103 protein-coding genes and 2 pseudogenes (1 of these 105 only partly in view) are annotated in these 110,377 nt (G+C 73.8%); 53 read left to right on the top strand and 52 right to left on the bottom strand.

The genetic code is table 11. The features are described from left to right. Positions 1-702: the 5' portion of an SDR family NAD(P)-dependent oxidoreductase gene (locus ACFZAU_RS00735; RefSeq protein ID WP_500550438.1), read on the bottom strand. It extends 93 nt beyond the left edge of the window; 702 of the gene's 795 nt are visible here — the first part of the coding sequence; the start codon lies at positions 700-702; its stop codon lies off the left edge, out of view. A 210-nt stretch (positions 703-912) separates the two neighbouring features. Between ACFZAU_RS00735 and ACFZAU_RS00730 the strand changes: the two genes are divergently transcribed. After that, complete coding sequence (locus ACFZAU_RS00730) at positions 913-1,608, top strand: alpha/beta hydrolase (RefSeq protein ID WP_500550437.1); 696 nt, start codon at positions 913-915, stop codon at positions 1,606-1,608. On the opposite strand, the gene ACFZAU_RS00725 is transcribed toward ACFZAU_RS00730, so the two are convergent. The 8 genes from ACFZAU_RS00725 to ACFZAU_RS00690 form a co-directional block, all read right to left on the bottom strand. Further along, the gene (locus tag ACFZAU_RS00725) at positions 1,605-2,786 is read right to left on the bottom strand and encodes a 4-hydroxybenzoate 3-monooxygenase (protein WP_499603064.1); all 1,182 of its coding nucleotides are present in this window, start codon (positions 2,784-2,786) and stop codon (positions 1,605-1,607) included. The two genes, ACFZAU_RS00730 and ACFZAU_RS00725, sit on opposite strands and share 4 nt — an antisense overlap. A gap of 8 nt (positions 2,787-2,794) precedes the next feature. Further along, positions 2,795-3,970 (bottom strand): bifunctional 3-oxoadipate enol-lactonase/4-carboxymuconolactone decarboxylase PcaDC, encoded by a 1,176-nt coding sequence (pcaDC, locus tag ACFZAU_RS00720; protein ID WP_500550436.1) that lies wholly within the window; start codon positions 3,968-3,970, stop codon positions 2,795-2,797. Positions 3,971-4,121: 151 nt separating this feature from the next. Continuing rightward, entirely contained in the window at positions 4,122-5,570 is a 1,449-nt protein-coding gene (gene pcaB / locus ACFZAU_RS00715; protein WP_500550435.1) for a 3-carboxy-cis,cis-muconate cycloisomerase, read from the bottom strand. Further along, positions 5,539-6,111 carry a protocatechuate 3,4-dioxygenase subunit alpha gene (gene pcaG, locus ACFZAU_RS00710; protein WP_500550434.1) on the bottom strand — a complete coding sequence of 191 codons (573 nt, stop codon included), beginning with the start codon at positions 6,109-6,111 and terminating at the stop codon, positions 5,539-5,541. Before pcaG ends, pcaB begins: the two co-directional genes overlap by 32 nt. Next, positions 6,108-6,896, bottom strand: coding sequence for a protocatechuate 3,4-dioxygenase subunit beta (gene pcaH / locus ACFZAU_RS00705; RefSeq protein ID WP_500550433.1), 789 nt, complete (start codon positions 6,894-6,896; stop codon positions 6,108-6,110). Before pcaH ends, pcaG begins: the two co-directional genes overlap by 4 nt. 8 nt (positions 6,897-6,904) lie before the next feature. Next, positions 6,905-8,098, bottom strand: a complete 1,194-nt coding sequence (locus ACFZAU_RS00700) for a thiolase family protein (protein WP_500550432.1) — start codon at positions 8,096-8,098, stop codon at positions 6,905-6,907. Beyond that, positions 8,095-8,751, bottom strand: coding sequence for a CoA transferase subunit B (locus ACFZAU_RS00695; protein ID WP_499603070.1), 657 nt, complete (start codon positions 8,749-8,751; stop codon positions 8,095-8,097). Before ACFZAU_RS00695 ends, ACFZAU_RS00700 begins: the two co-directional genes overlap by 4 nt. Further along, positions 8,751-9,521, bottom strand: a complete 771-nt coding sequence (locus ACFZAU_RS00690; RefSeq protein WP_499603071.1) for a CoA transferase subunit A — start codon at positions 9,519-9,521, stop codon at positions 8,751-8,753. Before ACFZAU_RS00690 ends, ACFZAU_RS00695 begins: the two co-directional genes overlap by 1 nt. A gap of 137 nt (positions 9,522-9,658) precedes the next feature. Between ACFZAU_RS00690 and ACFZAU_RS00685 the strand changes: the two genes are divergently transcribed. Further along, positions 9,659-11,320 carry an IclR family transcriptional regulator domain-containing protein gene (locus ACFZAU_RS00685; RefSeq protein WP_500550431.1) on the top strand — a complete coding sequence of 554 codons (1,662 nt, stop codon included), beginning with the start codon at positions 9,659-9,661 and terminating at the stop codon, positions 11,318-11,320. 93 nt (positions 11,321-11,413) lie between these two features. Beyond that, positions 11,414-13,315, top strand: a complete 1,902-nt coding sequence (locus tag ACFZAU_RS00680) for a M48 family metallopeptidase (protein WP_500550430.1) — start codon at positions 11,414-11,416, stop codon at positions 13,313-13,315. A gap of 12 nt (positions 13,316-13,327) precedes the next feature. Here the strand turns inward: ACFZAU_RS00680 and ACFZAU_RS00675 are convergent, their stop codons facing one another. Beyond that, positions 13,328-14,722, bottom strand: a complete 1,395-nt coding sequence (locus ACFZAU_RS00675; protein WP_500550429.1) for a C39 family peptidase — start codon at positions 14,720-14,722, stop codon at positions 13,328-13,330. A gap of 291 nt (positions 14,723-15,013) precedes the next feature. On the opposite strand from ACFZAU_RS00675, the gene ACFZAU_RS00670 reads away from it, so the two are divergent. Further along, the gene (locus tag ACFZAU_RS00670; protein ID WP_500550428.1) at positions 15,014-16,186 is read left to right on the top strand and encodes a sialidase family protein; all 1,173 of its coding nucleotides are present in this window, start codon (positions 15,014-15,016) and stop codon (positions 16,184-16,186) included. A gap of 37 nt (positions 16,187-16,223) precedes the next feature. After that, positions 16,224-16,493, top strand: coding sequence for a chaplin (locus ACFZAU_RS00665; protein ID WP_499603076.1), 270 nt, complete (start codon positions 16,224-16,226; stop codon positions 16,491-16,493). A 129-nt stretch (positions 16,494-16,622) separates the two neighbouring features. Here ACFZAU_RS00665 and ACFZAU_RS00660 read toward each other — a convergent pair whose 3' ends face one another. Genes ACFZAU_RS00660 through ACFZAU_RS00650 form a run of 3 tightly spaced genes read right to left on the bottom strand, consistent with a single transcriptional unit; the run spans position 16,623 to position 19,911 of the window. Next, a complete protein-coding gene (locus ACFZAU_RS00660) occupies positions 16,623-17,705 on the bottom strand; it encodes a threonine aldolase family protein (protein ID WP_500550427.1) in 1,083 nt (360 codons plus the stop codon). Further along, a complete protein-coding gene (locus tag ACFZAU_RS00655; RefSeq protein ID WP_500551096.1) occupies positions 17,702-18,466 on the bottom strand; it encodes an SDR family oxidoreductase in 765 nt (254 codons plus the stop codon). Before ACFZAU_RS00655 ends, ACFZAU_RS00660 begins: the two co-directional genes overlap by 4 nt. A 26-nt stretch (positions 18,467-18,492) precedes the next feature. Continuing rightward, a complete protein-coding gene (locus ACFZAU_RS00650) occupies positions 18,493-19,911 on the bottom strand; it encodes a DUF6421 family protein (RefSeq protein WP_500550426.1) in 1,419 nt (472 codons plus the stop codon). Between the two features lie 229 nt (positions 19,912-20,140). Here ACFZAU_RS00650 and ACFZAU_RS00645 point away from each other — a divergent pair, with 229 nt between their 5' ends. After that, positions 20,141-20,836: a glycerophosphodiester phosphodiesterase gene (locus tag ACFZAU_RS00645; RefSeq protein WP_500465118.1), complete on the top strand. Its 696-nt coding sequence runs from the start codon at positions 20,141-20,143 to the stop codon at positions 20,834-20,836. A 42-nt stretch (positions 20,837-20,878) separates the two neighbouring features. Here ACFZAU_RS00645 and ACFZAU_RS00640 read toward each other — a convergent pair whose 3' ends face one another. The 3 genes from ACFZAU_RS00640 to ACFZAU_RS00630 all read right to left on the bottom strand — a co-directional run bounded on the left by ACFZAU_RS00640 (position 20,879) and on the right by ACFZAU_RS00630 (position 22,297). Further along, positions 20,879-21,424, bottom strand: a complete 546-nt coding sequence (locus ACFZAU_RS00640) for a GNAT family N-acetyltransferase (RefSeq protein WP_500550425.1) — start codon at positions 21,422-21,424, stop codon at positions 20,879-20,881. 40 nt (positions 21,425-21,464) lie between these two features. Further along, positions 21,465-21,746, bottom strand: a complete 282-nt coding sequence (locus ACFZAU_RS00635) for a hypothetical protein (protein WP_500550424.1) — start codon at positions 21,744-21,746, stop codon at positions 21,465-21,467. A 104-nt stretch (positions 21,747-21,850) separates the two neighbouring features. Then, on the bottom strand, positions 21,851-22,297 hold the full coding sequence (locus ACFZAU_RS00630) for a hypothetical protein (protein ID WP_500550423.1): 447 nt from the start codon (positions 22,295-22,297) through the stop codon (positions 21,851-21,853). Positions 22,298-22,371: 74 nt separating this feature from the next. On the opposite strand from ACFZAU_RS00630, the gene ACFZAU_RS00625 reads away from it, so the two are divergent. Next, on the top strand, positions 22,372-22,758 hold the full coding sequence (locus ACFZAU_RS00625) for a VOC family protein (protein ID WP_500465115.1): 387 nt from the start codon (positions 22,372-22,374) through the stop codon (positions 22,756-22,758). A gap of 60 nt (positions 22,759-22,818) precedes the next feature. Here ACFZAU_RS00625 and ACFZAU_RS00620 read toward each other — a convergent pair whose 3' ends face one another. Continuing rightward, positions 22,819-24,270, bottom strand: coding sequence for an aminotransferase-like domain-containing protein (locus ACFZAU_RS00620; RefSeq protein ID WP_500550422.1), 1,452 nt, complete (start codon positions 24,268-24,270; stop codon positions 22,819-22,821). Between ACFZAU_RS00620 and ACFZAU_RS00615 the strand changes: the two genes are divergently transcribed. From ACFZAU_RS00615 to ACFZAU_RS00585, 7 genes and pseudogenes are all read left to right on the top strand, one after another. Then, positions 24,269-25,174, top strand: coding sequence for a DMT family transporter (locus tag ACFZAU_RS00615; protein ID WP_500550421.1), 906 nt, complete (start codon positions 24,269-24,271; stop codon positions 25,172-25,174). The genes ACFZAU_RS00620 and ACFZAU_RS00615 overlap by 2 nt on opposite strands. Before the next feature lie 103 nt (positions 25,175-25,277). Further along, entirely contained in the window at positions 25,278-25,877 is a 600-nt protein-coding gene (locus ACFZAU_RS00610; RefSeq protein ID WP_500550420.1) for a DUF5134 domain-containing protein, read from the top strand. A 72-nt stretch (positions 25,878-25,949) separates the two neighbouring features. Next, a complete protein-coding gene (locus tag ACFZAU_RS00605; RefSeq protein WP_499603086.1) occupies positions 25,950-26,888 on the top strand; it encodes a M56 family metallopeptidase in 939 nt (312 codons plus the stop codon). A gap of 10 nt (positions 26,889-26,898) precedes the next feature. Further along, on the top strand, positions 26,899-27,609 hold the full coding sequence (locus ACFZAU_RS00600; RefSeq protein WP_500550419.1) for a phosphatase PAP2 family protein: 711 nt from the start codon (positions 26,899-26,901) through the stop codon (positions 27,607-27,609). Between the two features lie 102 nt (positions 27,610-27,711). Then, entirely contained in the window at positions 27,712-28,245 is a 534-nt protein-coding gene (locus ACFZAU_RS00595; RefSeq protein WP_500550418.1) for an SMI1/KNR4 family protein, read from the top strand. Between the two features lie 65 nt (positions 28,246-28,310). Next, positions 28,311-29,006, top strand: a complete 696-nt coding sequence (locus ACFZAU_RS00590; protein WP_500550417.1) for an HAD family hydrolase — start codon at positions 28,311-28,313, stop codon at positions 29,004-29,006. 187 nt (positions 29,007-29,193) lie between these two features. Next, positions 29,194-29,817: pseudogene (locus ACFZAU_RS00585) on the top strand (TetR/AcrR family transcriptional regulator); the annotation flags it as partial. Positions 29,818-30,027: 210 nt separating this feature from the next. Here the strand turns inward: ACFZAU_RS00585 and ACFZAU_RS00580 are convergent. Then, positions 30,028-31,479, bottom strand: a complete 1,452-nt coding sequence (locus tag ACFZAU_RS00580; RefSeq protein ID WP_500550416.1) for an LVIVD repeat-containing protein — start codon at positions 31,477-31,479, stop codon at positions 30,028-30,030. 57 nt (positions 31,480-31,536) lie between these two features. Here ACFZAU_RS00580 and ACFZAU_RS00575 point away from each other — a divergent pair, with 57 nt between their 5' ends. The 7 genes from ACFZAU_RS00575 (at position 31,537) to ACFZAU_RS00545 (ending at position 38,941) form a co-directional block, all read left to right on the top strand. After that, the gene (locus ACFZAU_RS00575; protein ID WP_500550415.1) at positions 31,537-32,184 is read left to right on the top strand and encodes a DUF305 domain-containing protein; all 648 of its coding nucleotides are present in this window, start codon (positions 31,537-31,539) and stop codon (positions 32,182-32,184) included. A 142-nt stretch (positions 32,185-32,326) separates the two neighbouring features. Further along, on the top strand, positions 32,327-33,673 hold the full coding sequence (locus tag ACFZAU_RS00570; protein WP_500550414.1) for an FAD-dependent oxidoreductase: 1,347 nt from the start codon (positions 32,327-32,329) through the stop codon (positions 33,671-33,673). A gap of 82 nt (positions 33,674-33,755) precedes the next feature. Next, positions 33,756-35,105 carry a nucleobase:cation symporter-2 family protein gene (locus ACFZAU_RS00565; RefSeq protein ID WP_500550413.1) on the top strand — a complete coding sequence of 450 codons (1,350 nt, stop codon included), beginning with the start codon at positions 33,756-33,758 and terminating at the stop codon, positions 35,103-35,105. Positions 35,106-35,279: 174 nt separating this feature from the next. Beyond that, on the top strand, positions 35,280-36,365 hold the full coding sequence (locus tag ACFZAU_RS00560) for a WD40/YVTN/BNR-like repeat-containing protein (RefSeq protein ID WP_500550412.1): 1,086 nt from the start codon (positions 35,280-35,282) through the stop codon (positions 36,363-36,365). 31 nt (positions 36,366-36,396) lie between these two features. Next, positions 36,397-37,074, top strand: coding sequence for a uracil-DNA glycosylase (locus ACFZAU_RS00555; RefSeq protein ID WP_499603096.1), 678 nt, complete (start codon positions 36,397-36,399; stop codon positions 37,072-37,074). A 25-nt stretch (positions 37,075-37,099) separates the two neighbouring features. Continuing rightward, complete coding sequence (locus ACFZAU_RS00550) at positions 37,100-37,939, top strand: LURP-one-related family protein (RefSeq protein WP_500465100.1); 840 nt, start codon at positions 37,100-37,102, stop codon at positions 37,937-37,939. Between the two features lie 126 nt (positions 37,940-38,065). Next, on the top strand, positions 38,066-38,941 hold the full coding sequence (locus tag ACFZAU_RS00545) for a sirohydrochlorin chelatase (protein WP_500465099.1): 876 nt from the start codon (positions 38,066-38,068) through the stop codon (positions 38,939-38,941). Positions 38,942-39,036: 95 nt separating this feature from the next. Here the strand turns inward: ACFZAU_RS00545 and ACFZAU_RS00540 are convergent, their stop codons facing one another. From ACFZAU_RS00540 to ACFZAU_RS00530, 3 genes are all read right to left on the bottom strand, one after another. Continuing rightward, entirely contained in the window at positions 39,037-40,074 is a 1,038-nt protein-coding gene (locus tag ACFZAU_RS00540) for a lactonase family protein (RefSeq protein WP_500550411.1), read from the bottom strand. Between the two features lie 78 nt (positions 40,075-40,152). Further along, the gene (locus ACFZAU_RS00535; protein WP_500551095.1) at positions 40,153-41,424 is read right to left on the bottom strand and encodes a nitric oxide synthase oxygenase; all 1,272 of its coding nucleotides are present in this window, start codon (positions 41,422-41,424) and stop codon (positions 40,153-40,155) included. Between the two features lie 416 nt (positions 41,425-41,840). Continuing rightward, entirely contained in the window at positions 41,841-43,358 is a 1,518-nt protein-coding gene (locus tag ACFZAU_RS00530; RefSeq protein ID WP_500550410.1) for an FUSC family protein, read from the bottom strand. Between the two features lie 368 nt (positions 43,359-43,726). Here ACFZAU_RS00530 and ACFZAU_RS00525 point away from each other — a divergent pair, with 368 nt between their 5' ends. The 5 genes and pseudogenes from ACFZAU_RS00525 to ACFZAU_RS00505 all read left to right on the top strand — a co-directional run bounded on the left by ACFZAU_RS00525 (position 43,727) and on the right by ACFZAU_RS00505 (position 48,699). Continuing rightward, positions 43,727-44,242, top strand: coding sequence for a (2Fe-2S)-binding protein (locus ACFZAU_RS00525; RefSeq protein ID WP_500550409.1), 516 nt, complete (start codon positions 43,727-43,729; stop codon positions 44,240-44,242). Between the two features lies 1 nt (position 44,243). After that, positions 44,244-45,233 (top strand): FAD binding domain-containing protein, encoded by a 990-nt coding sequence (locus ACFZAU_RS00520; protein ID WP_500550408.1) that lies wholly within the window; start codon positions 44,244-44,246, stop codon positions 45,231-45,233. Next, the gene (locus ACFZAU_RS00515; RefSeq protein WP_500550407.1) at positions 45,230-47,437 is read left to right on the top strand and encodes a xanthine dehydrogenase family protein molybdopterin-binding subunit; all 2,208 of its coding nucleotides are present in this window, start codon (positions 45,230-45,232) and stop codon (positions 47,435-47,437) included. The genes ACFZAU_RS00520 and ACFZAU_RS00515 overlap by 4 nt, the downstream gene beginning before the upstream one ends. A gap of 76 nt (positions 47,438-47,513) precedes the next feature. Next, positions 47,514-48,003, top strand: a pseudogene (locus ACFZAU_RS00510) (Lrp/AsnC family transcriptional regulator). A 24-nt stretch (positions 48,004-48,027) separates the two neighbouring features. Next, complete coding sequence (locus ACFZAU_RS00505; protein WP_500550406.1) at positions 48,028-48,699, top strand: HAD family hydrolase; 672 nt, start codon at positions 48,028-48,030, stop codon at positions 48,697-48,699. Positions 48,700-48,726: 27 nt separating this feature from the next. Here the strand turns inward: ACFZAU_RS00505 and ACFZAU_RS00500 are convergent, their stop codons facing one another. Continuing rightward, entirely contained in the window at positions 48,727-49,149 is a 423-nt protein-coding gene (locus tag ACFZAU_RS00500; protein WP_326571145.1) for a secondary thiamine-phosphate synthase enzyme YjbQ, read from the bottom strand. Positions 49,150-49,260: 111 nt separating this feature from the next. Here ACFZAU_RS00500 and ACFZAU_RS00495 point away from each other — a divergent pair, with 111 nt between their 5' ends. From ACFZAU_RS00495 to ACFZAU_RS00465, 7 genes are all read left to right on the top strand, one after another. Then, entirely contained in the window at positions 49,261-49,344 is an 84-nt protein-coding gene (locus tag ACFZAU_RS00495) for a putative leader peptide (RefSeq protein ID WP_500551094.1), read from the top strand. A gap of 190 nt (positions 49,345-49,534) precedes the next feature. Continuing rightward, a complete protein-coding gene (locus tag ACFZAU_RS00490; RefSeq protein ID WP_500550405.1) occupies positions 49,535-50,437 on the top strand; it encodes an ABC transporter permease in 903 nt (300 codons plus the stop codon). Continuing rightward, positions 50,410-51,183 (top strand): ABC transporter ATP-binding protein, encoded by a 774-nt coding sequence (locus tag ACFZAU_RS00485; RefSeq protein WP_500550404.1) that lies wholly within the window; start codon positions 50,410-50,412, stop codon positions 51,181-51,183. The genes ACFZAU_RS00490 and ACFZAU_RS00485 overlap by 28 nt, the downstream gene beginning before the upstream one ends. Positions 51,184-51,211: 28 nt before the next feature. Next, positions 51,212-52,246 (top strand): ABC transporter substrate-binding protein, encoded by a 1,035-nt coding sequence (locus ACFZAU_RS00480; RefSeq protein ID WP_500550403.1) that lies wholly within the window; start codon positions 51,212-51,214, stop codon positions 52,244-52,246. A gap of 12 nt (positions 52,247-52,258) precedes the next feature. Then, positions 52,259-53,467: an LLM class flavin-dependent oxidoreductase gene (locus ACFZAU_RS00475; protein WP_500550402.1), complete on the top strand. Its 1,209-nt coding sequence runs from the start codon at positions 52,259-52,261 to the stop codon at positions 53,465-53,467. A gap of 125 nt (positions 53,468-53,592) precedes the next feature. After that, positions 53,593-54,048 (top strand): hypothetical protein, encoded by a 456-nt coding sequence (locus ACFZAU_RS00470; protein ID WP_500550401.1) that lies wholly within the window; start codon positions 53,593-53,595, stop codon positions 54,046-54,048. Between the two features lie 20 nt (positions 54,049-54,068). Further along, the gene (locus ACFZAU_RS00465) at positions 54,069-55,184 is read left to right on the top strand and encodes an NAD(P)-binding domain-containing protein (RefSeq protein WP_500551093.1); all 1,116 of its coding nucleotides are present in this window, start codon (positions 54,069-54,071) and stop codon (positions 55,182-55,184) included. Positions 55,185-55,245: 61 nt separating this feature from the next. On the opposite strand, the gene ACFZAU_RS00460 is transcribed toward ACFZAU_RS00465, so the two are convergent. Both ACFZAU_RS00460 and ACFZAU_RS00455 read right to left on the bottom strand, forming a co-directional pair. Next, the gene (locus tag ACFZAU_RS00460; protein ID WP_499603295.1) at positions 55,246-56,271 is read right to left on the bottom strand and encodes a LacI family DNA-binding transcriptional regulator; all 1,026 of its coding nucleotides are present in this window, start codon (positions 56,269-56,271) and stop codon (positions 55,246-55,248) included. A 200-nt stretch (positions 56,272-56,471) separates the two neighbouring features. Next, on the bottom strand, positions 56,472-56,792 hold the full coding sequence (locus tag ACFZAU_RS00455) for an L-rhamnose mutarotase (RefSeq protein WP_500550400.1): 321 nt from the start codon (positions 56,790-56,792) through the stop codon (positions 56,472-56,474). Between the two features lie 187 nt (positions 56,793-56,979). On the opposite strand from ACFZAU_RS00455, the gene ACFZAU_RS00450 reads away from it, so the two are divergent. The 3 genes from ACFZAU_RS00450 to ACFZAU_RS00440 are packed head-to-tail and all read left to right on the top strand — an operon-like array spanning position 56,980 to position 59,926. After that, positions 56,980-57,744 carry a (Fe-S)-binding protein gene (locus ACFZAU_RS00450; RefSeq protein ID WP_500550399.1) on the top strand — a complete coding sequence of 255 codons (765 nt, stop codon included), beginning with the start codon at positions 56,980-56,982 and terminating at the stop codon, positions 57,742-57,744. After that, positions 57,741-59,282, top strand: coding sequence for a lactate utilization protein B (locus ACFZAU_RS00445; protein WP_500550398.1), 1,542 nt, complete (start codon positions 57,741-57,743; stop codon positions 59,280-59,282). The genes ACFZAU_RS00450 and ACFZAU_RS00445 overlap by 4 nt, the downstream gene beginning before the upstream one ends. Beyond that, positions 59,279-59,926, top strand: coding sequence for a LutC/YkgG family protein (locus tag ACFZAU_RS00440; protein WP_500550397.1), 648 nt, complete (start codon positions 59,279-59,281; stop codon positions 59,924-59,926). Before ACFZAU_RS00445 ends, ACFZAU_RS00440 begins: the two co-directional genes overlap by 4 nt. A gap of 11 nt (positions 59,927-59,937) precedes the next feature. Here the strand turns inward: ACFZAU_RS00440 and ACFZAU_RS00435 are convergent, their stop codons facing one another. From ACFZAU_RS00435 to ACFZAU_RS00420, 4 genes are all read right to left on the bottom strand, one after another. Beyond that, entirely contained in the window at positions 59,938-61,593 is a 1,656-nt protein-coding gene (locus ACFZAU_RS00435; RefSeq protein WP_500550396.1) for a bifunctional 3'-5' exonuclease/DNA polymerase, read from the bottom strand. 57 nt (positions 61,594-61,650) lie between these two features. After that, positions 61,651-62,025 carry a DoxX family protein gene (locus ACFZAU_RS00430; protein ID WP_500550395.1) on the bottom strand — a complete coding sequence of 125 codons (375 nt, stop codon included), beginning with the start codon at positions 62,023-62,025 and terminating at the stop codon, positions 61,651-61,653. A gap of 84 nt (positions 62,026-62,109) precedes the next feature. After that, entirely contained in the window at positions 62,110-62,721 is a 612-nt protein-coding gene (locus ACFZAU_RS00425) for a hypothetical protein (protein WP_500550394.1), read from the bottom strand. 9 nt (positions 62,722-62,730) lie between these two features. Then, a complete protein-coding gene (locus tag ACFZAU_RS00420) occupies positions 62,731-64,536 on the bottom strand; it encodes an ABC transporter ATP-binding protein (RefSeq protein WP_500550393.1) in 1,806 nt (601 codons plus the stop codon). Between the two features lie 95 nt (positions 64,537-64,631). Here ACFZAU_RS00420 and ACFZAU_RS00415 point away from each other — a divergent pair, with 95 nt between their 5' ends. Then, complete coding sequence (locus ACFZAU_RS00415; protein WP_499603120.1) at positions 64,632-65,099, top strand: MarR family winged helix-turn-helix transcriptional regulator; 468 nt, start codon at positions 64,632-64,634, stop codon at positions 65,097-65,099. 45 nt (positions 65,100-65,144) lie between these two features. On the opposite strand, the gene ACFZAU_RS00410 is transcribed toward ACFZAU_RS00415, so the two are convergent. After that, on the bottom strand, positions 65,145-66,851 hold the full coding sequence (locus tag ACFZAU_RS00410; RefSeq protein WP_500550392.1) for a carbohydrate-binding module family 20 domain-containing protein: 1,707 nt from the start codon (positions 66,849-66,851) through the stop codon (positions 65,145-65,147). Between the two features lie 240 nt (positions 66,852-67,091). Then, on the bottom strand, positions 67,092-67,811 hold the full coding sequence (locus tag ACFZAU_RS00405) for a hypothetical protein (protein ID WP_500550391.1): 720 nt from the start codon (positions 67,809-67,811) through the stop codon (positions 67,092-67,094). A gap of 175 nt (positions 67,812-67,986) precedes the next feature. On the opposite strand from ACFZAU_RS00405, the gene ACFZAU_RS00400 reads away from it, so the two are divergent. Both ACFZAU_RS00400 and ACFZAU_RS00395 read left to right on the top strand, forming a co-directional pair. Continuing rightward, the gene (locus ACFZAU_RS00400; protein ID WP_500550390.1) at positions 67,987-69,789 is read left to right on the top strand and encodes an ABC transporter ATP-binding protein; all 1,803 of its coding nucleotides are present in this window, start codon (positions 67,987-67,989) and stop codon (positions 69,787-69,789) included. Next, positions 69,786-71,567 (top strand): ABC transporter ATP-binding protein, encoded by a 1,782-nt coding sequence (locus ACFZAU_RS00395; protein ID WP_500550389.1) that lies wholly within the window; start codon positions 69,786-69,788, stop codon positions 71,565-71,567. The genes ACFZAU_RS00400 and ACFZAU_RS00395 overlap by 4 nt, the downstream gene beginning before the upstream one ends. Positions 71,568-71,622: 55 nt before the next feature. On the opposite strand, the gene ACFZAU_RS00390 is transcribed toward ACFZAU_RS00395, so the two are convergent. Next, complete coding sequence (locus tag ACFZAU_RS00390; RefSeq protein ID WP_499603125.1) at positions 71,623-72,414, bottom strand: metal-dependent hydrolase; 792 nt, start codon at positions 72,412-72,414, stop codon at positions 71,623-71,625. Between the two features lie 134 nt (positions 72,415-72,548). On the opposite strand from ACFZAU_RS00390, the gene ACFZAU_RS00385 reads away from it, so the two are divergent. From ACFZAU_RS00385 to ACFZAU_RS00375, 3 genes are all read left to right on the top strand, one after another. Then, a complete protein-coding gene (locus ACFZAU_RS00385; RefSeq protein ID WP_500550388.1) occupies positions 72,549-75,062 on the top strand; it encodes a DEAD/DEAH box helicase in 2,514 nt (837 codons plus the stop codon). Between the two features lie 67 nt (positions 75,063-75,129). After that, entirely contained in the window at positions 75,130-75,996 is an 867-nt protein-coding gene (locus ACFZAU_RS00380; RefSeq protein WP_500550387.1) for an acyl-CoA thioesterase, read from the top strand. A 114-nt stretch (positions 75,997-76,110) separates the two neighbouring features. Beyond that, positions 76,111-76,812 carry a hypothetical protein gene (locus tag ACFZAU_RS00375; protein WP_500550386.1) on the top strand — a complete coding sequence of 234 codons (702 nt, stop codon included), beginning with the start codon at positions 76,111-76,113 and terminating at the stop codon, positions 76,810-76,812. A gap of 12 nt (positions 76,813-76,824) precedes the next feature. Here the strand turns inward: ACFZAU_RS00375 and ACFZAU_RS00370 are convergent, their stop codons facing one another. The 5 genes from ACFZAU_RS00370 to ACFZAU_RS00350 all read right to left on the bottom strand — a co-directional run bounded on the left by ACFZAU_RS00370 (position 76,825) and on the right by ACFZAU_RS00350 (position 81,410). After that, positions 76,825-77,706, bottom strand: coding sequence for a DUF6397 family protein (locus ACFZAU_RS00370; protein ID WP_500550385.1), 882 nt, complete (start codon positions 77,704-77,706; stop codon positions 76,825-76,827). Positions 77,707-77,801: 95 nt separating this feature from the next. Further along, complete coding sequence (locus tag ACFZAU_RS00365; RefSeq protein WP_500550384.1) at positions 77,802-78,281, bottom strand: macro domain-containing protein; 480 nt, start codon at positions 78,279-78,281, stop codon at positions 77,802-77,804. A 52-nt stretch (positions 78,282-78,333) separates the two neighbouring features. Next, positions 78,334-78,726 (bottom strand): DUF742 domain-containing protein, encoded by a 393-nt coding sequence (locus tag ACFZAU_RS00360; RefSeq protein WP_499603132.1) that lies wholly within the window; start codon positions 78,724-78,726, stop codon positions 78,334-78,336. 6 nt (positions 78,727-78,732) lie between these two features. Beyond that, positions 78,733-79,143 carry a roadblock/LC7 domain-containing protein gene (locus ACFZAU_RS00355; RefSeq protein WP_018562311.1) on the bottom strand — a complete coding sequence of 137 codons (411 nt, stop codon included), beginning with the start codon at positions 79,141-79,143 and terminating at the stop codon, positions 78,733-78,735. Continuing rightward, entirely contained in the window at positions 79,140-81,410 is a 2,271-nt protein-coding gene (locus ACFZAU_RS00350) for a sensor histidine kinase (RefSeq protein WP_500550383.1), read from the bottom strand. Before ACFZAU_RS00350 ends, ACFZAU_RS00355 begins: the two co-directional genes overlap by 4 nt. Positions 81,411-81,648: 238 nt before the next feature. Between ACFZAU_RS00350 and ACFZAU_RS00345 the strand changes: the two genes are divergently transcribed. Continuing rightward, positions 81,649-82,668, top strand: a complete 1,020-nt coding sequence (locus tag ACFZAU_RS00345; protein ID WP_500550382.1) for an alpha/beta fold hydrolase — start codon at positions 81,649-81,651, stop codon at positions 82,666-82,668. A 34-nt stretch (positions 82,669-82,702) separates the two neighbouring features. Beyond that, positions 82,703-83,131 (top strand): PPOX class F420-dependent oxidoreductase, encoded by a 429-nt coding sequence (locus tag ACFZAU_RS00340; protein ID WP_500550381.1) that lies wholly within the window; start codon positions 82,703-82,705, stop codon positions 83,129-83,131. Positions 83,132-83,158: 27 nt separating this feature from the next. On the opposite strand, the gene ACFZAU_RS00335 is transcribed toward ACFZAU_RS00340, so the two are convergent. From ACFZAU_RS00335 to ACFZAU_RS00305, 7 genes are all read right to left on the bottom strand, one after another. Beyond that, positions 83,159-83,824 carry a hypothetical protein gene (locus tag ACFZAU_RS00335; protein ID WP_499603136.1) on the bottom strand — a complete coding sequence of 222 codons (666 nt, stop codon included), beginning with the start codon at positions 83,822-83,824 and terminating at the stop codon, positions 83,159-83,161. 148 nt (positions 83,825-83,972) lie between these two features. Then, complete coding sequence (locus ACFZAU_RS00330) at positions 83,973-84,563, bottom strand: GTP-binding protein (RefSeq protein ID WP_500465394.1); 591 nt, start codon at positions 84,561-84,563, stop codon at positions 83,973-83,975. Further along, positions 84,544-84,939 (bottom strand): DUF742 domain-containing protein, encoded by a 396-nt coding sequence (locus ACFZAU_RS00325; RefSeq protein ID WP_499603137.1) that lies wholly within the window; start codon positions 84,937-84,939, stop codon positions 84,544-84,546. The genes ACFZAU_RS00330 and ACFZAU_RS00325 overlap by 20 nt, the downstream gene beginning before the upstream one ends. A 14-nt stretch (positions 84,940-84,953) precedes the next feature. Further along, on the bottom strand, positions 84,954-85,376 hold the full coding sequence (locus tag ACFZAU_RS00320) for a roadblock/LC7 domain-containing protein (protein WP_499603138.1): 423 nt from the start codon (positions 85,374-85,376) through the stop codon (positions 84,954-84,956). Beyond that, on the bottom strand, positions 85,373-87,910 hold the full coding sequence (locus tag ACFZAU_RS00315; RefSeq protein WP_500550380.1) for a sensor histidine kinase: 2,538 nt from the start codon (positions 87,908-87,910) through the stop codon (positions 85,373-85,375). Before ACFZAU_RS00315 ends, ACFZAU_RS00320 begins: the two co-directional genes overlap by 4 nt. 59 nt (positions 87,911-87,969) lie before the next feature. After that, entirely contained in the window at positions 87,970-88,740 is a 771-nt protein-coding gene (locus ACFZAU_RS00310) for an MHYT domain-containing protein (protein WP_500550379.1), read from the bottom strand. 134 nt (positions 88,741-88,874) lie between these two features. Then, complete coding sequence (locus tag ACFZAU_RS00305; protein WP_500550378.1) at positions 88,875-89,210, bottom strand: YnfA family protein; 336 nt, start codon at positions 89,208-89,210, stop codon at positions 88,875-88,877. A gap of 6 nt (positions 89,211-89,216) precedes the next feature. Between ACFZAU_RS00305 and ACFZAU_RS00300 the strand changes: the two genes are divergently transcribed. Beyond that, entirely contained in the window at positions 89,217-89,873 is a 657-nt protein-coding gene (locus ACFZAU_RS00300; RefSeq protein WP_500550377.1) for a class I SAM-dependent methyltransferase, read from the top strand. A gap of 207 nt (positions 89,874-90,080) precedes the next feature. After that, the gene (locus ACFZAU_RS00295; protein WP_500550376.1) at positions 90,081-90,401 is read left to right on the top strand and encodes a hypothetical protein; all 321 of its coding nucleotides are present in this window, start codon (positions 90,081-90,083) and stop codon (positions 90,399-90,401) included. A 39-nt stretch (positions 90,402-90,440) separates the two neighbouring features. On the opposite strand, the gene ACFZAU_RS00290 is transcribed toward ACFZAU_RS00295, so the two are convergent. Both ACFZAU_RS00290 and ACFZAU_RS00285 read right to left on the bottom strand, forming a co-directional pair. Then, positions 90,441-90,761, bottom strand: coding sequence for a hypothetical protein (locus ACFZAU_RS00290; RefSeq protein ID WP_500465389.1), 321 nt, complete (start codon positions 90,759-90,761; stop codon positions 90,441-90,443). A gap of 8 nt (positions 90,762-90,769) precedes the next feature. Continuing rightward, a complete protein-coding gene (locus ACFZAU_RS00285) occupies positions 90,770-91,141 on the bottom strand; it encodes a hypothetical protein (RefSeq protein WP_500550375.1) in 372 nt (123 codons plus the stop codon). A 160-nt stretch (positions 91,142-91,301) separates the two neighbouring features. Here ACFZAU_RS00285 and ACFZAU_RS00280 point away from each other — a divergent pair, with 160 nt between their 5' ends. Further along, the gene (locus tag ACFZAU_RS00280) at positions 91,302-92,339 is read left to right on the top strand and encodes a hypothetical protein (protein ID WP_500550374.1); all 1,038 of its coding nucleotides are present in this window, start codon (positions 91,302-91,304) and stop codon (positions 92,337-92,339) included. A gap of 16 nt (positions 92,340-92,355) precedes the next feature. Here the strand turns inward: ACFZAU_RS00280 and ACFZAU_RS00275 are convergent, their stop codons facing one another. Next, positions 92,356-93,735: an FAD-dependent oxidoreductase gene (locus tag ACFZAU_RS00275; RefSeq protein WP_500550373.1), complete on the bottom strand. Its 1,380-nt coding sequence runs from the start codon at positions 93,733-93,735 to the stop codon at positions 92,356-92,358. A gap of 66 nt (positions 93,736-93,801) precedes the next feature. Between ACFZAU_RS00275 and ACFZAU_RS00270 the strand changes: the two genes are divergently transcribed. Both ACFZAU_RS00270 and ACFZAU_RS00265 read left to right on the top strand, forming a co-directional pair. Further along, on the top strand, positions 93,802-95,040 hold the full coding sequence (locus ACFZAU_RS00270) for a DUF4032 domain-containing protein (protein WP_500550372.1): 1,239 nt from the start codon (positions 93,802-93,804) through the stop codon (positions 95,038-95,040). A 22-nt stretch (positions 95,041-95,062) separates the two neighbouring features. Continuing rightward, complete coding sequence (locus tag ACFZAU_RS00265; protein WP_500550371.1) at positions 95,063-95,851, top strand: class I SAM-dependent methyltransferase; 789 nt, start codon at positions 95,063-95,065, stop codon at positions 95,849-95,851. A 95-nt stretch (positions 95,852-95,946) separates the two neighbouring features. Here ACFZAU_RS00265 and ACFZAU_RS00260 read toward each other — a convergent pair whose 3' ends face one another. After that, on the bottom strand, positions 95,947-99,144 hold the full coding sequence (locus ACFZAU_RS00260; protein ID WP_500550370.1) for a hypothetical protein: 3,198 nt from the start codon (positions 99,142-99,144) through the stop codon (positions 95,947-95,949). A gap of 158 nt (positions 99,145-99,302) precedes the next feature. After that, a complete protein-coding gene (locus ACFZAU_RS00255; protein ID WP_500550369.1) occupies positions 99,303-100,061 on the bottom strand; it encodes a class I SAM-dependent methyltransferase in 759 nt (252 codons plus the stop codon). 504 nt (positions 100,062-100,565) lie between these two features. Between ACFZAU_RS00255 and ACFZAU_RS00250 the strand changes: the two genes are divergently transcribed. Together ACFZAU_RS00250 and ACFZAU_RS00245 are read left to right on the top strand one after the other, a co-directional pair. Continuing rightward, positions 100,566-103,835 (top strand): carbohydrate binding domain-containing protein, encoded by a 3,270-nt coding sequence (locus ACFZAU_RS00250; protein WP_500550368.1) that lies wholly within the window; start codon positions 100,566-100,568, stop codon positions 103,833-103,835. Positions 103,836-104,029: 194 nt separating this feature from the next. After that, entirely contained in the window at positions 104,030-104,914 is an 885-nt protein-coding gene (locus tag ACFZAU_RS00245) for a peptidoglycan recognition protein family protein (protein ID WP_500550367.1), read from the top strand. Between the two features lie 15 nt (positions 104,915-104,929). Here the strand turns inward: ACFZAU_RS00245 and ACFZAU_RS00240 are convergent, their stop codons facing one another. Further along, positions 104,930-106,006, bottom strand: coding sequence for a PP2C family protein-serine/threonine phosphatase (locus tag ACFZAU_RS00240; RefSeq protein ID WP_500550366.1), 1,077 nt, complete (start codon positions 106,004-106,006; stop codon positions 104,930-104,932). Positions 106,007-106,044: 38 nt separating this feature from the next. Next, positions 106,045-107,064 (bottom strand): isopenicillin N synthase family dioxygenase, encoded by a 1,020-nt coding sequence (locus ACFZAU_RS00235; RefSeq protein ID WP_500463250.1) that lies wholly within the window; start codon positions 107,062-107,064, stop codon positions 106,045-106,047. Positions 107,065-107,414: 350 nt separating this feature from the next. On the opposite strand from ACFZAU_RS00235, the gene ACFZAU_RS00230 reads away from it, so the two are divergent. Beyond that, positions 107,415-108,788 (top strand): tannase/feruloyl esterase family alpha/beta hydrolase, encoded by a 1,374-nt coding sequence (locus tag ACFZAU_RS00230; protein WP_500550365.1) that lies wholly within the window; start codon positions 107,415-107,417, stop codon positions 108,786-108,788. A 2-nt stretch (positions 108,789-108,790) separates the two neighbouring features. On the opposite strand, the gene ACFZAU_RS00225 is transcribed toward ACFZAU_RS00230, so the two are convergent. Continuing rightward, the gene (locus ACFZAU_RS00225; protein ID WP_500550364.1) at positions 108,791-109,333 is read right to left on the bottom strand and encodes an MOSC domain-containing protein; all 543 of its coding nucleotides are present in this window, start codon (positions 109,331-109,333) and stop codon (positions 108,791-108,793) included. Between the two features lie 96 nt (positions 109,334-109,429). Between ACFZAU_RS00225 and ACFZAU_RS00220 the strand changes: the two genes are divergently transcribed. Further along, entirely contained in the window at positions 109,430-109,930 is a 501-nt protein-coding gene (locus ACFZAU_RS00220; RefSeq protein WP_499603158.1) for a VOC family protein, read from the top strand. Between the two features lie 64 nt (positions 109,931-109,994). On the opposite strand, the gene ACFZAU_RS00215 is transcribed toward ACFZAU_RS00220, so the two are convergent. Beyond that, entirely contained in the window at positions 109,995-110,177 is a 183-nt protein-coding gene (locus ACFZAU_RS00215) for a tail-anchor membrane protein (protein WP_499603159.1), read from the bottom strand. Positions 110,178-110,377: the final 200 nt, after the last annotated feature.

Here is a 110,377-nt window from a genome sequence, read left to right as displayed (position 1 = left end):
CGCCAGCGAGGGGATCGTGACCGACTCGCCCGCGTCGAGACCGGCGAGCCCGGCCCGCGCGGCGTCGCGGGGCGTCATGACCGCTTCCTTGGGCAGCTGGTCCAGTTCGATGCCCGAGCCGTCCCAGATCGCCGTCTCCAGCGCTCCCGGCACCAGGAGCTGCACCCGGACGCCGGAGTCCGCGAACTCCTGCGCCAGGGCCTCGGTGAACGCGATCATGTACGCCTTGGTCCCGCTGTAGACCGCGCTCACCGGCAGGATGTTGAGGGCGAGGGCGGACGAGACGTTGACGATCGTGCCGGTGCCCCGGCCGGCGAAGGCCTTCGCCGCGCCGGCCGCGAGCCTGGTGGCGGAGGTCAGGTTGAACGTGATCAGCGACTCCAGCCGGTCCGGGTCCGCCGCGGACAGGGGGCCGAACAGGGCGCTGCCGGCGTTGTTCACCAGCATGTCGATGGAGGAGTCGGCCGCCAGGAGGTCCTCGACGCTCCGCATGCCCTTCGGGGTGGCCAGGTCGGCACTCAGCACCGAGACCTCCACACCGTAGCGCTCCGCCAGGCCGGCCGCGGCCGACTCCAGCCGCGCCTGGTCGCGGGCGACGAGCACCAGGTCGCGGCCCCTCGACGCCAGCTCCTCGGCATAGGCGGCGCCCAGACCCGCGGTCGCTCCGGTGACGAGCACCGTCCCGGCATTCGGTGTGGACATGGTCATCCCTCTTTCCTGGTCACGCACGGAATTTAGATGGCTAACATAATCTAAGATTCGCGCACGCGTCCAACGCCAGGCCCCGCGCATGGGACACGCCGCGAGGATCAGTCGCCGCGCGGACCGCACACCCTTTAGATGGGAAGGCGATCAAGACGCGCCCGGCGAACGACCCACCGCAGACGAGGCGACAGGTGAAGTGAGGTTCGCATGACCCTGCCGTCGCTGCTGCTGGTGCCGGGAGCCTGGCACAAGCCCGAGCACCTGCGACTCCTCGTCGGCGAGTTGCCCGACGTCGACGTCCGCACCGTGGCCCTCACCTCGTGCGGCGACGACCCCGGTGCACTGGGCGACATGTACTCCGACGCGGCCGCCGTCAGGGCCGCGGTCGAGGCGGTCGACGGGCCTGTGGTCGTCGTCGCGCACTCCTACGGCGGCATCCCCACCACCCAGGCGCTCGCCGGGGCGGCCGGGGTCAAGAGCATCGTCTACCTCGCCGGGTTCCAGCTCGACGCGGGCGACTCCCTGCTGTCGAGCGTGGGCGGCGAACCCGCCTCGTGGTGGGAGTTCCACCGGCAGGAAGGAGCCGGCGACTTCCTCACCGTCGCGGACCCGGTCGACGTGTTCTACACGGACGTGGACCGGGGCCTCGCCGAGGAGGCGGCAGCGGCCATGGGTTACCAGTCCTACGTCGCCAACACCCAGGAGCTGACCGCGGTCGCCTGGCGGACGATTCCCAGCACCTACATCGTCTGCGAGGCGGACCACGCCCTCCCGCCCCTCGTCCAGGAGGTCTTCGCCCGGCGCGCCGACCGGACACTGCGCCTTGCGAGTTCGCACTCCCCCTTCCTGTCCCGGCCCTCCGAGCTCGCCCGGCTCGTCCGGCACGAGCTCGCCGCGGCCTAGCCGATCTCCAGGCCGGCGTAGTTCTCCGCGAGTTCGGCCGCCGCGTGCGGGGATGCGGCGATCCGGTCGAGCTGCGAGATCTGCAGCCGGGTGTCGAAGTCGCTCTGCCCCGGGTCGGTGTGCAGGGTCGTGGTCATGAACCAGGAGAAGTGCTCGGCGCGCCACACCCTGCGCAGGCAGGTGTCCGAGTAGGCGTCGAGCAGGGCGGTGGAGCCGGTCTCCTTCAGGTGGGCGAGCGCTCGGGCCAGCACGATGACGTCGGCGGCCGCCAGGTTGAGCCCCTTGGCGCCGGTCGGCGGCACGATGTGCGCGGCGTCCCCGGCGAGCAGGACCCGGCCCCAGCGCATCGGCTCGGTCACGAAGCTCCGCATCGGCAGCACGGCCTTCGAGGTGATCGGGCCGCGTTCCAGCTTCCAGTCCCCGTCGACGGCGAAGCGGGCGTCCAGTTCGTCCCAGATCCGCGCGTCGGACCAGTCCGCGGGATCGGTGCCGTTCGGCACCTGCAGGTAGAGCCGGCTGACCTCGGCGGAGCGCATGCTGTGCAGCGCGAACCCGCGGGGCGAGTGCGCGTAGATCAACTCCTCGCAGGACGGCGGGACGTCGGCCAGGATGCCCAGCCACGAGAAGGGGTACACCCGCTCGTACGTCTGCCGGGCGTGCTCCGGGACCGCCGCCCGCGTCACGCCGTGGAAGCCGTCGCAGCCGATGACGTAGTCGCAGGTGAGGGTCTTCTCCCGGCCCCCGTGGCGGTAGTGGACCACCGGGCGGTCGGTGTCGGCGCCCTCGACGGAGTGCGCGTGGGCGCCGAACAGCAGCGGCGCCCCGTCCTTCAGCTGGAGGGCGATCAGGTCCTTGACGACCTCGGTCTGGGCGTAGACCCACACGCGCCGGCCCCCGGTGAGCGTGGGGAAGTCCAGCCGGTGGGAACGGCGGTTCCAGCGCAGCTCGATGCCGTCGTGGACCAGGCCCTCGCGGTCCAGCCGCTCGCCCGCGCCGGAGGAGCGCAGCACGTCGACCGTGCCCTGCTCCAGGATCCCGGCGCGCTGGCGCTGCTCGACGTAGTCGCGTTCACGGCTCTCCAGGACGACGCAGTCGATGCCGGAGGCGTGGAGCAGGCGGGCCAGCAGGAGGCCGGCGGGGCCGCCGCCGATGATGCCGACGGTGGTGTGGTGCTGCATGTGTTCTCCTACTCCTCTTCTTCCTCGAGGACGCGGTTCGCGACGGCGAACGCGGCGTTGGCCGCGGGGACGCCGCAGTAGACGGCGGACTGGAGCAGGACCTCCTGGATCTCCTCCCGGGTCAGGCCGTTGTTGCGGGCGGCGCGCACGTGCATCGCCAGTTCGTCGAGGTGGCCGCGGGCCACCAGCGCGGTCAGGGTGATGCAGCTGCGGGTGCTGCGGCTCAGCCCCGGCCTCGTCCAGATCTCGCCCCACGCGTAGCGGGTGATGAAGTCCTGGAAGGGGGCGGTGAAGGCGGTGGTGCGGGCGATCGCCCGGTCGACGTGCGCGTCCCCGAGCACGGCGCGGCGGACGGCCGTGCCCTCGGTGTGGCGGGCGCCGTCGTCGGCGGCCGGCTCGGTGGCGAAGTGCTGCAGGAGCGCCGCCAGGACGGGGGCGGGGCGCTCGACGCCGGCCAGGTGGGCGGCGTGCGCGACCTCGGTGAGGCTCGCGTCCGGAATGCCGTCCGCGAGGACGCGGGCGTCCGCGACCGGGGTCGCCGGGTCGCCGCGGCCGGCGACGACGAGGGTGGGCGCGGTGATCCGCGGCAGTTCGGCGCGTACGTCGAAGGCCGCGAGGGCCTCACAGAGGGTGGCGTACGCCTCCGGGTCGGCGGCGCGCAGGTCGTCCAGGAGAGCGCCGGCGGCGGAGGCGCCGGCGAAGGCGGGGGTGAACCAGCGGCCGGCCGCGGCGTCGGCGACGGGTCCCGTGCCCTTGTCCCTGACCAGGGCGGCGCGTTCCCGCCAGCCGTCCGGGTCGCCGAAGTCGGCGGAGGAGCACACGATCGCGAGCGCGGCGACCCGTTCGGGGTGGTGGATCGCGAGCCAGGTCCCCACGGCGCCGCCGAGGGAGATGCCCGCGTAGGCGAAGCGCCCCGCGCCGAGCGCGTCGGCGAGCGCCAGCACCGAGCGGCCCAGGTCCGCGACCGTGCCGCCCTCGGGGAGCAGCGAGGCGGGGGAGCCGCCGTGGCCGGGCAGGTCCCAGCGGATGACGCGGTGGCCGCGGGCGAGGGCCGGAACCTGCGGGTCCCACACGGCGAGCGAGGTGCCCAGGCTCGGGCCGAGGATCAGCGGGGGCAGGCCGGGGGCGCCGTCCACCCGGTGGTGCGGCAGTCGCGGTTCCACGGCCTCGTGCGGCGTGCTCATGCGGGCTCCTCGCGGATGGTGCCGGATGCGTGCGGCGTCGTCACGGCGTCCTCTCCGGGCCCGGCGGCCGGGGCGGCGCCCGCCCGGGTCCGAGGGCCCCCCGACATGGGGTACCCCGATCGGCCCCGCTCGCGGAAGGGGGCGTGGGCGGTCATGCGGACGTCCCCGGGGGACCGGTGCGGCGCAGGGCGCGGTCGACGAGCGCGCCGGCGCGACCGGTGTAGTGGGTGGGGTCGGTGAGTTCCCGGAGGCGCTCCCCGGGAAGCAGGCCGCCGAGGGCCGGGTCCTCCGCGAGGGCGTCCTCGAGCGTGATCCCGTCCTCGGCGACGCGCCTGGAGGCGTGCGCGAGGGCGGACTTGGCCTCGCCGCGGCCCATGACGGCGGTCAGGGCGGCGGCCAGGCGTTCGGTGACCACCAGCCCCCCGGTCGCGTCGAGGTTCTCGCGCATGCGGTGCGGGTCGACGCGCAGGCCCGCGGCGAGTCCCGCGGCGTCCCGGGCGGCGCCGCCGACGAGGCGCAGGGCCTCGCGCAGCGGCTGCCACTCGGCGTGCCAGGCGCCCGCCGGACGCTCGTCCTCGGCGGCCAGCGAGCCGTACAGCACGGCGGCGAGCGCGGGCACCTGGCGGGCCGCGGCGGCGATGAGCGCGGCGCGGACGGGGTTGGCCTTGTGGGGCATGGCCGAGGAGCCGCCGCCGGAACCCTCGGTGACCTCGCCGGTCTCGGTCCGCGACAGCACCAGCACATCGGCGGCGGCCTTGCCCAGCGCGCCCGCCGTGAAGGCGAGGGCCCCGGCGAGGTCGGCGACGGGGGTCCGCAGGGTGTGCCAGGGCAGGGCGGGCTCCGCGAGCCCCGTCTCGGCGGCGTAGGCGGCGAGCAGTCCCGGACCGGCGGCGTCGCTCACGTCCGGTGCGTCGCCGGCGCCAGGGGCTGCGCCGTCCGCCTCAGCGAAGGCGCCGAACGCGGCGAGCGTGCCCGCGGCGCCGCCCAGTTGTGCGGGCAGGGCGCCGCGGACGACCGTCAGCCGGTCGTGCGCGTCGAGGACCAGGGCGCGCCAGCCGGCCGCCTTGAGTCCGAAGGTGGTGGGGACGGCGTGCTGCGTCAGGGTGCGTCCCGCCATCGGGGTGTCGCGGTGCTCCGCGGCGAGCCTCCCGAACGCTTCCGCCGCGGTGGCGAGGTCGTCCAGGACGGGGCGCAGCGCACGGTACGCGACGAGCATGGCCGCGGTGTCCAGGACGTCCTGGCTGGTGGCGCCGCGGTGCACATAGGCGGCGGCCGTCGCGTCCCGCTCCCCCACGGCCGCCGTCAGGTCGGCCACCAGCGGGATCACCGGATTGCCGCCCGACCGGGCGCGCAGCGCCAGGTCGCGCGCGTCGAACCGGCCGGACTCGGCCGCGGCGGCGGTCACCGCGGCCGCCGCGGAGGCCGGCGCGAGCCCCAGCGCGGCCTGCGCCCGGGTCAGCGCGGCCTCGGCGTCGAGCATGGCCCGCACATAGGCGGCGTCCCCGGTCGCCTCCTCGACGGCCGATCCGGCCCGGACCGGGGAGAGCAGGCCGACGTCCGCGACGGGGTCAGTCGAAGGCAAGGAAGACCGTCTCCTCATGCACTCCGTCGTACTGGAGCCGGACGTCGAAGCGGTGGACGCGCCCGCCCTCCGGAGTGGCGACCAGGGTGGCGCGCCGTTCCGGCTCCAGGGAACCGAGCAGCGGGTCGCCCTCGGCGTCGCCGAGGTAGACCCGGGTGTGCAGGTGGTGGAGCAGACCGCGGGCGAAGACGATCAGCGACAGATAGGGCACGCCGCCGGGCGGCAGCGTACGGATCAGCCAGTGCCCGTCCGCGTCGGTGGCGACCCGCCCGAAGCCCGTGAACGTCAGTCCGTCGCGCCCGAGGACCGCGCCGGTGACCGGGTCGCGGCGCAGCGAGCCGGGGGCGCCGTGGCGGGAGCCGTCGGGTGCGGGCTGCCAGACCTCGATGAGCGCGTCGGGCACGGGCAGGCCGGCGCCGTCGTAGACCCAGCCGTGGACGGTGATCGTGTCCGGGTGCCCGGTGGGGGCGAGGTCGCCGCCCTTGGGGAAGGGCAGCGCGTAGCCGTAGAAGGGGCCGACGGTCTGCGACGGTGTGGGGGCCGCCGGCTCGCCGCTCATCGGCCCTCCTCGATCCAGGTGGCGGCCGGGCCGTCCAGGACGATGTCCCAGCGGTAGCCGAGCGACCACTCGGGGGTGGACAGCTCGTGGTCGTACGTCGCGACGAGCCGCCGGCGGGCCGCGTCGTCGGTGACGGACTGCAGGATCGGGTCGTACGGGAAGAGCGGGTCCCCGGGGAAGTACATCTGGGTGACCAGGCGCTGGGTGAACGCCGGTCCGAACAGTGAGAAGTGGATGTGGGCCGGGCGCCAGGCGTTGAGGTGGTTGCGCCAGGGGTAGGCGCCGGGTTTGACGGTGACGAACTCGTAGGAGCCGTCGTCCCCGGTCAGGGTGCGGCCGACGCCCGTGAAGTTGGGGTCCAGCGGGGCAGGGTGGTCGTCGCGCTGGTGGGCATAGCGGCCGGAGGCGTTGGCCTGCCAGATCTCGACGAGCTGCCCGCGCACCGGGCGGCCCGCGCGGTCCAGGACGCGCCCGGTCACCTCGATGCGCTCGCCCAGCGGCTCGGCCCGGTGCTGCCGCGTCAGGTCGTGGTCGAGGGCGGTGACGTCGGTGACGCCGAAGACCGGCCCGGAGAGTTCGACCGCCTCGGGGCCGCCGGCCCCCGCCCCCGCCCCCGCCGCCACCAGCGGCCGCTTGGGGTGCCGCAGCACACTGCTGCGGTACGGGGCGTAGCCCCGGTCCGGGTGGTCCTGCGCGGCGCCGCCGCCGGCGAGGCGCTCGGCGTAGGCCGCGCGCTCGTCGGCGATCTCCGCGGAGACCTCGCCCTGGGTGAGGGGGCTGCTCATGCGGGCTCCTACCTCTCGAGGACGAGGGCGATGCCCTGCCCGACGCCGATGCACAGGGCGGCGAGGCCGGTACCCGAACCCGCGGCCGCGAGCTGGTGGGCGACGGCGCCGGCGATCCGGGCACCGGAGGCGCCCAGCGGGTGGCCGACGGCGATGGCGCCGCCGCGCGGGTTGACGACGGAGGGGTCGAGCTCGGGCCATCCGGCGAGGCAGCCCAGCACCTGCGCGGCGAAGGCCTCGTTCAGCTCGACGGTGTCCAGGTCGCCGAAGCCCTTGCCGGCCTTGGCGAGCGCCTTGCGTACGGCCTCGACGGGGGCGAGGCCGAAGTAGTCGGGCTCGATGCCGGTGACGGCGGAGGCGCGGATGCGGGCGAGCGGCTCGCGGCCGGTGGCCTTCAGCCCTTCCTCGTCCACGATGAGCAGCGCCGCCGCCCCGTCGTTGAGGGGCGAGGAGTTGCCCGCCGTGACGGTGCCGCCGTCCTTGCGGAAGGCGGGCTTGAGCCGGGCGAGCGCCTCCATGGAGGTGTTGTCGCGGATCGTCTCGTCACGGGGCAGGTCCACGCCGTCGACCGGGACGACCTCGGCCTCGTACAGGCCGTCCTTCCAGGCGCGGGCCGCCTTCTCGTGGCTGGCCACCGCGTAGGCGTCCTGCTGCTCCCTGGTGATGCCGTACCGGTCGGCGATCAGCTCGGCGCTCTCGCCCAGCGGGATGGTCCACCGCGGGTCCATCGCCGGGTTGACCATGCGCCAGCCGAGGGTGGTGGAGTACAGCTCCTGGGAGCCCGCGGGGAAGGCGCGTCCGGGCTTGGGCAGCACCCAGGGAGCGCGGCTCATGGACTCCACGCCGCCCGCGACGGCGACGGAGACGTCGCCGACGGCCACGGCGCGGGCGGCCTGGATCACGGCCTCCATGCCGGAGCCGCAGAGCCGGTTGACCGTGGTGCCGGGCACGGTGACGGGCAGCCCGGCCAGCAGTGCCGCCATCCGGGCGACGTTGCGGTTGTCCTCGCCGGCGCCGTTGGCGTCGCCGAAGAAGACGTCGTCGATCCTGGCCGGGTCGAGTCCGGGCGTGCGGGCCATCAGCGAGGCCACGACGTGCGCCGCCAGGTCGTCGGGGCGCACCCCCGACAGGGCGCCGCCGTACTTGCCGACCGGGGTACGGACGGCGTCGACGATGTACACCTCACGCAGCTGCCCGCTCATCGGGCGCTCCCTTCTGCGGCGACGGCGACGTGCACCGGGGCCGCGGTCTTCTCCAGGATCTCCTCCGCGGTGACGCCGGGGGCGGTCTCCACGAGGACGAGTCCCCCGTCGGTGACGTCCAGGACGCCCAGGTCGGTGATGATCCGGTCCACACAGGCCTTCCCGGTGAGCGGCAGGGCGCACTCCCGGAGGATCTTGGGACTGCCGTCCTTGGCGGTGTGGGTCATGGTGACGATGACCCGCCGGGCGCCGTGCACCAGGTCCATGGCGCCGCCGATGCCGGTGACGAGCTTGCCGGGGATGGCCCAGTTGGCGAGGTCGCCGCGGGCGGAGACCTGCATGGCGCCGAGCACCGCGGTGTCGATGTGGCCGCCGCGGATCATCCCGAAGGAGAGCGCGGAGTCGAAGAAGGCCGCGCCGGGCAGCACGGTGACGGTCTCCTTGCCGGCGTTGATCAGGTCGGGGTCGGCCTCCTCCTCGTACGGGAAGGGGCCGGTGCCGAGGATGCCGTTCTCGGACTCGAGGACGACCTCGACTCCCTCGGGGAGGTGGTTGGGGATCAGCGTCGGCAGGCCGATGCCGAGGTTGACGTACTCGCCGTCGCGCAGTTCGCGGGCGGCGCGGGCGGCCATCTCGTCGCGTGTCCAGGCCATCAGGCCCGCACCTCCCTGGCGGTGACGGTACGGAATTCGATCTTCTTGTCGGCGGCCTGCTCGGGCGTGAGCGCGACCACGCGCTGGACGAAAATGCCGGGCAGGTGCACCTGATCGGGGTCGAGCTCGCCGGGCTCGACGAGTTCCTCGACCTCGGCGACGGTGACCCGGCCGGCCATCGCGGCGAGCGGGTTGAAGTTGCGGGCGGACTTGTTGAAGACCAGGTTGCCGTGGCGGTCGCCCTTGGCGGCGCGCACGAGGGCGAAGTCGGTGGTGATGCCGCGCTCCAGGACGTACTCGGTGCCGTCGAAGGCGCGCACCTCCTTCGGCGGCGAGGCGAGCGCCACTCGGCCGTCCCCGTCGTAGCGCCAGGGCAGGCCGCCCTCGGCGACCTGGGTGCCGACGCCGGCCGGGGTGTAGAAGGCGGGGATGCCGCAGCCGCCCGCACGCAGACGCTCGGCCAGGGTGCCCTGCGGGATCAGTTCGAGCTCCAGCTCGCCGGCCAGGTACTGGCGGGCGAACTCCTTGTTGGCCCCGATGTAGCTGCCGGTGACGCGGGCGATGCGGCGCGCGGCCAGCAGGACGGCGAGGCCCGAGTCCAGGGCGCCGCAGTTGTTGGAGACGACGGCGAGGCCGCCGACCCCGGCTTCGTACACGGCCTGGATCAGCGCGTTCGGCACGCCGCTCAGGCCGAAGCCGCCCACCGCCAGCGACGCGCCGTCCTGGACGTCCGCTACGGCCTCAGCGGCCGAGGCGACCACCTTGTCCATCCTGCGCCCACCTTCTTGTTCGTCCAGTGAACTTAAGTTCACAATTACTCGTGCCCGAGTCTGATCCTCGGTCGCCCGCTCTGTCAACGTTCCGGGGCGGTACGGTTTCGACGACCTTTCGCCACGCTGGAGTGCTGATGACACCGCTGACCACCGCGACCGCTCCCCCGCCGCAGGAGGCCGTCGGCCCCCTCGTGCGGGGACTCGCGGTGCTGCGCGAGCTGGCCACGGCCGGTGGCCGCCGCTCGGTCGGCGACCTCGTGCGCGCCACCGGCCTGGCGCGCTCCACGGTGGACCGGGTGGTCAGCACCCTCGTCCGCACCGGCTACCTGCGCGTCGAGGGCCGCGACGCCGTCCTCGCCCCCCGGCTGATGGAACTCGGCAACGCCTACCTCGCCGCCAGCCGCTTCCCCGACCTGCTCGGACCGCTCGCCGACGCCCTCGCCGACGGCCTGGACGAGTCCGTGTCCATCGCGGTGCCGGACGGCGACGGGGTCCGCTTCGTCCACCAGGCGACCCGGCGCCGCGCGATGTCCCTGACGTTCCGCATCGGCGACCAGTTGCCCGCCGAACGCGGCGCCCCCGGGGCGCTCTTCGCCGGCGGCTGGGACGACGCCGACTGGGAGCGCTGGCGCCGCCGCCGCGAGGAGGACCCGCTGGACGCCGGCTTCCCCGCGCTCCCGCGGGGGCACGGGGACGCCGCCGCCTCCTTCCGGGAGCGGGTCGCCGCCGCGGGTGCCCACGGCTGGTCGGCCGACGACCAGCTGATCGAGCCGGGCCTGATCGCCGTCGCCGTCCCCGTACGGGACGGCGACGGTCGGCCGGTGTGCGCGGTGAGCGTGGTCAGCCACACCAGCAGGCACAGCGCCGGGTCGCTGCGCGAGGCCGTGCTGCCCCGGCTGCGGGAGACCGTCACCGCCATGGAGGAGGCCCTCGCGCGGCCCGCGGACGGCCCGGCCCCCGCGCCCGCCGGCGCGTCCCCCGCCACCTGGACGCGGGCCTCCAAGCAGGAACTCGGACCGGAGTTCGTGGAGTCCCTGGCCCGCGGCCTCGCCGTGCTCACCGCCTTCGGCGAGGGGCAGGGCGAACTGCCCCTCACCGCCGTCGCCGAGGCCACCGGGCTGGCCCGCGCCACCGCGCGGCGCTCCCTGATCACCCTGGAGCACCTGGGCTACGTCGCCTCCGAGGGCCGCCTCTTCCGGCTCACCCCGCATGTGCTGGAGTTGGGCTGCGCCCATCTGTCGCGGCTGACGCTGCCCGAGATCGCCCAGCCCCACCTGGTCGGACTGGTCGAGGCCGTGCACGACTCCGCGTCGATGGCGGTGCTCTCCGGCGAGGACATCCAGTACGTGGCCCGCGTCCCCACCGTCCGCATCATGAGCGTCAACATCACGCTCGGCACCCGCTTCCCCGCCTACGCGACCGCGATGGGCCGCGTCCTGCTGGCGGGGCTGCCCGAGCGGGAACGCGCGGCGCACCTCGGGCGCACCGACTTCACGCGGCTGACCCCGTACACCGTCACCGACGCGCCGCACCTGGCCCGGGTCCTGGACCGGGTCGCCACCGAGGGGCACGCCCTGGTCAGCGAGGAGCTCGAGGAGGGCCTGCGGTCCATCGCCGTGCCCGTCCGCGACCGCGGCGGCCGGGTGGTCGCGGCGATCAACGTCTCCATGCACGCCAGCCGCCGCTCCGTGGAGCAGTCGCGCTCCGAACTGCTGCCCCCGCTGCTGGAGGCCGCCGCACGCATCGGCGGCGACCTGCGCGTGGTCGGCCGCTACGCCCGCGTTCCGGCCGGCTGAGGAGCCTGTGGACAAGTGGTCCACGGCGTCCGCGAGCGGGCATCATCGAGGGACGCGGGACACGGGGGACGCGGGCACGCGAGGGGGTGGGCGATGAGCACGGTGTGGGCGTCGTTACGGGCGCTGCTGGCGATCGTGCTGCTGGTGGGGCTGGTCGTGCTGATCGGCGGGCTCGGGATCGGCGTCCTCGCGATGCTCGCCCTCTTCCTGCTCGCGGCCCGTGACGGCCAGACGGACCTCGCCATGCGCGGTGTCCTCTTCGCGGCGGCGGCCGTCCCCCTGCTGCTGACCATGGTCCAGGGGCTGGGCGCGATCACCCGGTCAGCGCCCCCGCGCGCCGACGCGGTGCCGGTGTCCCGCGAAGAGGCGCCCGCGCTGTGGGAGTTGGCCACCGGCATCGCCTGGCGGGTCGGGGCGCGCCCGCCGGACGTGCTGCTGCTCACCGGGGACGCCAACGCCTCGGTGGCGGAGGACGGGGCCGCGCTGGGCCTGCTGTCCGGGCAACGGCGGCTCCATCTGGGCCTGCCCCTGCTGGCGAGCCTCACCCACGCGGAGCTGCGGGCCGTGCTGGCGCACGAGTTCGGCCACTTCTCCCACCGCCACACGCGTTTCGGCGCCGTCGCGTACCGGTGCGACGTGGCACTGGCCACGACGCTCGGTCAGTGGAACACCGGCAGGAAGTGGTTCTCGCTCCCCCATCTCGTGGTGCGCGGCTCCGTCCGGCTGTACGCGCTGGCCTTCCGCCGGCTCACCTTCGCCGTACGACGCCGGCAGGAACTGGAGGCAGACCGCACGGCGGCGAACCTGGCCGGACGGGAGGTGACGGTGTCGGCGCTGCGCGCGACGCACGGCACCGCGACAGCCTGGCGGAGGTTCCGGCGGGAGTGGCTCGATCCGTCCGCCCTGGCGGGGCTGCACCCGGACAACCCGTATCTGGCGTTCCGTTCGCTCCTCGGCGAGCTGGGCGTCCGTCGCGAACCGGTGGACGACGACCGCACCCGTCCGCACCGGCGCGACTCCCACCCCCCGCTCGGCCTGCGGCTGCGCCGCCTGGAGGAACTCGACGTCCCGCCCGGGGAGGACGACGGCACGGGGACGCTCCGGTTGCTGCCCGGGAGCCTGGGCCGGGTGCTGACCGAGCTGCGCGGTCCGCTGGCCCACAGCCTGACGACCCTGCCCTGGGAACGCTGGACCGAGCTCTCCGCCAACCGCGCCGCCGGCACGCGCGCCTGGGACCTGCTGCGTGCCGCGTCGCGCGCGACCGGGGAGCGGCTGCCGGGGCTGGACACCGTCCTGCGGCTGCTCGCCGACGAGGGACCGGCGCCGCTGGTCCGGGAGTTCGACGGCACCCATGAGGACCTCGCGGAGGCGCTGTACGCACTGGTGGGCCACACCCTGCTCAGGGAGGGGCGGGCCTCCTGGGTCCCGCTCTGGGGCGGCGGCACCCGCTTCGTGTGCGACGGCCTGGCCGACGACGGACTGCGGGCGCTCGTCGCGGAGGCGCTCTCCGAGCCGCCCGTCCTCGACCGCCTGCGGCTCCACCTCACGCTCCTGGACGTGGACCCCGACCGCTCGGGGCCGCCCGACCCGGCGAATCCGTGGCTGGAGGAGCCGGCGGGCGACCCGAAGAAGGAGCCGTCGTTCCAGGGCCGGCGGTTCACGATCGTGGCCGACCCCGAGGCAGAGAAGCAGCGGAAGCGGCAGACCCGTGTCGGGCTGGTGACCATGGGCGCCGGCGCGCTCGTCGGCATCATCGTGGGGACCGCCGGGGACAACGACCGCACCGTGCCGACACCCTTGCCAGTCCCAACGCTCTGCCATGTTGTCAACGACGTCCGCGGATGCGATCCGGTACCCGGCGCGCCCGGCTACCCGACGCCGGACTGGCGGACGGCCTTCCCCCCGTACCGCCCCTCCTTCCCGGCCTACGTCCCGAGCCTGCCGCCCGTGCCGGACTTCTCGCTGCGCCCATTCGCGCCTGCGACGCCCCGCTGAACACCTGCCGCCCTACAGGACCCCGATCCGCTGCAGTGCCCGGGTCTGCCGGCCGGAGGGCCGCAGCGGCCAGTACAGGTAGCAGACGCCGCCCGTGCCGGTGCGCAGCTGCCCGTCGGCGGTGTAGCGCTTCGTCCTGAGCCAGATCGTCTCGAACTGCGCCCGTTTGTAGACCCGGCGCACCGAGGCGTCGTCGGGGCTCGCGGGATCGTTGGCGATGACGTCGCCGTCGGCGGTGAAGCCGATGACGCACATCAGGTGCCCGGAGGTCCCGTAGCCCGCGCCGTCCAGCTCGGTGGCGAGGAAGGACTGGGACGTTATCACCGGGATGCCCGCCCTGATCAGCAGTTCGACGTCGCCCAGGCCGCGCAGCCGGGTGACGACGCCCACCATGTCGCGGTAGGTGGCCGCGTAGGCCGCGTTGAACGGCCAGTTGCCGCAGCCCTCGTACTGGCTGTCGTAGGTGTACCGGGCGGCGTGGTCGACCTGCGGGTCGGCGTACGAGGGGTCGACCCAGGCCAGGTCGGCGGCGGTCGGCTCGCGGCCCCAGTACTCGATGACCATCTGGGAGCCCGTCGGGCTGCACCAGGCCTCGCCACCGTTGTCGTACTGCGGGTACTGGCCCTTGTGGATCGCCTGCGAGTAGCGCGGGACGGGCAGTTCGACCCCGCGTCCCACGCCCGGCACCGACGCCGGCACCGTGAAGCGGTCCGGGACGTCGGAGGCCATGGCGCCGAGCCGCCAGACGGTGGGGGTGACGCGCGAGCCGGGGGTCCGCAGCAGCGTGAGCCGCAGCCGGTAGGCGGCGAGGCGCAGGCCCGAGGCGGCGTCGTCGACGGAGAGGGTGTCGGTCCAGACACTGCTCCTGCCGTCGCTCTGGTCGTCGACGGAGGTGCGCCTGATGTCCGCGTCGCCGGAGGCCCAGCGGCCCATCACGTACCACGGGGAGAGACTGCCGTCGGTGTAGGTGGCGCGCAGCTCGACCTGGATCCAGGTGCCGGGCGGCGTGCGGGCGTTCCAGGAGGCGACGATCTCGGTCGCCGGGTGCCGCGGGGTGTGCTCGGGGGAGGTCCAGGTGGCCGTCTCCCACGTGGCGGTGGAGTGGGTGTGCGGGTCGGTGTACTCCATGGTGCCGGTCGGACGCAGGATCGCCACGCCCGGGCGCGGACCGGGCACGACCCCGGTGCCGTAGGTCCGGCCGCGGTGCCAGTCGGCCCACCGCGTCCAGGCGCGGTAGTCCACGGCGGCCGGGTCGCCGTCGTGGGCGCCCGGCGTGCCCACCACCTCGTCGGCGAGGTCGCACGCGTCGGCGTCGGACGCGGCGAGGGCCCGCGGGGCGGTCGTCGCCGCGGCGGCCGCCGCAATGGCGGCGGCCAGCACCGTACGACGCGGGGTCGGTCGGGTCATGGCGGTGTCCCCCTGTCATGAGCATGGACGACAGGTGCACAACTATCGCTCCACGCGCGCCTTTCGACCAGCACCCCCGAAAGGATCCGGGCACATTCATTGGTCGATACCTCTGACACAGAGAAAGGCGGGAGCCGGAGAACCGTCAAGCATATCCTCGCCGTTTCGGCCTAATTCCTCATATTGAACTACCGGAAAAGCATCGAACGGAGTGTCATACGGCGACTCGGGCGAACCGATGAGAATGTGGCGCCGCTGGCCGACCGCACGCCGTCCCGGAGGAACCGCCCCATGACATTCGCCGCCGCCAGGGGCGTACGCACACTGGCCGGCCTCGCCCTGCTGTTCACCGGCGCCGCCGGATGGCAGGCGTCCGCGGGCGCGGCGACCACGCCGCTCCCGGTGGCCTGCACGACGTCCGTGCCCTTCCGCTCCGGGACCGAGGGCTACCACACCTTCCGGATCCCGGCGGTCGTGCGCATCGGGGGCGCCGCCCTCCTCGCCTTCGCCGAGGGACGCCGCAACTCGGCGGCGGACGACGGCGACATCGACGTCGTGCTGCGGCGCTCCTACGACGGCGGCTGCACCTGGGAACCCCTCCAGGTGATCGCCGACGCCGGCACCCAGACCTTCGGCAACCCCGCCCCCGTGGTGGATCCCCGCACCGGGCGCGTCGTGCTGCTGATCTGCCGCGACACCGGCCCGGAACGGCTCGTCTACGAACTGCACAGCGACTCGGGCGGCCTGAGCTGGTCCCCGCCCCGCGACATCACCGCCGCGGTCAAACCGGGCAACTGGCGCTGGTACGCGACCGGTCCGGGGCACGCCATCGCGCTGACGAGCGGCCCGCACGCCGGCCGCCTGCTGGTGCCCGCCAACCACACGTCCGTCCTGGCCGGCCGGACCGTGCACGGCGCCCACGCGCTCTACAGCGACGACAGCGGCCTGACCTGGCACATCGGCTTCGTCCAGGCGCTCCCCGGCGACTGGCTCAACCTCAACGAGAGCACCATGGCCGAACTCGCCGACGGCAGGGTCTACGTCAACAGCCGTGACGACCACGGGTTCTCCGCCCCCACCCGCGCCGACGCCTACAGTCCGGACGGCGGTCTCAGCATCAGCGGCATCTTCCGGCCGCAGGGCGCCCTGGAGGGCCCCGAGGTGCAGGGCAGCGTGCTGCTCACCCGCACCGGGGCCCTGCTGTACTCGGGCCCGGCCGACCCCGCCAAACGCCGCCTGATGACCCTCCGGGTCAGCGGCGACCAAGGCGCGTCGTGGACGTCCGGGCCCCCCGTCAGCGACTCTCCCGCGGCCTACTCCGACCTCGTCGAGCTCGCCGACGGCACCGTCGGCCTGCTCTACGAGACCGGAATCACCTCCCCGTACGAGTCGGTGACGTTTACGCGGTTGACGCAAGGACCGAACGGGTGGATTCCCACACCCGGGGCCGGAACGGTTCGTTGAGCAGGGTCCACAGAGCGATCTTCCATAAGGAGAACGAATGATGCGCATCGCTAAGGCCGCGGCCCTGACCGCTGTCGCCGGCGCCACCGTGCTGGGCGCCGCGGGCGCCGCCGGCGCGACCGACCACGGTCGCGGCTACGACCACGGCGGTGCCTCGGCGCAGGCCGCCGCCGTCGGCTCCCCCGGTGTCGCCAGCGGCAACGTCATCCAGATCCCGGTCAGCGTCCCGATCAACCTGTGCGGCAACACCATCAACGCCATCGGGCTGCTCAACCCCGCGCTCGGCAACGTCTGCGTCAACGCGTGATCCGGCGGCCCCACGGGGGCCGCGGGGCGACGCGCCGAGGGGCGTACGGGACATCCCGTACGCCCCTCGGGCTTTGTGCGGTCCTGCGGGACGCCGCGGCCGTGCCCCTTTCCGGCGCCGGCCGCGGATTCACGCGGAATGGGCGGCCATTTCCTCCGCCAGCGCCGCCGCGAAGGAATCCACGTCCTCCTCGGTCGTGTCGAACGAGCACATCCAGCGGACCTCGCCGGTCGACTCGTCCCAGAAGTAGAAGCGGTAGCGCTTCTGCAGCCGTTCGCTGACCTCCCGCGGAAGCACCGCGAAGACCGCGTTGGCCTGGACGGGACGGACGACGGTGACGCCCTCGACCGCGCGGACGGCCGACTCCAGCCGCCGGGCCATCGCGTTGGCGTGACCGGCGCTGTGCAGCCACAGGTCACCGGAGAGCAGCGCCTCGAACTGCACCGAGACGAAGCGCATCTTGGAGGCGAGCTGCATGGACAGCTTCCGCAGGTGCTTCATCGCCCGCACCCGCTCCGGGTTCAGCACCACGACGCACTCGCCCAGCAGGAGCCCGTTCTTCGTGCCGCCGAAGGACAGGACGTCCACACCCGCGTCGGTGGTGAACGCGCGCAGCGGCACCCCGAGGGTGGCCGCGGCGTTGGCGATCCGCGAGCCGTCGAGGTGCACGGCCAGACCCCGCTCGTGGGCGTGGTCGCAGATCGCGCGGATCTCCTCCGGCGTGTAGCAGGTGCCCAGTTCGGTGGACTGCGTGATCGAGACGACCTGCGGCTGCGCGCGGTGCTCGTCGTCGAAGCCCCAGGCCTCCCGGTCGATCAGCTCGGGGGTGAGCTTGCCGTCCGCGGTGGGCACGGTGAGCAGCTTCAGCCCGCCCATCCGCTCCGGGGCGCCGCCCTCGTCCACGTGGATGTGGGCGGAGGCGGCGCAGACGACCGCGCCCCAGCGCTCGGTGAGCGCCTGCAGGGCCACGACGTTGGCGCCGGTGCCGTTGAAGACCGGGAACGCCTCGGCCCGCGGGCCGAAGTGGCCGCGGAAGACGTCCTGGAGGTGGGCGGTGTACTCGTCCCCGCCGTAGGCGACCTGGTGGCCGCCGTTGGCGAGGGCGATCGCCGCCAGCACCTCGGGGTGGATCCCCGCGTAGTTGTCGCTGGCGAAGCCCCGGACCTCGGGGTCGTGGTGCCGGACCGCGTCGGTCGGGGATGCTGCGCTCACGGGCGGGGTGTCAGCCACTGGCGGGTTCCGTTCACTTCCTCGGCGGGCCGGCTCCACACGTCCGCGATGGCGTCGGCCAGGTCGGTCACATCGGTGAAGCCCGCGAACTTGGCGTTCGGGCGCTCCTTGCGCATCTGCTCGTGCACCAGCGCCTTGATCACCAGCACGGTGGCGGCGGTGCTCGGGCCCTGCTCCCCCGCGAGCTTGCGGAAGGAGTCGCCCATCGCCAGCGTCCACGCCTCGGCGGCCGCCTTGGCCGCGGCGTACGCCGCGTTGCCGGCGGTGGGCTGCGTGGCCCCGGCGGCACTGATCAGCACGTAGCGGCCGACGGGGCTGGAGAGCAGGCCGTCGTGGAAGGCCAGCGAGGTGTGCTGGACGGTACGGATCAGCAGCTTCTCCAGGAAGTCCCAGTCCGCGAGGTCGGTCTCCTGGAAGGAGGCCGAACCGCGCCAGCCGCCGACCAGGTGGACCATGCCGTCGATCCGCCCGTGCTCCTTCTCGATGCGGCCCGCCCACTCGCGGGTGGCGTCCAGGTCGAGCAGGTCGACGATGTCGCCGGTGATCCCGGCGCCGCCGGCGTCGAAGCGGGCCAGGTCCACGGCCTCGGCGAGCCGCTCGGGGTTGGCGTCGGCGGCGATGACCCAGGCGCCGGCGCGGGCGAGCCGCTGCAACGTCGCGCGTCCGGCGGGGCCGCCGGCCCCCGCCACCGCGATCACGGCTCCGGCCAGGGGTCCCCTGGCCACCTCGTTGGCTTCCGTCATCTGCGCCGCCTCCTCGACTGAATCGGTCACGCGGCCACCTGGCCGGTGCCGTGGGCTGTGATGCCCTTGGTCGAGGCGATCACATCACGCAGCTTCTTGGCCAGCGCCTCGTAGAACATGCTGAGCGGGAATTCGTCCGGCAGCACGTCGTCCACGAGCTTGCGCGGCGGCTGGTCGAGGTCGAGGGCCTCGGGCCCCTTGGCCCAGACCGAACCGGGGTGCGGCGAGAGGTAGTCCGCGACGAGACCGTAGGCGGCGAACCAGTGCACGAGCTTGGGGCGGTCGATGCCGTCCCGGTACAGCTTCTCGATCTCGCCGCAGAGCTGGGTGGTCACCTGCGGGGCGCGCTGCCAGTCGATGTGGAGCTTGTTGTCCGTCCAGCGTACGGCGTCGTGCTTGTGCAGGTAGGCGAAGAGCAGCTGGCCGCCGAGGCCGTCGTAGTTGCGGACGCGGTCGCCGGTGACCGGGAAGCGGAAGAGGCGGTCGAAGAGGATCGCGTACTGGACGTAGCGGCCCATGCCGTGGCCCTCGGCCTCCAGCTTCACGGCCTCCTTGAAGGTCGTGAGGTCGCAGCGCAGCTCCTCCAGGCCGTACATCCAGAACGGCTGCCGCTGCTTGATCATGAAGGGGTCGAACGGCAGGTCGCCGTGGCTGTGGGTGCGGTCGTGGATCATGTCCCACAGCACGAAGGTCTGCTGGCTGAGGTCCTGGTCGCCGAGGAGTTCGGCGGCGTCCTCGGGGAGCTCGAGGCCGAGGGTGTCCACGGCGGCACGGCTCACCGCGCGGAAGCGGGCGGCCTCGCGGTCGCAGAAGATGCCGCCCCAGGTGAAGCGCTCGGGCGCCTCGCGGACGGCGACGGTCTCGGGGAAGAGCACGGCGGAGTTCGTGTCGTACCCGGGGGTGAAGTCCTCGAAGGTGATCGGCACGAAGAGGGGGTTGTCGTAGCGGGTGCGCTCCAGCTCCGACAGCCACTGCGGCCACACGACGCGCAGCGCGACGGCCTCGAGGTTGCGGTCCGGGTTGCCGTTCTGCGTGTACATCGGGAACACCACGAGGTGCTCCAGGCCGTCCTGGCGGTCGGCCGCCGGGTGGAAGGCCAGCAGCGAGTCGAGGAAGTCGGGCACCGCGAACCCGCCCACGGCCCAGCGGCGCAGGTCCACGACCAGGGCCTCGTGGTAGGCCTTGTCGTGCGGCACGAGCGGGGAGAGGTCCTCGACGGCGCTGATCACACGGTGCAGGGCGCTCTCGGCGGCGGCCGGCTCGGGCGCGCCCTCCGCGGAGAAGTCGATCGAGCCGTCCTTGCTCTGCCAGGGGCGGATCTCCTCCACCGCCTGCTTCAGGACCGCCCAGGCCGGGTGCCGGACAATGCCGCCGCCGGACACACCGGTCTCGCTGGTGGCTGCGCTGTCCATCGATGCCGCTACCGGCGACAGAATTTCCGTCATGACCCCTCCTTCGCTGAAGAACCTCTTGTCCGCTCACCGTATATACGGCAGCTTCTCCCGTTCAAGTGGAGGCGGAGGAGATTCTTCCGCCGACACGGCCCCGGACCGTGGTTCTTCCTGTGGGCGGCCGCGCCGTTCATCCCGCGTTCGGCCTTGCGCCGCAAGGGACCGCTAGGCTGCCCGGTAGTCCGTCGATCACCCGCAGCACCCAGCACGGAAGCGGTTCCCCTTGAGCTTTCTCACCGTCGGCCACCGCGGTGTCATGGGCGTCGAGCCCGAGAACACCCTCCGCTCCTTCGTCCGCGCCGAGCGTGAGGACATGGACCAGATCGAGCTCGACCTGCACCTCAGCAAGGACGGCGCGTTGATCGTCATGCACGACGTGAAGGTCGACCGCACCACGGACGGCGCGGGGCTGATCGGCGACCTCACCCTGGACGAGCTGCGCGAGCTCGACGCGGGCCACGGCGAGCGGGTCCCGGTCTTCGAGGAAGTGCTCGACGCGGTCACCAAGCCGATCCAGGCCGAGATCAAGGACGTCGCGGCGGCCCGCGTCCTGGCCGGCGTGATGCGCGAGCGCGACCTGGTCGAGCGCGTCGACGTGCTGTCCTTCCACGACGAGGCACTCGCCGAGATCCGCGAACTGGTGCCCGACGTGCGCACCGTGCTGGTCGCCCAGGGCCCGATGGGCTCGGAGATCGTCACCCGGGCCCAGGCGGTCGGGGCGCGGCTCGTCAGCCTGAGCCTGCGGCGGATCAGCCTGGCGCTGGTGCAGGAGTGCCGGCGCGCGGGGATCTCGGTGATCGCGTGGACGGTGAACACCCCGGCCGACCTCGCGCTGGCACGGGCCCTCGGCCTGGACGGCGTCGTCACCGACATGCCGGCGGTCAAGCGCGCGGTCGAGGGCGGCCTCACCGACTGGTGACCCGTCCCGGCGGGCGAAGCGAGCCGGGACGGGGCGCCGGGCTCAGCCGAGCTTCTTGACCAGCAGCTCGAAGGCGAGGTCGTCGCGGGTGGGCAGCCCGAAGCGCGCGTCGCCGTACGGGAAGGGGCTGGTGCGGCCGGTCCGCACGTAGCCCCGGCGCACGTACCAGGCGATCAGGTCGGCGCGCTGCGTGATCACCGTCATGTGCATCTCGTCCGCCGCCCACTCCTCGCGGGCCAGCCGCTCCGCCTCGGCGAGCACCAGCTTGCCCATGCCGCCGCCCTGCAGGGCCGGACGCACAGCGAACATCCCGAAGTAGGCGTGCCCGTCGCGGTTCTCCAGCTGGCAGCACGCGACGACGGCGCCGTCCGACTCGACCGCGAGGATCAGGCTGTGCTCGCCGTCGATGACGGCCGCCACGCCCTCGGGGTCGGTGCGCTGCCCCTCGAGCAGATCCGCCTCCGTCGTCCACCCGGCGCGGCTGGACTCCCCGCGGTACGCCGACTCGATCAGCGAGACGAGCGCCGGGACGTCCTCACGGGTGGCGGTGCGGAAGACGGGGCGGGCGACGGGCTGCGCGGTCTCCATGACGGGGGCGTCCTCTCTGCGGCGGCGGCTCGTCCCGAGGCTAGCCGGTCGTATCGGGGGACGGCACGAAACCCCGGGCCCGCACATGGCGCAGGAACTCCTCCGGCGGCGCGCACCCGCGCCGCCGCACCCACTGCTCCCAGGCCAGGTCCCACGCCCAGGTGCCGTCGGTGGCCCGTCCCGGGCGGACGTACTCGTACGGCCCCTCCGCCAGTGGATCCGGGGCGTGGCTCGCCGCGATGACCAGGATCCGGCCCGCCGCGAGGTAGTCCGCGAGCGGTTCGCGCAGCTCCTCCGGCAGGCTCCCCGGGACGAGACGCACCTGGCGGCCCCTGCCTCGGCCCACGCGGGACGGAGCGGCGGTGAGGACGGGGGGCCCTGGGCGGCCGGGTTGGCCGGCCGGCGGCGGCCGTGCGCGGTGGGCACCTAGCGCTCCTCGCCCGTGGGCTCCCCCGCCTCCAGGGTGACGGCGAATCCGACCGCCCTCAGCCGTGCGGCCAGCAGCGCCGTCTCCGGCCCCGTTCCCCGCTCCCCCTCCGCGGCGAGCGCGCGCAGCCGCCCGCGGACCTCGGCGAGCGGCAGGCCGAACACCTCGCGCAGCGTCTTGAGCGCCCGCGCGCCCGCCGCGCCGGGCAGCGGCTCGGCGCGCAGCACCACCGGGCCGTGCGCGGCGATCAGGGCGGCGCTGACGTGCTCGGGGACCTCGCCGCGCCCGCACTCCACCTCGTCGGAACCGCACGCCTCGCAGGCACCCTCCACGCTCCAGTGAAGGGCGCCGTCGATGACGATCACACCTGCGTGGTGGCCGGCCTCGGCGCCGCAGCCGGTGCAGGTCTTGAACAGCGGGGCGATCGCGCCCGGGCCGTGGTCCATGCGGGGCAGCCTCCCCCGGCGGAAGGCGCCGTGTCAGCCGGTTTTCCCGGCGGCGCATGGGTAGCTTCGGGCCCGTGACGAACGTACTGAGCAGCAGGATCCTGCTCCGGCCGACCGATCTCCCCAGGTCCCGTGCCTTCTACCGGGACGACCTGGGGCTCGCGGTCTACCGCGAGTTCGGGCCCTGGGAGGAGCGCGGCACCGTCTTCTTCCTGGGCGGGGGCTTCCTCGAGGTCTCGGGGCACGCCGACGAGCCGCCCGCTCCGGGGCTCCAGTTGTGGCTCCAGGTCGAGGACGTGGCGGAGTGCCACCGGCGGTTCGCCGGGCGTGGGGTCCGCATCGTGCGCAAGCCCGTCCAGGAGCCCTGGGGGCTGGTGGAGATGTGGATCGAGGATCCCGACGGCGTACGGATCTGCGTGGTCGAGGTCCCCGAAGACCATCCGCTGCGATACCGGCCGTAGGCCCGCGCGGTCACGAGCCGGACCTGGCCATGCGGCGCGGCGTCCGCGCACCGGCCCCGGTCACGGGGCCACGCCGGTCTCCGCGCAGGCGGCCGCGAAGCGGCGGACGCCCTCGGCGATCTCCTCGGTGCCGCGGGTGTCGGCGAAGCTGAGGCGCACGTACGGCGCCGGGGCCTCGGCGGCGAAGTAGGGGCGACCGGGGGCCACGGCGGCGCCGGCCCGCAGCGAGGCGGCGGCCAGCGCGGACTCGTCCGTGCCGTCCGGGAGCCGGAGCCAGAGCTGGTAGCCGCCGACGGGGACGCGGACAGCGGCCGCGAGCGCCGGCAGGTCACGGTGGAGGGCGGCGAGCATGGCGTCCCGGCGCTCGCGCAGGCCCGCGGAGACGGCCCGGAGGTGCCGGGGCCAGGCGGGGGCGCCGACGAGTTCGAGGGTGGCCTCCTGGAGGGGGCGCGGCACGAAGAAGCTGTCGACGACCTGGATGGCGCGCAGCCGCTCCATGACCGGGCCGCGGGCGACGAGCGCGCCGACGCGCAGGCTGGGCGAGGTGGGCTTGGTCAGCGAGGTGACGTGGACGACGGTGCCGTACGGGTCGTCGGCGACCAGGGGCGGCGGGGCTTCGGCGCCGTGGCCCAGGCGCCGGGCGAAGTCGTCCTCGACCAGGAAGGCCCCGGCGGCGTGGGCGATCTCGGTGATCCGCCGACGGCGGTCCGCGGCGAGGACGGCTCCGGTGGGGTTCTGGAAGAGCGGCTGACAGAAGAAGACCCGGGCGCCCGTGGCGGCGAAGGCGTCGGCGAGCAGGTCGGGGCGCACGCCGTCGTCGTCCACGGGGACGGGGACGGGACGCAGCCCGGCCGCGCGGGCGACGGCCATGGCGCCGGGGTACGTCGGCGACTCGACCAGCACCGGCGAACCGGGTGGGGCGAGCGCCCGCAGGGCGGTGGTTAGCGCGGCCTGGCCGCCCGCGGTGACCAGGACGTTGGCGGGGCCGAGCGTGCCGCCGGGGCCGCCCGCCTCGCGCGCGAACCAGGCCCGCAGCGCCGTCAGACCCTCCAGCGGCGGCATGTCCCAGGCGCCGGGGCGGCGGGCGGCGCGGGCGAGCGCGGCGCCGAGTGCCTGTCCGGGCTGGAGCGAGGGGTGCAGGTAGCCGCCGTTGAAGGCGATGACCCCGGGCGGCGGGACGGCGAGGCTGGCGGTCACGCCGGAGGCGTCGACGACCCTGGGGGCGGGTTCGCCGTGCTGCTCCTCGACGGTGAGGGCCATCTGCTGCCAGGAGGTGTCGACGGCGCGGGGCCCGCCCGCGGCACGGTGGGCACGGTAGGCGCCGGCACCGGGGCGGGTGACCACGAGGCCCTCGGCGGCGAGGGCGGCCAGGGCGCGGGAGACCGTGACGGGGCTGACGCCGAAGCGCTCGACGAGGACACGGCTCGAGGGCAGCTTCTCACCGGATGAGTAGCGCTGGAGCTCGCCCCGCAGGGTGTCCGCGAGGTTTCCGGAACTGCTACCGTCATTCATGACAGCACAGAATAGCGCTACTGCGGCCCCGTCGATAGCGGTCGGGAGCCGTGCACGGGGCACCGCCCTCGCCGGGTTGGGGGTCGCCGCCTTCTCCCTGACGTTCCCCGCGACGCACTGGGCCCTCACGGGACTCGGCCCCTGGACGGCCACGACCGTCCGGGGCGTGCTGGCGGCGGCCGTGGCGGGCGTCTGCCTCACGGTCGCACGGGTGCCGCGGCCCGACCGCGGGCACTGGGTGGGGCTCGGGGTCGTGGCGCTCGGTGTCGTCCTGGGTTTCCCCCTGCTGACCACCCTGGCGCTGCGCACCACCGACACCTCGCACGCCGCCGTCGTCGTGGGCGCGTTGCCGCTGGTCACCGCCGTCCTCGCCGCCGTACGCGTCGGGACCCGCCCGTCACGGCTGTTCTGGTCGGCCGCGGTCGCGGGCGGGGCGATCGTGGTCGGCTTCGCCCTGTGGCAGGGCGGCGGCGCCCCGACGAGGGGCGACCTCTTCCTCTTCGCGTCGCTGCTGGTCTGCGCGGCCGGTTACGTCGAGGGCGGGCGGCTGGCCTCGGTCATGCCGGGCTGGCAGGTCATCGGGTGGGCGCTGGTCGGTGCGCTGCCCCTGACGGTTCCGGCGGCGGGGGTCGCGCTCGCGCTCGAACCCGTGCACCTGGGCGGGCAGGCGGTGGCGGGGCTGCTCTGGGTCTCGGTGGTGTCCCAGTTCCTCGGGCTGATGGTCTGGTACCGGGGCATGGCCGCCGTCGGTGTGGCGCGCGCCAGCCAGTTGCAGCTCGCCCAGCCGTTGCTGACGCTGGTGTGGGCGGCCGCGCTGCTCGGCGAGGACCTGGGCGCGCTGACCGCGCCCGCGGCGGTGGCGGTCCTGGTGTGCGTGGCCGTCACCCAGAGGGCCCGCAGCTGAGACGGCGGCGGGCCGTGCCGCGCTCCCCCGGTACGCCTGTGCGCTGGAGTGTGCGCCGCCGCGGGCGGGCATCCTCCGCGAAGGAGCCGAAGGAGGGCCGCTCATGCACGGACCGCCGCTGGTGGCCTGGCTGCTCGTGGCGCTCGGCGCCGCCACGGGGGCGTACTGCCTGTTCCGCACGCGTCGGGGCTGCCCCGGCACCGGGCCCGACGTACGCCGGACGGCGCGCGCGGAGGCGCTGATGGGGATGGGCATGGCCGTGATGGCGGTGCCGGTGTCGGTCCTCGATCCGCCACGGTGGGCCGCCGCGGCCTTCGGCCTGGTCTTCGGGGCCGCCGCGGTGCGCGCGCTGCTGCTGGCGCGGCACGACCCGCACCATCTGCACCACGCGGTGGGCACGGGGGCGATGGTCTACATGGCGGTGGCCATGGCCGAGGCGGGCGCCGCGGGTGCCGCCGGCGGCGCGGCCCACGCCGGTCACACCCCGGCGGGCACGCCCGCGGCGACCGGGCTGCTGCTGGCCTACTTCGCGGTGTACGTCCTGGCGGCGGGCGTCCGCCTGGTCTCGGTCCCAGCCGCCGTGACCGCGGCCGGTCCGGCGCCCGCGGGTGGCGTCGTCCCGGTGGCGCACGCGCCAGAACTGACGTCGGCGTGCCGCGTGTCCATGGCGATCGGGATGTTCGCGATGCTCCTCACGCTGTGACGGCAGTGAGGCGCGTCACTTTCCCGCCGGGGAACGTACCCGTGCGCAGCGGCACCCTCATAGTCTGGCGGCATGACCGTCCCGCTCGCGCTGCTCCTGCTCGGTGCGGTGGCGGCCGCCATGGCCCCGCGCCTGCTCACCCGCGCCGTCTGGCCCGAGCGGGAACCGGTGCTGGCCCTGTGGGTGTGGCAGTGCGTGGTCGGCGCGGTCCTGCTGTGCCTGTTCCTGGCCATGGCCCTCAGCGCCTCCGCCACCTGGTCCTCGCTGCGCGAGGGGTTGTTCGCCTTCGCCCCCCATGATGTCGTCGAGGCCTACGAGCTGCCCGGCTACGGCCCCTGGGCGGGTTACCTGGCGGTGCTGCTGGCCTGCGGGGGCGCCTGGACGGCGGCCATGCTGGCCCGCGAGATCCGCGGGGCCCGGGCCCGGCAGCGGGCGCGCCGCACCGAACTGCGGGCCCGCTCGCCCCGGCTGCCCGGTGAGGCCGCCGCGCCGGACGAGCGGCTGGTCGTCCTGGAGGGCGAGCGTCCGGACGCCTGGTGGCTGACCGGTCCCCGGCCGCAGCTGGTCATCACCACGGCCGCGCTGCGGCGGCTGAAGGGCCGTCAGCTCGATTCCGTCCTCGCCCACGAGCAGGGCCACGCGCGGGCCAGGCACGACGTCCTGCTGCACTGCGCCGGGGCGCTGGCCTCGGGCTTCCCGCAGGTGCCGGTCTTCGCCGGGTTCCGCGACCAGGTGCACCGGCTCGTCGAGCTGGCCGCCGACGACATCGCCTCACGCCGCTTCGGGCGGCTCACCACGGCCCTGGCCCTGGTCGAACTCAACGAGGACCGCGGCGTGTTCGGCCCCTGCCCCACGCCGGACGCGCAGGTCCCGGTCCGCGTCAACCGGCTGCTGGACCCCGCGCCCCGCCTCACCCGCCTCGGCCGCGCCCACGCCTCGGCGTGCGCGCTGCTGATTCCCGTCGTGCCGTTGCTCGTGGCCTTCGGCCCCGGAATCGGGGCGCTGACGTAGCCTCGGCTGCATGCACGCCCCTCCCGCACCTTCCGACGTCCGGGACCCCGACAGTGCCCCGCGCACCGTGTGCCTGAGCCAGTGCGCGGCGGTCTCCGCCGCCTTCCTGCTGCTGCTCGGGCTCGTCGCGGCGCGCTGGGGGCCGCTGCTGGCCGCCGACCGCGCCGTCGTCGTGGACCTGCACGCCGTCGCCGTACGGCACTCCGGCTGGACCCGGCTCAACCGCGTCCTCACCGACTGGGTCTGGGACCCGCTGACGATGCGTCTGCTGCTGCTCGCGGCCGTGGCGTGGCTGGTCGTACGGCGCGAGAACCGCCAGGCCCTGTGGCTGGTGGTGGCCGGCACCCTCGGCTGGGTGCTCCAGCAGGCCGCCAAGGCCCTCGTCGGGCGGGAACGCCCGCGGTGGCCCGACCCCGTCGACTCGGCCGCCTTCGCGGCGTTCCCCTCCGGCCACGCGACGACCGCCGCGCTCGTCTGCGGCGCACTGCTGTGGCTGCTGCTGCTCCGCGTGCCGGCCCGTTCCCCCTGGTGCGTCGCCGCCTGCGCCGTCGCCTTCGTGTCGGTCGCCGGTGTCGGCTTCACCCGCGTCTACCTCGGCGTCCACTGGCCTTCCGACGTCCTGGGGGGCTGGCTGCTCGCGGCGGCCGTGCTCACGGGTACGGCCGCGCTCTGCGAACCGTGGCGCGCGGGCTCCTCGGAGCAGGGCCGTACGTCCTCGTGACCCCGCCGGTCAGGGCCGGGGGTCGTGCAGGTTCAGGGGAGATCGGGGCCGCCCGCCGGCTGCCCTCCCGAGCTGTCGCACCGGCTGGTATCCATGGTCGGCATGGACACCGAACACGCCTCCCCCGAGGACCTCGCCGCGCTCCGCGCGGCCTTCGACGTGGACGATGACGGTGAGTCGGCGCTCGGATGGGAGGCCGTCCACGCCTTCGAGGCGCGGCACGGGGTGGTCCTGCCCGAGCCCTACCGGACGTTCGTCGCCGAGATCACCGACGGCTCCTTCCAGGGGCCTCCCGACTTCGGGCTCGTGGGGTTGGAGGAATTGCCGGACGACTGGGGCGACGAGCGTCCCGAGCGCGACCTCGGCCGGCCCTTCCCCCTGACGTCGGCGTGGCTCTGGGAGGACGACGACCGGCCCGAGGAGGAACTCGCGCCGCTCCGCTCCCAGGTGTTCGACCACGGCTCGGTCGTGCTGGGCACGGACGGCTGCGGCATGTACTGGCACCTGGTCGTCACCGGACCGCAGCGCGGCCGCGTGTGGAACATCACCGGCGAGGGCGCCTGCCCGTTCGACGCGGGGTTCGCGGGATGGGTCGGGCACTGGGCGGCCGGCAGGCCCTGGTTCGACGCCTCCTGACCGGGGCCCGGCCGGCGCCGGGTCCGGGTGTTGACCGGGAAGCCGGGGCGGGGAGGATGGCGGGCATGACCATCAAGGGATGCATGTTCGACTTCTCCGGGACGCTGCTGCGGGCCGAGTCCGCCCGCAGCTGGCTGGGCGCCGTTCTGGAGCGGATGGGGATCACCCCCGGCGAGGAGGAGTTGGCGGCGTACGCGGAACGGCTGGAGCGGGCCGGAGGGCTTCCCGGTGGGGCGGCACCCGAGCGGGTGCCGGCCCGGCTGGAGCGGCTGTACCGGGATCGGGACCTGTCGGCGGAGCACCACCGTGCGGCGTTCACCGCGCTGGCGCGGGAGGTGGAGCTGCCGTGGGGGGACGTCCACGCGGCGCTGTACGACCGGCACATGGAGCCCGCCGCCTGGTCGCCGTACCCGGACACGGTGGAGGTGCTCGAGGAACTGCGGCGCCGGGGCGTGCCGGTGGCGGTGGTGAGCAACATCGGGTGGGACCTGCGGCCGGTGTTCCGGGCGCACGGTCTGGAGGGACTGGTGGACGTCTTCGTGCTGAGCTTCGAACACGGCGTCCAGAAGCCGGATCCGCGGCTGTTCCGCGTCGCGTGCGAGGGACTGGGGCTGCCGCCGGAGCGGGTCGTGATGGTCGGGGACGACCGGCGGGCGGACGGCGGGGCGGCGGCGCTGGGCTGCACGCTGCACCTGGTGGACCACCTGCCGGTGGAACAGCGGCCGTCGGGGCTGCTGCCGGTGCTGGACCTGACCGCGTGACGGGTTCCTGACCGCGTGACGGGGATCTGAGGGCGCCCGGGCGACCGGCTCGGAGGTGCGGTACCCGGCGGTCCCCCGCGCCGCCGGGTACGTGCACCTCACCCCCGTGGACCCGCGTGAGCATGCCGTTCATCGCGGGCCGGCCCTGAGTATATTGGCTCCGAGCCAGTCAACGCAGGAGTAAAGCATGTCCCCTCGGCGACCGTCGGTCAATGAAGCGATGCGCCGGCGTTCTCGGGAGCGTCTGCTGCAGGCGACCGTCGAACTGGTGGAGGAGAACGGCTTCGAGGCCACGACCCTCGGGGACATCGCCGACCGCGCGGGTTCGGCACGCGGTCTGGTGTCGTACTACTTCCCCGGCAAGCGGTTGCTGCTGCAGTCGGCCGTGCACCGACTGATGCACACCGAAGTGGCCGCCGCCCTCGGGCGGGAACCGGCCCCCTCCGACGGCCGCGAGGTGCTGGCCCGGGCGATCGACGCCGTCCTGGGGCTGCCCGTGCACCACCCGGTCGTCATGCGGGCGCACATGGCCGGCATCCTCCAGACCGCGGGGTTCAGTGAGTGCGAGGAGCGGCAGCGCCTGGCCGAACTGCTGCTCGGCGCCGTCAGGGCCTGGGGTTCGCAGGACCCCGAGCAGGACTACCGGATGCTGCGGGCGCAGCTCATGGGCGGGGTGTTCGCGCAGTTGATCCCGGGCGCGGCGATGCCGCTGGTGCGGCTGCGGGCCGAAATGTTCCAGCGGTACGGACTGTCCTGGGAACTCGGCGTGGGGGCCGGGGGCCGGCCCCCCCCCCGGCGCCCCCCCCCCCCCGCCCCCCCCCCGGGGGGGGGGGGGGGGGGGGGGGTGGGGGGGGGGGCGGCGGGCCCCGGGCGCGGGGGGGGGGCGGGGGGGGGTGGGGGGGGGGGGGGGGGGGGGGGGGGGGGGGGGGTCGGGGGGGGCCGGGGGGGCGGGGGGGGGGGCGCGGGGGGGGCGGGGGGGGCCCCCCCCCCCCCCGCCCCCCCCGCCGCTGCCCGGGACCGCTCAGCGGTAGTCGGGCTGGGTCTGGACGTTGAGCTCGGCGATCCGGACGCCGCGGGCGCTGTCGGTGCGCCGGTCGGAGATCCGGAGCACGTCGAAGCCCTTGGCTATGTCGTTCGAGTAGATGTATCCGTTGTAGTAGTAGGCGCTCCAGGAGCCGCCCAGGGTCAGGGTGTCGGTCGAGAGGGGCCCGCGCTCGAAGTAGCCGATCTCCTTGGGACGCGAGGAGTCGGTGAAGTCCCACACGGAGACGCCGCCCTGGTACCAGGCCTGGACCATGATGTCGCGGCCCTTGGCGGGGATGAGCGATCCGTTGTGGGCGACGCAGTTCTCGGTGTCGGCCTGGTGGCGCGGGATCTTGTAGTAGTTGCGGAAGACGAGTTCGGACTTGCCGTGCTTGCGGACGATGTCGTAGATGCCGTCGGCGCCTCGATTCGGTCCGATCGCGGCGTTGCACTCGGCGCCGCCGCCACCGCCGAGCTCGTCGGTGAAGACGACCTTGGTGCCGCGCTCGTTGAAGGTGGCCGAGTGCCAGAACGAGAAGTTGACGTCGTCCTGGACCCGGTCGAGGACCTTCGGCCGCTCGGGGTTGGAGATGTCCATCAGGATGCCGTCACCCATGCAGGCACCGGCGGCGAGCTTCATCTTCGGGAACGCGGTGATGTCGTGGCAGCCGGTGGTCTCACTGACCCGCGCCTGGGTGTCGGTGGGCGGGACGCCCGGGTTGCCGCCGTCGGGGAAGAGGACGGGGAAGGCCGTGACGGCCGCCTTCTCCGGGTGGTTGCGCGGGATCTTCACGACGGAGATGCCGTCGTGCGGGGGCTGGCAGTCCGGGAAGCTCGCGCTGGGCGAGTAGGAGGACACGTAGACGAACAGGTCGCGCTTTTCCGGTACGAGGGTGTGGGTGTGGGAGCCGCAGGCGGTCTCCACGGCGGCGACGTAGCGCGGGTTGGCCTTGTCGCTGATGTCGAAGACCTTGACGCCCTCCCAGGAGGACTTCTCGGTGGCGGACTGGCTCGTGCTCGCGCAGGTGTTGTCGGAGCGCGAGGAGTCGGTGGACAGGACCAGCAGGTTCCCGGAGACCGAGATGTCGTTCTGGGATCCGGGGCACAGCACCTGGCTGACCATCTTGGGGCTGGTGGGACGGCTGATGTCCCAGATGACGAAGCCGTCGTAGTTGCCGGCGAAGGCGTATCTCCCCTGGAACGCCAGGTCGGTGTTGAATCCCCCGAGCGACTGCTTGGGTATGTTCACCAGGTGCTCGACGTTGGCGCTCGTCACGACCTCGTCGACACCCGGGATGCTCCCGTCGGCCGTGGCGGGGGCCGGGGCCGCCAGTCCGAGCAGCGCGACGGCTGCGGCCGCCAGGGCCACCAGTCGTCCGGGGCGAGCGAGGGCTGTACGTAAGCGCTTCACCGCGTTCCTCCCTTGAGTCCGTTCGCGATTGAACTTCATGCGGACCCCGGCAGTATGGCCCTTCTCATGCGCGCGTCAAAAGATGACAATGCACTGGTGTTTTCTTCGTATCGCGTTGCGACGCTGCCCGCGCTGGCCCTCGCCGCCGCCTTAACCCTCGCCCTGACCAGCTGCGACGGCGGTTCCGGAGGCGATTCCGCGTCCGCCGCGCCCTCGGTCATCGCACCGGGAGCACCGGGTGAGAAGGCCACCACCCTGTCTCGGGACGAGGCGGCCGAGGCCCTGCCCGACGACTCACCGAACGCGGCGGACCTCACCTACGTGACGAACATGGTCGCCCACCACCAGCAGGCGCTTGTCATGACGGCCCTCGCCGGCACCCACGCCTCGGACAAGCGGGTCCGCGCACTCGCCGCACGCATCGACGCCGCACAGGGCCCGGAGATCGACGTCATGGAGGCCTGGCTCAAGACCAACGGCGGCTCCCATGGCGCCGCCCACGACCACGACCACTCCTCGATGCCCGGGATGGCCACCGCGGCGCAACTGGCGGCGCTGCGCGCGGCGCGCGGCGCGGAGTTCGACCGGCAGTTCCTGAACCTGATGATCACCCACCACCGCGGAGCGGTGACGATGGCCACCGACGAGCTCACCCACGGCCGCAACGTCCAGGTCGGCGAGTGGGCGAACGACGTGATCGCCCAGCAGAGCGCCGAGATCGCCCGGATGCAGGCCATGGGCTGACATCCCCGGCCGCGACACGCGCCGGTGCCCTCCCCCCGGTGGTCCCTCGGTGCGATGCTGGACGTGGCCGCCCGTCCCGCCCGTCCCGGGCGGCGCACGGGCCGCCGAGGTGAACCCAACCCTCGCCGAAGGGGAGGCGCCCGTGCTGCGTGTGGCAGTGGTCGGATCAGGTCCCAGCGGGGTGTACACGGCCGAGGCGCTGACCCGCCAGGAGTCGGTGCCGGACGTCGCCGTCGACGTGCTCGACCGGCTGCCCTGCCCGTACGGACTGGTCCGGTACGGGGTGGCCCCCGACCACGAGAAGATCAAGTCCCTGCAGGGCACGCTGCGACGCGTCCTGGAGGACCCCCGGATCCGTTTCCTGGGCAATGTGACGGTCGGCGGTCCCGGGCTGTCCCCGCGGGCGCTGCTGGGGCTGTACCAGGCGGTCGTGTACTGCGTCGGCGCCGCGACCGACCGCCGCCTGGGGGTGCCCGGCGAGGACCTGCCCGGCAGCTGCGCGGCCACGCACTTCGTCTCCTGGTACAGCGCCCACCCCGACGAGGCTCCCGGCACCTTCCCCCTGCACGCCCGCTCCGCCGTCGTGATCGGGGTCGGCAACGTGGCCGTCGACGTGGCACGCGTCCTGGCCCGGGGCGCCGGGGAGCTGCGCCGCACAGATGTGCCCGAGGAGGTGCTGCGGGCCCTGGCGGACAGCCGGGTCACGGACGTCCACATGGTGGGGCGCCGCGGGCCCTCGCAGGCGAAGTTCACCACCAAGGAGCTGCGTGAGCTCGGCGACCTGCCCGACGCGGACGTCGTCGTCCGGCCCTCGGAACTGGCGCTCGACCCCGCGTACACCGACCCGCAGGGGCTCGTCCCGGTCGCCCGGCGCAACGTGGAGGTGCTGCGCGGCTGGGCCGCCCGGCCGCCGGCGGGCCGGCGGCGCCGCATCCATCTGCGCTTCTTCCTGCGGCCGGTGGCCGTGCTGGGTGAGGACGCGGTGACCGGGGTGCGGTTCGAGCGGACCGCGCCGGACGGGCAGGGCGGGGTGCGCGGCACCGGCGTCCTGGAGGACATCGAGGCCGGGCTCGTGCTGCGGTCGGTCGGGTATCGCGGCGTCCCCCTGGAGGGGCTGCCGTTCGACGACCGGCTCGGCATCGTCCCCAACGAGGAGGGGCGTGTGCTGCGCGACGGCGCGCCCTCACCGGGCGAGTACGTCGCCGGGTGGATCAAGCGCGGGCCGACCGGGGTCATCGGCACCAACCGCCCCTGCGCCAAGCAGACGGCGGCTGCCCTGGTCGCCGACGCCCCCGAGCTGCTGGCCCGGCACACCGCGGCCGCTGATCCGCTGGAAGGGCTGCGCGCGCTCGGCCAGGACCCGGTGGAGTGGACCGGGTGGGAGGCCATCGAGGCCGCCGAAGCGGCGCTGGGCCGGTCGCTGGACCGCACGACGGTGAAGATCCAGGACTGGGAAGGGCTGTTGGCGGCCGCCCGCCCCACGGGGTGAGGCCGCGGGACAGTCCCCCCAGGTCCAGGGCAGCCGCTTCGTCCTGCCACCGCACACCCGCGCCGCGTTCGAGGAGCCGCCTGTGGCGACGCCGCCGCACCGTTCCGCCGTCCATCCCGTCGACGAGGTCCTGCCCGCCGTCCAGCTGGGGGCGTTCGGGCTGCAGCACGTGCTGGCGATGTACGCCGGGGCGGTGGCCGTGCCGCTCATCGTCGGCGGCGCACTGGAGCTGTCGCCCGCCGACCTCGCCTACCTGATCACGGCGGACCTGCTGGTGTGCGGCATCGCCACACTGCTGCAGTGCGTGGGATGGTGGCGGTTCGGCGTCCGGTTGCCCATCATGCAGGGCTGCACCTTTGCGGCGGTCTCACCCATGGTGCTGATCGGCCAGCGCGGCGGACTCCCCGCGATCTACGGCGCCGTCATCGCCTCGGGAGTGGTGATGGTCGTACTGGCACCGGTCTTCGGGCGGCTGCTGCGGTTCTTCCCCCCGCTGGTGACGGGCACCGTGATCCTGGTCATCGGGCTCAGCCTGCTGCCGGTCGCCGGCAACTGGGCCGCGGGAGGGGCGGGGTCGGCCGGCTTCGGGGCGCCGCGGAACATCGGCCTCGCGGCGGCGGTGCTGGTGGTCGTCCTGCTGGTGCAGCGCTTCGCGCCCCCCGTCGTCGCGCGCGTCGCGGTCCTGGCGGGCATCGTGGTGGGCACCCTCGCGTCCGTGCCGCTGGGCTTCACCGACTTCGGCGCGGTCGGCGACGCCGGCTGGCTCGGGATCAGCACGCCGTTCCACTTCGGCACGCCCGACTTCCAGGGCGCGGCGATCGTCTCCATGCTCGTGGTGGCCCTGGTGACGATGACCGAGACGACCGGGGACATCATCGCCGTGGGCGAGCTGACGGGCCGCCATGTGGAGCCGCGGCGGCTCGCCGACGGGCTGCGCGCCGACGGCGTCTCGACCGTGCTCGGCGGGGTGTTCAACACCTTCCCGTACACCGCCTACGCGCAGAACGTGGGCCTCGTGGGGATGACCGGGGTGCGCAGCCGCTGGGTGGTGGCGACCGCGGGCGGCATCCTCGTGTTCCTGGGGCTGCTGCCCAAGCTGGGCGCGGTGGTCGCGGCGATCCCGGCGCCCGTGCTGGGCGGGGCGGGCCTGGTGATGTTCGGGACGGTGGCGGCGAGCGGGGTACGGACCCTGTCGACCGTCGACTTCCACGGCAACGGCAACCTGACCGTGGTGGCCGTGTCGGTCGCCGTGGGACTGCTGCCGGTGGGCGTGCCGCATGTGTACGACGCCTTCCCCGACTGGTTCCAGACGGTGATGGACAGCGGCATCAGCGCGGGGTGCATCACCGCGATCGCGCTGAACCTGCTCTTCAACCACCTGCCCGGCGGTTCCGGTTCGGGCGCCGAGGAGGCGGGGCTCCACCGGGGCTGACGGCACGACGGTCCGGCCCCGCCACCGAGCTGTTCGCGTGCGGGACCCCTCGTCCTGCGGTCCGCGGCGGGACCCGTCGCCGGGGCGAACGCGCGCCGCGACCCCCCGTTGTCGGTGGGACGGTGCAGAATCTGTGATGCAGGACACATTCCCGTAGCTCGGAGATGGTGCGTCATGGACGACGTCGTACTCGCGATCGGCACGCGCAAGGGCCTGTTCCTCGGACGGCGGACAGCCGACGGGGGGTGGGAGCTGACCGGCCCGCACTTCCCGATGCAGGCGGTGTACTCGGTGGGCATCGACACCCGGCGGGCGGTGCCCCGGCTGCTGGTCGGCGCGGACAGCTCGCACTGGGGGCCGTCGGTGTTCCGCTCCGACGACCTCGGGCGCAGCTGGGAGGAGCCGGCCCGGCCCGCGGTGCGCTTCCCCAAGGACACGGACACCTCGCTGGAGCGCGTCTGGCAGATCCAGCCCGCCGGGACCGACGCCCCCGACCTGGTGTGGGCGGGCACGGAACCGGGCGCGCTCTTCCGCTCCGACGACGGCGGCGTGACCTTCGAGTTCGTGCGGAGCCTGTGGGAGCACCCCCAGCGGGAGCTGTGGGGCGCCGGGTTCGGCGGGCAGGCGGTGCACACGGTCGTCACCGATCCGCGTGACGCCGACGCCGTGATCGCTGCCGTCTCCTCCGGCGGGGTCTACCGCTCCAGCGACGGCGGCGCGAGCTGGGAGGCGTCCAACACCGGGCTCAAGGCGGAGTTCCTGCCGGACCCGTACCCGGAGTTCGGCCAGTGCGTGCACAAGATCGCCCGGGACGCGGTGGACCCGGACCGGCTCTACCTGCAGAACCACGGCGGGGTCTACCGCAGTGACGACGCCGGCGCGTCGTGGACGGAGATCGGCAAGGGCCTGCCCGCGGACTTCGGCTTCGCCGTCGCCGTCCACCCCCGCCGCGGCGGCGTCGCCTACGTCTCGCCGGTCAACGACGGCAGCGACCGCTACCAGCCCGACTACCGCTGCCGCGTCTACCGCACCGAGGACGCCGGCGCCTCGTGGACGGCCCTGTCCGCCGGCCTGCCCACGGACGAGCACTACGGCGTGGTCCTGCGCGACGGACTGCGCACCGACGACGCCGACCCGGCCGGCGTGTACTTCGGCAACCGCAACGGCGAGGTCTACGCCAGCGCCGACGAGGGCGACACCTGGCGGCTCGTGGCCTCGCACCTGCCGGATGTGCTGTGCGTCCGGGCGGCTGTGGTCTGACTGTCGGTGTGAGCCACTAGAGTGACTCACCGTGGCTGCAAGACCGTTGAACGAAATCGTCGAAGAAGGCTGGGCCAAGGCGCTGGAGCCGGTCGCGGGGAGGATCGCCGCGATGGGCGACTTCCTCCGCGCCGAGATCGCCGCGGGCCGCACCTACGTGCCGTCGGGGGCGAACGTGCTGCGCGCGTTCCAGCAGCCCTTCGACGACGTCCGGGTGCTGATCGTGGGCCAGGACCCGTATCCCACCCCGGGGCACGCCGTCGGGCTGTCGTTCTCGGTGGCCCCGGAGGTGCGACCGCTCCCCGGCAGCCTGCAGAACATCTACCGGGAGCTGAACACCGACCTCGGCCTCCCCCAGCCCTCCAACGGGGACCTGACCCCCTGGACCCGGCAGGGCGTCCTGCTGCTCAACAGGGCGCTCACCACCGCGCCGCGCAAGCCCGGGGGCCACCGCGGCAAGGGCTGGGAGGAGGTCACCGAACAGGCCATGCGGGCGCTCGTCGCGCGAGGCAAGCCGCTGGTCTCGATCCTGTGGGGCTCCGACGCGCGCAAGCTGCGCCCGCTGCTGGGGAACCTGCCGGCCGTCGAGTCCGCCCACCCCTCCCCCATGTCGGCCGACCGCGGCTTCTTCGGCTCGCGTCCGTTCAGCCGGGCCAACGACCTCCTGGCGCGGCAGGGCGCGGAACCGGTGGACTGGCGGCTGCCCTGACAGAGGCAGCCGTTACCCTGCCCGGGTGACGACGCATTCGAACACCCCGGCGGGCTGGTACCCGGACCCGCACGGCACGCAGAACCTGCTGCGCTACTGGGACGGCTCCCAGTGGACGGAGCACACCCACGCCGGCGGGGCGCAGGTCCCGCCGCAGCCCAAGGACAACCCCTGGGAGCTGGGCGTCGACGGGGGTCCCGACCCCGCGCGCATCCAGCGCCAGGTGCATCAGCAGGCGGGCGTCGCCCCCACCGGCCCGGGTGGGGGGACGCTCTTCAGCGAGCCCGTCCTGGTGGTCAACCAGAAGGCCAAGCTCATCGAGCTGAACAACGAGTACAGCGTCTTCGACCAGCACGGGCGCCAGCTCGGCTCGGTGCTCCAGGTCGGTCAGAGCACCGCGCGCAAGGTGCTGCGCTTCGTCTCGAGCGTCGACCAGTTCCTGTCGGTGCGCCTGGAGGTCCGTGACCCGCACGGGCAGCCCCAGTTGCTGCTGACCCGGCCGGCGAAGTTCATCAAGTCCAAGGTGATCGTGCAGCGCGCCGACGGCACGACGCTCGGCGAGATCGTGCAGCAGAACGCCATCGGGAAGATCAACTTCTCCTTCGAGGTGAACGGCCAGAAGATCGGCGCGATCAAGGCCGAGAACTGGCGGGCCTGGAACTTCGCCATCGTCGACCACACCGACACCGAGGTCGCCCGGATCACCAAGACCTGGGAGGGTCTGGCGAAGACGATGTTCACCACGGCCGACAACTACGTGCTGCAGATCCACCGGCAACTGGCGGACCCCCTGCTGAGCATGGTTGTCGCCTCCGCGCTCACCGTGGACACCGCCCTCAAGCAGGACTCGCGCGGACTCGGCTGATCGTGGGACGCATACGGTGCCGGGACGAGCGGACCCGGCACCGTATCGGGACAGAACCGGACAGGTAACCCCTGCGACGGACCCGCCCGAACAACAGAGCGCGCAAAGGCACTAGCATGCCTCGCCATGAGCACTGCCGAAGGCCCCGCACCCGGCCTGCCCGTTCGAATGCCCCGCCCCCGCCAGCCCGGGCGGCACCGGCGGCCGGAGCCGCTGACCACGCCTGAGGGTGCACCCGCGCTGGTCCTCGCCGTGCCCGGCACTCCCTCCCCCGCGATACGCAGTCTCGCGGAGGAGATCGTCAGCATCGCCCGCATCGAGCTCTCCGGGCTCGACCCGCGCATCGGCTACGTCGACGGCGACGGCGAGGAGTACCCGACCCTGGAGTCGGTGCTGGCCCAGGCCGCGACCGAGCGCGGCGACCAGACGCCCGCGGCCGTCGTGGTGCCGCTGCTGGCCGGTCCCGAGGCCTCGGTGATGCGCCGGCTGCGCCAGGCGGTGGCGGACAGCCGTTCCGCGGCGGAGGTCACCGACGTGCTCGGCCCCCACCCGCTGCTGGCCGAGGCGCTGCACGTGCGCCTCTCCGAGGCCGGCCTCGCCCGCGCCGACCGCGCCCGCCTGTTCACGGTGGCCACGGCCGCCGACGGCATCATCCTGGCCACCGTCGGTGGCGAGGAGGCCGTCCAGGCCGCCGGGGTGACCGGTCTGCTGCTGGCCGCGCGACTCGCGGTGCCGGTGCTGGCCGCCGCGCTGGACATCGAGGACTCAGTCGCCGGGGCCGCCGAGCAGCTGCGTTCCTCCGGCTCGACCACGCTGGCGCTCGCGCCGTACGTGATCGGTCCCGAGGTCGCCCCCGAGGTGCTGCACGACGCCGCCAAGGAGGCCGACTGCTCCGCGGCCGACGCGCTGGGTCCCTACCCGGCCATCGGCAAGCTGGTCGTCGCCACGTACACCGCGGCCCTGGGCATCCCCCAGCCGTCGCAGGGCGCTTCGCTGGGCTGAACCGGCGGGACCTCGACGACGGCGTGGTGGGCCCCCCCCCCGGGGCCCCCGGGGGGGGCCCCCCCCACGCCGTCGCGTTCCCGGGGCGGCCGCCGTCAGCCGAAGACCACGCAGGACGCCGCGGGCACCGCCACCGAGCCCGCGAGCTTCGGCGTACCGGTGGCCGGGTCCACGTCGAACCAGCTGACGTCACCGGAGCGTTCGTTGGCCGCGTACAGCCGCTTGCCCGAGGGGTCGAGGGTCAGGTGGCGCGGCCAGTCACCGCCGCAGTCCACCGTCTCCACCAGCTCCAGCCCGTCGCCGCTCTCGTCGACGGACAGCACGGCGATGCTGTTGTGCCCGCGGTTGGCGGCCCAGGCGAACCGGCCGTCGGGCGAGACGACCAGCTCGGAGGGGTAGTTCGGGCCGACGGCGTCCGCGGGCAGCACGGAGACCTCGGCGACGGGCTTCAGACGGCCCACCTCGGCGTCCCAGTGACAGACCGTCACCACGGAGTCCAGCTCGTTCATGACGTAGGCGCGGTCGCCACGGGGGTGGAACGCGAGGTGGCGCGGGCCGGTGCCGGAGCGCAGCCCCATCTCGCGCTCCACCTCCAGTTCCCCGCTGTCCGCGTCGAGTTCGCAGACGCGCACGGAGTCCGTGCCGAGGTCCACGGTGAGCACCCAGCGCCCGGAGGGGTCGGGCAGCACCATGTGGGCGTGCGGGCCCTCCTGGCGCTCGGGGTCGGGGCCGTCGCCCTCGTGCTCCATGACGTGGCGCGGCGAGCCCAGCGCCCCGCGGTCGTCGACCGGCAGCACGCTGACCGTGCCGGAGGCGTAGTTGGCGGTGAGCAGGTGCCCCCGGTGCAGGCACAGGTGGGTGGGCGCGCCACCGCCCACCGGCACCGTGGCGCCCAGCGGTTCGGGGCGGGCGGGGTCGGCCAGCGAGAACACGGCCGCGCCGCCGTCCTCGGCGTGCTCGCTGACGGTGTAGAGCAGGCCGCGGTCCTCGGAGAGCACGAGGAAGGAGGGGTCCTCCACCGCGGAGTCGGCGCGCAGCACCGTCAGCGCTCCCGAGTCGGGGTCGACGGCGGCGGTGGTCAGTCCCTTGCCGCCCGCCGAGGTGAACGACCCGATGTAAACGTGCCCGGCCACTGCCGTACCTCTTCCGCAGGTTGTCTGTACGGCGGCTGAGAGTAACGCAGTGGCCGGAAACCGATCCCGTTGCCCCCGTCACACCAGCGTCTCGCCGCGGGCGAGGGCGAGGGACTCGGGGTGGTGCACGTAGGCGGGGGTCAGCTCGCCGGTGTCGTAGTAGCGGTGGAAGACGCCGGTGGCCGAGCCGGAGATGGGCGGCACGATCCACGACCAGTCGGCGGCCACGGGTCGGCCCTTGCGCTCCTCCCGTTCGATGTGGGCGAGGAAGCGCCGGGACTCGGTGTGGTGGTCGGTGATGCTGACGCCGACGCTGTCGAAGGAGTGCAGGACGGCCCGGTTGAGCTCGACCAGGGCCCGGTCGCGCCAGAGCGAACGGTCGCTGCCGGTGTCCAGGCCGAGCCGGTCGGCGAAGCGCGGCAGGAGGTCGTAGCGGTCGGCGTCGGCGAAGTTGCGGGCGCCTATCTCGGTGCCCATGTACCAGCCGTTGAAGGGGGCGGCCGGGTAGCAGACGCCGCCGATCTCCAGGCACATGGAGGAGATGGCCGGGACGGCGTGCCAGCGCAGGCCCCACTCCGCCAGCCAGTCGAGCTCCGGGTGGGCGATCGGCACCTCCAGCACGGCGTCGGCCGGCAGCGGGAAGTGGCGCGGCGGTTCGGCGCCGCCCTGCACGACCAGGGGCAGGACGTCGAAGGGCGTGCCGGGGCCGCCGGGCCAGCCGAGTTGCCGGGCCACCTCGGTGATGCCGGTGTTGCCGGGGTCGCCGACGACACCGCCGTCGGGGCGGGGGTAGCCGGCGTAGCGGATGAGCTGGTCGTTCCAGATCCTCGGGCCGGGACGGTCGGGCGTGTCCGGGGCGAAGACGGTGATGACCGGGCGGATCCGCCCGCCGTTGGTCGCGACCCTGAGGTGGGCGGCGGCCTCCAGGGCCACCCCGCGCGCGGTCGCGACGTGGCGGCGGTCGCGGACCTGGAGGGAGTTCCAGTACAGCCGCCCTATGCAGCGGTTGCTGTTGCGCCAGGCGACCCGCGCGCCGAAGACGAGTTCCTCGTGGGTGTGCCGGTAGGTGCCCGTCGCGTCGATCTCCGCGAGCACCGCGGCAAGCCGCTGCTGCGGGTCGCCGGCGGCGCCGGGCAGTTCGCGGTGGTACTGCCGCAGGAAGTCGGTGGCCAGCGCGCGGACGTCCACGTCCTTGTGCCGGACGGCCGGGGCGGCGCCCCCGTCCCGACCTGCGGCGCCGTCGACGGGGCAGGTGGCCGCCACGTCATCGGGACGCGGCGCCTCGGCGCCCTCGTCCGCGGCCTGCGGGTGCCCCGCGGGGCAGCCGGCCAGCGGCTCCGGGCCCTCCATCCGCTGGTGCTCCGCCGCGGGCGGGACGCGGGCCGGCCCGGTACGCCGTTCGCTCTTCCCCCCGGTACGGCGCAGAAATCTCAGCACGCCTGGCACCCCCAAGACCGCCCTGCGTGAACCGTTTCCGCACGGCCCACGGGTACGGCACGAGACTGGAATCGGTCTCACCACTCGTCCGGAGTCAGTCATCCTGGCACGCCGGGCCGAACGGAACGCCCTTTCGGGTGAATTGACGACATCACGACCCAGGTTGGACGCAATCCGGTCACGTGACGACCGTGACCGGTCCCGTTCGGCCCGGGGGCGCACATGAAGCCGGCACGCACGCCCGGCGCCGCCGACCGGCCTCCGTGCGCCGCGGGCACGCCGCCCGTCGACGGGCCCGGGCACCTCCGCCCAGCGCCCGGGGCACGGCCTCAGACGGGCTCGGCGGCGGGCTCCCGGCGCAAGGAGGCGCCGAGGGGGACGACCAGGCCGGTAAGGGCCGCCTCGAGGCCGCGCAGGTGCTCCAGGGCCCGGTCGGCGTGCGGGTGCGGGCGCGCCGTCCCACCTGCGGTCGCCCCGGGCGCGGGCACGACGCTCCCGGCTGCGCCCGGGGGCACCAGGCGCCGGACGGCGGTCTCCACGCGGTGGCACGCCGCCGTGAGGCGTTCGTCGTGGCAGGCGTGCGGATCGGCCACGACCTCCGCGAGGCCCCGGACCTGGCGGGCGCATTCGTCGAGCAGGGCGAGGACGGTACGGGCCCGGGCCCCGCGGTGCCGCATCGGGCTGAGCGGGTGCACCAGCGGGGCGACGGCGGCCCGCACCCGCTCCAGGAGGACGTCGAGCTCCGCCACGTGCCGGGCCAGGTCGTCGCCCGGGCCGCCGGCGAGGTGGCGGGCGGCCTCGCCCGTGAACTCGTGCACCGCGTGCAGCGCGCGGCGGATCCAGGCGTCGGTCGCCGCGTGCGTGGTCACCGGCAGCACCACGAGGACCGCGACGGCCGCGCCCAGGGCGCCGACGGCGGTCTCCCCCAGCCGCAGCGCGAGCAGACCGGGGTGGAGGATGCCGAGCAGGCCGTAGAGCAGCCCGGCCATCAAGGTCACGAAGAACATCATCCAGCTGTACGAGACCGGGGCGGTGTAGAAGATCCCGAAGACGCACACGGCGACGAGAGCGGCGGTCGGCGCGGGCGCCCCGTGCAGCGGGAGCGCCACGGCGAGCCCGGCGGCGATGCCGGTGACCGTGCCCAGGACCCGGCGGAAGCCGCGTACGAGGGTCTCCCCCCGCGAGGTGGTGTTCACGAAGATCCACCAGGCGGTGCCGACCGCCCAGTACCAGCGGTCCTCGGACAGCGCCTGGCCCACCGCCACCGCGATGCCGCCGGCGAGCGCCGCCTGGAACGCCTGCCGGGTCGTCGGGCGGCGCAGCCCCCGCGGCTGGGGCAGGACGACGGCCCGCGCCCGGACGGCACCGCGCTCATAGCACCACAGGCCGAAGCGGACGAGGGCGGCGCAGCCCAGTCCGAGGCCCACGGCCGCGTACAGCCCGGGCAGCAGGGCGGGAGAGGCCCGCAGGAACTGGGCGACGAAGAACATCATGAAGGCGAAGACGCCCAGGGCGTGGCCGCGCGGCCCCCAGCGGCGGGCGTAGACCCCCGCGAAGACGACCGCGAGGAAGGCCGCGTCCCGTGCGCCGGGGTGCGGGTGCAGCCACGCGGCCAGCCAGAGGACGGGGAGGCCCGCGGCGGGCATCAGGGCGGTCGTCACGGCCTGGCGGGCCGGGCCCGGGTCGCCGACGACGAACAGCGCGAGCAGTGCGGCCAGGCCGCCCGTCACGACGGCGGGCAGCGGCAGCCCGGCCGCCGTCTCGGCGGCGACGGCCCCCGCGATGCCCAGGACCGCGCGCGAGGCGGCGCGCAGCCGCGCGCGCCCCGGGTCCGGTGCGATGAACATCCGCCTCACCACGTGCCCGCCCTGCCCTGCGTCGTGTCGCGGCGCATGTCCACGCATGGAAAAGGCGCTGCGGGGACCCTTGCCTGCCGCAACGCCATCGTCGCCCCCAGGAGAACATCCTCCGGGCCCATGGCTCAACCGGATGCGTTTCGACTGGGCCATTGGTCCGGTCGTCGCTTGCGCGGCCTGGGCCGGGCCGGACCACTGGCCCATGCCGGAACGCCCATTCGGCGTATATTGAGGAGAAAGGCGGACGTATTGACGCATAAAAGTCGATCCCGCCTTTAACGGCGCCTGACGAACCAAACTCACCGGATCCGCCCCAGGAGGGGCTCGAGTCGTATCCGACCCGTCCGGAGGAGGACGCGATGAGGGACGTGGCGAGCGAGCGGGACGTGGACCGTCCCGGAACCATCGAGCGGGTCGTGACACTCGACGTCAACGGCCGGTCCTACACCCTGCGCCTGGACACCCGGGTCACGCTGCTGGACGCCCTGCGGGACCGGCTGGGCCTGACGGGCACCAAGAAGGGGTGCGACCAGGGCGCGTGCGGGGCGTGCACGGTGCATCTCGACGGCAGGAGAGTGCTGTCCTGCCTGACGCTGGCTGCCCAGGCCGAGGGCCGCGCGATCACCACCATCGAGGGCGTCGCGGACCCGGAGGGACCGCACCCGGTGCAGCGGGCCTTCATGGACCACGACGGCTTCCAGTGCGGCTTCTGCACCCCCGGGCAGATCATGTCCGCGGTGGCGCTCATGGCCGAGGGCCGGACCGGCTCCGACGAGGAGATCAGGGAGTTCATGAGCGGCAACCTGTGCCGTTGCGGCGCCTATCCCAACATCGTGGCCGCGATCCGGGAGGCGGCGGCGGCCGGGGGAGGTTAGGATGCGCACCTTTGAGTACGTTCGGGCCACCGACACCCAGGAGGTCGTGCGGATGCTGGCGGAGGACCCGTCGGCGTCCTGCCTCGCGGGCGGCACGACCCAGCTGGACCTGATGAAGGACGGGGTCCTCGGGCCGCCGACGCTGATCGACATCACCCGCCTCCCGCTGCACGGCATCGAGCGGCGCGGCGAGTCACTCCACGTGGGGGCGCTGGCCACGATGGAGGAACTGGCCGCCGACGCCACGGTCGCCGAGCGGCTGCCGGTGGTGCGCGAGGCCCTGCTGCTGGGCGCGTCGGTGCAGCTGCGGAACATGGCCACCATCGGCGGCAACCTGCTGCAGCGCACCCGCTGCCGGTACTTCCGCGACCCGGCCGTCCTCGAGTGCAACAAGCGCGCACCGGGCACCGGCTGTGCGGCCGTGCAGGGCGCGGCCAGGATGCACGCCGTGCTGGGCGTGAACGAGAACTGCATCGCGCTGCACGCCTCCGACCTCGCCGTCGCACTCGTGGCGCTGGACGCGGTCGTGCACATTCAGGGGCTGTCGGGCCGGCGCAGCGTCCCGCTGACGGAGTTCTACGTGACGGCCGACGAGAGTCCCGAGCGGGAGAACGTCCTGCAGCACGCCGAGCTGATCACCGAGGTCGAGATCCCGCTCCCGCCGCCCACCGCCCGGTCGGGGTACCTCAAGGTCCGCGACCGCGTGTCGTACGAGTTCGCGCTGACCTCGGCCGCCGTGGTGCTGGTCGTGGAGGACGGCACGATCCGTCAGGCCCGGGCCGGGCTGGGCGGCGTGGGCTCGAAGCCGTGGCGGGCGTACGAGGCCGAGCACGTGCTGACCGGCGCTCCCGCCACGACGGCCACGTTCCGGGACGCCTCCGAGGCGACGATGCGCGACGCGTGGACCGTGCCCGGCACGGCGTTCAAGGTGCCGTTGGCCCGCCGGACCCTCGTCCGCGAGCTGCAGACAGTGTCAGGAGTGACGGCATGAGCACGGTCGAGAGCAGGCCACTGGTCGGCGCCGGCGTCAACCGGGTCGACGGACCGCGCAAGGTCACCGGCACCGCCCCCTACCCGATGGACTTCAGCGTCCCCGGCCAGGCCTACGGCGCCCTGGTGCAGAGCACCGTCGCCGCGGGCCGGATCGTCCGCATGGACACCGAGGAGGCCGAACGCGCACCGGGCGTGATCTCCGTGCTCACCCACGAGAACGCCCCCCAGGTCGGAACGGGGCCCGCGACGGTGCTCGGCGAGTCGCCGCCCGCACCCTTGCGCGACGACCGGGTCATGCACCACGGGCAGCACATCGGCTTCGTGGTGGCCGAGACGCCGGAACAGGCCGCCGCGGCCGCACGGTTGGTGCACGCCGAGTACGAGGCCGCCGAGCCGCTGCTGGACCTGCAGGACCCGAGGGCGCAGCATCTGGTGGACCCGTGGAAGATGGACCACTCGCGCGGGGACGTCGCCGCCGCCCTGGAGTCCGCGGACGTCGTCGTGCGCGGGACGTACTTCACGGCGGACAACACCAACAACCCGCTCGGGCTGTTCGCCACCCTCGCCGTCTGGGAGGGGGACACCCTCACCGTCCACGACACCAGCCAATGGCCCTCGATGGTGCGCACCACCCTCGCCATGGTGTTCGGCATCCCCGAGAGTTCGGTACGGGTGCTGGTGCCCTACGTGGGCGGCGGCTTCGGCGCCGGGCTGCGGGCGTGGCCGCACGTGATCCTCACCGCCATGGCGGCCCGGACGACCAAGCGCCCGGTGAAGCTGGTGCTGACCCGGCCGCAGATGTTCACCTCCGTCGGGCACCGTCCGAGCGGGGTGCAGTGGCTCAGCGTGGGCGCGACGCGCGACGGCGAGCTGGTCGGTCTCGACCACCGCAGCCTCAGCTCGCTGAGCATGGAGGACAACGACTACGAACCCTTCTCCCACGGGACCGCGTTCGCCTACCGGTGCCCGAACGTGGTCACCCGGGACGAGCAGGCCAAGCTGAACATCGCCGTGCCGACCTCGATGCGCGCCCCCGCGGAGGCGCAGGGCTGCCACGCGCTGGAGTCGTCCCTCGACGAACTGGCCTACACCCTGCGCATGGACCCGCTGGACCTGCGGATGCGCAACCACACCGAGGTCGACCCGCGCAACGGGCTGCCGTGGTCCGGCAAGGCGCTCATGGAGTGCTACGAGGTCGGCGCGCGGCGCTTCGGCTGGGCCGACCGGAACCCGGAGCCGCGGTCCATGCGCGACGGGAACTGGCTGGTCGGCTTCGGCATGGCGAGCGCGATGTTCCCGTACTTCGCGACGCCCTGCATGGCCGAGGTCACCGTCAACCGCGACGGCAGCGCCTTTGTGCGCAGCGCGGCGACGGACATCGGCACCGGTACGTACACCGTGATGGCGCAGCTGTCCGCCGAGGAACTGGGCCTGCCCCTGGACAAGGTCCGGTTCGACCTCGGCGACTCGGACATGCCCGACTCCATGATGGCGGGCGGCTCGGGCCTGACCGGTGCGCTCGGCAACGCCGTGCACGACGCCTGCCGCAGGCTCGTGGGGCAGTTCGCGGAACTCGCCCGCGGGGACGCCGACTCACCGCTGCTGGGTGCCTCCCCCGAGGACGTCGAGGCCTCCGGCGGCCGGGTCCACCTCGTCGGCCGCCCGGACCGCGGGGAGTCGTACGCCGACATCCTCTCCCGGCACGAGCTGCCCCAGCTCACGGCGACCGGGAGCAGCACACCCCCGAAGCCGGCCGACATCGGCATGTCCCTGGCCGGGGCGTACGGCGCGAAGTTCGTGGAGGTACGCGTCGACGCCGACCTCGGACTCATCCGCGTCGCCAGGGTGGTGTCCGCGATCGACGGCGGCCGCATCCTCAACGAGAAGACGGCCAGGAGCCAGATCATCGGCGGGACCGTCGGCGGGATCGGCATGGCCCTCTTCGAGGACACGGTCACCGACCCGCGTACCGGCCGCATCGCCAACGGGACGTTCGCCGACTACCTCGTCGCCGTCAACGCCGACATCCCCGAGCTGGACGTGGTCTTCGTCGGTGAGCCCGACCGCGGCACGCCGACCGGCACCAAGGGCGTCGGCGAAGTGGGCCTGGTCGGTATCGCGCCCGCCATCGCCAACGCCGTCTACCACGCCACCGGGAAGCGGATCCGCGACCTGCCGATCACCATCGACAACCTGCTCTGAGCGGCGCGCGGGCACGGGCCGGCGGATGCGTCGGGCCCGTTCCCATGACGCCCCGGACCCGAGGAGGCCGCGCCCCGTGCCCGCCGACGAGCTGGACGCCCGGATCCTGGCGCTGCCGCTGGAACAGCCGCGCACCAGCGTGCGCGAGTACGCCCGCGTCCTGGGTGTGGCGCGCGGGACCCTGCAGGCGCGGCTGGACCGGCTGGAACGGGACGGGGTGATCACCGGGTACGGCCCGCGGCTGTCGGCCGAGGCCCTCGGGTACCGGGTGCTGGCCTTCGTCCACCTGGAGGTGACCCAGGGGCACCTGGACGCCACGGGCGCCGCCCTGGCCGCCGTGCCCGAGATCATCGAGGCGTTCTCGATCACCGGCGGCGGAGACCTGCTCACCCGGGTGGTGGCCCGGGACGCCGGCACACCTGGAGGACGTGATCCAGCGGCTGGTCCAGGTGCCGGGCGTGGTGCGCACCCGTACCGAGGTCGCGCTGCGCGAGCGGGTGCCGCAGCGGATGCTGCCGCTGGTCCGGGCGGTCGGCCGGGACGCGGCGGCCGGGCGCACGCCCTGATCACCGGCTTGGCATGCTGGGGGCATGACGCTCCCCGCGGTGATATTCGACCTCGACGGCACCCTCGTGGACAGCGAGCCCAACTACTACGAGGCGGGCCGCCGGCTGCTGGCCGCGCACGGCGTGGACGACTTCACCTGGGAGCAGCACCGGCGCTTCATCGGTATCGGCACCAAGGAGACGCTGGAGACCCTGCGCGAGGAGTACGGCCTGTCGGCGTCCGTGCAGGAGCTGCTCGACGCCAAGAACCGGCTCTACCTGGAGCTGGCGCGCGGGGCCACCGACGTGTTCCCGCAGATGCGGGCGTTCGTCGAGCTGCTGGCGAAGGCCGGGCACCCGGTGGCGGTGGCCTCGGGCTCCTCGCGGGAGGCGATCGGGGCGGTGCTGGCGGCCACCGGGCTGGACGCGCTGCTGACGACCGTGGTGTCGGCGGAGGAGGTCGAGCGCGGCAAGCCCGCCCCGGACGTCTTCTTGGAGGCGGCGGCCCGGCTCGACGTGGACCCGGCGGACTGCGTGGTCGTCGAGGACGCGCCGCCCGGCGCCGAGGCGGCGTACCGGGCGGGCATGCGCTGCGTCGCCGTCCCCTACCTGACGACGCAGGCCGACGACGCCGCCTTTGCGACGGCCGGTCTGCTGGTGCGGGGAGGGCAGAGCGCCTTCGACGCCCGGGCGGTCATGGCCTGGCTGACGGCCTGACAGCCTGACGCGCGGGCCTCGCAACGGTCACCCCAGGAAGCTCAGCCGCACCTGGCGCCGGGGGTTGTCCCGGTTGGTGTCGACGAGGACGACGGACTGCCAGGTGCCGAGTTCGAGCCGGCCGCCGACCACCGGGAGCGTGGCGTGCGGCGGGACGACGGCGGGCAGCACATGGTCACGGCCGTGCCCGGGGCTGCCGTGCCGGTGGCGCCAGCGGTCGTCGGCCGGCAGCAGGTCGTGGAGCGCCGCCAGGAGGTCGTCGTCGCTGCCCGCGCCGGTCTCGATGACGGCGATCCCGGCGGTGGCGTGCGGGACGAACACGTTGAGCAGCCCGTCGCGTCCGTGGGCGACGTCGTCGAGGAAATCAGCGCAGGCGCCGGTCAGGTCGTGGACCGTCTCCCGGCTGCCGGTGGTGACGTCGATGGTGCGGGTGGAGAAAGCGTCGGCCATGTGACCATGGTGGCCCACGCCGCGGCCCCGTGCGTGCCGGGGTTGCGACGCGCGTTCCGAGGACCGAGACGCCGTTGACGCCATCCGGACGGCCTGGCTACGGTCGTCCGCATGTCGCGTCCCGTTCTGCTCACCACGCGCGGTCACATCGACCTGCTGCGGGTGGCCTCCGCCGCCTGTCGCTGCGGCTGCTGACGCTTCCCCACCTTTTCGCACGCCCTCCTTCCGGCGTGCCCTCCGCGCCTCTTGTGCGCCCTTCCCGCACCGCCCCCGTACGCGTTCCGTGACGAGTCGCAGCGCCCGCACCCCGGCCTGCACCTGACGGGCCGCGCGTAGGGACGGGCGTGCGTGCCCGCTCACCGCCTCCCCCATGTGGAGCCCTCTCATGAGCATCAGCAAAGCGCCACCGAACATATCCCCTGTATCAGCAGACCTCCCTCCGGACGCACCGGACGCACCTCCTGCCCTCCGGCCCGCGGCCGCTCCCGGACTGCGGCCCGTGGTCCCCGTCTCCGCCCGCCGCCGTTCGCTCCCGCGCTGGCTGCGGCGCACGACGGGCCCGCTGCTGCTGCTCGCGCTGTGGCAGCTGCTCAGCGCGACCGGTGTGCTGCGGCCCGAGGTGCTGGCCTCGCCGGGCACCATCGCCGGCACGGCCGCCGACCTCGTGACGAGCGGTCAACTCGGCTCCGCCATGGCGGTGTCGCTGCAGCGCGTGGTGTCCGGGCTGCTCCTCGGCGGCGCGGCAGGCATCACGCTGGCCCTGGTGTCCGGGCTGTCCCGACTGGGCGAGGACCTGGTCGACGCGAGCGTGCAGATGCTGCGCGCGGTGCCGTTCGTCGGCCTGATCCCGCTGTTCATCATCTGGCTCGGCATCGGCGAGGCCCCGAAGGTCACCCTCATCGCCCTCGGCGTCGCCTTCCACCTCTACCTCAACGTCTACGCGGGGATCCGCGGCGTCGACGAGCAGCTGATCGAGGCCGGCACCTCGCTCGGGCTGTCCCGCTGGGGGCTGGTCCGGCACGTCGTCCTGCCGGGCGCGCTGCCCGGCGCCATGACGGGGCTGCGCTACTCGCTCGCGACCGCGTGGCTCGCGCTGGTCTTCGGGGAGCAGATCAACGCCTCCGACGGCATCGGCTTCCTGATGACGCAGGCACGGGACTTCCTGCGGACCGACGTGATCGTGGTCTGCCTCGTCGTCTACGCCTTCCTCGGCCTCACCGCCGACATCGTCGTCCGCGCTCTCGAAAGGCTGCTGCTGCAATGGCGACCGACCTTCACCGGCCAGTGAGCCACGACGCGCCGCCGCCCGCGGCGGACGGCCCGGCGGCCGTACGCGTGGCGGGGCTGACCCGCTCCTTCGGCGGCCGGCGCGTCATCGACGGCCTCGACCTCACCCTGCGACCGGGCGAGTTCACCGCGCTGCTCGGCCGCAGCGGCTGCGGCAAGAGCACCCTGCTGCGGGTCCTCGCCGGGCTCGACCGGGAGATCGAGGGCACCGTGCTGGTGCCGGACAGGCGTGCCGTCGCCTTCCAGGCGCCGCGGTTGATGCCTTGGAAGCGGGTGTGGCGCAACGTCCTGCTCGGACTGCCGGGACGGCCCGGACGGGCCTTGGCGGAGGCGGCCTTGGAGGAGGTAGGGCTGCGGCAGCGTTCCGGCGCCTGGCCGAAGACTCTGTCGGGCGGCGAGGCCCAGCGTGCCTCGCTCGCCCGGGCGCTGGTGCGCGAGCCCGATCTGCTGCTGCTGGACGAGCCGTTCGGCGCGCTGGACGCGCTGACCCGCATCCAGGCGCAGCGGCTCGTCGCCGAGCTGTGGCAACGCCGCGGCTGCGCGGTGCTGCTCGTCACGCACGACGTGGACGAGGCACTGCTCCTGGCCGACCGCGCCCTGGTCATGCGGGACGGGGTCATCGCCCACGACGCACCGGTCGCGCTCCGCCGCCCCCGCGACGCCGGCGATCCGGGTCTCGCCGCCCTGCGCTCCCGTCTGCTGGCCGAACTCGGCGTCGCCGCCCCGGCGTCCGCCGGTGCGGCCTGACCGCCCTCACGAGAAGGAAGCCGAACCCATGACGGACACCATCCGGCGCGTCACGCCCGCCCTGCTGCTCCCGCTCGCCCTCCTGCTCGCCGCCTGCGGCGTCTCCACGGCCGACACCTCCGTGGGCGGCACCGGTGACGGCACCGACGGCAAGGGCACGGTCACCTTGAACGTCGGCGACCAGAGGGGCGGTTCCGAGGCCGTCCTGAGGGCCGCGGGGGAACTCGACGAGCTCACCTACCGGATCAAGTGGTCCACCTTCACCTCCGGGCCACCCCTGCTGGAAGCGGTGAACGCCAAGGCCGTGGACATCGGCGGGGTGGGCAACACCCCGCCGGTGTTCGCCGCCGGCTCCGGCTCCCGGATCACGGTCGTGGCGGCCTCGCACGGCTCCTCCGAGGGCGAGGCCGTCGTCGTCCCGAAGGGCTCGGCGCTGAAGCGGCTCGCCGACCTCAAGGGCCGGCGCGTCGCCGTCGCCCAGGGCAGTTCCGCGCACTACCAGCTGATCACCTCACTGCGGGCCGCCGGGTTGTCCCTCGACGACGTGGACGTCAGTTATCTGCAGCCCGCCGACGCGCTGGCGGCCTTCAGCGGCGGCAAGGTCGACGCCTGGGCGATCTGGGACCCGTACACCTCCCAGGTGCTGCGCGGCCACGGCGCGCGCGTCCTGACCACCGGCACCGGGCGCGTCAATGGGCTCGCCTTCCAGGTCGCCGCGCCGGGGGCGCTCGCCGACGAGGCGAAGTCGGCCGCCATCGGCGACTACCTGCAGCGGCTGCGGCGCGCCCAGGAGTGGGTCGCCGGGCACCCCGAGGAGTGGGCGAAGGTATGGGCAGAGGAGACCGGGCTGCCGTACGACGTGGCCCTGGACTCGGTGAAGCGCACCAACGGCACCCGCGTCTCGGTGGCCGTGGACGACGCCGCCGTCGCCTCCGAGCAGGAGATCGCCGACACCTTCGAGGAACTGGGGCTGATCCCGCGGCACGTGGACTTCGCCGCCTTCGTCGACCGTCGCTTCAACGCCGGCCTCCCCGCCTCCACCACCGCCGCACGCACCCACTGAGAGGGGCCGCACATGTCCGTGCACCTGCACTGGTTCCTGCCCACCGGCGGCGACGGCCGCACCCTGGTGGACCGGCACGCCTACACCGACGGCGGCGTGAAGCGTTCGCGCGTCACCCCGGTCTCCGGGGTGCGCGCGCCCGACGTCGCCTACCTGGCGCAGATCGCCAGGGCCGCCGACCAACTGGGTTTCGAGGCCGTCCTGACGCCCACCGGCACCTGGTGCGAGGACGCGTGGCTGACCACGGTCGCGCTGTCGCAGCACACCGAACGGCTGAAGTTCCTGGTCGCGTTCCGGCCCGGGGTGGTCTCGCCGGTCCTGGCGGCGCAGATGGCGGCGACCTACCAGCGGATCACCCGCGGCCGCCTGCTGCTCAACGTCGTCACCGGCGGGGACTCCGTCGAACAGCGCCGTTTCGGCGACCACCTGGACCACGACGCGCGCTACGCGCGCACCGACGAGTTCCTCTCGGTGGTGCGCGGGGTGTGGGGCGGCCTGCCCTTCGACTTCGACGGGGAGCACTACCGCGTCGAGGGCGGACTGACCGCGCTGCCGCCCGACCCGCTGCCGCAGGTCTTCTTCGGCGGCTCCTCACCGGCGGCGGGGCCCGTCGCCGCCCGGCACGCGGACGTCTACCTGACCTGGGGCGAACCGCCGGAGCAGGTCAGGGCGAAGACCGACTGGATCCGCGCCCTGGCCGAGGCGGAGGGACGCTCCGTCCGCTTCGGCATCCGTCTGCACGTGATCTCCCGTGACTCCGCGAAGGAGGCCTGGGCCGCCGCGGACCGGCTGCTGGACGACCTCGACGAGGACACGGTCGCCGCCGCGCAGGAGGCGCTGGGGCGCAGTGAGTCGGTGGGCCAGCAGCGCATGCTGGCGCTGCACGGCGGCTCGCGCGACGGGCTCGAGATCTCGCCGAACCTGTGGGCCGGGGTGGGCCTGGTGCGCGGCGGGGCCGGAACGGCGCTGGTCGGCAGCCATGCGCAGGTCGCGGACCGGATCGAGGAGTACCACGCCCTGGGGATCGACCACTTCGTGCTGTCGGGCTATCCGCACCTGGAGGAGGCGTACTGGTTCGGGGAGGGCGTCATGCCCGAACTGGCCGCGCGGGGCCTGCTCGACAGGCTGCCGGCGTCACCCCTCGCGGGTGTCACCGCGGCGAACGGCCGTCCGGCGTCCGCACCCGGCGGGGCGCCGCTGCTGCTCTCCGGAGGGCGCTGACGGTCGCCGCGCGACGGGGGCGGCTGTCCTGATCCGGGCGGCCGCCCCCCGATTGGTCTGGACCACTTGCCGCCCCTCGGGATAGGGTCGGCAGCGCCCGCCCGAGCGCCAGAGGGGGACTCCACGTGTACGCACCGCACCGCGTCGCCGCGCTGGTCGACGTCTGCCTGCTGCCCGTCGGCCGGACCCGCAGACCGCCGGAGTGGCTCCGGCGCGGACTGGAACGCGCCGGGGCGGTCACCATCGGGGTCCCCGCCGCCCTCAGCGGGCCCGCGGTCACCGAACTGCTGCGGGACGAGTTCGGCGACGGCGCGGTCGTCATCAGCGAACCGCTCGACACCGACGAGGTCGTGGAGGGCTGGGGCGTGCCGGGCGCCGCCGTCCTCGCCTGGCTCTCGGGCGTGGACCTGCTCCAGCTCGGTCCCGGCTGCGGCACGGGCGTCCTGGAGGCCATCCGTACCGCGGCCACCCGCGCGGTCGCCGACGGCGACCTGCCGCTGTCCCGCCTGGAGGAGGCCGCCGCGCGGGTGGCCCGGCTGCGCCGCGAGGTGACCGCGGGAAGCTTCCGCGAAGGCGTGTAGTTGGTGGAAACGTGAACCATGTGGATGTGGACGTCGCCGTCATCGGGGCCGGGCAGGCCGGGCTGTCCGGTGCGTACTTCCTGCGCAGGGCCGGGATGCGGCCCGACGAGGACTTCGTCGTCCTCGACCACTCCCCCGGCCCGGGCGGCGCCTGGCAGTTCCGCTGGCCGACGCTGACGTACGGCAGGGCGCACGGGGTGCACTCGCTGCCCGGCATGGAGCTGGAGGGCGCCGACCCCGACCGGCCGTCCGCGGAGGTCGTCGCCGAGTACTTCGACCGCTACGAGCGCACCTTCGACCTGCGTGTGCACCGCCCGGTCGACGTCTCCACGGTCCACGAGGGGCCGGACGGGCGGCTGCTCGTCGAGACCGACGCCGGCACCTGGGCGGCCCGCGCCCTGCTCAACGCCACCGGGACCTGGGACCGGCCCTTCGTGCCCCGCTACCCGGGCCAGGAGAGCTTCCGCGGCCGCCAGCTGCACACGGCCGGGTACCGCGGGCGCGAGGAGTTCGCGGGGAAGCACGTGATCGTCGTCGGCGGCGGCACCTCCGCCGTCCAGCTGCTGATGGAACTGCACGAGCCGGGCGGCGCGGCGGCGACGACCTGGGTCACCAGGCGGCCCCCCGTCTACCGGTCCGGCCCCTTCGGCGAGGACCAGGGACGGGCCGCGGTCGCGCTCGTGGAGGAGCGCGTCAAGCAGGGCCTGCCGCCCCAGAGCGTCGTCAGCGTGACGGGGCTCCCCATGACCGAGGCGATGGAACGCGCCCGCGAGCGCGGCATCCTCGAACGCCTCCCGATGTTCGACCTGGTCACCCCGGACGGCGTGAGCTGGGCGGACGGCCGCCACGTCGCCGCCGACGTCATCCTGTGGGCAACCGGTTTCCGTGCCGCCCTCGACCACCTGGCCCCGCTGCACCTGCGCGGGCCCGGCGGCGGCATCCGTCTGGAAGGGCTCACCCAGGTCGCCGGCGACCCCCGCGTCCACCTCATCGGCTACGGCCCCTCCGCGAGCACGATCGGCGCCAACCGGGCCGGCCGCAGCGCGGTCCGCGAGATCCGCGCCTACCTGCGGGGACGACAGGCCGGAGCCCTGGACGCGCCCGGGACGCCGGAGCCGGTGGCCGCGGCGGGCTGACGGTGGGCCGCTGGCACCCCGTCACGGGTTCCGCACGGACCACGCACCCCGCCTGGAGGGATCAGCGGGCGGTACGGCCGCCCTTGCCGAGGGTGGAGGCCCGGACGACGAGTTCCGGCTGGAAGACGATGCGCCGGTGCTCGTGCTCCTCGGCTGCGTCCCCGGTCTCCTCTATGAGCAGGTCGGCCGCCGCGCGGCCCATCCGGTACGCGGGCTGCCGCACCGAGGTGAGCGGCACCGCGGCCGCCGCCGCGAACTCGATGTCGTCGTAGCCGACCAGCGCGATCTCCTCGGGCACCGTGATGCCCGCGGCGTACAGCGCCTGCAGCACGCCCAGCGCGAGCAGGTCGTTGGCGCAGAAGACGGCGGTCGGGCGGTTCGCCATCCCCAGCAGACGGGCGCCGGCGTCGCGCCCGGAGGGGACGTCGAGCCGCTCGGCCTCGATGTGCGCCAGGGACTCGGCGGGGAGCCCGGCGGCGGCGAGCGCGTCCAGGGCGCCGGTGCGCCGGTCCTGGCACTGGGCGAGGTGCATCGGACCGCTGACGTAGACGATGCGCTCGTGGCCGCGCTCGATGAGGTGGTCGACCGCCAGTCGGCCGCCCTCGATGTCGTCCACGGACACCGAGCAGGCCTCGGCGCTCGGCACGACGCGGTCCACGAAGACGAACGGGATGCCGTGCCTCCGGAAGGAAGCGATGTTGCGGCCGCTGGTGTCCGCGGGCGTCACCAGGACGCCGCGCACCCGCTGCTCGGCGAAGAGCCCGAGGTAGTCGGCCTCCTCCGAGGGGCTCTCGCCGCTGTTGCAGAGCATCACGCCGAGCCCGGTCTCCCGGGCGGCCCGCTCGGCCCCCGAGGCGACGTCCACGAAGAAGGGGTTGGCCATGTCGAGCACGAGCAGCGCGATGATCCTGCTGCGCCCGGCCCTCAGCTGCCGCGCCGACTCACTGCGGACATAGCCCAGTTGCTCGATGACCGACAGCACGCGGGCACGCGTGTCCTCGGAGACCATGTCGGGCCGGTTGATCACGTTCGACACCGTGCCGACCGAAACGCCCGCCTGCCGGGCGACGTCCTTGATCCCCACCATGCGTGTCACGAGCTCCGCCCTACCTCCTGCCGCCGGCCCGCCGCAGGCCGCGGGTTCATGCTACGCATACGTGACCGCGTAGGTGCCCACTGTGTCCGGGTGGCCGAACAGTGACGGTGGAGCGGAACCGTGTGTTTCGGAACGGAACGGGGGCCTCCGGGGGCGGGGCGGATCACCCGCCGGGGCAGCGCCCGGCGACGTCACGCCAGGTGGAAGACCTCCGTGAGCGGGCGCATGGCCTCGTCGGGCCTGGCCCCGTCCAGCGCTTCGAAGAAGTCCCCCATCTCCGCCTGCCAGCGGGCGTTCACGTCCGTCGCCGCCATGGCCTCCTGCGCGGCCGCGAAGTCCTCCGTCTCCAGGTAGCCGACGAGCAGGCCGTCCTCGCGCAGGAAGAGCGAGTAGTTGTGCCAGCCGGTGGCGGAGAGCGCCTCCAGCATCTCGGGCCAGACGGCTGCGTGGCGCTCGCGGTACTCGGCGAGCCGGTCCTTGCGGACCTTCAACAGGAAACAGACGCGCTGCACGGTCGGCCCTGGCCTCTCGGGTCTGATATGAAAGGTTTCAATCGATGGCAGGGACGTTAGGACACCCCGACATGGCTCGTCAATGGCACCCTCTGCGCCGCACAGACATCCGATCTCTACCCCACGGCGCTGTGCGAATACGGCAGTATGAGCCCACGGGTGGCCGTGCCGACCGTGAGGAGGCCGCATGCGCGTAGCACTGTTCGTCACTTGTGTGAACGACACGCTGTACCCCGAGACGGGGAAGGCCGTCGTGACCCTGCTGGAGCGGCTGGGGGTGAGCGTGGACTTCCCCGCGGCGCAGACCTGCTGCGGCCAGCCGCAGTTCAACACCGGCTACCGGCACGAGACGGAGCCCCTGGTCAAGCGGTACGCCAAGGCCTTCGAGGGCTACGACTACATCGTCACACCGTCCGGCTCCTGCGCCGCGATGGTGCGTGACAACTACCCCCGCATCGGCGAGCGGGCCCGCGCCGAGGGACGCGACGAGGGCCTCGCCGCGCTCGCCGCGTCCGTCGTGCCGCGCACCTACGAGCTGACCGAGTTCCTCACCGACGTGCTCAAGGTGACGGACGTCGGCGCCTACTTCCCCCACCCCGTCACCTATCATCCGACCTGTCACGGCCTGAGGATGCTGGGGCTGGGCCGCCGCCCGCAGGAACTGCTCAGCCATGTGAAGGGGCTGGAGCTGGTCGAACTGCCCGGCGCCGAGGAGTGCTGCGGCTTCGGCGGCACCTTCGCCGTCAAGAACGCGGCCGTCTCCGCCGCCATGGGCGCGGACAAGGCCCGCAACGTCACCTCCACCGGCGCGCGCGCCGTGTGCACGGTGGACAACTCCTGCCTGATGCACATCGGCGGCACCCTCGCCCGGCTCGGCTCCGAGGTGCGGCCGGTCCACCTCGCCGAGATCCTCGCGTCGACCGAGGAGCAGCCCTACGGAGGCATCCGATGAGCGGCACCTACCTGGGCATGCCCGCCTTCCCCGTCGCCGCCGGCGAGGCCGTGCGCGACACGACGCTGCGCGGCAACCTGAGGCACGCCACCCACACCATCCGGGACAAGCGGGCCCGCGCCGTCGCCGAACTCGACGACTGGCAGCAACTGCGGGCGGCGGGCAAGGAGATCAAGGACGACGTCCTGCGCCATCTCGACCACTACCTGGTCCGGTTGGAGGAGGCGGTCACCGGCGCGGGCGGCACCGTCCACTGGGCCGCCGACGCGGACGAGGCCAACCGCATCGTGACGGACCTGGTCCGCGCCACGGGCGAGACGGAGGTCGTCAAGGTCAAGTCCATGGCGACCCAGGAGATCGGCCTCAACGAGGCGCTCGCCGAGGCCGGGATCTCCGCCTACGAGACGGACCTGGCCGAGCTGATCGTGCAGCTCGGCGACGACCGGCCGAGCCACATCCTCGTGCCCGCGATCCACCGCAACCGCTCCGAGATCCGCGACATCTTCAACGGCGCCATGGGCCGCTGGGGCCGCCCCGCCCCCGAGGGCCTGTCGGACTCCCCCGCGGAACTGGCCGAGGCCGCACGGCTCCACCTGCGGGAGAAGTTCCTGCGGGCCAAGGTCGGCATCTCGGGCGCCAACTTCATGATCGCCGAGACCGGCACCCTGGTCGTGGTGGAGTCCGAGGGCAACGGCCGCATGTGCCTGACGCTGCCCGAGACCCTGATCTCGGTGGTCGGCATCGAGAAGGTGCTGCCGCGCTGGCAGGACCTCGAGGTGTTCCTGCAGCTCCTGCCGCGTTCCTCCACCGCCGAGCGGATGAACCCGTACACGAGCACCTGGACCGGCACCACCGACGAGGACGGGCCGCGCTCCTTCCACCTCGTCCTGGTCGACAACGGCCGCACCGACACCCTCGCCGACGAGGTGGGGCGCCAGGCGCTGCGCTGCATCCGCTGCTCGGCCTGCCTCAACGTCTGCCCCGTGTACGAGCGGGCGGGCGGGCACGCGTACGGCTCCGCCTACCCGGGGCCGATCGGCGCCATCCTCACCCCGCAGCTGCGCGGCACGGACACGGCGCTCGACGCCTCGCTGCCGTACGCCTCCTCCCTCTGCGGCGCCTGCTACGAGGTGTGCCCGGTCGCCATCGACATCCCGGAGGTCCTCGTCCACCTGCGGGAACGCGTGGTGCAGGGCGGTGAGGTGACCCGGGCGGGCAACAAGGTGACGCTCCGGCCCGCCAAGGGACACGCCGCCGAGCGGGCGGCGATGCGCGCGGCACGCTGGACGCTGGACCATCCGGCGGCCCTGCGCGCCGGCCAGCGGCTGGCGTCGCGGACCCGCAGGTTCCACCCCCGGCGGCTGCCGGGGCCCGGGAAGGCGTGGACCGACACCCGGGAGGTCCCGTCGGTGCCTGCGGAGTCCTTCCGCGACTGGTGGCGACGCACCCGGGGGCCGGGCGCCACAGGCACGGGCACGGGCACCGGCACCGGCACCGGCACCGGCACCGGCACCGAGAGCAGGGAGGGCACCAAGTGAGCACCCGCGACCAGGTCCTGGGGCGGATCCGCCGCGCCCTCGCCGACACGCAGCGCGAGACAGTACCGGCGCGCGGCGCGGTGGACCGCGGCTATCTCCGCGTCCACGGGCGACGGGACGCGGCGGAGACCGCCGACCTGCTGGCCGAGAACCTCGCCGACTACCGCGCGATCGTCCACCGCGCCACCGGCGACGAACTCCCCGGCCGCCTCGCGGGCCTGCTCGCGGCGCGCGGCACCCGCCGGGTCGTCGTGCCGCCCGGCCTGCCGGAGCAGTGGCTCTCCGCCGTGCAGTGCGTGGAGCAGGTGGCGGACTCGGCCGGGCTGACGGCACGCGAACTCGACGCGGTCGACAGCGTCGTCACGGGCTGCGCGGTGGCGATCGCGGAGACCGGCACCATCGTGCTGGACGGCGGACCCGACCAGGGGCGGCGCAGGATCACGCTCGTCCCGGACCACCACGTCGTCGTCGTGCGCGTCCCGGAACAGGTCGTGGACTCGGTGCCGCAGGCGCTGGAACGGCTGGACCCCGTGCGGCCGTTGACGTGGATCTCCGGGCCCTCGGCTACCAGCGACATCGAGCTGGACCGGGTCGAGGGTGTGCACGGGCCGCGCACCCTGGAGGTCCTGCTCGTGACGGACTGACCGCACGCCGCTCATTTGGCGTCCGCGTAGCAGTCGACCACGTGGGTCTGCAGGGGGAAGGGCACCGGCGTCGGGCCGAAGAGCAGGCGCCGGGCCTCCTCCGCGGACTCGGCGACGGCGCGCTCCACGTCGGGAGCCAGTTCCTGCGGCGTGTGCACGATGACCTCGTCGTGCAGGAAGAACACCAGGCGCGGCCGTCCTCCGAGCGCCGCCAGGCGGCGGCGCAGGGAGGCCAGTACGGCCAGCGCCCACTCGGCGGCCGTCGCCTGGATGACGAAGTTGCGGGTGAAGCGTCCCCAGGCGCGGGCCTGCGCGTCGGTGAGGTCCTGCCGGTCGGCTGACGGGGCGGGTGAGGTGCGCCCGAGGTGGGAGCGTACGACGCCGCCGCCCTCGCCGGTGCGGGCGGCGGACTCCACCAGGCGCATGGCGTCCGGGAAGCGGCGGCGCAGCACCTCGAGCAACGGTCCCACCTCGCCGCTGGTCTGGCCGTACATGGCGCCCAGCAGGCCGAGTTTGGCCCGGGCGCGGTCGCCGCCGAACGCGGTGCGCGCGAGGGCGGCGTAGAGGTCGCCCTCGGCGGCGGCCGCCGCCAGCCCAGGATCGCCGGAGAGGGCGGCCAGGACGCGCGGTTCCAGCTGGCCCGCGTCGGCGACGACCAGCCGGTGCCCGGGGTCGGCGACCACCGCGGCACGGATCTGCCGGGGGATCTGCAGGGCGCCGCCGCCGCGGGTGGCCCAGCGGCCGGAGACGACTCCGCCGACGACGTACTCGGGGTGGAACCGCCCGGTGGGCGCCCACTGTTCGCGCCACGCCCAGCCGTGGGCGCTGTGGATGCGGGAGAGCTCCTTGTAGCGCAGCAGCAGCGCGGCGGCCGGATGCCCGACCTCCCGCAGCACATGGGAGCGGGTCGAGCCGATCTTCACGCCCACGCGCTCGAAGGCGGGCAGCAGTTGCGCGGGCGAGTCGGGGTTGACCGGACGGCCCAGGGCCTCCTGGATGCCGGTGGCGAGCTCGGACAGCACCTTGGGGCGGACGCCCCCGGCCGGCCGGGGGCCCAGGAGACCGGTGAGCACAACGTCGTGGGCGGTGGCGCTCCAGGGCAGGCCGTCCCAGGTCATCTCGGCGGCGGCCAGGGCGCCGGCGGACTCGGCGGCGGCCAGCAGGCGCAGCCGGTCGGGGTGCTCGGACAGGGCGATGCGGCGCTGCTGCTCGGCGTGGACGGCGACCACCGCCTCCAGCGGGTCGGTGCCCGGCGGCAGATGGTGGCGGTCGGCGGCGAAGAGCACCGGCTGGTCGTCGGGGCCGCCCTCGCGCGCGTCGTCCGGCACGGGGAGTCCGCGCAGCCGGGCCCAGGCGGCGCCGAGCGAGCGCGGCAGGCCCCAGCGCTCCTCGGAACCCAGCAGCAGGGACTCGACAAGCTTCAGGTCGTGGCACCGGGCCGGACGCGCCGGGGCGCGCTCCAGCAGCGGCGGGTAGATCTCGTCGGTCGCGGCCCACACCCAGCGCGGCGCCTGCCGTGCCTCGCGCTCGGCGACGGCCGCGGCCAGGTCGCCGACGCTCTGCGCTGGGCCGTCCGCGGTGCCGTCCTCGCGCAGCGCCTGCAGCCGCCCGCCGGTCCCCAGGGGATCGGCGACGACGGCGACGGACAGGGTCCTGGGCGAGGTCACCGTTCGAGGGTAGAACGGGGCACTGACAGCGATGGGGCACCGACGCCCGCGGTCCGGTCAGGGGCGGCTGTCGCGGCTCACCTTCAGGGCCCACAGCACGAGCGGAGCCTGCAGCGGCAGCCTGGCCCAGGCCGCCTTCCGCAGCGGCGCGGGCCGGTCGCGCCAGTCGCGGGCCATCTTCACGTCGGCGGGGAGCACGGCGGTGAAGAAGCCGGCCGCCGGCCGCGCGCTCGCCCCGCGTGTACGCGGAAGGGCGATGCCGGCGGCCGGCGCCAGTTCCGCCGCGCCGCTGACGTGGGTCCCGGTGCGGGGCGCCCCGGGCAGGACGCGCGGGACGATCGCGTCGAAGGGCCGGGGCACCACGAAGTGCGCGGTGCCCGCGGTGGCGAGCAGTCCGGCCGGCAGCAGGGCGGAACGATCGGACGCGGGCATCGGTGCCTCCTGCGTTCTGCGCGGCGCTGCTGTGCTGTGCCGGGCGGCGATCGCCCGCCCACGGGGATCCGCCTGTCCGCCCGCTCACGAGGTGGTGGCGGCCGGTCCTGCGAACGCCGGCAAGCCCGCGAACTCCGGTGCGACCCGGAGCGAGACGGCGAGCTGGGCCAGGGTGTCCCGGACCCGGGTGAGGGGGTGCTCCGGGAAGTGCGCGTCGTAGTGGGGGGCGTCGCCCCAGTGGAAGGGGAGGCCCTGCCGCAGGTCTGTGGCGTACGGGTGGGGCATGAAGTAGCGCTCGGGGCCGAGTTCGATGAGCACCCGCGCCTCCCGGGCGCCGGTGGTGCCCTGCTCCAGGGCCTGCACCTTCACGACGGCGCTGCAGGAGGCGCGGGGCAGGGTGTAGCTGCCCAGGAACGCCTGCCCGGTGGGGCGGTCCGGCAGCGGGACCTTGATGACCTGGCGCAGCGTCGGGACCGTCCCCAGGTGGACGACGTCGGCCTCGATGAGGCCGCCGCCTGCCGCGGCCGTGTAGTGGGCCAGCGCGTGCCGCAGGCGCGGCAGGTCCTCCAGGGGCGCGGGTATGTCCGGCGGCACGTCGAACCAGTGCAGGCTGACGAGGTCGCCGTGGTCATTGGTCCAGGCGTCCGCCTCGATCTGCCGGTAGCCGGGGAGTTCCGCCCCTGCGATGGGTCCCATGGCCGAGGATCATGCCGTATGGACGAGTTGGGCGTCACGGCGGACCAGGGCGGCGTAGCGGCCGTCCGTGGCGAGCAGTTCGTCGTGGCTGCCGCGCTCCACGATCCGGCCGTGGTCGAGGACGACGATCTGGTCGGCGTCCCGGACGGTGGACAGCCGGTGGGCGATGGTGATGGTCGTCCGGCCCGCCGAGAGGGCGTCGATGGCGTCCTGGACGGCGTGCTCGGTACGGGTGTCCAGCGCGCTGGTGGCCTCGTCGAGGATGAGGACCGGTGGGTCCCGCAGGATCGTCCGCGCGATGGCGAGGCGCTGCTTCTCGCCGCCGGAGAAGCGGTAGCCGCGCTCGCCGACGACGGTGTCGTAGCCGTCGGGCAGGCCCGCGATGTGGTCGTGGATCTGTGCGGCGCGCGCCGCGGCGACGATCTCCTCGTCGGTGGCGTCGGGCTTGGCGAAGCGCAGGTTCTCGGCGACCGAGGCGTGGAAGAGGTACGTCTCCTGCGAGACGACGCCGACCGATGCGGCGAGCGTGTCGAAGGCCAGGTCGCGTACGTCGAAGCCGTCGAGGGTGACACGCCCCTCGCTGACGTCGTACAGCCGGGGCACGAGGTAGCTCAGGGTGCTCTTGCCGGAGCCGGTGGCGCCGACGACGGCGAGGCTGCCGCCGGCCGGGACCGTCAGGTCGATGCCGTCCAGGGTGCGTGCGGACGAGGCCGCGTCGTAGGAGAAGCCGACGCCTTCGAAGCGGATGTCGCCGCGGACGCGCGGCAGGCGCACGGGGTCGTCCTTCTCGGTGATGTCGACGGGCAGGTCGAGGTACTCGAAGATGCGCTGGAAGAGCGCGAGCGAGGTCTGCACCTGGACGCCGGTCGACAACAGGCTGACGGTGGGCCGGAAGAGGCCCTGCTGGAGCGAGACGAAGGCGACGAGTGTGCCGATGGAGACGGTGCCGCCCGCTCCGTGCACGGCGATCCCGGCGACCCAGTAGATGAGCGCGGGCATGGCGGCCATGACGACGCCGATGGTCGACATGCGCCAGCGGCCGGCCATGTTGGAGCGCACCTCGAGGTCGACCAGCCGGTCGGACTCCTCGGCGAAGGTGCGGCTGAGGGAGTCGGCGCGTCCCATAGTGCGGCCGAGGAGGATGCCGCTGACCGACAGCGACTCGGTGACGATGGCGGACATCGCCGCCATCTGCTTCTGGCGCTGGGTGGTGATCTTCTTGCGTTCGGTGCCGACCCGGCGGCTGATCCACACGAAGACCGGAAGCAGCAGGAGGGAGGCGATGGTCAGTCGCCAGTCCAGGGCGATCATGGCGACGACGGTGGCCACGACGCTGGTGAGGTTGGAGACCAGCGAGGTCGCGGTGGAGGTGACGGTGGCCTGCATGCCGCCGATGTCGTTGGCTATGCGGGACTGCACCTCGCCGGTGCGGGTCCGGGTGAAGAAGGCGAGCGACATACGCTGCAGCCGCTCGTAGACGGCGGTGCGCAGGTCGTGCATGACGCGCTGGCCGACCGTGGTGGAGATCAGGGTCTGCAGGACGCCGAAGACGCTGTTGAGGACGGCGGTGGCGATCATGCCGAGGGCGAGCAGGCTCAGCAGGCCGGTACGGCCCTGCGGGATCGCGGTGTCGAGGATCTCGCGCAGCATGAAGGGCGAGGCGACCGAGACGAGCGAGGCGGCGCCGACCAGGAGCCCGACGAGGGTGAGGCGGGCGCGGTAGGGACGGAAGAGCCGCAGGACGCGACGTACGTCGGTGGTGCGGGCGGGGTCCTTGGGCGGCGGGGTCCACCGCGGGGCTTCATCGGGGTGCAAAGGGCCTCCGAAAGGTCCGGGCAGGGCAGGACGATGAGAGTGTAGTTCATTGTTACCTATACTCACAATGAACCGCATCCTGATACCCTCTGACCATGGAATCCCGCACCCCTGCCGCGGACAGCGACGAGACCACCGGGCGCCTCGCCGACCAGTTGCTGTGGCTGACCCGCCGGCTGCACCGCGCGCAACGGCGGCACCTGGAGCCGGTGGGCGTCACGCCCGCCCAGGCGCGCATGCTGCGCACGGTCGCCCACATCCTGGGGAGCGGGCCCGCGCCGCGGATGGCCGACCTCGCCGAGCGGCTGGACGTCGTGCCGCGCGCGGTGACGAGCCTGACCGACGCCCTGGAGGAGCGGGGACTGGTCCGCCGGGCGCCCGACCCCGCCAACCGCAGGGTGGTGCGCATCGAACTCACCGAGGAGGGCGACGACGCCGTACGGCGGCTGCGCCGGGCCCGCCGGGCGGCGGCCGAGGAGCTGCTCGCCCCCCTGGACACGGACCAGCGCGATGCCCTGACGGCGTTGCTCGCCGCCCTGGACACCGCGCCGGGTCGCTGCTGAGGTCCGGGACCGGGGCCGGCACGCGGGGGCGTGCCGACCGGGGCCTCAGGAGCGCCAGGTGTCGCTCAGCGTCACCTTGCCGCTCGCGGGGACGGTCGCCGTGCGGTTGGCGCCGGATTCCCAGGTGACGTTCCCACTGCCGTCCTTCTTGACGTACTTGTACTCGAAGGACGTGCCCGCGCCCATGGAGACGTCGAGCTTCCACACCGGATAGGCCGCCGAGGACAGCGGCAGCGCGCTCCCGGTGTTCCAGTTGCCGAGCGCGGCGTTGTTGCCGACCACGTACACGTTCTGGCCCCACACCGTGGTGGCGTTGACCGAGAAGGACGCGCCGCTCGCGGGTGTGGTGCCGCCGCCTCCCGTGCCGCAGGGAGCGCCGGCGTAGAGCGCGACCGCGTCGTTGGCGCCGATGGTGGCGGTGAACCTTCCGTCGGATCCGACGGTGTAGGTGGCGCCGCCGTGCTGCACGTCGCAATAGGTGCCGGCGGGCAGCGAGGTGGTGAAGGTCTGCGTCAGCGGGCCGCTCTCGTGGTTGATCGCGACGTAGCCCTTGCTGCCGCGTCCGAAGGCGATGGCGTTGTTGCCGTTTGACCACCAGTTGGTCACCGCGGTGCCGGCCACCGCGTTGCGGAACCCGACCATCCCGGCGATCTGCGGCCAGGCGTGCTGGCACTTCCAGCCGTCGCTGTAGCAGGCGTTGACGGAGCCGCCGTTGGGCGGCCCGGCGTCGTTGTCGGAGAACTCGTAGCCGGAGTGGACGTTCGGCGACCCGTAGGGCCAGGCCAGCATGTAGACGTTGGCCAGGGTGTAGGTCGCGCCGGCCTTGTAGTTGAGGGTCGAGCCGTTGCGCTCGGTGTCCCAGTTGTCCACGAAGGTGCGGGAGCTGCCGCTCGGGAGGTAGCCCGCGCCCCATGAGGCGCCCCAGTTGCTGAGGTAGGCGAGCTTCTCACTGGTGAAGATGCGCTTGAGGTCGTACGCGCCCTGGAAGGCGTCGACGTCACCGGTGCCGGTGTACTCGCCGGGCTGCACGGCCTCCCCGGAGCCGTAGATGACCTCCTGCGCCCAGAAGACGGAGGGGTTGCTGAGCTTGGCCTTGACGGCGGCCAGGTCGGAGGCCGCGATGTGCTTGGCGGCGTCGATGCGGAATCCGTCGACGCCGAGCGCGATGAGGCTGTTCAGGTACGCCGCGATCGTCGAGCGCACGTAGTCGCTGCCGGTGTTCAGGTCCGAGAGCCCGACGAGTTCGCAGTTCTGGACGTTGTCGCGGTTGGTGTAGTCGGTGATGTTCGTCCGGCAGGAGTGGAAGTCCTGGTTCTGGTAGTACCCCGGGTAGGTGTACTTGCTGTAGGACGTACCGCCGGTGCCGGTGCCCGAGCCGGCGCTCATGTGGTTGACGACGGCGTCCACGACGACCTTCACCCCGGCGGCGTGGCAGGTGTCGACCATGTTCCGGAACGCCGTGCTGTCGCCCAGCCGGCCCGCTATGCGGTAGCTGACGGGCTGATAGGAGGTCCACCACTGCGCGCCCTGGACGTGCTCCTGGGGCGGCGACACCTCGACGAAGCCGTACCCGGCCGGCCCGAGGGTGCTGGTGCACTCCTTGGCGACCGAGGCGAACTTCCACTCGAAGAGGGTGGCCGTGACGTCCTTGCTTCCGGGCGGCGCTGCGTGGGCCGGCTGCTGCGAGACGCCGACGAGCCCGGCGGTGCCGAGCATGGCGGCGAGACCCGCGCGCAGAAAACGCGATCTCATGGTGCGGCTCCTTCGTGTTCGGGCACAAAGGTGCCCCGAAGACAGCCACGCGCCGGGCCATCGAGTGTGGGGGCGGGGTTCCCGCCCGTGGGAACTCCGGGTAGGAGACTGGCGCCACGGGCGGGTAGCGTCAATACGTCGCGTGGAAAAACTTTCAACTTCTTGCGGAAACAGGCTGCTTGGCTCTTGCGGCGGCTTTCCGGCCCTTGCGGGGCGTCCTATTGATCAGCCGTCAGGTCGTCAGGCCGTCAGGTGCGCGCGGTCCCCCATCACCACGACCGGGTGGAGCGCCGGGTCGAGCGTGCGCAGCAGGTACTCCATGTCGGCCTTGGACTGGCTGACGCAGGCCGACGTGCCACTGCCGTGGTCCATGTGCAGCCAGATGCTGCCGCCCTTGGACTGGCCCTGGGGGCGGGTCGGGTCGAGCGGGGAGGTGCCCTTGACCCGGTTGTAGTCGATGGCGATGACGAGGTCGAAGTCGTGCCAGTGCGACCGGGACCACGACCGCGGCGCGGCGAAGGCGGACGAGCGGTGGTACGGGAGCCGGGAGTCCGGCTCGGCCAGCACGCCGCCCGCGTCCGACAGCGTGAAGACGCCCACCGGGCTCTTCCTGTCGCCCTCGTGGTGGTCGGTCGTCCAGCCGCGCTTGCCGTTGTGCCCGGGCCACGAGCGCTCGCGCTTCCACAGGTCGCCCTGCCGGGTGTACAGCACGATGGTCGAGTCCGCGGAGCGCGCGCCGTCCCCGTACACCGCGACGACCTGACGGGCCTCGCCCGGGATGCGGTCCCGCAGCGCGGCGCCGACGCCCGGGATCGTACGTGTGGCGGCCGCCTGGGTCGCGCGCGGCCGCTGCTTCTCCACGGTCCGCCCCGACGCGTCCTGGTGCCCGTCGGTGCTCCCTGCGCAACCGGCGAGCAGCACCAGCGCCGCCGCGACCACCACCGTCCCCGCCCCACGCATCACTCGAACCGCTCCTCTTCCGTGCAGTCGCGTTCCATCTTCGCACCCTCCGGTGAGGACGGACGGGGGCCGCCGGCCGTTCCACCCGACGCGGGAAAAAACGGGTTGAATTCGTCACCTCGGTGACGCGACGCTGACACGTCCGCTCCCACTCCAGCACCGATGTCGGGACGTCATGTCGCTACGCGCTCTCCCCCATGCCGACCCGGGTGTCCCCGACGCCCGCTCCGGCTTCCGTCTCCTGCTCTGGCTGGAACGGCGCCAGATCGGCGGCCAGGTCAAGGCCGCACTGTGGGGCACCCTCCACATGGCGGCCGTCGCCTGCTTCCCGGCCGCCGTCGGCATCGCCGTTCAGGCCGTCGTCGACGGCTCCGGCGGGCGCCTGGCGCTCGCGGGCGGCCTGATCCTCGCCCTGGGCGTGGTGGCCGCCGTCGGCGACACCATGCTGCACCGCACCGCCGTCGCCAACTGGATCACCGCGGCCGCCCGGGTGCAGCTGCTGCTGTCGCGCAAGACCGTGGAACTGGGCTCGCTGCTCACCCGGAGGGTCGCGGCCGGCGAGGTCGTCGCGGTGAGCACCGGGGACGTCGAGAAGATCGGCTGGTTCGTCGAGGCACTGGCCCGCTTCGCCTGCTCCGTGCTGGCGACCGTGGGCGTCACCGTCGCCCTGCTGGTCTACCGGCCGGAGCTCGGGCTGATCGTCGCCGCGGGCGTCCCCGTACTCGCCCTGTCCGTCCTGCCGTTGCTCCCGCACGCGACACGGCGCGCCGACGAACAGCGCGCCAAGGCGGGCAAGGCCACCGAACTCGCCTCCGACACCGTGGCCGGACTGCGCGTACTGCGCGGCATCGGCGGCGAGGAACTCTTCCTGTCCCGCTACCGGCAGGCCTCCCAGGAGGTCCGCGGCGCCGCCGTCCGCAACGCCCGGATGTGGGCGCTGATCAGCGCCGTGCAGGTGGCCCTGCCCGGGCTGCTGCTCCTCGCGGTGACCTGGTACGGCGCCCGGCTGGCGCTGGAGGGACGGATCACGGTGGGCGAACTGGTCACCGTCTACGGGACGGTGGTCTTCCTGCTCTTCCCGCTGCGGGGCTTCGAGGAGATCGCGATGGCGTACTCCTTCTCGCGGCCGTCCGCCACGCGCGCCGCCCGGGTGCTGGCCCTGCGGAGGGACGGCGCGGGCGGCGACCGCGGGACCGTCAGGCACCCGGACGGGCTGCCCACGGGTGACCTCCACGACCCGCTGACGGGGCTCTTCGCGCCCGCCGGGGAACTGACCGCCGTGGTGTGCGGGGACCCGGACGCCGCAGGCGCGCTCGCCGACCGGCTCGGCGGGCACTCCCCGGACGGGTCCGGGGACACCCCCTCGGTGCTGCTCGGCGGTACGGCGCTGGAGGACCTGCCGCCGGCGGCGGCCCGCGCGGCCGTGCTGGTCCAGGACAAGGACCCGGTGCTGCTGTCCGGGACGCTGACCGAGCTGCTGGACGTGCCCGCCTCCGGCCGGGTCACCCCGGCCGAGGCGTTGGCGGCCGCGCAGTGCGGCGACGTGCTCGACGCGCTCGCGCAGGCCTCGGTGGACGCCGGCGGGGACCCGATGCGGTCCCGGATCACCGAGCGCGGACGCTCGCTGTCGGGCGGCCAGCGGCAGCGTCTGGCGCTGGCCAGGTCGCTCGTCGCCGATCCCGGGGTCCTGGTGCTGGACGAGCCGACCAGCGCCGTCGACACCCACACCGAGGCCCGGATCGCCCAGGGCCTGAAGGCGCTGCGCGCCCAGCGGACGACGGTGGTCCTCACCTCCAGCCCCCTGCTGCTCGACCGTGCGGACCGGGTGGTGTTCGTCGAGGACGGCGCGGTGCGCGCGTCCGGCACGCACCGCGAACTGCTCCGCACCGACCTCGGTTACCGCGCCGTCGTCACCCGCGAGACCGAGCCGGAGGCCGGGGAATCCGCACCACTCGAGAAGGCCGAGGAGACCGCATGATCGGCGTGGAACCGCCGCTGTACGACCCGGCCGCGCCGCGGCACGTCACGACCCTGCCGGTGGGCTCGCCCGCCACGGTGCGCGGCTACGTCGCCGAGCTGGCCCGGCGGCACCGGGGCGCGTTCGCCGTCCTCGTCTCGGTCAACGCCGTCGCCGTCCTCGCCTCGATGGTCGGCCCCTACCTGCTGGGCCGGCTCGTCGAGGACCTGGCGGCGGGCCACCGCGACCTGCACATGGGACGCACCATGGCGCTGTTCGCCGCGGCCCTCGCCGTGCAGACCGTGTTCGTCCGGGAGGTGCGGCTGCGCGGCGCGGTCCTGGGCGAGCGGATGCTGGCGGACCTGCGCGAGGACTTCCTCGTACGGTCCGTGGGGCTGCCCCCGGGGGTCCTGGAGCGGGCGGGAACGGGCGACCTGCTGTCCCGCATCACCACGGACATCGACCGGCTGTCCAACGCCATGCGCGAGGCCGTCCCGCAGCTGGCGATCGCCGTGGTGTGGAGCGGCCTGCTGCTCGGCGCGCTGACGGCGACCTCGCCGCCGCTGGCGCTGGCGGTGCTGGTGGCCGTCCCGGTGCTGCTCGCCGGCTGCCGCTGGTACTTCCGGCGCGCTCCGAAGGCGTACCGCTCCGAGGCGGCCGGCTACGCGGCCGTCTCGGCCGTCCTCGCGGAGTCGGTGGACGCCGGGCGCACCATCGAGGCGCACCGGCTCGGCGACCGCCGCGAGGAGCTGTCCCGTACGCGGATCCGGCAGTGGGTGGCCTGGGAGCGCTACACGATGTGGCTGCGCAGCGTGCTCTTCCCGGTGATCAACGCGACGTACGCGCTCATCCTCGCGTCGGTGCTGCTGATCGGCGGGACGCTGGTGCTGCACGGCCGGATGACGGTGGGCGAGCTGACGACGGGCGCGCTGTACGCGCAGATGCTGGTCGACCCGGTCAACCTCATCCTGCGCTGGTACGACGAGCTGCAGGTGGCGCAGGTGTCGCTGGCCCGGCTGGTCGGCGTCCGGGAGGTCGAGCCGGGCGCCGGGGACAAGCGGGTGACGCCGGTCGGCCGCGACGTCCACGCCGACGAGGTGCGGTTCGGCTACCGCGCCGGCAGCGACGTGCTGCACGGGGTGAGCCTGCGGGTCCGTCCGGGCACCCGGCTGGCCCTGGTCGGGCCGTCCGGGGCCGGCAAGTCGACGCTGGGGCGGCTGCTGGCCGGGATCTACAGTCCGCGGGCCGGCGAGATCACCCTCGGCGGCGCCCAGCTGGCCCGGATGCCCGCGGAGCGGGTCCGCGAGCACGTGGCCCTGGTCAACCAGGAGCACCACGTCTTCGTCGGCACCCTCCGGGACAACCTGCTGCTCGCCCGGGCGGGAGCGGGCGACGAGGAGCTGTGGGCGGCGCTCGCCGCGGTCGACGCCGACGGGTGGGCGCGGGCGCTCGACGACGCCCTGGACACCGAGGTCGGCTCGGGCGGCACCGCGCTCACCCCGGCCCAGGCGCAGCAGGTGGCGCTGGCCCGGCTGGTCCTCGCCGACCCGCACACCCTGGTGCTGGACGAGGCGACCTCGCTGCTGGACCCGCGTGCGGCGCGCCACCTGGAGCGGTCGCTGGCCCGGGTGCTCGACGGCAGGACCGTGGTGGCCATCGCGCACCGGCTGCACACCGCGCACGACGCCGACCTGATCGCGGTGGTCGAGGACGGCCGGATTAGCGAGCTGGGCAGTCACCACCAGCTGGTGGAGGCCGACGGTGCCTACGCGGCGCTGTGGCGGTCCTGGCACGGCTAGTGCGGACCGGCACGGCGCCGCGTCACGGCACGGCGGTGCAGCGTGGCAGGGGCTCTCAGCCGAAGAACAGGGCCCCGGCCGCGCCCACGCCACCGATCACGAAGAAGACCGGCGTCAGCACCTTGACCTCGACCTTGCTGCCGGCGCGGAAGCGCATGAACTTGGGCGGGCCGAGCGGGTACCAGCGCCTGCGGCCGATCGGGATGGGCCACAGCACGGGGCAGCCGGACACGGTCAGGGCGTCGCCGATGCAGTGCACGATGGAGCCCAGCACAATGGGGACGCCGATCCACAGGTAGTGCTGGCCGGGCTCGGTGAACAGCCAGGCCTTGCCGCTCTCGGTGCTGTCCAGGGCGTCCGCCAGCACCCAGGCGCTGGTCGCGCCGAGCAGCCAGACCAGGATGTCGCTGGAGACCCGGGCCTGCCGCCACAGCAGCCCCTCGACGGCCAGTACCGCGTGCACGAAGAGGATGACGAGCACCGCCCACCGGCCGCCCACCAGGGCCAGGCCGGAGGCCGCGGCGCCCATCAGGACCGCCCACAGCCATGTGTGGGTGAGGGTGCGGTGTCCGCCCTGGCGTACGGGGTCACCGGGCTTGCGGGTCCTCTTGTAGGTGGCGAACGACAGCTTGTCGATGATCTCGCACAGCCCGCGCGATATGGGGCCGAAGGCCCGCGAGATCGTCGCCGCCTTGTGGTCCAGGTCGGGGGCGAGCGCCGCGCCGGCGCAGATCAGCGCGCCGACCACGATGGTCGGCCACGGCATCGGATGACCGAGCCCCGCGGAGACTGCTCCCACGGACAGCCACGCTGCCGCTCCGGAGATGGAGTGTGCCGGTCCCATCATGGTGTGTGTCCCGCCCTTTCGGCCCGCTCTGACAGCGGACTTGACGCCCAGTCGACGGCACACCATACCGTCGGCTGATCTTCGTGCGCGCCGCCGGTTCACCCCCCGGTCCGGGAGGCAGGCAAGATGGTGGTGTGACCCTCATCGATCAGCTGCCTTCCGAGCCCGACCCCGACGCCCTCTTCGAGGCCTTCTCGTCCTGGGCGGAGGGCCGGGGCATCACGCTCTATCCCGCCCAGGAGGAGGCGCTGATCGAGGTCGTGTCGGGTGCGAACGTCATCCTGTCGACCCCCACGGGTTCCGGGAAGAGCCTGGTCGCGGCGGGTGCGCACTTCGCGGCGCTGGCCCGGGACGAGGTCACCTTCTACACCGCGCCGATCAAGGCCCTGGTGTCGGAGAAGTTCTTCGACCTGTGCAAGCTCTTCGGCACCGAGAACGTCGGGATGCTCACCGGGGACGCCTCCGTGAACCCGGACGCCCCCGTCATCTGCTGCACGGCCGAGGTGCTGGCGTCGATAGCGCTGCGGGACGGCAAGGACGCCGACATCGGCCAGGTCGTCATGGACGAGTTCCACTTCTACGCCGAGCCCGACCGGGGCTGGGCGTGGCAGATCCCGCTGCTGGAGCTGCCGCAGGCCCAGTTCCTGCTGATGTCGGCGACGCTCGGCGACGTCACGCGCTTCGAGAAGGACCTCACCCGCCGCACCGGCCGGCCCACCTCCGTGGTCCGCTCGGCGACGCGGCCGGTGCCGCTGTCGTACGAGTACCGGCTCACCCCCATGACCGAGACGCTGACCGAGCTGCTCGAGACCCGCCAGGCCCCCGTCTACATCGTGCACTTCACGCAGGCGGCGGCCGTGGAGCGGGCGCAGGCGCTGATGAGCATCAACATGTGCACGCGCGCCGAGAAGGACGCCATCGCCGAGCTCATCGGGAACTTCCGCTTCACCACGACGTTCGGCCGCAACTTGTCCCGGTTCGTCCGGCACGGCATCGGTGTGCACCACGCCGGCATGCTGCCCAAGTACCGGCGCCTGGTGGAGAAGCTGGCGCAGGCGGGCCTGCTGAAGGTCATCTGCGGCACGGACACCCTCGGCGTCGGCGTGAACGTGCCGATCCGCACCGTGCTCTTCACCGCCCTCACCAAGTACGACGGCAGCCGCGTGCGCGTGCTGCGGTCCCGTGAGTTCCACCAGATCGCGGGCCGCGCGGGGCGCGCCGGCTTCGACACCTCGGGCTTCGTGGTGGCCCAGGCGCCGGAGCACGTGATCGAGAACGAGAAGGCCCTCGCGAAGGCCGGCGACGACCCGAAGAAGCGCCGCAAGGTGGTCCGCAAGAAGGCGCCCGAAGGCTTCGTCGCGTGGACGGAGAACACCTTCGAGAAGCTGATCGCCTCCGACCCCGAGCCGCTCACCTCCCGCTTCCGGGTGACCCACGCCATGCTGCTGTCGGTCATCGCCCGCCCCGGCAACGCCTTCGACGCGATGCGGCGGCTGCTGGAGGACAACCACGAGGACCGCAGGTCCCAGCTGCGGCACATCCGGCGGGCCATCGCGATCTACCGCTCGCTGCTGGCGGGCGGGGTCGTGGAGTGGCTGGACGAGCCCGACGAGGAGGGGCGCATCGTCCGGCTGACGGTCGACCTGCAGCAGGACTTCGCGCTCAACCAGCCGCTGTCCACCTTCGCGCTGGCCGCGTTCGAGCTGCTGGAACCGGAGTCCCCCTCCTACGCGCTGGACATGCTGTCGGTGATCGAGTCGACGCTCGACGACCCCCGGCAGATCCTCGGCGCCCAGGAGAACAAGGCGCGCGGCGAGGCCGTCGCCGCGATGAAGGCCGACGGGGTCGAGTACGAGGAGCGGATGGAGCGGCTGCAGGACGTCTCCTACCCCAAGCCGCTGGAGGAGGTGCTGTCGCACGCCTACGGCGTCTACCGCAAGAGCCACCCATGGGTCGGCGACCACCCGCTGTCGCCCAAGTCGGTCGTGCGCGACATGTACGAGCGGGCGATGACCTTCTCCGAGTTCGTCTCGTACTACGAACTGGCCCGGACCGAGGGCATCGTGCTGCGCTACCTGGCGGGGGCGTACAAGGCGCTGGAGCACACCGTCCCGGACGACCTGAAGTCCGAGGACCTGCAGGACCTCATCGCCTGGCTCGGCGAGCTGGTCCGCCAGGTCGACTCCAGCCTGCTCGACGAGTGGGAGCAGCTCGCCAACCCCGGCGAGATGACGGCCGAGGAGGCCCAGGAGCGGGCCGACCAGGTCAAGCCCGTCACGGCCAACGCCCGCGCCTTCCGGGTCCTGGTGCGCAACGCCATGTTCCGCCGGGTGGAGCTGGCGGCGCTGGAGCGGTTCGGCGAACTCGGCGAGATGGACGCCTCGTCCGGCTGGGACGCGGACGCGTGGGCCGAGGCCATGGACGCCTACTGGGACGAGTACGAGGACCTGGGCACCGGGCCCGACGCGCGCGGTCCGAAGCTGCTGCAGATCGAGGAACGTCCCGGCGAGGGGCTGTGGAAGGTCCGCCAGACCTTCGCGGACCCGGAGGGCGACCACGACTGGGGCATCTCCGCCGAGGTCGACCTCACCGCCTCCGACGAGGAGGGCCGCGCGGTGGTCAAGGTGACGGCGGTGGGGGCACTGTGACCTCGGGGAGGACCTCAGGGGCCTCCGGGGACTCGCGACCGGCCACCCGCACGAAGGAGCGCACCCGATGACCAACCCCGCCGAGCGGCTGGTTGACCTCCTCGACCTGGAGCGGATCGAGGAGGACATCTTCCGCGGGCAGAGCCCGCAGGAACGCCTCCAGCGGGTGTTCGGCGGCCAGGTGGCGGGCCAGGCGCTGGTCGCGGCCGGACGTACGACGGATGGCAGCCGTCCGGTGCACTCCCTGCACGCGTACTTCCTGCGCCCGGGGCGTCCCGGGGTGCCGATCGTGTACCAGGTGGAGCGGATCCGCGACGGCCGCTCCTTCACCACGCGGCGCGTGGTCGCGGTGCAGCAGGGCCGGACGATCTTCAACCTGACCGCCTCCTTCCATGTGCCGGAGCCCGGGTTCGAGCACCAGCTGCCGATGCGCGAGGTCCCGGACCCGGAGAGCCTGCCGAAGCTGAGCGACGAACTGCGGGAGCACCTCGGCGAACTCCCCGAGCAGCTGGAGCGGATGGCGCGGCGGCAGCCGTTCGACATCCGCTACGTGGACCGGCTGCGCTGGACCGCCGCGGAGGTCGAGGGCGCCGAGCCGCGCAGCGCGGTCTGGATGCGCGCGGTGGGCCCGCTCGGCGACGACCCCCTGGTCCACACCTGCGCCCTGACGTACGCCAGCGACATGATGCTGCTGGACGCGGTGCGCGTGCCGGTCGAGCCGCTGTGGGGGCCGCGCGGCTTCGACATGGCCTCGCTGGACCACGCGATGTGGTTCCACCGGCCGTTCCGCACCGACGAGTGGTTCCTGTACGACCAGGAGTCCCCCGTCGCGACCGGGGCACGCGGCCTGGCCCGCGGCCGCATCTACGACCGCGAGGGCCGCCTGCTGGTCTCCGTGGTCCAGGAGGGACTGTTCCGCAAGCACGGTGACTGAACCCCCGCGCCGGGGCCCTGGACTGCACCGGGCGTCGCTTCCGTCGGCCGGCCGCACCTGCTTTTCCGCGCACACGGACCTCCCGGACACCGTCAGGGGAGGAGAATGCGCGGCATGGCAACGCTGTTCTCGGTACCGGGCGGCGAACGCGAACTGCCGGAGCAACCGGTGGTCGAGAGCTGGGACGCGGCCGGTCGTCCCGGCCAGGTGAGGCTGCGTTCCTTCCTCGGCACCGTGGTGGAACTGGTCGGTCCCACCATGAGCGAGCGGGACGGCGATCTCGCCCTCGCGCTCACCGTCGGGCTGGACGACAAAATCCCGCTGACCCGTGGCGGGCACGACCTCGACAACTATCTCTTCCCCGTCGTCCGGGCGCTCGGCCCGGGACGCTTCGCCGCGGTCTTCGCTCGCAAACACCATGCCCCCTGCTCCACGATCGCCATCGGCCCGGCCCTACCGGTCGATACCGCTTCGGGCTGGCAGGGCGAACCCCAGTTGTCGGTGCGCACGCAGGTGTCGGCCTCGTCGGTGGCCTGGAAAGCGGCGATCCATGAGGCCTGCCGCGCCACGCGACCTTCCGTGCCTCCCGACGTCCCGGTCGAGCTCCATCTCTGCTTCGAGGTGTCCGCAGGCCGCAATTGGTCCACGCTGTGGAAGCCGGCCGTCGACGCACTGGGGCCGCTTCTCGGGATGCCCGAGCCCGACCGCCCCTACCGGCCCCACGACGACCGGATCGTCAGCCTCGCGCTGCACCGGGTCCTCGACGAGTCGATCGGTCACGACCTCGTCGTCACCGCCTGGTGGCGCACGCTGTGACGGCGGCCCCGGTCACCCCAGTCCGAGGAGGCGGCGCCAGCGGCTGGGTGGGGTGGCGGGCTGGGGCGGGGGCTCGGCCGGGGGCGGTGGGGTGGCCGGGCGGGCGGGGGTGGGGGGTTCGCCGCGACCGGGGTGCGGGGCGGGGCGGGCTGCGCGGGCCCTGAGCAGGGCGTCCGCGAGCGAGACCTGGGCGAAGGTGACCTCGTCGGGGTGGGAGGCGACCGTCTGGGCCTCGATCAGCTCGCGGGTCGCGTACGAGCCCGGGCTGCCGGCGGGGAGCGCCGGGCACAGCCGGCGCAGGTAGGCCCGTTCGCGGGCGTCGGGTACGGCGTCGGCGGCCGCCTGCGGGCCCAGCAGGGCGGACCATGCGGACGCCTCGGCCCAGGCGTCCTCGGCGTCCCGTACGAGCTCCTCGACGCGTCGGGCCCGCCAGCCGCGGGCGCGGTGGTCCTCGCCCTCGTCGAGGGCGTCGCGCAGCTCGGCGGGCAACCGGCCCTCCAGCAGCTCCGGATGGGCCCGGGCGAACCTCCGCACGTCCTCGGCGAGGTAGAGCCACACCACGGCGCGGTAGCGGTTGACGTACCAGCGGACGGGGCGGAGGAAGCCGCCCCTGGCTAGCCGGGCGAAGCGCTCCCGGCTGATCCCGATCAGCGCCGCGCCCTCGATGCCGCCCACCAGTTCCAGCCGCGCGCGCAGGCGGTCGGGAAAGCCCTCCTCATCCCGCAGCCGGTCCACGTCCTCACGGACGACGCGACGGCGTCCGCCGACGGCCGGCGCCGTGCGCACCTCGCCGGTCTGCAGCGCGACCTCGAACTCCGCTGCCTCCAGGCACAGTTCCTCCCGGACGCGCTGCATGCCGAGCGCCTCGCGGGCGGCGGTCTCCTTGACAACCATGCCACTCCCCCTGACCTTCCGTAGCGACTCATCACTGACAGTCACGACGATAGGTCCTCACGGCGACATCCGCCGGGGCCTGTGGATAACTCCCGTCACACCCCGTGGTCGTACACGGTCACGGGGATCCCGCGGCTCACGAGCCGCTCCTCGACCGACGGCGCGACCCGCTCCCACCGGCCGCCCGCGAGCCCGCACCCGATGCGGGGCATGTGCACGGACGCCCCGAGCTCCGCCGCCTTCCGCGCCACCAGGGCCAGCCCGGCGTCGATCGCCTCGTACCGCACGGGAACGCCGTTGCTCCCCCTGCGGATGCCGCGCTGCCCGACGAGGTTGGCCACCCAGATCCACTCGCCGACCCGGACGAACTGGACCGCGCCCAGGGCGAAGTCGTTGCCGGCACGCTCGCGGTGCCATCGCCGGTACGCGGCCTCGGGCTCCGGCCAGCGGCGCGAGAGCGCGAGGACGAACCCCTTGCCCCAGCCGCCCACGTCGTTGCAGACGTGGACGATCAACTTGACGCCCTTGCCCTGCGGCACGGTGGCGTCCCCCCGGACGTACGTGATCCCCTCCATGGGGTCACCGTACGTCCGGGGTCCGACAACGCCACCGGGCCGGCGGCCCGGTTCACAGGGCGCGCAGGCCGTCGATGACGTCCTTGAGGAGCCCCACGTCGGGCAGCTCGGCCGGCGGAACGGGCCGGATGGCCCGCAGGTGGCCGTCCCGGAGGAGGTCCCCGAGCAGCACGCGGACGACTCCGAGCGCGAGGTCGGCCTCCGAGGCCAGTTCGGCCACGGTGAGCGGGCCGTCCCGGCACAGGTCCAGGAGGGCCAGGTGCTCCTCGTCGAGGTCGTCGTCCGGGGCCGTGCCGACGGCCGGGACCATGACGGCGATCAGGTCGACGTCACCGTCGGAGTCCGGCCGGGTGCGACCGCCGGTGATGGTGTAGGCGCGCACCATCGGACCGGCCTCGTCGTCATACCAGAGCGCGCCCTCGTCTCCCGGCGGGCTCGGGTTCATGCTTCATCACTCCCCCGGTGCCGCCGCGTCGTGCCGGCGCGGCGTGACACCGAGGTGTTCACCGACCCGGTGGACCATGAGGGTCATCTCGTAGGCGATCTGCCCGACGTCCGCCTGCACCCCGCTGAGCACCGAGAGGCAACTGCCCTCGCCCGCGGCCGTGACGAACAGGAAGCCGTCGTCGAACTCGACCATCGTCTGGCGTACGCCGCCCGCGTCGAAGTGCCGGCCCGCGCCCTTGGCGAGGCTGTGGAACCCGGACGAGACGGCGGCCAGGTGCTCGGCCGTGGCACGGTCCAGACTGGTGCTCGCCCCGGTCACCAGACCGTCGCCGGAGAGCACCAGCGCGTGCCTGACGTGCGGCACCCGCTCTGTCAGATCGTCCATCAGCCACGTGAGTCCACTGCTCACCGTCATCCCCCGTTCTCCCCGGTCTCCGCTGTCCCTTGCGGTGCTGCGGCGTCCCTGCCGCGGGCCAGGCCGCGGGCGAACGCCGTGATGGTGGAACGAGCCTCTTCCGGAGATCGTTCCCTTTCGTCTCCCCCGCCCGGCGGCTCCGCCGGGCTCTGGTGCACCCCGTCGTCCCTCAACTGGGCCACGAGACTCGCCTGCCGCTGGCGCTTCGGCAACCCCGTACCCGTGCGACCTTCCTCACGCGGCCGGGTCGGTCCGCGCCGGGGCCTCGGCGTGCGTGGACCCGCGTCCGCGCGGTCCGGCCCGGGCGGTTCGGGCACGGCTCGCGGCCGGAGCACGTGCTCGCCGGTCTCGACGTCGTCGCCCGAGGCGTCCACGAGCACCGACTGCGGGACGAACACCACCGCCACGGTGCCGTCGAACCGTCCGCGGCGCAGGGTGACGCGCACCCCCTGCCGGGCGGCGAGCCGCCCGACGGTGAACAGTCCGAGACGGTCGGTCTCGGGGAGCTCCGTCCCGCCGCCGGCCTCACCGAGTTCGTTGTTGGCCTCGGCGAGCCGCTCGGCGCTCATGCCCAGACCGCGGTCCTCGACCTCGAGGACGTAACCGCCGGCGACGACCTCGCCGCGTACCTCGACCTTGGTGTCGGGCGGCGAGAAGGCGGTGGCGTTGTCGATGAGTTCCGCCAGCAGGTGCAGCACGTCGGCGACGGCCGGGCCGGTCAGCGCCACCCGGGGCATGCGCCGGACGGTGACCCGCTGGTAGTGCTCGACCTCGCCGACCGCGGCCCTCGCGACCTCCGCGAGCCGCACCGGGCGCCGCCAGGCGCGGCCGGGTGCGTTGCCCGAGAGGATCAGCAGGCCCTCGGCGTGGCGGCGCATACGGACGGCGATGTGGTCGACGCGGAAGAGGTCGTCCAGGTCCTCCGGGTCGCCGGAGCGGCGCTCCATGGCGTCGAGCAGCGTCAGCTGGCGGTGCAGCAGCACCTGGCTGCGGCGGGCGAGGTTGGTGAAGACGGCCGAGACGCCGCGGCGCAGCTTCTCCTGGTCGACGGCCGCCTGGACGGCGGCCCGCTGGGCGTTGTTGAAGGCCCGGCCGACCTGTCCGATCTCGTCGGCGCCGAAGCGCAGATCGGGGGCGGCCCGGGCGACGGCGTCGTCGTCGAGTTCCTCGCCGGCGCGCAGCCTGCGCAGCACCTCCGGCAGGCGCTTCCCGGACAGTTCCAGGGCCTGGTTGCGCAGCAGCGTGAGCCGGCGGGCGATGCCGCGCCCGATGAGCAGGGAGATGACGACCGACAGCACGACCAGGAACAGTCCGGCGAAGCTGACCGCGCCGGTCCGCACGAGCACGTCCATACCGTCGTCACGCGCCTGCTCGCCCACCCTGGCGGCGGCGGCGATGTTGATGTCGCTGAGCTCGGTGAGCGCCCGGTCGGCGTTCTGCCGCCAGCGGTCACGGGAGACGACGAGGCCGACGTCCTTGGCACCCGCCGAACGGGCCGCGGTCTCCATGGAGTCCAGCGTCCAGGCAACGCTGCCGCCCTCGAACTCGTCGAGCCTCTCCTTGGCGGCCTTCGTCAGCTCCGGGTCGACGATGGAGTGCAGCAGCTTGCGTCCGTCGATGGTGCCGATGAACTCGCGGTACTGACTGGCCGTCATCGGCGGGCCGACCTGCGCCGCAGTGAGCATGGCGTCCTCACGGGACAGCAGTTCCCTGGCGCGTACGAGGTCGATGACGAAACCGCCCTGCCGGGCCACCTCGCCGCTCTGGAGCGCGGCGAGCGATCCGCGCAGCCGGAAGATGGGGTCGATCACAGCCGAGTAGCGGTGGAGCGTCATCGACCAGCCGACGTCGCGCTGCCTGACGTCCTCGCGCAGCGGCTCCAGGTCCTTGGCGGCGGTGATCAGCTCGCTGAGCCGCTGCCGCTGGGCGAGGTCCAGTTCGGTGCCCTGCGCCTGCCGGCGCGCGTGCTCCCGGACGACGGCGAGCAGCCGGTCGGTGGTGCGCTCGGCGCTCTCGAGTTCCGTACCGCCGGTCTCGCCGTCGGACGCCACATAGGAGACGGCGAGCCGCCGCTCGACCTGCAGGGCCCGCCCGAGGTCGTCCGCGGGGGTTCCGTAGTAGCGGTAGGTGTCCGCGATCCCCATGAGGGCGAAGGCCCCGCGCACCGAGGTGAGGGTGCTGTATGTCCACAGACCCGCCAGCGAGATCAGCGGCACCAGGAGAAGTACCACGAGTTGCGTGCGGATGGTGCGGGGGCGCAGGCGCATGCGTGAGGTCCTCGGTCGACCATGGGTTCGATGGGGAGGGGCACAGTCTGACCCAAGAATGCCCCCTTGGTGACGCCGACTGTGACATCTCACAATCCCTTTCCCTGCGGCGCTCTCAGGTGCGGCACGCGAGGGACCGGCGTACCCTGCCGCGTTCCGCAGGGCCGCAGCAAGCGCGTTCACGTCGCCCTAACGGCGCGGCATTGCGGGGGAAACCACGCTGCCGCACGCTGGACGCATGGAACAGGGACAGGTCCTGCGCCAGGTCCACGGTCCGGCCCGGGACGCCGAGGACGGTGCACAGGGCGTCCCTCTGGTCCACCGGGACATCCACGGCTACCGGCGGGCGTTCCGGCTGGGCGGCAGCGGGCCGCCGCTGCTGCTGATCCACGGCCTCGGCGACTCGTCGGCGACGTGGGAGCACATCCTGCCCCGCCTGGGGCACCGGCACACGGTCATCGCGCCCGACCTGCTGGGTCACGGCGACAGCGAGCAGCCTCGCGCCGACTACGCGGTGGCGGCCTACGCGTGCGGCATGCGGGACCTGCTGGGCGTGCTGGACGTCGACCGGGTGTCGGTCGTCGGGCACTCGCTCGGGGCGGGCGTCGCCATGCAGTTCGCCTACCAGTTCCCGGAGCGGTGCGAACGCCTGGTGATCGTGGGCGGTGGCGGTCTGGGGATCGAGGTGCACCCGCTGCTGCGGCTCGCGGCGGGCCCGGGTTCCGAGGTGACGCTGCCGCTGGCCACCTCGCCGCCCGTGCGCAAGGCGCTGCGGCTGCTCGCACCGCTGCTGCGGAGCACCGGCGGGCTCGGGCTGGGCCGGCACGACTTCGACTACATCCTGGAGCGCTACCTCATGCTGGACAGCTCCATGGCGCGTCAGGCCTTCCTGCGCACCCTCCGCGCGGGCGTCGACGTGCGGGGCCAGGTGATCACGATGATGGACCGCAGCTACCTGACGGCGGGACTGCCGACGCTCATCATGTGGGGCGAGCACGACGGGGTGATCCCGGTGTGCCACGCGCTGCGGGCGCACACGGCGATGCCGGGCAGCCGGCTGGAACTGTTCGAGGACGCGGGGCACTTCCCGCACCATGACGCGCCCGCGCGCTTCGTGGACGTACTGGAGGACTTCCTCGCGACCACCACGCCGCAGGAGTACGACCCTGTGCTCTGGCGCCGGCTGCTGCGGCACGGGCGGGTGGACGTGCCGCTCTACCAGGAGGTCGAGCCTCCGCACCCCTCCAGCGGGTCCTGAGGCCGCCGGCCGCGGTCCGGGGCAGGATGGGGGCATGGGACACAGGATGACCGAAGAAGAGTGGCGGGCCTTCGTCTCCGCCGGGACGCGCACGGGGAAGCTGGCGACGACGCGGGCGGACGGCACGCCTCATGTGGCGCCCGTCTGGTTCCTGCTGGACGGCGACGACGTCGTGTTCAACACGGGCAAGGCCACGGTCAAGGGCCGCAACATCACGCGCGACGGCCGGATCGCCCTGTGCGTGGACGATGACCGGCCGCCGTTCGCGTACGTGGTGCTGCAGGGGCGGACCGAGGTGAGCGAGGATCCCGGTCCCCTCCGGGAGTGGGCCACCCGCATCGCCGCCCGCTACATGGGCGACGACGTCGCCGAGGCGTTCGGGGCCCGCAATGGGGTGCCCGGTGAACTCCTCGTGCGGATGCGGATCGACAAGGTGCTCGCCGAGTCCGGTGTGGCGGACTGAGCCCCTCGGGCCGAAGCCCGGCCGGCGTCAGCGGATCGGCTTGCCGCCGTTGGCCTTCTTGCCGTTGGCGCCCATCGCCCACCAGGTGCCGCCCACGCCGTGGCCGTTGGTGTCGCCGGGCTTGGTGTCGCCGACGTACCAGTAGACGGGCCAGCAGTTGTACGACAGCTGCTTGGTGCCGTCCGGCCGGGTGTAGGTGCTGACGAGCTTGGGGTTGAGGCCGGCGGCCTCGGCCTGCGCCTTGGTGACGGGCTTGGCGGCCGGCCACTTCTTCAGGCACTCGCCGGTGCAGTTGGACACCATCGGCCAGTCGGTGTCCTTGTCGAAGCGGTACAGGGTACGGCCCTTGGCGTCGACGAGGATGTCGCCGAGCTTGGCGTCGTTGACGACGGAGAGGATGGGCCACTTCTTGTCGGAGGCCGCGTCCGTGGTGCCGCTGTCGGAGCTGTCGTCCGTACCGCCGGCGTATCCGTCACCGGTGCCCGAGGAGGGGTCGGCCGAGGTCTCGCTGTCGTACCCGTAGTCGCCCGAGGAGGACCCGGTGCCCGGCTGGGCGGACTGGACCGCGTCCTGCTGCTGGGCCGCCGGCGCCACGCTGCTGGCCTGGTTGTAGCCGTTCGACCCGCCGCAGGCGGTGGCGAGGAGGAGGGCAGCGGCCGTTCCGGCGACTGCGGCACCGATCCGCTTGTGCATCTGGACTCCTTGAGCGGTAGGGGCGTCGGGGCCCGTGCGCCCCGTCTGGCCACCTGTACGCACCCGGTTCGGCCCTCTCTCAATGCACTGTGAATTCCTTCACCGCGGGTCCCGTTCTGCTAAGGTGCCCCGCCCCGCGCAGGGGGCGTCAGCGCACCGACTCCAGGAGACGGGCAGCGTGCATCCGCCCCGCGTGCTCGACGAGGGCGATCAGCACCTCCTTGCCCGAGGCCCGGTCCCGGGCGTCGCATAGGACGACCGGTGTGCCGTCCTGCAGGTCGAGGGCGCGCGCGATGTCCTCGGGGCGGTGCTCCAGCGCCCCGGGGAAGCGGTTGACGGCGACGGCGAACGGGATCTTGCGGTGCTCGAAGAAGTCCACGGCCGGGAAGCAGTCCTCCAGGCGACGGGTGTCGGCCAGCACGACCGCGCCGAGCGCCCCTTGTGACAGTTCGTCCCACAGGAACCAGAAGCGGTCCTGGCCGGGAGTGCCGAACAGGTAGAGCGACAGCCCCGCCCGAATGGTGATCCTGCCGAAGTCCATCGCCACGGTGGTGGTGGACTTCCGCTCGACGCCCAGGGTGTCGTCCACATGCCGTCCGGCCTCGGTCAGCTGCTCCTCGGTGCGCAGCGGCCGGATCTCGCTGACCGCGCCCACCATGGTGGTCTTGCCGACCCCGAAGCCCCCCGCGATGAGGATCTTCAGGGCCATGACCGGCGTCTCAGAGTGCCCGGAGTCCATCGATCACCTCTCGCAGGATGCGCTCGTCGGGTAGGTGCGCCGGCGCCACGGGGGTGCTCACCCGTACGCTGCCGAGCGTCAGGAGGTCGCCGAGGAGGACGCGGACGACCCCCAGCGGCAGGTCGGTGTCGGCCGCCAGCTCCGCGACCGAAAGGGGCTCGTCACGGCACAGCGCCAGCAGCGCGTTGTGCTCCGGTTCGAGCGCGGGATCGTCGGCGGCGCCGGGTTCGGCGAGCACCAGGGCGATCAGGTCCAGGGCGGCGACCGCGGTGCCGGGCCGGGTGCGGCCGCCCGTCAAGGCGTACGGACGCACCAGGGGCCCGGCCGCGTCGTCGTACCAGCGGCCGTCCGGCCCACGCGGGTAGCCGCGGTCCATCACCCGTACGCCGGTCAGCCGGCGGCCGGTCCGGCGGCGCCGAGGCGCGCCGGGGTGTGCAGGTGCTCGCCCACGCGCTTGACGAGGCGCGCCATCTCGTAGGCGATCAGGCCGACGTCGGCGTCCGCACCGGTGAACACCGCGAGGCACGATCCCTCGCCCGCGGCGGCCACGAAGAGGAAGCCCTGGTCGAGTTCGACCAGGGTCTGCCGGACCCGGCCGGCCGCGAAGTGGCGTCCGGCGCCCTTGGCGAGGCTGTGGAAGCCCGAGGCGACGGCCGCCAGGTGTTCGGCGTCCTCCCGGGTCAGCCCGCGCGACGAGCCCACGGCCAGGCCGTCGCCCGACAGCACCACGGCGTGACGGACGTGGGCCACCCGGTCGGTCAGGTCGTCCAGCAGCCAGTCCAGTTCAACGGACCGGTTCGATGCGTCGATCATCCATGCTCTCCTTCGCGGGGTGCCGGGTCGGTGGTGCGGGCGGCGTCCTGCTCGCCGTCCCCGTCCGTTCGGTCCGGGCCGTGCACGTGGCCGGGACCTCCGGGTGCGGGCCGGGTGCCGCCGTGGTCCGGGGCGGGCCGCGGAGGGCGCGCGCCGCCCGGCCCGCCGTCGGCGGCGTCGCGGGCTCCGGCACCGCCGCCGCGGATCCAGCCGCGACGGAAGGCGGCCATCGTCGAACGCGCCTGCTCCGCCGTCCGCTCGGGGACGTCGTGCCCCGTCTCCAGCGGCCCCGGGACGTGTTCGGGTGCGCGGGGCTCCAGGAGCTGCGGAGCGAGGCTCGCGCGGCGTACCCGGCGCGGGAGTCCGCCGTCCGTGGCAGGCGCGGCCCCGGGGGCGCCGACGGCGACGGGAGCGGGCGCACCACCGCGGGCGGGGGAGGGTACGGACGCCGTCGCGGGCTCCGGCCGGCGGACGGGCCGGGGCGTGGAGGGGCGCGGCAGCCCGTCGCCGTCGCCGCGCGGGGAGGCCGCCGCCGGGGGCGGGACCTCCGCGGCCCCCTGGCGGGGGCCGTGCGGGCCGGACACCGCGCCCCCCGTCCCGGCACCCCGTGGGGCGCGGGCCTCGGGTGCCCTCATGTCGAGCAGGGCGGTGGGCAGCAGGACGACGGCGGTGGTGCCGCCGTACGGGGAGGAGCGCAGGGACACCTTGACGTCGTGCCGCCGGGCGAGCCGGCTGACGACGAACAGTCCCAGCCGGTCGCTGTCGAACAGGTCGAGCGCCTGGGTCTGCGCGATGCGCCGGTTGGCCTCGGCCATCGCCTCCTTGCCCATGCCGAGGCCGCGGTCCTCGATCTCCAGGGCGTAGCCGTTGCCGACCTGCTCGCCGTAGACGCGCACCTTGGTGTGCGGCGGGGAGAACTGGGTCGCGTTCTCGACGAGTTCGGCGATCAGATGGGTGAGGTCGGCGACGGCGGAACCGACGACCGCCGCCAGGGGCAGCCGGCGTACCTCGACACGGGCGTAGTCCTCGACCTCCGCGACGGCGGCGCGCACCACATTGGTGAGGGGCACCGGCCTGCTCCAGGCGCGGCCCGGAGCGGAGCCGGAGAGGATGATCAGGCCCTCGGCGTGCCGCCGCATGCGGGTGGTGAGGTGGTCGAGCCGGAACAGGTCCTCCAGCTCGCCCGGGTCCTCGGTGCGCCGTTCCATGCTGTCCAGCAGCGCCAACTGACGGTGCACCAGCACCTGGCTGCGCCGGGCGAGGTTGACGAAGACCCCGGAGACCCCGTTGACGAGTTCGGCACGCTCCGCGGCGGCACGGAGCGCGGCGCGCTGCACGGTGGCCAGCGCCTCGGCCACCTGGCCGATCTCGTCGGCGCCGTGCCTGCCGAGGGGCGCCTCCTTGCCGAGGTCGATCTCCTCGCCGGCGCGGAGCCGCCGCATGGCCCGCGGCAGTTTGCGGCGGGCGAGTTCGAGCGCGGTGTTGCGCAGGCCGATCAGTTCGACGACGAGGCCGCGGCCGATCCGTACGGAGATGAAGAGGGAGGCGACGACGCCCAGGAGGCCGAGCAGGACGGCGATGCCCGAGGTGTTCAACAGCCCCTGGACGACGGTCCGGTCGGCGGGCGCGGCGGAGGTGGCGACCTTGCCGAGTCCGGACAGCACCTGTGCCGCGGCCTGGTCCCAGGAGTCGGACGTCACCCCGGCCGCGGCCGCTTTGCCGGGCCCGGCGCCGAGGACGGCGTCCTCCATGGCCTCGAGGTCGGTGTACGCGGTGGAGCGGGCCAGCCGTTCCCAGGCGGTTCGGGTGTCGCCGCCGAGGTCGGCGACGGAGCCGGCGAGCAGGACGCGGCGCGCGGTGACGGCGCCGCTCAGGTCGCGGTAGCGGTCCGTGGGCAGGTCGCGGGTGAGGGCGGCCGCGGCGAGCAGGGCGTCCTCCCGGGACAGCTGTTCCGCGGCGCGGCCGATCTCCAGGGCCGTGCGCTCGCCTCGGGACGTCGCAAGGGCGCCGCCGATCGCGAAGCCGTCGGTGACGGCGTCGGTGTAGGAGCGGTACGTCTGCCGCCAGTCCGCCGCTCCGCGGGTGATGCCGGGGCGCAGTGCCCGCAGGCGCCGCAGGTCGCCCACGAAGGTGCGGACCCGTACGGCCGCGGTGCCCGGCAGACCGGTGCCGTCGGCGACGGTGTGGCCGCCGCCGAGTTGCAGCAGGGCGGCGGCCCGGTCGGTGGCCGTGGCGCGTCTGCTCAGTTCGGCGGCGGCCCCGCTGGTGGGCCGGGCCAGGTAGCGGGTAGCGGCGCGGCGTTCGGCCTGCAGGGCGGTCACGGTGTCGGCGACCGGCTCGCGGATCGTTTCTGCAATGTGCTGTGCACGCAGCCGCCCGGAGAGGTCCTGGGCCGTGGTGACGGCGGCGAAGGCCCACAGCGCCATCAGGGAGACGACGGGCACCATCAGGAGGGACACGATCTTCGCGCGTACGCTCCGCGGCCGCAGGCTCAGCCGGCCCCGCGTCCCCTCGCCCCCTGCGCCCTCGGCCATGCCCGGGGCCTCCTCGTGCGCGGGGAGCCCGGCGTGCGCTCTGCGGCCCCGTGGCGGCGTCACAGGGCCCCCTCGCCGACGCGCTGGGCGGTCGCGGAGGCGATGCGTTCCCTCGCCGTCGGGGAGAGCGCGACGAAGGCGGAGGTCAGGAAGAGGTAGGAGCCGAGACCGACGATGAGGGGGAAGAGGAACGCGGTCGCGCCGGAACCGGGCAGCACCTCCGCCGAGGGCCGGACCCGGACCTGCACGGCCAGCATCCCGGTGTAGTGCATGCTGCTGACGGCGGCGCCCATCACCAGGGAGGCGCCGGCGACGACCACGGGGCGGCGGATGGTGAGCGCGGCCCACAGGGCGGCGGTCGCGGCGGCCCAGGCGATGACGACGGACAGCGCCACGAGCCACGGTTCGTAGGACACCGCTCCGTGCAGCCGGACGGCGGCCATGCCCAGGTAGTGCATGCTGGCCACGCCGACGCCCGTGGTGAGGCCGCCGGCCACGAGGGCCCGGAAGCGGCCGCCGCCGTAACCGACGGCGAAGACTCCGAGGCCGACCACCACCATGGCGACGACGAGGCTGAGGACGGTCAGGGGGACGTTGTAGCGGATCTCGGTGCCGGTGACGCGGAAGCCGAGCATGGCGACGAAGTGCATCGTCCAGATGCCCGTGCCGAGGGCGCTCGCCGCAGTGAGCAGCCAGTTGGGCCGGGAACGGCCGGTCGCGGCCAGGGCCCGTACGGTGCAGCGCAGCCCCAGCGCGGCGCCGACGCACGCCATGGCGTACGAGAGCAGCGGGGTCAGCCAGCCGAAGGCGGCGTGGTCGATGTGTCCCATGGCCCCGGGACGCTAGTGCGGGGGTGGTCGCACGCTCGGGCCATGTCGTAACCCTGCCTTATTTGACAGCGTGCTTTCAGGATGCGGTCCCCGACGATCGCGTGCGGCACGAACCTGCACAAGGGAAGCGTGTTTCAGCCACCGCGCGGCGCGTACATGATGATTCCCACGCCCACCAGGCACACCAGGGCGCCCGTCACGTCGTAGCGGTCGGGCCGGAAGCCGTCCGCCACCATCCCCCACGCGAGCGAGCCCGCGATGAACACCCCGCCGTAGGCGGCGAGGATGCGGCCGAACTCGGCGTCCGGCTGCAGGGTGGCGACGCACCCGTACAGGCCCAGGGCGACGACGCCGGCCCCGATCCACGCCCATCCCCGGTGCTCCCGCAGCCCCTGCCAGACCAGCCAGGCGCCACCGATCTCCAGCAGCGCGGCGAGCAGGAACAGGACGACGGAACGGAACGGGATCATGCGACCATGATGCCCCGCGTCCCGTGCGCCCCGGGGTGCGCCCCGAACCGGAGGTGGACCGCCGTGCACACCGACCCCGCGCAGATCCGCGCGTTCTTCGCCGCCCGCGCCGCCGACTGGGAGACGCGCTACCCCGACGACGCGCCCGCCTACCGGGCCGGCGTGGCCGAACTGGGCCTGCGGAACGGCCAGGCGGCGCTCGACGCCGGATGCGGCACCGGCAGGGCGCTGCCCTTCCTGCGCGCGGCCGTGGGCGCCTCAGGGACGGTCGTCGGCGCCGACCTGACCCCCGAGATGCTGGGCGCCGCGGTACGGGCCGGGCGCCGGGAACACGGCGCCCTGCTGCTGGCCGACTGCGCCCGGCTACCGCTGCGCGACGCCACCATGGACGCCGTCTTCGCCGCGGGGCTGATCGGGCACCTGCCGGAACCTCGTTCCTGCCTGCGGGAGCTGGCCCGGGTCACCCGGCCCGGCGGCCGGCTGGCCCTCTTCCACCCGATCGGCCGGGCGGCGCTGGCCGCCCGGCAGGGCCGTGAGCTGACCCCGGACGACCTGCGCGCCGAGCCCAACCTCAGGCCCCTGCTGGAGTCCTCGGGATGGACCATGACCTCCTACACCGACACCGACGAGCGGTTCCTCGCAATGGCGACGGCGACGGCGTAGGCGGCGGGTTGCCGACCACGATGTCGTGACCGGCGCCGGCGACCGGGAGCGGGACCGTCACGACGGTCGCGCCGCAGTTTCGCCCGCACCACCGCGCGGGCGGAACTCGGCTGAACGCCGCCTCCCCCTCGCCCCGCCTCCCCCTCGCCCCGGCGCCCCCGGCGGTAGCCTGCGGACGTCCGAACGACGAGGAGTGCGAGGCCACCCGTGACCCGAGAGCTGTACAACGTCCGGCTGGTGCCCCGCGAGGGGGACCCCACCCCGCTGACGGACGAGGAGGAGCAGCGGGCACGGTCCGCGCTCTTCAACGACCTCGGCCGCGCCGTCTCCGACCGCGGCTGGGTGCGCTTCCCGGCGTACTCGCCCGAGGAGCGGCGACGGCTGGTCGACGTCGCCCACCGGCTGAGCGCCTACTGGGGCACGGAGGTCGGCGTGGAGGCCGAGGACCACTGCTCCATGCGGCTCTTCCTCCCCGGGTACGGCCCCCGGGAGTCCGCGGCCACGCCCGCCGTGGAGGCGCGGGGCTGACGGGCCCGGACGGGGCCCGGCACCCGGGCGGCGGGCGCCTCAGACCTCGGGGAGCCCGAGCAGCGACCGGGCGACCACGCGCGGCGGGACGCCGCGCTCCTGGGCGAGCACCACGACGGCGCGCCGCGCGAGTTCACTGATCCCGAACATCAGCGCCTCCGGTGCGACACGCGCCGAAGCGGCCTCGACCGCCTCCTCGTCCCCTTCGACGGAGGCCGCGACATGGGCTGCCGCCGCCTCGAAGAGGTTGCGCTCGCGGGAGGCTCGGCGTGACGGCTCCGCGCCGGGCGGCGGGGGCTTCGCGGACCTCCCGGGCGGCCGCGCGTCGGTGAACCTCCGGAGCCAGGTGGCCATCCGCATCACCCCTCTCACCCAGGGGAGTTCCCGTCCGCGGGCAGCCGGAACCCCGGGAGGCCGGGGTCGCCGCCGCCCGCGGTGAGCACGAGGGGGGTTCCGCGGACGGTGGGATCCCAGCCGGCGGAGAGCGCGTGCTCGACGAGCAGGCGCACGTCCCGCGGGGTGGGATGGGCGGTGTCGGTGACGCAGTACCCCCACGGTCCGGGCCCGGAAGCCGACACGAGATCGGCGACGAGGGCACGGCCACCGGGGGCGGCGGCGTCCGTCACGCGGACGAGGACCGCACGGCGGCAGGTGCCGTCGGATTGGCCGGCGTGCCCGATGCGGGCCGTCCACACGAACTCGCGGCCGTCGAAGCGGAGGCGACGGCGCCGTTTCCTCACGGGCGGCCGCCGTGGTGGGGGCGGGAGTTGACCATGCCGTGAGCGTAGAAGGCGGCGATCCGGCCGCCGAACGGTTTTCCACAGGCGCGGCCCCGGTCTCGACGCGGGTGTTACCCGGTGGTTAGGGTGCGCCCACCACTGCGAACACACCGGAGAGGGGATGCCCGTGTCCGCGACGGACGACGAAGCGCTGTTCGTGCTCACGGCGGCGATGCTGACGCCCGCGCAGTTCCCGGGCGTCCTGGCCGACGACTATCCGGCGGCCTGCGCCGAACTCGGGCTGCAGCCGGTGGACGACGGCTACGGCCTCGTCTTCGGCCAGGACGGGGCGGGCGCCCGGTGGACGGTGGCGATCAGCGACACGGCGATGGTGGCGTGCGCCCTCGCCGCGTGGGACTGCGGGCTGGAGTACGACCTCTCCCCCGACGCGCGCTCCGTCGTCGCCGCGCTGCCCGGGTGGCCGCTGCCGGTCGCGGTGGCGGCGCCCGGCGTCCCCGATCCCCATGATCCGCCGGAGGAGGAGAGCGGCCCGCCGCTCGCGCCGCCGGACACCACGACGTGGGGCCCGGCGCAGCGTCGCCTCGGCGCCGACGAGATAGCGCTCCGCTGGCGGGTCTGGCGGGAACAGCTCGACGCGGGGGACGAGTCGGACACCTCGGACACCTCGGACGAGGACGGCGAGGCGAAGGACACCGGCGGCACCGTCGGATCCGATGCGCCGGGTACGACCGCGCAGGCCGGCAAGGACTCCGGGGAGCGGTCCCCTGAGCCGTCCGGGAAGGACTCCGCCGAAAGCTCCGGCAAGAAGCCCGACGGCACCGGGTCCGCCGGCACCGGGTCCGCCGGCACCGGCACCGCCGGCACCCAGCCCAAGGCCGCCGAACGCGAGCCCGCCGAGCCCGGTGCCCCGGAACCCGGCGCCGGCGGCCTCCACCCCGGGGTCCGCCGCGCACTGGAGGCCGCCCAGGGGTACCTGCGGACGCCCCCGCCCCCCGGCCGCATACGCTCGACCGCCGCCGGCGAGGGCGTCCGCACCCTGCGCGTGGACGGCGAGGACTGGAGCCTGGTGGCCCGTACGGACGACATCGCCTTCGTGCTGCTCGACGAGGAGCCCGGCGAGGTGCTGCCGGTCGGCCGGGGGCCGGAGCTCCCCGGCCTGCTGGAGTCCCTGGAGAAGCTGGCTGTACGCCCTTCCTGAGCGCGCACGAGTACGGTCAGGCGCCCTGGCCGTCCGCCCAGACCTTGCCGTCGACCTTGCGCGCGGCGATCAGGACCGGGTCCCACACCGGCGAGAACGGCGGGGCGTAGCCCAGGTCGAGCGCGGTCATCTGCTCGGCCGTCATGCCCGCGGTGAGCGCCACCGCGCCGATGTCCACCCGCTTGCCCGCGCCCTCGCGGCCGACGATCTGCAGCCCGAGCAGCCTCCCGGTGAGCCGCTCGGCGATGGCCTTGACCGTCATCGGGGCGGCGCCGGGGTAGTAGCCGGCCCTGCTGGTCGACTCGATGACCGCGGTGACGTACTGCAGCCCGGCGGCCCGCGCCTGCGACTCCTTCAATCCCGTGCGGGCGATCTCCAGGTCGCAGACCTTGCTGACGGCGGTGCCCACGACGCCGGGGAAGGTGGCGTAGCCGCCGCCGATGTTGGTGCCGATGACCCGGCCCTGCTTGTTGGCGTGGGTGCCCAGCGGGATGTGCTGCATGGCGCCGGAGACCAGGTTGAGGACCTCCACGCAGTCGCCGCCGGCCCAGATCGCCTCCTCGCCGCGCACGCGCATCGCGCGGTCGGTGAGCAGCCCGCCGTACGCGCCGAGCGGCAGACCCGCGTCGCGGGCGAGGCCGGTGCTGGGCGCGACGCCGAGGCCGAGCACGACGACGTCCGCGGGGTACTCGCCCCCGTCGGTGGCGACGGCGCGGACCCGGCCGTCCGTCCCGGTGAGCACCTCGCGCACCGGCGCTCCGGTGACGACGGAGATGCCGAGCCCCTCCATGGCCTCCCGCACGAGCCGGCCCATGTCCGGGTCGAGGGTCGCCATGGGCTGCTCGGCGGCTTCCACCAGGGTGACCTGCAGCCCGTGCCGCAGCATGGCCTCGGCCATCTCCACGCCGATGTAGCCGCCGCCGACCACGACGGCGTTCCGCGGGGACCTGTCGGCGAGGGCGTCGATGATGTCCTCGCCGTCGTCGAGGATCTGCACCCCGTACACGCCGTCCGCGTCGATGCCGGGGATCGGGGGGCGCTTGGGCACGGCGCCGGTGGCGATGACGAGCTGGTCGTACCCCGTCCACTCCTCGGCCCCGAGTACGTCACGGGTGCGCACCCGCCCGCGGTCCCGGTCGATCTCGACGACCTCGGTGCCGAGCCGGACGTCGATGTCGTGGGAGCGGTGCTTCTCGGGGGTGCGGGCGATCAGCTTCTCCGGTCCTGCGGCGTCGCCCGCGATCCAGTACGGGATACCGCAGGCCGAGTAGGAGGTGCGCCGCCCGCGTTCGAAGGCGATCACCTCCAGTTCGTCCGGCCCCTTCCTCCTGCGCGCCTGCGACGCCGCCGACATCCCCGCGGCGTCCCCACCGATGACCACCAGCCGTTCCCTCATGTCCCGCAGCGTATGCGCCGCCCCCGGTGTCCCGCCCGGTCAACCCGTTGCCGCAGACTGGGCGGCATGGACCTGCAGATCACCGCGACCTCCCCGGACCATCCGGCGACCCTCCTCGACCTGCCGTGGAACGTGCCGCTGGAGGAGTGGCCCGAGGAGCACCTGGTGGCGCTGCCGCGCGGCATCTCGCGGCACGTCGTCCGCTTCGCCCTGGCCGGCGACGAGGTCGTGGCGGTCAAGGAGGTCGGCGAGTGGGCGGCCGTCCGCGAGTACGGTCTGCTGCGCGACCTGGACCGCATGGGCATACCCGCGGTCGACGCCCTCGCCGTCGTCACCGGCCGCACCGACGACCGCGGCGAGCCCCTTGAGCCGGTGCTGATCACCCGCCACCTGGGCGGCTCGCAGCCGTACCGCTCGATGTTCGAGACGACGATGCGCCCGGGCACGGTCAACCGGCTCCTGGACGCGCTCGCGGTGCTGCTGGTCCGGCTGCACCTGGCGGGCTTCGCCTGGGGCGACTGCTCGCTGTCGAACACCCTCTTCCGCCGTGACGCGGGCGCCTACGCCGCCTACCTGGTGGACGCGGAGACCGGGCAGATCCAGCCCACCCTCTCGCGCGGCCAGCGGGAGTACGACATCGAGGTGGCCCGGGTGAACATCGCGGGCGAGCTGATGGACCTGGAAGCGGGCGGATCGCTGCACCCGTCGGTGGACCCGGTCACCTTCGGGCAGGCCATCGCGGACCGCTACGAGGAGCTGTGGCACGAGCTCACCCGCGAGTCGGTGTACCCGGTGGCGAAGCGGCACTACATCGACCGGCGCATCCGGCGGCTCAACGAGCTCGGCTTCGACGTGGCGGAGATGCAGATCCAGAAGTCGCCCGACGGCGACGACGTCACCTTCCTGCCCAAGGTCGTGGACGCCGGGCACCACCAGCGCCAGTTGCTGCGCCTCACCGGCCTGGACGCCGAGGAGAACCAGGCCCGCAGCCTCCTCAACGACCTCGAGACGTGGATGGCGAGCCAGGAGGACTACGCCCCGGGCGACCCGCTGGGCGCCCGCCCCGAGGTGCTGGCCCACCGGTGGGTGCGCGACGTCTTCCGCCCGACGGTCCGCGCCGTGCCGCGCGAGCTGCGCGGCTCGCTGGACACCGCGCAGATCTACCACGAGCTGCTGGAGCACCGCTGGCTCATGTCGGAGCGGGCCCAGGGCGACGTGGGCCTGGACGCGGCGGTCGAGGACTACATCCACAACGTGCTCCTCGCGTCGCCGCAGGGGCCTGCCGTTCCCCTGCCGCCGGACTAGGCACGGGCCGTATTCTCGACGGGTGGGCGACCGGAGTTCGCTGAGGGGCGTCTTCGACGAGGACGCCGAGCTGTACGACCGGGTCCGCCCCGGGTATCCCGGCGTGGTCTTCGACGACCTGGCCGGGGTCGCGGGGCTCGGTCCCGGCGCACGCGTGCTGGAGATCGGCTGCGGGACCGGGCAGGCCACCGTGCCGCTCGCGGAGCGCGGCTTCCGTGTGACGGCCGTCGAGCTGGGCGCGTCCATGGCGGCGGTTGCCCGGCGCCGGCTCGCGGGGTTCCCCGGGGTCGAGGTGGTCGTCTCGGCGTTCGAGGAGTGGCCGCTCCCGGACGAGCCGTTCGACGCCGTCGTCTCGGCCACGGCGTTCCACTGGATCGACCCCGCCGTGGCGGTCGTGAAGTCCGCCGACGCGTTGCGCCCCGGCGGGGTGCTGGCCGTCATCGGCACCCACCACGTGGACGGCGGCACCCGGTCCTTCTTCGCGGACGTCCAGGAGTGCTACGAGCGCTTCGACCCGGCGACACCGCCGGGCCTGCGGCCACGCGCGGCGGCCCTCGTGCCCGCCGACAGCGGGGAGACGGACCGCTCCGGGCGCTTCGGGCCGGCCGTCTTCCACCGCTACGAGCGCGAACTGCCGTACAGCACGGACGAGTACCTGGACCTGTTGCTCAGCTACTCCAACCACCGCGCCCTGTCCGCCACCCGCAGGCAGGGGCTGCTCGGCTGTATCCGCGCGCTGATCGACGGCCGCCACGGCGGCCGCGTCGTCAAGCGGTACCTGACGGAACTGCGCATGACGCGGCGTCTGTGACGGACGCACGCGGCCAGCGCCCACACGGAGCACGGCACCGGCCGCGCGCCCGGCCCGACCGGCCGCCAGTACCGCGTGATTCACAGGCCCACGTCCTACCCGGCTGCGGAGACCTCCCGCCGCAGCCCCACGATCAGCGCCGCCTCCGCCACGTCCGGGACGGGGTGGCCGCGCAGGGCGGTCAGCTCGGCCGGCCAGGGATCCGCCCACCCGCTGGATCTACCGCCGTGGTCGACGAGGCGCACGGCCAGCAGCCCCGCGACGGCACTCGTGCGCCCGCCCAAGTCGCGGGCCACGTCGAGCATCGGCCCGAACGGATCAGGGGCGCCGGAGACCGGCTGGGGGTAGGCGCCGGAACCGAGGGTGTCCGGATGCCGCTCGGCGAGCCGCACACAGCGGTCCCAGCGGGCCAGGCCGCCGTCTCCCTCGCGCACCGCCGTGAAAGCCGCCTCGTAGGCGACGCGGGTGGCTGCCCCTGGCAGCCCCGCCCGTTCGAGGGCGTCGGCGTACGCATCGTGCACCGCCGCGACGGGTGGCCGCCGGCCCGTCGCCAGGGAGTGGAGCGCGGACAGCTCCGCCTGCTCCACGAGGGCGTCCAACGCCCTCCGCAGCTCGGCGACAGCGGGCCCGGACCGGGCGAGCGCGCCGAGCACGGTCCCGGCGACGAGCCGCTCCTCCCGGGAGCGGGCCTCGTCGGCGAGCGCGGCCGCAAGCGCGGCGGCGACCGCCTCGTCGGCGCCCTGCGCGCCGCCGGTGTTGCCCAAGGCAGTGCAGGCCGCGGTCACGACCTCCGTTGCACCGCCTTCACGCACCACCTCGGCCAGGAAGCGGTTGTACGTCACCCGGGCGGCCGGCGCGAGGCCGGGGCGGCGGCGCAGGACCTCCTCACGTACGGACTCGTGGGCCAACCCACGGCGCAACCGGGCCGCGACCCCGGGGTGTTCGAGGCGGCGGGTCAACGGGGCCGCCAGCACGGCGAGTACGTCACAATGCTGGTCCGGCACGTCCCAGGCGGCGAGCACGACGCCGAAGGCCTCCTCGCCGGGCCGTTCGCCGAGGGCGCGCGCCGCCTCCTTCCGTGAACCGACCGGCGCCCGCGAGTCGCGCACGATCCCACCCAGTCTTTCGAGGGCCTCCGCGTCCGGGACCTTGTCGAGAAGTCGGCGCAGCCCCGCCATCGCGGCACGGCCGCGGACCCAGCCCAGGGCGGCGTGCTCCAGCAACGGCTCGAGCGCGCCGCGGTCCGCCACACGTCCGAGGGAAGTCAAAGCGGCGGCCACGACGGGCTGTGGTGCCCCGTTCGCGACCAGCCGTCGCAGAGCGGGGGCGTCCCGCAACAGGACCGCCGCATCGACGCGCCGCCGCAGGGGAAGCTCGGGGTCATCGGCGACGGCCGTGAGGCGGCGGACGAAAGCGGCGCGCTGCGCGGGCAGCCAGCGGCCCGCGGCGGTCTCCGGAAGCCGGGGCGCCCGGGCACCGCTGCCCTCGACCGACAGCAGTGCCTCGAGCAGGTCGGTGCGGCGGCGCACCACCGTCCACAGCACGCGGGGCACGTCGGTGAGCGGCCGCCCGGAGGCAAGGAGCCGGGCGACGCGTTCCTCGCGCTTCGCGGGGTCGGCCAGCCATGCCTCGGCGGCGCGCGCCCGGACGGCGGGGTCCTCGTCCTCGAGCGCGGTGCGGGCGAGGAGGGCGTCGCATCCGGGGAGCGCGGAAGCGTGTCGTTCCAGCAGCACGGCGAGCCCGAGCACCTTCCCGGATGCAGCGCCCTCCTGTGGCGCCGCCGACCAGATCGCCCGGGCGGTGGCGCGGTCCACGACGAGTGGTGCCCGCGCCCCCTGGTGACGTGGATCCGCGACGACCTGTGCGAGCAGCAGCGCGACGGCCCCGGCACGACCGTGGTCGCCGTGCGCAGCGGCGCCCAGGACGACGCGTCGCAGCAGGCGATCCGCGCACTCCAGGGTGTAGGCGGTGGAGTCCCCGGACTGGACCGTGGTGAGGGCGGCGTCCCGCAACGCCGCATAGGGGACGGCGGCCAGCAGCCGGGTGGGAGCGGCGCCCGCCTGCGCGAGCGCGGCCTGGCGCACGCCGAACTGGTCGTGCCAGGCACGCTCGCAGGAGGCGAACACCCGCCCGTACTCCGCGGGGTCACCGTGGTGCGCGGCGGCGGCGAGCAGCGCGGGCCAGGCGTCCCGCCGCACGTGGGGGGCGAAGCTGTCGGTGGCCTGCCGATACAGCTCCTCGGCCTCGGGGAGTGGCAGCAGCGTGCCGATGACCGGCCAGAAGCGGTCCCGTCGACCGGGACGCGCCCGCAGCATCGGCCGCACGAGCGCGGCACGCTCCCCGGGCTCCAGCGCGGCGATGCTGCGGAAGGGAATCGTCTCGCGGCTCTCCGGGGCGGGCATCCGCTCCCGGACGAGACCGGCCCGCAGGCCGGCGGGCAGGAGGACGAGGAGCGGATCAGCGGTGAGCGCGTCGGCCGGCCCTGGAGGGCACTCGTCCGGGGTGCGGAAGACGGAGGCGAGGGAGGCGAGTTCCTCCGGCGTCAGGTCGCGGAGCGCGCGCCGGACACGCCGGGACAGCGGCGTCTCCTGGAGCGGCAGGCTCTCCGGGCGCGCCCGGCGGACGGCGGCGAGCAGATCCCGGGGCCGGCGCAGCGCGGCGGCGGTCACCACGTCCGTCGTGAAGTGCGGTGCCTTCTCGGCGAGCAGTACCGCGGCTGCGGGGTCCCGGCGGGCGACGGTCTCGGCGAGCTGCCAGTGACGGCGCATGACGGTGTACCAGGAGTAGTGGTCGTAGGACTGCTCGCCGAGCCCGACCAGGTGGTCCGCGACCGCTCCGGGCGCGGTCCGGGCGAGCGGCACGAGCACGCCGTGGGGCACGTCGAGGCGGGGCAGCCACTCCGCCGCGACGTCGGGCGCACACGCCGGCAGCAGGTGGGCCGCCTCGCTGTCGCCGTGGCGCTCACGCACCTGGGGCAGCAGCCGGGCGGCGAGTCCGCGGCGCCGGGAGAGCCGCAGGACGCGGAAGGTGTCGTGCCGTACGTCCCTCGTCCCGTCCAACGCGAGCCGGGCCAGGGCCTCGCCGGGGACGGGGAGCCGGATCGCGGCCGCCAGGGCGCGGCGGCGCAGCAAGGGGTCTTCGAGAGCGGCGGTCACGGCAGCGAGGTCACGGCGGACGACGGCGAGGAAGAGCGCGAGGTGCCGGTCGTCCGGGCCGCCGGCATCGAGGGCGGCGTGCGCGGCGCGGTAGGCGGCGTCGTCGAGGGAGCGGACGTGGTCGGCGACGGCCCGCATGCGGGCCGGGTAGGGCAGGTGGTCGAAGCCGGTGTACAGGGTGCGGACGTCTCCTCGGAAGCTCCTCCGGCCGTCCGCGGCTGCGTACGGTCACGGGCCGCCCGTGCCGGGCGGCGCAGGGGTGATCGTTCCCGCGGGGAACCGTGGCCGCAAGTGAATTACGCTCTGGCGGCGTCGGGGCCGCGTGTCGCGGAGACGGTGAGGCGGACGTAGTCCACGACGGGCTCCGGCAGGCGCTCGGCGACGGCGTGGACGAAGGCCTCGTGCTCCTCGGCGGGGAGACGTTCCAGGTGTCCGCCGAGGACGACGACGGCCAGGTAGGAGAGCAGTTGCGGGCCGGGTTCGAGCCGGGCTGGATCGGGCACGAGGGCGACGTCGACGTCGGTGAAGCCGGCGTCCAGCAGGCGCCGTTCGGTTTCCTTGGCGCCCGCGAAGTTCCAGACGGCGGGCCGCCGGCCGAGGACGTCGTCGACGGCGGCCGACACGGCGGCGATGTTGCCCTGCCCGCCGCATTCGGCGACGAGGCGTCCGCCGGGGCGAAGGACGCGCGCGATGCCACGGAAGAGCGCGGCGTGGTCGGGGATCCAGTGGAAGGTGGCGACGCTGGTGACGGCGTCCACCGGGCCCGTCACGGGGAGAGGGCCGGTGATGTCGGCGTGCACGACCTCGACGCGGTCCAGCCGCCCGGCGAGGCGGTCGCGCAGCCGGTCCAGCATGCGAAGCGAGCCGTCGACGGCGACGACACGACCGTGCGGGAGCAGGCCGAGCAGCGCTTCCGTGTCGCGTCCTGTGCCGCAGCCCAGGTCGAGCACGCGCTCGTCGCCGCGCGGCGCGAGGCGGTCCAGGGTCCTGCGGCCCCACTGGGTGTGGGGCAGCGGCAGGCTGTCGTAGGTGGAGGCGTCCCATTCCCGCGTCATGACCTCCACCGTAGCCACGCTTGTCCACTGAGCGACACACGCGTCTCACGTAGTGGTAATCCGTATCCGGAGCAGCGGCAACCGGTCGAGGACGGCGACCGGGTCCCCCGAGGAGCAGGTGGCGGCGGACGCGACGAGAACCGGCTCGACCGGCTGGAGGGTGTCGCGTTGCAAGATCTTGCGGGGCGACGGGCTGGAGGTCCACGTCGCGGGGATGGACGCTGCGGACTGCGCGCCGGTGCCGGACCTCAAGCCGCGGATGGCCGAGTTCGGGCCCCGGGCCGCGGCTTTCCGGGCGGACCGGGCCGCCGGGTCGACGCGTGACCGCTACGGGGCGTCCGGCTGCGCGACCCCTTTACCGCCCTGTCATGTCCCAGTAATCTCATGAAGCTTCTTGCAGCAACTTGCAGGAGACTCACGGCCGTTCCTTTCGTGGCGCGCGGGAGGGCCTGCCTCACCCGCACCGGCCGCCGTCCCGGCGGCCCCTGCCCGAGGAGCCCCCGTATGAACCGACCCGCGCGCCCTGGACGCCATCGCGCGCTGCGCACCGTGCTGTTGCTCGTCGGCGGTCTACTGCTCGGTCTGCTGCCGGCGGGCCTGTCCTTCGCCGCCACCACGGCGACGGTCTACTACCGTCCCGCCTCCGCCTGGACCACCGTCAACCTCCACTACGCACCCACCGGCGGCGCCTGGACGACCGTGCCGGGCGTCGCCATGGAGGCGGCCTGCCCCGGCTGGTACTCCAGGACCGTCGACCTGGGCGGGGCCGGCGGGCTCTCCGCCGCCTTCACCAACGGCAGCGGCGCCTGGGACAACAACGGCGGCGGCGACTACCGGCTCGGCACCGGCACCAGCGCCGTCTCCTCCGGCGCGGTGACCACGGCCGACCCCTGCGCCGACGCCGCACCGACCGCCGCCACCGTCTACTACTCGACCACCAACCGCAACTGGCCGTCGTACAACCTGCACTGGGCGCCCACCGGCGGCTCCTGGACCACCCCGCCCGGTACGCGGATGGCCGCGGCCTGCACCGGGTGGGTCAGGCTCACCGTCGACCTGGGCACCGCGACGACCTGGCAGGCCACCTTCACCGACGGCAACGGCACCTGGGACAACAACGGCGGCGGCAACTACCGGCTCGGCACCGGCACGATCACGGTGAATGACGGCACCGTCGCCCACAGCGACCCGTGCAGCGGCACGGGGGAACCGTCCGGTCACGGCGCGACCGTCTACTACGCCACGGACACCGTCGGCTGGGCCACCTACAACCTGCACTGGGCGCCGGCCGGCGGCGCCTGGACGGCCGTCCCAGGCGTCGCCATGGAGGCGGCCTGCACCGGCTGGGTGCGCGCGACGGTCGACCTCGGCACCGCGACGACCTGGCAGGCCGCGTTCAACAACGGCAACGGCACCTGGGACAACAACAACGGCGGCAACTACCGGCTCACGGAAGGCATAAGCACGGTCAGGAACAGGGTCGTGACACCGGACGCCGACGACCCGTGCGCGGACTCCGAACCCGACACGGCAGCGCCCACCGCCCCCACCGGGGTGACCGCGAAGGCGACGGGCACGTCGGTCGTGGTGAGCTGGACCGCCGCCACCGACGACACGGCCGTCACCGGCTACGAGGTCACCCGCACCGGCGGCACCAAGGGCACGTCGATCGCCCACGTCGCCTCGACCGTCACGAGCCAGACCGGCCTGGAGGAGCGCACCGCCTACACCTGGACCGTCAAGGCGCTCGACGCCGCAGGGAACGTCTCGGCCGCCTCCGCCCCCGCCGCGGTCACGACCGGCGAGGCCCCGCGGACCACCCCGGGCGAGCCGTTGGGCGGCGACCCGCGCAAGGACCCGATCTACTTCGTGCTCACCGCCCGCTTCTACGACGGCGACACGTCCAACGACCGCGGCGGCAGCCAGCACGTGAAGTCCGGCAACGCCGCGGGCGGCGACCCCATGTTCCGCGGCGACTTCAAGGGGCTGGTCGACAAGCTCGACTACGTCAAGGGCCTCGGCTTCTCCGCGATCTGGATCACGCCCGTCGTCCTCAACCGCTCGGACTACGACTACCACGGCTACCACGGCTGGGACTTCTACCGGGTCGACCCGCGCATGGAGTCGGCCGGCGCCTCCTACCAGGACCTGATCAACGCCGCGCACTCCAAGGGCATCAAGGTCTACCAGGACGTCGTCTACAACCACAGCTCGCGCTGGGGCGCCAAGGGCCTGTTCACACCGACCGTGTACGGGGTGCGCGACTCCCAGTGGAGCTGGTACTACGACCAGAAGCGGGACGGCTTCGAATACGACGGCCTGACCGTCGAGCCGGTCGCCGGGAAGTCGTACTACAACGGCGACCTGTGGTCGACCGCCGAGCCCACCGGCAACACCTGCGTCAACTGGGGCGTCCCCACCGGGGGAAGGAGCCCCGAGGGCTACACCCTCTACAACTGCCAGTGGCCGAGCCCGACCTCGGGCATGTTCCCCTCGAAGTACTACCACCAGTGCTGGATCGGCAACTGGGAGGGCGAGGACTCCCGCAGCTGCTGGCTGCACGAGGACCTGGCCGACCTCAACACCGAGAACCCCCAGGTGCAGAACTACCTCATCGGCGCCTACGACAAGTACATCGGCATGGGGGTGGACGGCTTCCGCATCGACACGGCCGTGCACATTCCGCGCGTCACCTGGAACCGCCGTTTCCTACCCGCCGTGTACGACGCGGTCACGGCGCGGTTCGGCGCGCAGAAGGCGAAGGACTTCTTCGTCTTCGGCGAGGTGGCGGCCTTCGTCAACGACAAGTGGAACCGCGGTTCGGTCAACCACTCGGCGCAGTTCTACACGTGGAAGGAGCGCAGGACGTACAGCGACGACGACACCACCGCCGCGCTGGAGCAGTACACCTACGAGGAGCAGCTCGGCACGGGCAACCAGCCGGTCTCCGACAACGCCTTCCTGAACGGCAACAGCTACCACGCCCCGGACCACAGCCGGTTCTCCGGGATGAACGTCATCGACATGCGGATGCACATGAACTTCGGCTCCGCCTCGAACGCCTTCAACAACGGCAAGGACTCCGACGACAGCACCAGTGACGCGACCTACAACGTCGTCTACGTCGACAGCCACGACTACGGTCCCAACAAGTCCTCCTTCCGCTACGCCGAGGGCACCGACGCGTGGGCCGAGAACATGTCGCTGATGTGGACCTTCCGCGGCATCCCGGCGCTCTACTACGGATCGGAGATCGAGTTCCAGAAGGGCAAGCAGATCGACTGCGGTCCGACCTGCCCGCTGGCGTCCACGGGCCGCGCCTACTACGGGGCGCACCTGGAGGGCGACGTCACGGCCGCCGGCTTCGGCAGCGTGGCCTCGGCGTCCGGGCAGGTGGCCACGACGCTCGCGCAGCCGCTGGTCAAGCACGTGCAGCGGCTGAACCAGATCCGGCGCGCGGTCCCGGCGCTGCAGACGGGGCAGTACTCGACGGCCGGGGTGAGCGGAGAGATGGCCTTCAAGCGCCGCTACACCGACGCCGCCACGGGGGTGGACAGCTTCGCGCTGGTGACGGTGAGCGGCGGCGCCACGTTCACCGGGATCCCCAACGGCACGTACAAGGACGCGGTGACCGGCGCGGTCAGGACGGTGACCGGCGGAAACCTGTCGGTCGACGCGCCCGGCAAGGGCAATCTGCGCGTGTACGTCCTCGACCTGGGCGGGGACAACGCCGCGCCGGGCAAGGTCGGCTCCGACGGGCCCTACCTGAAGTGAGGACCGCGCCCCACCGGCCCTCCCCCGCAGCGGAGGGCCGGTGGGCGCGGGAGGACATCCGGGCGTCCCGGGCGGCGGAGCCCCCCGGGACACCGCGGACTCCGGGGCACCCGCCATGGCATCCGGGTGAGGTCCGCGGGCCGCCCGGCGTGTCCCCTCCACGCAAGCCGGTCATATGAGCTGATGTTCATTTCATGGGTTCACACCGTGCGGCCAAGCACGCGCGCCGCCGCGCGGCCGGACGTCCGCGGCCTACCGCACGCGTCTGGGCGACGGCCGCGGGGACGGCCGGTGTCGTCGCCGTCGCCGCCCTCGGAGTGCACAGCGCGATCATCCACATCGACCCGCCCTCCGTGTACGCCCGCCCCGCGCCGAGCCCCCAGCTCATGCCCTTCCCCGACCTGGCCGCCCGGGCCAGGCTCCAGCGCGTACCGCTCTACCCGGCCCACGAACCCGCCATCGTGCCGCGCAAGAGCTGGGGGGCCGACGAGTCGCTGCGGACCGAGCCCCCGCACTACAGCACCACGGTCAAGGCCGTGTTCCTGCACCACACCGACAGCGGCAACGACTACGCCTGCGAGGACGTGCCCCGGATCATCCGGGACATCTACTCCGGCCACATCCAGAGCCGTCACTGGGACGACGTCGCCTACAACTTCTTCGTCGACAAGTGCGGCACGATCTACGAGGGGCGGGCCGGCGGCTCCGACCGCCCCGTCACCGGGGCGCACTCGATCGGTTTCAACAAGGACACCATGGGGATCGCCGCCATCGGCACCTACGACGCCAAGGGCAGCGTCCCGCAGGCCATGGCCGAGGCGATCGCCCGGATCGCCGCCTGGAAGCTCGGACTGTCCGACATCGATCCCCGGGGCGAGGTCACCCTGGTGTCCAGCAACAGCAAGAGCCGCTTCAAGAAGGGCGAGCAAGCGGTCTTCCACGTCATCGCGGGCCACCGCGACGCCTACATGACGGACTGTCCCGGCCAGGACCTGTACTCCAGGCTCCCGGAGATCCGCACCGAGGCCGCCAGGCTGCAGGGCCGCCCCCCGCTGCACGCCGCGAAGAGCAAGGGCTGACCGAGCCGCCCCGGGTCACCGGGGCGCGAGCGCCAGCAGTGCGACGTCGTCGCCCACCGCGCCCGCGTACCGGCGCAGGTCCTCCCAGACCCCGTCCACGATCCCCTCCGGGGAGGGGTCGGCGCCCTCCGCCAGCCGGGCGGCGAGGCGTTCGGCGAGCGGGTAGAAGGCGCCCGAGGCGTCCCGCGCCTCGGTGACGCCGTCGGTGTACGCGAGGATCACGTCCCCCGGTCGCAGGGGCACCACCGAGGGCAGGGCCGGTGCCTGTCCGGGCAGGCCGGCGCCGAGCGGCGGCCCCGGATCGCACTCCAGCTCCCGCACCTCGCGGCCACGCAGCAGCAGGGCGGGCGGATGACCCTGGCAGACCAGCCGGACCCGCGACCCGTCATGGGGGAACTCCAGCAGCAGGGCGGTGGCGAACAACTCGGCGTTCCCCGCCGCGTCCAGGGAGAGGCGCCGTTCGAGGCGCCCCGCCACCCCGCGCAGTTCCGGCTGGTCCAGCACCGCCTCCCGGAAGGCGCCGAGCAAGGCCGCGACGGTGCCGACCGCGGCGAGCCCGTGCCCCTGGACGTCGGCGACCAGCGCGCGTACGCCGTGGGGCCCGGGCCGTACGTCGTAGAGGTCGCCGCCCACCAGGGTGCCGCGCTGCGCTGCCCGGTACAGGGCGGCGCAGCGCACCTCCCCCACCGTGCCGGGCACCGGGGCGAGGACGGCGAGTTGTGCGGCCTCGGCCACCGACCGGGCCAGCACCAGGCGGCCCCGGAAGCGCTGCTGCAGCGCGGCGATGACCACGCTCAGGGCGCCGATGAGGACGACGGCGCCGAGTTCGGCGCCGGCCAGCGTCCCGGAGCCCACCACGGGGAGCTCCATGACCACCACGACGGCGGCCGCCAGGACCGCGGTGCCCGCCACGCCGTAGGTGAGCGCCGCGAGCGGGGCCACGGCCGCGTAGTAGGCGCCGAGCTCCACATCGCCGGGGGTGACGCCCTGGGCCAGGATCAGCGCGGCGAGCAGGACGACCGGGAGCAGCCGCAGCCAGCGCGGCGGCGCGCCGATCCGCAGTGTGCCGTCCTCGGCCGTGGCCGTGCCCATGCAGGCACCGTAACCGCGGGCGGCGCGGCCCGCGCGTCTCAGCCGGCGGGCGCGGCCGCCGCCCCGACGAGCTCCGGGTGGTGCCTGCGGGCGACCTCGGGGTGGGCGCGCAGCCAGCCCTTGAGCTCGTTGCGGCCGTACTCGGCGAAGAGCGGGTTGGCCGGGTCCCGGGTGGCGCCGGGCGCGCGGTGTGCGTGCTCGAACGGGAGCGGGGCGACCCGCGCGTCGAGGCGGGGGTTGTAGAAGAAGGGCACGGAGTAGCGCTCGCGAGCGCCGGCCGGGCTGACCACGCGGTGGTTGGTGGCCTTGAGGTAGCCGTCGGTGGCGACCTCCAGCAGCTCGCCCAGGTTGACGACGAAGGCGCCGGGCAGCGGCGGCACGTCGTGGAAGCGTCCGTCGGAGCGCTCCACTTGCAGGCCGCCGACCCCGTCCTGGAGCAGCAGGGTGAGGAAGCCGTAGTCCTTGTGCGCGCCGACGCCCTGGTCGCCGCCGGCGGGTGCGGTGCCCGGGTAGCGGACGAGCTTCAGGTGCAGGTGCGGCTCGTCGGCGAAGGCCTCGTCGTAGAAGTCCTCGGGGGCGCCGATGGCGGCGAGCAGTTCGTGCAGCAGGCGGTGGGCGACGCGGCTGAGCCGGTCGATCCAGGCCAGGGAGAGTTCGCGCAGCTCGGGCAGGGCGGCGGGCCACTGGTTGGGGCCCTCCAGCCACCAGTACGCGGGCTCGCCCGCGGCCGGTACGTGCTGCGGGCGTTCGGCGCCGATGTCGAGCTGGTCGCGCCAGTCCCGGCTGCCGCCGGTGCGCTCGTCGCCGGTGCGGGTGTAGCCGCGGAAGTGCGGGGAGTTCAGGTTGCCGATGGCGAGCCGGTCGGCCTCGGGCAGGGCGAAGAACGCGCGGATCGCCCGCATCAGGGCGGCGGTCTCGTCGGCGGTCACGCCGTGGCCGGTGAGCTGGAAGAAGCCGACCTCGTGCGCTGCGGAGTGCAGTTCGCGGTGGAGACGGGCACGTGCCCCGGGGCCGCGGTCCGCGGCGGAGAGGTCGATCACGGGAAGCTGGAGCGTCATGTGTGGTGTCCGCAGGGTGAGGACCCGGCACGCCGGTGGTGACCGGGGGCCGCGCCACGGGGCCCTGGTGGGGCGGCGGCGCGTGGGGCCGGGTGGGAGGAGGGGGCGGGGTGGGATCAGCCGCTGCGGCGACAGGACATGCTCGTGACGCGGACGAAGTCCACATGACGGCGACGCACGAGCATGAGCATGGGCCAAGGGTACTGCGCAGCGTCATGCTGGACGGTGACGCATGTCACGCGGCCCCATGAGCCGGCCGGTACGGGCGTGGGGCGACGCCATGGTCGCGCCCGGGAGGGGCGGGCCACGATGTGGCGCAGCCATCCCCGACGTGCCATTGGAGGCTCCCCATGCGCCCCTGGAGAGGCGTCCCCCTGCTCGCCGCCGCCCTGCTCGCGCTCGGCGCGGCCGCGGTCCCCGCCGGCGCGCAGGCGACCGCGGGTACGGCTGGGCACTGCGCCCGGCTGGAACGGGTCACCGTGCCCGGCGCCGCACACCAGCAGAAGGCCTGCCTGCCCGACATGACGACCACCGCGCTGGCGGGCACCGCGTACACCGACACCGCCGACCAGGCGGGCCTGGCGGCGGCCGGCACCGCCCGCCCGTCCGGCGTTCCGGGCGTGCAGGTCGACGGCTACTTCCCCGACACCTCGGGCTTCAACACCACGCACGGCTGGCAGCACGACGCCCAGTTCGTGCTGCGGCTGCCGGACCGCTGGAACGGCGGCCTGATCGTCACGGGCGCGCCCGGCACCCGCAAGCAGTACTCGCTCGACGTCCTGATCTCCGACTGGGCGGTCGCACAGGGCTACGCCTTCGCCTCCACCGACAAGGGCAACAGCGGTCCGGACTTCTACACCGACGGCCGCCGCCCCGGTGACGCGATCGCCGAGTGGAACCGCCGCACGACACAGCTCACGGTGGCCGCGAAGGCGGCGGTGGCCACGCGCTACGGCCGCGCGCCGCACCGCACCTACATGACGGGCATCTCCAACGGGGGCTACCTCACCCGCTGGCAGCTGGAGCACCACCCGGCCCTCTACGACGGCGGCGTGGACTGGGAGGGCACCCTCTGGACGGCGGACGGCCCCAACCTGCTGACCTCGCTGCCGGTCACCGTGGCCCGCGCCCAGGGCCGGGCCGACGACTCGGACCTGCTGGCGGCCGGGTTCGCGCCCGGTTCGGAGTTCCTGTGGGCGTACCACCAGCAGGCCTACTGGGGTCTGACGCAGAAGGTGTACCGAGCCGAGTTCGACCCCTCCTACGACCCTGCCTGCCCAGGTGCGAGCGCGGGCGCGACCGTGCCGGAGATCCTGGCGCCCTGCGCGTCGGACGCCGACTACGACTACGCGGCGCGCCCGGCCGCCGTGCACCGGGCCGTCGGCCGGGTGTCCCTCGGCGGACGCATCGGCAAGCCGATGATCACCCTGCACGGCACCCTGGACACGCTGCTGCCGATCGCGACCGACTCGGACGTCTACGACCGCATGGTCGACTCGGCGGGCCGGGGCGGACTGCACCGCTACTACACGATCGAGGGCGGCAACCACGTCGACGGCCTGTACGACACGTACCCGGACCGGCTGCGGCCGATCCTGCCCTGCTACCGGGCCGCGTTCGACGCGCTGACCTCGTGGGTGGAGCGCGGCCGTACGCCGCCGTCCGACCGCACGGTGCCCCGGCCGGCGAGCGGTGACGTGGTCAACTCCTGTGCGCTGACCTGAGGTCAGACCCGCTCGAGCGGACGGTGCGGCCCTTCGGGGAGCTCGACGGCGATCGGGTCGCCGGGCCGCACCTCCCCGCCGTGCAGGACGACGCCCATGATCCCGCCCTTGCGGACGACCGCGCCGTGCTCGTCCCGGCCGACGACCTGCTTGAGCAGGCCCTGCCGGAAGGCGTCGATCTGCAGGCAGGGGTTGCGCAGCCCGGTCACCTCGACGACGGCCTCCGCGCCGAGCCGCAGCCGCGTCCCGACGGGCAGTCCCAGGAGGTCCACACCACGCGTGGTGACGTTCTCGCCGAGCTCGCCCGCGGCGACCTCGAAGCCCGCTGTGCGCAGCTCGTCGTGGAGTTCGCCGTGGATGAGGTGGACCTGGCGCAGGTTGGGCTGCGTCGGGTCCTGGGCCACCCGCGACCGGTGCTGCACCGTCACCCCGAGGTGGGCGTCGCCCTCCACGCCGAGCCCGGTCAGCAGGCGGATCCTGTCGCGGGTGGGCTTGCTGAAGTGGTGCCCCTCGTCGCGGCTGACGGCGGTGACGGTCGCGGTCATGGTCGCCTGCTTCCCCTCGGTCGGTGCACTGAAAGCCCGGTCATCCTACCGCCGACATTCATTGAACTTTCAATGATGTCGGCGTAATCTGACGCCATGCCTGTTCGCCGTCTCAACCACGCCGTTCTCTACATCCGCGACGTCGCCCGGTCCGTCGAGTTCTACACCGCCGTGTTCGGCTTCCGGATCGACGCGGAGATCCCCGGCCGCGCCGCCTTCCTGAGCGCCCAGGACACGCTCAACGACCACGACCTGGGACTGTTCGCCCTGGGCCCGGACGCCCCCGGCCCCGAACAGGGCCGCGTCGGCCTCTACCACCTGGCCTGGGAGGTCGGCACCCTCGGGGAACTGGCCGACACCGCCCGGCTGCTCACCGAGCGGGGCGCGCTCGTCGGCTCCAGCGACCACGTTGTGTCGAAGTCGCTGTACGCCAAGGACCCGGACGGCAACGAGTTCGAGGTCATGTGGCGCGTCCCCCGCGAGGACTGGCCCGAGGACCAGGGGATCACCCGCCCGCTCCCCCTCGACCTGCAGGCCGACCTGGACCGCTGGGGCCCCGACCTCAGGACCGGCGCCGCCGCGGGCTCCGTCACCTGAGCCGCGGGCCCGTCGCCCTGGGGCGGGCCCCGTCACCGGAGGGGCCGCCCGGCCCCGTCCGCCGTCACTTGCCGATCTCACGCCTCCCGGCCCGGCGCAGCCTGCGTCGCTGGGAGGGGTCGAGGGTGAGGTAGGCGGCCACCGGGACGCCCACGATGACCAGCAGGGCCAGCCACGCGGGCAGTACCCACAACAGGATCAGGCCGACGGCCACGCCGCCGACGGCGACCTTCGCGCGATTGGACATCTTCCCGCCTCCGTCCGCGGCACGTGCCGCGCTCACTGGGGTAAACGCGGCATCATCCGCGGCGGTTCCCCGCGCGGTCGCGGGGGGGCCCCGGGGGGGGGGGGGGGCGCCCCCCGGGCCCCCCCCGGGGGGGGGCCCACGGGGGGGGGGGGGGGGCGTGGGCCGGGGGGGGGGGGGGGGGGGGCCGCGGCCGCCCCCCG

Source organism: Streptomyces sp. NPDC008238 (assembly GCF_042956445.1).
In the GTDB taxonomy this organism is placed as follows: Bacteria; Actinomycetota; Actinomycetes; order Streptomycetales; family Streptomycetaceae; genus Actinacidiphila.
The sequence above is the reverse complement of the archived record's forward strand: the minus strand, read 5'-3'. Positions and strand labels throughout refer to the sequence as shown.

Bases quoted from the DNA above. Each gene is read 5' to 3' on its own strand.
- ACFZAU_RS00600 (WP_500550419.1), top strand. From the start codon at position 26,899: ATGCACGCCCCTCCCGCACCTTCCGACGTCCGGGACCCCGACAGTGCC.
- ACFZAU_RS00235 (WP_500463250.1), bottom strand. From the start codon at position 107,064: ATGACGCTCCAGCTTCCCGTGATCGACCTCTCCGCCGCGGACCGCGGC.
- ACFZAU_RS00290 (WP_500465389.1), bottom strand. From the start codon at position 90,761: ATGCGGATGGCCACCTGGCTCCGGAGGTTCACCGACGCGCGGCCGCCC.
- ACFZAU_RS00245 (WP_500550367.1), top strand. From the start codon at position 104,030: ATGGGTTCACACCGTGCGGCCAAGCACGCGCGCCGCCGCGCGGCCGGA.
- ACFZAU_RS00460 (WP_499603295.1), bottom strand. From the start codon at position 56,271: ATGGTGGGGATCAAGGACGTCGCCCGGCAGGCGGGCGTTTCGGTCGGC.
- ACFZAU_RS00220 (WP_499603158.1), top strand. From the start codon at position 109,430: ATGCCTGTTCGCCGTCTCAACCACGCCGTTCTCTACATCCGCGACGTC.
- ACFZAU_RS00505 (WP_500550406.1), top strand. From the start codon at position 48,028: ATGACGCTCCCCGCGGTGATATTCGACCTCGACGGCACCCTCGTGGAC.
- ACFZAU_RS00240 (WP_500550366.1), bottom strand. From the start codon at position 106,006: ATGGGCACGGCCACGGCCGAGGACGGCACACTGCGGATCGGCGCGCCG.
- ACFZAU_RS00225 (WP_500550364.1), bottom strand. From the start codon at position 109,333: ATGACCGCGACCGTCACCGCCGTCAGCCGCGACGAGGGGCACCACTTC.
- ACFZAU_RS00605 (WP_499603086.1), top strand. From the start codon at position 25,950: ATGACCGTCCCGCTCGCGCTGCTCCTGCTCGGTGCGGTGGCGGCCGCC.
- ACFZAU_RS00275 (WP_500550373.1), bottom strand. From the start codon at position 93,735: ATGAGGGAACGGCTGGTGGTCATCGGTGGGGACGCCGCGGGGATGTCG.
- ACFZAU_RS00580 (WP_500550416.1), bottom strand. From the start codon at position 31,479: ATGAAGTTCAATCGCGAACGGACTCAAGGGAGGAACGCGGTGAAGCGC.
- ACFZAU_RS00680 (WP_500550430.1), top strand. From the start codon at position 11,414: ATGAGCACGGTGTGGGCGTCGTTACGGGCGCTGCTGGCGATCGTGCTG.
- ACFZAU_RS00650 (WP_500550426.1), bottom strand. From the start codon at position 19,911: ATGACGGAAATTCTGTCGCCGGTAGCGGCATCGATGGACAGCGCAGCC.
- ACFZAU_RS00695 (WP_499603070.1), bottom strand. From the start codon at position 8,751: ATGGCCTGGACACGCGACGAGATGGCCGCCCGCGCCGCCCGCGAACTG.
- ACFZAU_RS00595 (WP_500550418.1), top strand. From the start codon at position 27,712: ATGGACACCGAACACGCCTCCCCCGAGGACCTCGCCGCGCTCCGCGCG.
- ACFZAU_RS00405 (WP_500550391.1), bottom strand. From the start codon at position 67,811: ATGCGTGGGGCGGGGACGGTGGTGGTCGCGGCGGCGCTGGTGCTGCTC.
- ACFZAU_RS00260 (WP_500550370.1), bottom strand. From the start codon at position 99,144: ATGCGGGCCGTCGCCGACCACGTCCGCTCCCTCGACGACGCCGCCTAC.
- pcaDC (WP_500550436.1), bottom strand. From the start codon at position 3,970: ATGAGCACGCCGCACGAGGCCGTGGAACCGCGACTGCCGCACCACCGG.
- ACFZAU_RS00410 (WP_500550392.1), bottom strand. From the start codon at position 66,851: ATGAGATCGCGTTTTCTGCGCGCGGGTCTCGCCGCCATGCTCGGCACC.
- ACFZAU_RS00305 (WP_500550378.1), bottom strand. From the start codon at position 89,210: ATGATCCCGTTCCGTTCCGTCGTCCTGTTCCTGCTCGCCGCGCTGCTG.
- ACFZAU_RS00495 (WP_500551094.1), top strand. From the start codon at position 49,261: ATGTCGCGTCCCGTTCTGCTCACCACGCGCGGTCACATCGACCTGCTG.
- ACFZAU_RS00520 (WP_500550408.1), top strand. From the start codon at position 44,244: ATGCGCACCTTTGAGTACGTTCGGGCCACCGACACCCAGGAGGTCGTG.
- ACFZAU_RS00350 (WP_500550383.1), bottom strand. From the start codon at position 81,410: ATGCGCCTGCGCCCCCGCACCATCCGCACGCAACTCGTGGTACTTCTC.
- ACFZAU_RS00320 (WP_499603138.1), bottom strand. From the start codon at position 85,376: ATGATCGACGCATCGAACCGGTCCGTTGAACTGGACTGGCTGCTGGAC.
- ACFZAU_RS00390 (WP_499603125.1), bottom strand. From the start codon at position 72,414: ATGATGGGACCGGCACACTCCATCTCCGGAGCGGCAGCGTGGCTGTCC.
- ACFZAU_RS00640 (WP_500550425.1), bottom strand. From the start codon at position 21,424: ATGGAGACCGCGCAGCCCGTCGCCCGCCCCGTCTTCCGCACCGCCACC.
- ACFZAU_RS00490 (WP_500550405.1), top strand. From the start codon at position 49,535: ATGAGCATCAGCAAAGCGCCACCGAACATATCCCCTGTATCAGCAGAC.
- ACFZAU_RS00535 (WP_500551095.1), bottom strand. From the start codon at position 41,424: ATGGAGGGCCCGGAGCCGCTGGCCGGCTGCCCCGCGGGGCACCCGCAG.
- ACFZAU_RS00330 (WP_500465394.1), bottom strand. From the start codon at position 84,563: ATGGACTCCGGGCACTCTGAGACGCCGGTCATGGCCCTGAAGATCCTC.
- ACFZAU_RS00590 (WP_500550417.1), top strand. From the start codon at position 28,311: ATGACCATCAAGGGATGCATGTTCGACTTCTCCGGGACGCTGCTGCGG.
- ACFZAU_RS00335 (WP_499603136.1), bottom strand. From the start codon at position 83,824: ATGCACAAGCGGATCGGTGCCGCAGTCGCCGGAACGGCCGCTGCCCTC.
- ACFZAU_RS00430 (WP_500550395.1), bottom strand. From the start codon at position 62,025: ATGCCCGCGTCCGATCGTTCCGCCCTGCTGCCGGCCGGACTGCTCGCC.
- ACFZAU_RS00560 (WP_500550412.1), top strand. From the start codon at position 35,280: ATGGACGACGTCGTACTCGCGATCGGCACGCGCAAGGGCCTGTTCCTC.
- ACFZAU_RS00545 (WP_500465099.1), top strand. From the start codon at position 38,066: ATGAGCACTGCCGAAGGCCCCGCACCCGGCCTGCCCGTTCGAATGCCC.
- ACFZAU_RS00360 (WP_499603132.1), bottom strand. From the start codon at position 78,726: ATGAACCCGAGCCCGCCGGGAGACGAGGGCGCGCTCTGGTATGACGAC.
- ACFZAU_RS00365 (WP_500550384.1), bottom strand. From the start codon at position 78,281: ATGGAGGGGATCACGTACGTCCGGGGGGACGCCACCGTGCCGCAGGGC.
- ACFZAU_RS00700 (WP_500550432.1), bottom strand. From the start codon at position 8,098: ATGAGCGGGCAGCTGCGTGAGGTGTACATCGTCGACGCCGTCCGTACC.
- ACFZAU_RS00675 (WP_500550429.1), bottom strand. From the start codon at position 14,722: ATGACCCGACCGACCCCGCGTCGTACGGTGCTGGCCGCCGCCATTGCG.
- ACFZAU_RS00400 (WP_500550390.1), top strand. From the start codon at position 67,987: ATGTCGCTACGCGCTCTCCCCCATGCCGACCCGGGTGTCCCCGACGCC.
- ACFZAU_RS00380 (WP_500550387.1), top strand. From the start codon at position 75,130: ATGACCAACCCCGCCGAGCGGCTGGTTGACCTCCTCGACCTGGAGCGG.
- ACFZAU_RS00315 (WP_500550380.1), bottom strand. From the start codon at position 87,910: ATGGCCGAGGGCGCAGGGGGCGAGGGGACGCGGGGCCGGCTGAGCCTG.
- ACFZAU_RS00250 (WP_500550368.1), top strand. From the start codon at position 100,566: ATGAACCGACCCGCGCGCCCTGGACGCCATCGCGCGCTGCGCACCGTG.
- ACFZAU_RS00475 (WP_500550402.1), top strand. From the start codon at position 52,259: ATGTCCGTGCACCTGCACTGGTTCCTGCCCACCGGCGGCGACGGCCGC.
- ACFZAU_RS00485 (WP_500550404.1), top strand. From the start codon at position 50,410: ATGGCGACCGACCTTCACCGGCCAGTGAGCCACGACGCGCCGCCGCCC.
- ACFZAU_RS00370 (WP_500550385.1), bottom strand. From the start codon at position 77,706: ATGGTTGTCAAGGAGACCGCCGCCCGCGAGGCGCTCGGCATGCAGCGC.
- ACFZAU_RS00270 (WP_500550372.1), top strand. From the start codon at position 93,802: ATGGACCTGCAGATCACCGCGACCTCCCCGGACCATCCGGCGACCCTC.
- ACFZAU_RS00325 (WP_499603137.1), bottom strand. From the start codon at position 84,939: ATGGACCGCGGCTACCCGCGTGGGCCGGACGGCCGCTGGTACGACGAC.
- ACFZAU_RS00690 (WP_499603071.1), bottom strand. From the start codon at position 9,521: ATGGACAAGGTGGTCGCCTCGGCCGCTGAGGCCGTAGCGGACGTCCAG.
- ACFZAU_RS00445 (WP_500550398.1), top strand. From the start codon at position 57,741: ATGAGCGGCACCTACCTGGGCATGCCCGCCTTCCCCGTCGCCGCCGGC.
- ACFZAU_RS00395 (WP_500550389.1), top strand. From the start codon at position 69,786: ATGATCGGCGTGGAACCGCCGCTGTACGACCCGGCCGCGCCGCGGCAC.
- ACFZAU_RS00665 (WP_499603076.1), top strand. From the start codon at position 16,224: ATGATGCGCATCGCTAAGGCCGCGGCCCTGACCGCTGTCGCCGGCGCC.
- ACFZAU_RS00615 (WP_500550421.1), top strand. From the start codon at position 24,269: ATGACAGCACAGAATAGCGCTACTGCGGCCCCGTCGATAGCGGTCGGG.
- ACFZAU_RS00730 (WP_500550437.1), top strand. From the start codon at position 913: ATGACCCTGCCGTCGCTGCTGCTGGTGCCGGGAGCCTGGCACAAGCCC.
- ACFZAU_RS00355 (WP_018562311.1), bottom strand. From the start codon at position 79,143: ATGACGGTGAGCAGTGGACTCACGTGGCTGATGGACGATCTGACAGAG.
- ACFZAU_RS00215 (WP_499603159.1), bottom strand. From the start codon at position 110,177: ATGTCCAATCGCGCGAAGGTCGCCGTCGGCGGCGTGGCCGTCGGCCTG.
- ACFZAU_RS00375 (WP_500550386.1), top strand. From the start codon at position 76,111: ATGGCAACGCTGTTCTCGGTACCGGGCGGCGAACGCGAACTGCCGGAG.
- ACFZAU_RS00255 (WP_500550369.1), bottom strand. From the start codon at position 100,061: ATGACGCGGGAATGGGACGCCTCCACCTACGACAGCCTGCCGCTGCCC.
- ACFZAU_RS00280 (WP_500550374.1), top strand. From the start codon at position 91,302: ATGCCCGTGTCCGCGACGGACGACGAAGCGCTGTTCGTGCTCACGGCG.
- ACFZAU_RS00530 (WP_500550410.1), bottom strand. From the start codon at position 43,358: ATGTTCATCGCACCGGACCCGGGGCGCGCGCGGCTGCGCGCCGCCTCG.
- ACFZAU_RS00300 (WP_500550377.1), top strand. From the start codon at position 89,217: ATGATGCCCCGCGTCCCGTGCGCCCCGGGGTGCGCCCCGAACCGGAGG.
- ACFZAU_RS00525 (WP_500550409.1), top strand. From the start codon at position 43,727: ATGAGGGACGTGGCGAGCGAGCGGGACGTGGACCGTCCCGGAACCATC.
- ACFZAU_RS00310 (WP_500550379.1), bottom strand. From the start codon at position 88,740: ATGGGACACATCGACCACGCCGCCTTCGGCTGGCTGACCCCGCTGCTC.
- ACFZAU_RS00655 (WP_500551096.1), bottom strand. From the start codon at position 18,466: ATGACGGAAGCCAACGAGGTGGCCAGGGGACCCCTGGCCGGAGCCGTG.
- ACFZAU_RS00480 (WP_500550403.1), top strand. From the start codon at position 51,212: ATGACGGACACCATCCGGCGCGTCACGCCCGCCCTGCTGCTCCCGCTC.
- ACFZAU_RS00515 (WP_500550407.1), top strand. From the start codon at position 45,230: ATGAGCACGGTCGAGAGCAGGCCACTGGTCGGCGCCGGCGTCAACCGG.
- ACFZAU_RS00620 (WP_500550422.1), bottom strand. From the start codon at position 24,270: ATGAATGACGGTAGCAGTTCCGGAAACCTCGCGGACACCCTGCGGGGC.
- ACFZAU_RS00230 (WP_500550365.1), top strand. From the start codon at position 107,415: ATGCGCCCCTGGAGAGGCGTCCCCCTGCTCGCCGCCGCCCTGCTCGCG.
- ACFZAU_RS00670 (WP_500550428.1), top strand. From the start codon at position 15,014: ATGACATTCGCCGCCGCCAGGGGCGTACGCACACTGGCCGGCCTCGCC.
- ACFZAU_RS00610 (WP_500550420.1), top strand. From the start codon at position 25,278: ATGCACGGACCGCCGCTGGTGGCCTGGCTGCTCGTGGCGCTCGGCGCC.
- ACFZAU_RS00630 (WP_500550423.1), bottom strand. From the start codon at position 22,297: ATGGACCACGGCCCGGGCGCGATCGCCCCGCTGTTCAAGACCTGCACC.
- ACFZAU_RS00450 (WP_500550399.1), top strand. From the start codon at position 56,980: ATGCGCGTAGCACTGTTCGTCACTTGTGTGAACGACACGCTGTACCCC.
- ACFZAU_RS00500 (WP_326571145.1), bottom strand. From the start codon at position 49,149: ATGGCCGACGCTTTCTCCACCCGCACCATCGACGTCACCACCGGCAGC.
- ACFZAU_RS00725 (WP_499603064.1), bottom strand. From the start codon at position 2,786: ATGCAGCACCACACCACCGTCGGCATCATCGGCGGCGGCCCCGCCGGC.
- ACFZAU_RS00340 (WP_500550381.1), top strand. From the start codon at position 82,703: ATGGGACACAGGATGACCGAAGAAGAGTGGCGGGCCTTCGTCTCCGCC.
- pcaH (WP_500550433.1), bottom strand. From the start codon at position 6,896: ATGAGCAGCCCCCTCACCCAGGGCGAGGTCTCCGCGGAGATCGCCGAC.
- pcaG (WP_500550434.1), bottom strand. From the start codon at position 6,111: ATGAGCGGCGAGCCGGCGGCCCCCACACCGTCGCAGACCGTCGGCCCC.
- ACFZAU_RS00345 (WP_500550382.1), top strand. From the start codon at position 81,649: ATGGAACAGGGACAGGTCCTGCGCCAGGTCCACGGTCCGGCCCGGGAC.
- pcaB (WP_500550435.1), bottom strand. From the start codon at position 5,570: ATGAGGAGACGGTCTTCCTTGCCTTCGACTGACCCCGTCGCGGACGTC.
- ACFZAU_RS00685 (WP_500550431.1), top strand. From the start codon at position 9,659: ATGACACCGCTGACCACCGCGACCGCTCCCCCGCCGCAGGAGGCCGTC.
- ACFZAU_RS00425 (WP_500550394.1), bottom strand. From the start codon at position 62,721: ATGGGACCCATCGCAGGGGCGGAACTCCCCGGCTACCGGCAGATCGAG.
- ACFZAU_RS00415 (WP_499603120.1), top strand. From the start codon at position 64,632: ATGGAATCCCGCACCCCTGCCGCGGACAGCGACGAGACCACCGGGCGC.